We start from the raw sequence: 115343 nt of genomic DNA, 5'->3' as shown, positions 1-115343 counted from the left end.
GCAACACCAGTTGCCGAAAAGCCGCTTCACCGGTGAAAGCTGCGCGCAGGCCATCCAGCGAATAACCGGAGGCATTGAGGATGCGTTTTAGGCCGGTTTGGCCTTTGAAAGGTGACATAGAGTAGGCAACTGACCAGATAGGAGTGGGAACGCTAGATGAAGCAAAGTCAAAAAAGCGTGAACATGTAGCCGCTTAGTGGCTCGGAATTGACTCAAGTTGTTGCAAGAGCAACGCTGCCTGCGTTCGGGTCCGCACATTCAGTTTGCGGAAAATCGCTGTAACGTGGGCCTTGATCGTCGCTTCGGAGACGCTCAGCTCGTAAGCAATCTGTTTGTTCAGCAAGCCTTCACAGACCATGGTCAACACCCGGAACTGCTGAGGTGTCAGGCTCGCGAGGCCCTCACTGGCCGCCTTGGCCTCATCGGAAACACTGACCGCTTCAAACGCCTGAGGTGGCCAGAATACATCGCCGTCGAGCACGGCGCGTACAGCTTTCTGGATGACACTCAGGTCGCTGGATTTTGGAATGAACCCACTGGCGCCGAACTCACGGGACTTGACCATAATCGACGCTTCTTCCTGCGCCGACACCATCACCACTGGAATTTGCGGGTACTGACCGCGCAACAGCACGAGCCCGGAAAAACCGTAGGCGCCGGGCATGTTCAGGTCCAGCAGCACCAGATCCCAATCAGATTTTTCACCCAGGCGGGCTTCCAGCTCGGCAATGCTCGCCACTTCCACCAGACGAACGTCCGGCCCCAGACCCAGGGTGACGGCCTGGTGCAGCGCGCTACGAAACAGCGGGTGATCATCGGCAATCAGGATTTCGTATGTGGCCATCTTTCAAATGATCCTGTTTTTCAAACGACTCAAGGCACAGCCACGGAGCAGCACCAACGGGGGCACATTCAACGCCAATTGCGTATCAAAACGGCGTATCAAACCTGGCCGCGCCCCAATCGGCGCCAAGCATGCCCAGCGAAGCCGGGGTGGTCAAGGTGCATGGGCAGTACAGTTCTTTGCAGTATGGGCGACAATCAGCAGATGACCGGGGCCGACCTTTGCACGAAGGGCATCAGTTCGGCGTGAGCTGGCGTTGCAACGTTCATGTCCAGCTGATGTTTCGCGTCGAGGTAATGCTGGCTGAACACGTCAAAATAAGCGTCCAGTGCCGAAGCGGCTGCCGTATCTCCCGCCAGATCGAGACACAATGCGGCCACTTCGGCTGTGCACAAATGCTCGCTGCGGGTCGACCTGCGCAACCGGTATCGCGACAGCTTCTCGGGCAGCAGGCTCAGGATCGGCAGGCGATCAAAATAGGGGCTTTTGCGGAAAATCTTTCGCGCTTCTGTCCAGGTGGCGTCCAGAAGAATGAATAGCGGACGCTTTGAATTGTCCGTGTCGACGCTGTTGGTGACACGTTCCGGTTCGACGTACTCCCCCGGAAACACCAGATACGGCTGCCACTGTGGGTCGTCCAGCAGGGCCAGCAGTTGTTCATCAACCTCTTTACGCGACCAGATGAACGCATGGTTGTCGCGCACCACATCGGCAATCAGCCAACCGGTGTTACTCGGTTTGAACACTTCCTTGTTCGTCATGATCAGGCACACACCCGAGCGCGCCTGGACTTGCGGGCGCCAGGCGCACAGGCAATGGCTCTCGATCACACGGCAGGCACGGCAACGCGGTGCCCTCCAACCTCGGGCCTGAATCGGCTTGATACCCTCTTCCTCTCGCGCATCGCGCAAGCGGGCTACGGCGTTGGCAGCAAAGTGTGGGGTGGCAGTGTTCATCGCGGGCAGCGCCGGCAGGAGAAGAAAATCGACACGAAAAGCACTCGGCAGGGCAAAAGTGGCGTCAGTTTATCAGAGCCGCCGGCGCAAGCCTGTACCGTCCGGAGCGCGTCCCCTATAATTCGCCGCCACTGAACGCACAGTCATGTGACGGGTCGAAGCACCAGTCACTGAACCAGGAGAGTTTCATGCTGCGCCTTATCGTTCCCACCGCCGCCATTCTGCTGGCGTCGTCCTTCAGCGCTCAGGCCGCGTCCTTGAAAGACACGGAACTGAACAAAATGCTGCAAACCGTTGCCAGTCAGAGCAGCGTCGGCACTCCACGGGCGATCAACGAAGACATTCTCGATCAGGGTTACACCGTCGAAGGCACCGAGCTGATCAATCACCTCAGCGTCCAGAGCAGTCACGCCGACAAGATGCGCGCCGACCCAAAAGCGGTTTACTTCCAGCTGGGGTCCACCGTGTGCAACAACCCGGGCTTTCGCAAGCTGATGGCCAAGGGTGCGACCATGCGCTACGAATTCACCGAGGTTAAAACCAACCGTCCGGTGGCCAGTGAGCGCTTCAAGGAATCAGATTGCCTGCAACCGGCCAAGAAGAAAAAGTAATCACTCGAAATTGGCGCGCCGCTGTTCATCCTCGGCGCGCAGTTCTGCCAGCAATGCCTGTAGGTAACTTGACCGTCGCTTAGCCTCCTCCAGGCGTCGGCAGCACTCTTCTTCGAGACTCACATGGTGGGTCTCGGCCGATGACTTGAGCACTCGATACAGTTGCGTATCGATCTCCAGAATGACCCTGGTCATAGCGTCCCGCCTCCTTGCTCCTCGCCCTGTTTGAGCGAAAATCCTTCAATTTCTTGAATCGCGCGCCCTGCCCTTGACGCAAAGTTGTCGTGTCACACCTTTAGCTTAGTAAATCAGAGCGCTGGACACTCGGCTCGCCTTCAGACGAGCGGTGAATTCACTTTGCAAATAGTCAATAAGCGGTTGCCAGGAAAGACTTTGCGGCGCAATGATCATGGCAGCGCAAACCGTCGCGAGGGTCTAGATTCATAGTGTTCCCATTCACTTTTACGGACTGGAAAGGAGCTACCAGAGACACGTTTTATGGTGCGAATGTTTCCTTCACCCAAGGGAAAACACAGCCTGTATGGAAGGAGAAATTGATGCCTTACCAACCGAATGACCTGCTTAGCCGTCATTTTGAAGAAAGCGGCCACGACCTCACCAGCAAGGTTGAAGAGCAACTCAACCTGGTTTCACCCAACAGCCCCAACATCCCTATCTACCGCGACATGATCCTGACCGTGCTACGCATGGCTCAAGAAGATCACAACCGCTGGAATGCCAAGATCACCCTTCAAGCGCTGCGCGAACTGGAGCACGCCTTCCGTGTACTCGAGCAGTTCCGTGGCCGGCGTAAAGTCACCGTGTTCGGCTCGGCCCGAACACCGATCGAACACCCGCTGTATGGTCTGGCCCGAGAACTGGGCGCCGCGCTGGCGCGCTCGGACCTAATGGTCATTACCGGCGCTGGCGGCGGCATCATGGCGGCGGCGCACGAAGGGGCTGGCAGGGAGCACAGCCTGGGCTTCAATATCACCCTGCCCTTCGAGCAACACGCCAACCCTACCGTGCAAGGCACCGCCAATCTGCTGCCCTTCCACTTCTTTTTTACCCGCAAGCTGTTCTTCGTCAAGGAAGCCGATGCGCTAGTCCTGTGCCCAGGCGGTTTCGGCACCCTGGATGAGGCGCTGGAAGTGCTGACATTGATTCAGACCGGCAAAAGTCCGTTGGTGCCAGTGGTATTGCTGGACGCGCCGGGAGGCAAGTTCTGGCAAGGCGCGCTGGACTTCATTCACCATCAACTGGAGGAAAATCGCTACATCCTGCCGACCGACATGAAGCTCGTGAGCCTGGTCTACAGCGCGGAAGAAGCGGTGGAGCAGATCAACCAGTTCTACAGCAACTTCCACTCCAGCCGCTGGCTCAAGCAGCAGTTTGTGATTCGCATGAACCACACGCTCAGCGATCAAGCACTCGATCACATGCAGGAGGCATTTGCCGACCTGCGCCTGAGCGACCGTTTTCATCAGCACGTCTACAGCGGTGAGGAGCACGACGAAGCGCAGTTCAGCCACCTGGCGCGACTGGCCTTCAACTTCAATGCACGTGATCATGGCCGGCTGCGCGAACTGGTGGACTACATCAACCTGCCGGAAAACTGGGCCCACTCCAAACCTCTAGCGCAACAACGCACGCGAGAGCCTTCAAAGGTGACTTGAGGCAAAAAAAATGGCCCGCTATCGAAATAGTGGGCCACTTTTTATCAATCATCCATTCCCCGGCCACTGAACAAGCGGCCGATCATCTCCATGGAATATCCCCGATAACTCAGGAAGCGCCCCTGCTTGGCACGCTCCCGCGCGTCTATCGGCAGTTGCCCGGAAAATTTACGCCGCCAGGTATCCTCCAGTTGCTCCTGCCAGTTGATACCGCTCTCGCGTAACGCAAGTTCAATATCGGCACGTTGCAGGCCTCGCTGGCCAAGCTCCTCGCGAATACGCAAAGGCCCATAACCGGAACGGGCACGGTAGGAAACAAAGCTTTCGAGGTAACGGGATTCGGAGAGCAAGCCCTCTTCCGTCAAGCGGTCGAGTGCAGTGTCGATCATTTCAGGGAGGGCGCCACGCTGACGCAGTTTACGCGTCAGCTCGACTCGACCGTGCTCGCGTCGTGCGAGCAGGTCCATTGCGGATCGCCGCACCGCGACGAGTGTATCGAGTACGGCGGTCATCGGATCAATCAGATATCAGCGTCAGCCAGGTCATCAGCAGTCTCTTTGACTGGCGATGCTTTGACATCCGGCGCCGGGGTCAGCAACTTGTCACGCAGTTGCTTCTCAAGCGTCGCGGCGATTTCCGGGTTGTCCGCCAGGAACTTGGCCGAGTTGGCCTTGCCCTGACCGATCTTGGTGCCGTTGTAAGCGTACCAGGCGCCGGATTTCTCAACAAAACCGTGCAGAACACCCAGGTCGATCATCTCGCCATTGAGGTAGATGCCTTTGCCGTAAAGGATCTGGAACTCGGCCTGACGGAATGGCGAAGCCACTTTGTTCTTCACGACTTTGACGCGGGTTTCACTACCGACGACTTCATCACCTTCTTTCACCGCGCCAGTACGACGGATGTCCAGACGAACCGAAGCGTAGAACTTCAGCGCGTTACCACCGGTGGTGGTTTCCGGGCTGCCGAACATCACGCCGATTTTCATACGGATCTGGTTGATGAAGATCACCAGGCAGTTGGCGTTCTTGATGTTACCGGTGATTTTACGCAGCGCCTGGGACATCAGACGAGCTTGCAGGCCGACGTGCATGTCGCCCATTTCACCTTCGATTTCTGCCTTTGGCACCAGAGCGGCGACGGAGTCGACGATGATCACGTCAACGGCGTTGGAACGCACCAGCATGTCGGTGATTTCCAGAGCCTGTTCGCCGGTGTCCGGCTGGGAAACCAGCAGGTCGTCGACGTTCACGCCCAGCTTGCCGGCGTACTCAGGATCAAGGGCGTGTTCGGCGTCGACGAATGCGCAGGTCGCGCCGGCTTTTTGAGCCTGGGCGATCACGGACAGTGTCAGTGTGGTTTTACCGGAGGATTCAGGACCGTAGATTTCAACGATACGACCTTTTGGCAGACCGCCAATGCCGAGCGCGATGTCCAGCCCCAGAGAGCCAGTGGAGATAGCCGGGATCGCCTGACGGTCCTGATCGCCCATACGCATTACGGCACCCTTGCCGAATTGACGTTCGATCTGACCCAGGGCCGCAGCCAAGGCTTTCTTCTTGTTGTCGTCCATTAAAGTCCTCACGTAATCAATAAGGCCTGACGGCCAACACCTGTATAAGTAGCCAGTATTATTCCACAGCGTTTCAGGATCGCCTACCCCTGATTTGAGATTTCTACGGCAGCATGGCGCAGCAGCCCCTCTAGCGCGGCCTTCACCGTTTGTCGGCGGACCTCATCGCGATTACCGGCGAAGTGTTGCTCTTCACTGAACACCCGCTCGCCAACCCCCCAGGCCAGCCAGACCGTGCCCACCGGTTTACTCGGAGAACCGCCATCCGGCCCCGCCACACCACTGACAGCCACAGCAAAATGCGCCCGGCTTTTTTCCTGTGCCCCTCGCACCATCGCCTCGACCACCTCGCGACTGACCGCGCCCACGGTCGAAAACAACTCGAGCGGAACATTCAACTGCTGGGTTTTCTGTCGGTTGGAGTAGGTGACGTAACCGGCCTCGAACCACGCCGAACTCCCCGGGATGCGAGTGATCGCCTCCGAGATGCCGCCACCAGTGCAGGACTCGGCTGCCGTGACGTGGGCATTGAGAACCTGCAGGCGCCTGCCCAGTTCAGCGGCCAGTTGGGTGATTTCTTTCACGGTCATCTCCTGAGCGAACGGAAGCGGATTTAGAACTACCGTACACGAGCGTATCGCGCTTGCAAGACGCAGGATCAATCAAAATGTGAGGGTGCGAAGGCTCTGATATAGGCGTGACAAGCCTGCAAGGCAGTCAGGCGACGCCAGTTCACTGCTGATCAGGACGAGAATCGCGCGGCGGCACTTCGCAGACGCCAATCCGCTTGGCAGCCCAGCGTTCGTATAGCCCGATGGCGACGTCTGCTCCGGCCATTGCGGTTAGACATCCAAAAGCCCCTGCGGTCCAGATCGACATGCCTGCGGAATACAGCAACATGATGGCCGAGATCCCGCAGATCATGCAGGCCCCCGAGCGCAATGCCAGACGCCGCAGAAGTGACCAGCCGCGAGCACCGTCCTTGTCGGCACGCCACATTTCGCCACATACCCCACCCACCAGGGCAAGGACGATGACGAGCCAGCTCGGAATGTCCAGCAATGCGTGTTGCTCAATTGTCATGTCTCACCTCCTGGTGTGAGTGTTAAGGGCTCTTTCAAACGGTCTGTAGCCCCCCTCTGAACCATTGACGCCAGTTCAGGGCCGCCTTGTTGAGCGGCTTGAGACGAAGAATATGCATGGATGCATATACAGTCAATGCGCAAATGCATTTAACCACTCACAGCAAATGCATTGATGCATATAGATCCCGACAAACAAAGGGGCAGGCGGTTTACTAAAGGCGAAAAAAACCGCTGAATGGCGGTTTTAATCTGAAACTGCTGAGGTTAGCGCGCGTACATGCCCCACCAGAATACGTGACCAAGAATGACGATCTGCTCTTCCTGGACTTCCTGGAAGGTGTAGTCCTCGTCCGGGTGCTCATCGCGGTTGAAGCTGCGCAGGCGAATCCCGGTCGGCAGGCGATAAAGCTGTTTCACGCGCAATTGACCGTTATGGTTGATCGCATAAAGGTCGCCATCAACAATATCGCCAATCCCGCACTTGCCGGCGTTCACGCCAACGGTTGCACCATCGCGCAACACCGGCAACATGCTGTTGCCGCGTACCGTCACGCATTTTGCCTGATCAAATTGCACACCATTGTGGCGCAAACTACGCTTTCCGAAGCGCAAGCTAGAGCGCTCGCTCTCTTCGATGACGAATCGTCCTGATCCTGCAGCCAATTCAACCTCACGAAGAAAGGGGACCGACACCTCATCGTCATCGACGGGCGTATCGTCGTCCCACAGACTTATATCCTTGAGTTCGGAATGCACTGCTTCGCGCCTCTTATTGGCGCCCACCGACACATCCGCGCGGCCACGCAACTGATCAGTGCTGACGGCGAAGTACTCGGCAATCTTCGAGATGTGTTTGTCCGAAGGATCGACGATCTTTCCGCCAAGGATCCGCGAGAGTGTGGATTGAGGCACGCCGGTGCGACGGTGAAGCTCCGTGGGGGAGATCCCGTGTTGATCGAGCAGTGCTCTTAAGACGGTAGAAACATTGCGCTTTTGCATAACGCGAATAGTGCGTGTTCTTTTTGCCGAAAACAAATGCCGTTTTGCATATTTAGTGCATATCCAGCAGAAATGTGACGCAGGGCTTTCATGCCTGCGTCGGGCGGACCGCCCATGGTAATCTTGCGCCCATTGCGGAAAAGCCGGGCCAATGCCCCTACCTTGCCCTACACCTTTCAACGAGTTTTCCTGAATTTCCGATGAATAAAGCCATCTCCGATCTGTCTTCCCACACGCCGATGATGCAGCAGTACTGGCGCCTGAAGAACCAGCACCCCGACCAGTTAATGTTCTACCGCATGGGCGACTTCTACGAGATCTTCTATGAAGACGCGAAGAAAGCCGCCAAGTTGCTGGACATTACCCTGACCGCCCGTGGGCAGTCGGCGGGCCAGGCGATTCCGATGTGTGGGATTCCTTACCACGCGGCGGAAGGTTACCTGGCGAAACTGGTCAAGCTCGGCGAGTCGGTGGTGATTTGTGAGCAAGTGGGTGATCCGGCGACCAGTAAAGGGCCGGTGGATCGTCAGGTGGTGCGGATCATCACGCCGGGCACGGTCAGTGATGAAGCGCTGCTGGATGAGCGTCGGGACAACCTGATCGCAGCGGTGCTGGGTGACGAGCGCCTGTTCGGTCTGGCCGTGCTCGACATCACCAGTGGCAATTTTACGGTGCTGGAAATAAAGGGCTGGGAAAACCTGCTGGCGGAACTGGAACGGGTCAATCCGGTCGAGCTGATGATCCCGGACGATTGGCCAAAGGACCTTCCCGCGGAAAAACGTCGTGGGGTCCGTCGCCGTGCACCGTGGGATTTTGAGCGTGACTCGGCGCTCAAAAGTCTTTGTCAGCAGTTCTCCACCCAGGACCTGAAAGGCTTTGGCTGCGAGAACCTGACCCTGGCCATCGGCGCCGCCGGTTGCCTGCTCAGCTACGCCAAGGAAACTCAACGCACCGCCCTGCCGCACTTGCGCAGCCTGCGTCACGAGCGCCTGGATGACACCGTGGTGCTGGACGGCGCCAGCCGTCGCAACCTGGAACTGGACACCAACCTGGCCGGTGGTCGCGACAACACCCTGCAATCGGTGGTCGATCGCTGCCAGACCGCCATGGGCAGCCGCTTGCTGACCCGTTGGTTGAACCGTCCGCTGCGGGATTTGACCGTATTACTGGCACGTCAGACTTCGATCACGTGCCTGCTCGACGGCTACCGCTTCGAGAAACTGCAACCGCAACTCAAGGAAATCGGCGACATCGAGCGGATTCTGGCGCGGATCGGCCTGCGCAACGCCCGCCCTCGCGACCTTGCTCGTCTGCGCGATGCGCTGGGTGCGTTGCCTGAGTTGCAGGTGGCGATGACTGAGCTTGAAGCGCCGCACATCATTCAACTGGCCAAGACCACCGGCACGTATCCGGAACTGGCGGCCCTGCTGGAAAAAGCCATTATCGACAATCCACCAGCGGTCATCCGTGACGGTGGGGTGCTGAAAACCGGTTACGACAGCGAACTCGATGATCTGCAATCGCTCAGCGAAAACGCCGGGCAGTTCCTGATTGATCTGGAAGCTCGCGAAAAAGCGCGCACCGGCCTGTCGCACCTTAAGGTCGGCTACAACCGCATTCACGGTTACTTCATCGAGTTGCCGAGCAAACAGGCTGAGTCCGCGCCGGCAGACTATATCCGCCGCCAGACGTTGAAAGGTGCCGAACGTTTCATTACCCCGGAACTCAAGGCGTTCGAAGACAAGGCACTGTCGGCCAAAAGCCGTGCACTGGCCCGCGAGAAAATGCTCTACGAAGCGCTGCTCGAAGACCTGATCGCCCAATTGCCGCCACTGCAGGACACCGCCGCCGCGCTGGCCGAGCTGGACGTATTGAGCAACCTGGCTGAACGCGCCCTGAACCTCGACTTGAATTGCCCGCGTTTTGTCAGCGAGCCCTGCATGCGCATCACCCAGGGTCGTCACCCGGTGGTGGAGCAAGTGCTAAGCACGCCGTTCGTGGCCAACGACCTGAGCCTCGACGATAACACTCGGATGCTGGTGATCACCGGCCCGAACATGGGCGGTAAATCCACCTACATGCGTCAGACCGCGTTGATCGTGTTGCTCGCTCATATCGGCAGTTTTGTGCCGGCGGCCAGTTGTGAACTGTCCCTGGTGGACCGGATTTTCACCCGGATCGGTTCCAGCGATGACTTGGCAGGTGGCCGCTCGACCTTCATGGTTGAAATGAGCGAAACCGCGAACATTTTACATAACGCTACCGAACGCAGCCTGGTGCTGATGGACGAAGTCGGTCGTGGCACCAGCACCTTCGATGGCCTGTCCCTGGCCTGGGCGGCCGCTGAACGACTGGCACATCTGCGCGCTTACACGCTGTTCGCCACCCACTATTTTGAGCTGACGGTGCTACCGGAGGCGCAACCGCTGGTGGCCAACGTTCACCTCAATGCCACCGAGCACAACGAACGCATCGTGTTCCTGCACCACGTGCTGCCTGGGCCTGCCAGTCAGAGTTACGGCCTGGCCGTAGCGCAACTGGCCGGCGTGCCGAGCGAAGTGATTGTGCGTGCTCGCGAGCACTTGGGTCGCCTGGAAGCCACCGCTCTGCCCCATGAAATTCCTGCACCTGCAAAGGGCAAACCGGCCGCGCCACAGCAAAGCGATATGTTCGCCAGCCTGCCCCACCCAGTGCTGGATGACCTGGCCAAGCTGGATCTGGACGACATGACGCCACGTCGTGCGCTCGAAATGCTCTATGCACTAAAGAACCGGATCTAACGCACTTGCCTACAAGCTGTTAGAATCTCGCGCGGTTTGGGATGCTGCTGGCTAATAGCCTGGCCAGCAGACTATCGCTCCCAAACCTGGCGACCCCAACGTGAAGGGGCTCCGCTGCCGCCGCCTGAGGAGAAAATTAGAAATGACCTTCGTCGTCACCGACAACTGCATCAAGTGCAAGTACACCGACTGCGTAGAAGTCTGTCCGGTGGACTGCTTTTACGAAGGCCCGAACTTCCTGGTGATTCACCCGGATGAGTGCATCGACTGCGCACTGTGCGAACCAGAATGCCCTGCCGTGGCCATCTTCTCCGAAGATGAAGTACCGGAAGGCATGCAGGAATTCATTCAGCTGAACGTTGAACTGGCCGAAATCTGGCCCAACATCACTGAGAAGAAAGAATCGATGCCAGACGCTGAAGAATGGGATGGCGTCAAAGGCAAGATCAAAGACCTCGAACGCTGATTTACCGCGCGCTCCTGAAAAGGCCCCTCGCGGGCCTTTTTGCTTTTCTTGAGGCAAAAAAAGGGGCGGTTTGACCCGCCCACATTTTTTCCCTATTCCCTGTGTTCCTTTTCATCGTCCTGATGAATCGCCTCCTGCGATGTCCGTCCCCCCTCATCCTTGAAGGGCGTGTCTGTCCGTCAACACCGTTTAAATACTAGAGAGTTCCCTGCCAAGAGCAATGGGACTGGTTCGTCAAAAACCTGTGTCATAAACTCTTAACAAAATTAAATATGCATATAAATCATATGGATAGAATTTAGCTGCGTAGGGAAATGTACAACTAGCCCACTGTTAAAATAGTGAATACTTACGAAAGAGTAAGCGAAGACTTACAGAGCAAGACGACAAACCAGCGGCAATCCTCACCCACCTTACAGGCAATAAAAAACCCCGAACCGAGCGGGGTTTTTTACTGCCAGTTGAGCCTATCGCTTATTGAAACAGCGACTCGCTCGACAAGCCGTTCTTCTCAAGAATCTCCCGAAGACGCTTCAGGCCTTCCACCTGAATCTGTCTGACCCGCTCCCGGGTCAGGCCGATCTCCAGGCCTACGTCTTCAAGCGTGCTGCTCTCGTGTCCGCGCAAGCCGAAGCGGCGTACCACCACTTCGCGTTGTTTGTCCGTTAACTCCGACAGCCATTGATCGATGCTTTGGGACAGGTCGTCATCCTGAAGCAGCTCACAGGGGTCGGTTGGACGGTCATCAGTCAGGGTGTCCAGCAGGGTTTTATCCGAATCCGGACCCAGCGAGACGTCGACCGAAGAAACCCGCTCATTCAAGCCGAGCATGCGCTTGACTTCTCCCACCGGTTTTTCCAGCAGGTTGGCGATTTCTTCGGGTGAGGGTTCGTGATCGAGTTTTTGCGTCAGCTCCCGGGCAGCCCGAAGGTACACGTTAAGCTCCTTGACCACATGGATCGGCAACCGGATGGTCCGGGTCTGATTCATGATCGCGCGCTCGATGGTCTGACGAATCCACCAGGTTGCGTAGGTCGAAAAGCGGAAGCCGCGTTCAGGGTCGAACTTCTCCACTGCCCGGATCAAGCCGAGGTTGCCCTCTTCGATCAGGTCCAGCAGCGACAGCCCACGATTGACGTAACGACGGGCGATTTTCACCACCAGCCGCAGGTTGCTTTCAATCATGCGCTTGCGCCCGGCCGGATCGCCACTTTGCGACAGACGCGCAAAATGAACTTCTTCTTCCGGAGAGAGCAATGGGGAAAAACCGATTTCATTGAGGTACAACTGCGTGGCATCAAGTGCACGCGTGTAATCGATGTACTTGTGTTGTTTCAGCGAAGCGGAGTGTTTGGATTTAGCACGAACGGAAGGTGGAGCTGCCCCTTCATCATTCGACATCGAATCCGTGGCGATGCCGGTCTCCATCAGGAGAACCTCATCGTCGATGTCAAACTCCGGCACTTCTTTACTGAGAGCCATTGTTATAGTCCTTTGGTGAGTTCGACCTCAAGCTCAAGCGACGCCTTTATCCTTGGCAACGCTGGAGCTTGTTCCCTCTACGTGACGGAACAAGCTGGCTAACAAATCAACGGCGTGGCAGGAATTGCAGCGGATCTACAGGTTTACCTTGGCGGCGAATCTCAAAATGCAGTTTCACCCGGTCTGTCCCCGTTGACCCCATTTCGGCAATTGTCTGTCCGACCTTGACCTGCTGCCCCTCCCGAACCAAAAGCCTGCGGTTATGTCCGTAGGCACTGACGTAGGTTTCGCTGTGTTTGATGATGACTAATTCGCCGTAGCCCCTTAAGCCACTCCCGGCGTATACCACCGTCCCATCAGACGCAGCTAAAACAGGCTGTCCCAAATCTCCGGCGATATCAATTCCTTTATTCAAACTACCGTTTGATGAGAACTTTCCAATCAAAATGCCATTAGATGGCCATCCCCAGCCGGTCGGGGCTGGACCGGCTGGCGGTAACGGAGCGGGTTCCGGCTTGCTGGCGACGGACGGTGTAACCACCACTGTGCTCGTGGTTGCGCCATTCGGCTGGCGTCGGATTACCGTGGTTTTCAGCGATGACGAAGGCGCAGAATCGGAAGCATTGGCCACCGCTGTCGACGTTGATCCGGTGCGACCATCGAAGCGAATTATCTGACCCGGATGGATCGTATAGGGTGTAGGAATATTGTTGCGTGCGGCGAGGGCTTTGTAGTCCCAACCGTAGCGAAAAGCGATCGAGAACAGGGTGTCTTTTGGTCGAACGACATACTGACCTGTGGTCACTACCGGACGTTGCGGCGCAACCTTGTTGCGTTCGACGACGTCTACGCTACTCGACTTGGTGCTGGAGCAACCGACCAGCAAGGTGCTCAAGACAAGGCCAGTCACCAGGCGCTGAAAGCTCGTTGTACTCATACGCTGCGCAATGACTGTGAGACTCACCCGCCGCTCCCTATGTGGTGGCTGAAATTGTGGATCGCCGTGGTCCGGCTCGAGATGTCGCAAGTATAACGGGCTGAACAGGCTTTACCTTTAATGAAGCTGAATCGCTCCGCGCACACGTTTGCCTACTGACGATAAATACCGTTTAACCAATCGATGCCGCTGTAAGACACGGCCAATCGAAGAGAATTCAGCGCGTAAAAACAAATGCTCAGGCCAGTGGCCCGTTGAGCAATGGGACGAAACGCACCGCCCCCAGAACACGTCGGGAAAAGCCTTGCTCTTCGCGGATGATCAGCATCAATTGCTGCACCTCGCCGGAGCCGACCGGGATCACCAGTCGCCCACCCGGCGCCAACTGATCGAGCAATGCCTGAGGCACATCAGTGGCCACTGCCGTGACGATAATGCCGTTGTAAGGCGCCAAGGCTGGCCAGCCCTCCCAACCATCGCCCCAACGAAACACCACATTGCGAAGGTTAAGCTCCACCAGGCGTTCCTTGGCCCGGTCCTGCAAAACCTTGATGCGCTCTACGGAAAACACCCGTTCGACCAGCTGTGACAATACGGCCGTCTGGTAGCCCGACCCGGTACCGATTTCCATTACCTTGTCCAAGGGACCGGCCTCCAGCAGCAACTCACTCATGCGAGCCACCATGTAGGGCTGGGAAATGGTCTGGTTATGCCCGATCGGCAACGCAGTGTCTTCGTAAGCGCGATGAGCCAGCGCCTCGTCGACGAACAAATGTCGCGGTGTACGGCGAATGACTTCCAGCACCCTGGCGTTGGAAACGCCTTCTTCATACAGGCGCTGAATAAGGCGCTCGCGAGTCCGTTGAGAGGTCATCCCGATGCCACGGCGCAGCATATCGTCTTGTTCACGGGTCATTAGCGCAGTCCCTCCAGCCAGCCATCGAGACTTCTGAAGGCATCATTGAAGGTGCGATCCAGTTGCAGCGGAGTGATTGAAACATAGCCCTGCATGACCGCATGGAAATCGGTGCCCGGGCCGCCATCTTCGGCATCCCCGGCGGCGGCGATCCAGTAACCGGATTTGCCGCGCGGATCGACCACCTTCATCGGCGCCGCAGCGCGTGCGCGATGCCCGAGGCGGGTCAGTTGAATACCGCGGATATGGTCCAGCGGCAAATTGGGAATGTTCACATTCAGTACTGTGCGTGGCGGCAGGTCGAGATCGCCATGGGCTTCGACCAGCTTTCGTGCAAAGTAGGCGGCTGTGGGAAGGTTCTCTACTTGGCGTGAGGCCAACGAAAAGGCAAACGAAGGACACTCAAGGAAGCGCCCTTCGAGGGCGGCCGCCACAGTGCCGGAATACAACACGTCATCACCCAGGTTGGCGCCCAGATTGATCCCTGCAACGACCATATCAGGCTGGCGCTCCAGCAGGCCATTCAGGCCCAGGTGCACGCAATCGGTGGGGGTGCCGTTCAGGCTGATGAAGCCGTTGGCCAAGGTTTGCGGGTGTAACGGACGGTCGAGTGTCAGCGAGCTGCTGGCGCCGCTTTTGTCTTGGTCCGGGGCGATAACCACGCACTCGGTGTAATCCGCCAACGCAGCATAAAGCGCGGCGAGACCGGGTGCAGTTACCCCATCGTCATTAGAAATCAGAATACGCATGGGCTGTCCGTCTGCCCCACCGGCACCAGATCAACGAGCTCGCGCACCAATACAGTGGCAAAGCATCCGGCCGGGAGGACGAATTCCAGTTGCAGAATGTCAGGCTCGGGATAATGCCACGTCAACCCACCAATGGGCAGCCGCAGGATGCGACGTTCGTGACTCATACCGGCGTTAATCAACCAATCACGCAAGTCCGCTTCGCGAGCGGCGATGTCCTGCTCCAGTACATGGACAACGCCGGTCGCCGGCGAGTCACCTTCACCCCACTGCGGGCCGGTCGGGTGCAGATCGAGAATCGCCAGTCGCGGATCGCTGCACTCCGCTTCACCGGCCGGAAAGAAGCTGCGGCTGTCGGTGAAGGCCAGAAGATCACCGACCTGGGCTTGCTGCCACGTACCGTCGGCGACACGTGCCGCCAACACCTGATTGAACAGAAAACTGCGCGCCGTGGAGAGCAGCCGCGAACGCACGTTGCGCTGCTCCGGCAACGCTTTGCGTGCCGCCCAGGCACGGGCATCGACGACGTTACCGCCGTCGAAGCCAAAACGCTGGGCTCCGAAATAATTGGGAACACCTTGCTTGGCGATCAATTGAAGCCGCTCTTCAATCGCCGCTTTGTCGCCAGCGAATTGCGTCAGGCGCAAGGTGAAGCCATTGGCCGAGTGAGCGCCGCGTTGCAGCTTGCGTTTGTGTCGACCGGTCTTGAGGATCTTCAGCGTGTCGTTTTCCGCCGCGGACAAATCCGGGTCAGCCTTGCCCGGCAGTTGCACGCTGAACCATTGGCGCGTCAGCGCCTGACGATCCTTGAGCCCGGCATAACTGACGGTGCGCAATGGCACGCCCGCCGCCTTGGCGATCCGCCGTGCCGCTTCCTCGGTATTGAGACCGCGTTTTTCCACCCAGATCCACAAATGCTCGCCATCACCGCTGAGGGGAATATTGAGCACTTCATCGACCTGAAAATCTTCTGCCGTGGCTTTCAGAACAGCGGTGCCAAGCGCCTCGCCATAGGCCCGTGGGCCGAGCAATTGCGATTCGTTCATGCGCGCAGCAACAAGGCAACGGAGTGCACGGCAATGCCTTCTTCGCGACCGACAAAGCCAAGCTTTTCGGTGGTGGTAGCTTTCACGTTCACTTGATCCAACTCAACTTGAAGATCCGCGGCAATCAGCGCGCGCATCGATTCGATATGCGGGGCCATTTTCGGCGCCTGGGCGACGATGGTGTTATCGACATTGCCGATTTTCCAGCCTTTGGCGTGGATCATCGCGACGACGTGACGCAGCAGCCCCCGGCTGTCAGCGCCCTTGTATGTCGGATCGGTGTCCGGGAAATGCTTGCCGATATCTCCCAGCGCTGCGGCGCCGAGCAAGGCATCGCTCAAGGCGTGCAGCAGGACGTCACCGTCGGAGTGAGCGAGCAGCCCGAAGCCGTGTGCAATGCGCACGCCGCCCAGAGTAATGAAATCGCCTTCAGCGAAACGGTGCACATCATAGCCGTGGCCAATACGCATAAAAAAACGCCCCGATTTTTGTCAGGGCGTGATTCTACCTGCTTTGTCGGACATTAGGCGCTTAGAGCACGTCCGTGATGCTGCAAGTGGTCGTCGATAAAACTGGCGATGAAAAAATAGCTGTGGTCGTAGCCCGGTTGCAAGCGCAACGTCAGCGGATGACCGGCCAGCTTGGCCGCCTGTTGCAAGGCTTCAGGCTTGAGCTGAGTGGCGAGGAAATCATCACGATCACCTTGATCCACCAGCAGCGGCAGTTTCTCGTCAGCCTCGGCGATCAGGGCGCAAGCATCCCATTCGCGCCACTTCGAACGGTCTTCCCCCAGGAAACGAGAGAAGGCCTTCTGACCCCACGGGCAGTCCATCGGATTGTTGATCGGCGAGAACGCCGACACCGATTGATAACGACCTGGATTGCGCAAGGCACAGACCAGTGCGCCGTGGCCGCCCATGGAGTGACCGCTGATGCCACGCTTGTCCGACGCCGGGAAATGAGCCTCGACCAATGTCGGTAATTCCTGCACGACATAGTCATGCATCCGATAGTGACGCGACCAAGGTTCCTGGGTTGCATTCAGATAGAACCCGGCGCCGAGACCGAAGTCCCAGGCGCCATCCGGGTCACCCGGCACATCAGGACCGCGGGGGCTAGTGTCCGGCGCAACGATGATCAAACCCAGCTCGGCAGCCATGCGCAACGCGCCGGCCTTGTGCATGAAGTTTTCGTCGGTGCAGGTCAGGCCGGACAACCAATACAGCACGGGCAGCTTACCGCCCTGCTCCGCTTGCGGCGGCAGGTACACGGCAAACACCATGTCGCAGCCAAGCACATCGGAACGGTGCCGGTAACGTTTGTGCCAGCCGCCGAAACTTTTCTGGCAGGAAATATTTTCCAGGCTCATGATCGACCTCAGAAATGAATGACGGAGCGGATGCTTTTGCCTTCGTGCATCAGGTCGAACGCCTTGTTGATATCTTCCAGGCCCATGGTGTGGGTGATGAACGTATCCAGCGGAATTTCGCCGGTTGCGGCCATTTCGACGTAGCTTGGCAACTCGGTACGGCCGCGCACACCGCCGAACGCCGAACCGCGCCAGACGCGCCCGGTGACCAGCTGGAATGGACGGGTGGCGATTTCCTGACCGGCACCGGCGACACCGATGATCACCGACTCGCCCCAGCCCTTGTGGCAGCACTCAAGTGCAGCGCGCATCAATTGCACATTGCCGATGCACTCGAAAGAAAAGTCGACGCCGCCATCGGTCATGTCAACGATGACTTCCTGGATCGGACGGTCGAAGTCTTTCGGGTTCACACAATCGGTTGCACCCAGCTGCTTGGCGATCTCGAATTTGGCCGGGTTGATGTCGATGGCAATGATGCGTGCTGCCTTGGCTTTTACCGCGCCAATCACCGCCGACAGACCAATGCCGCCCAGACCAAAAATGGCCACGGTATCACCAGGTTTCACCTTGGCCGTATTGAGCACCGCGCCGATGCCGGTAGTGACACCGCAGCCCAGCAGGCAGACTTTTTCCAGCGGCGCTTCCTTAGCAATTTTGGCAACGGAAATTTCCGGCAACACGGTATATTCGGAAAACGTCGAAGTGCCCATGTAGTGGAAAATTGGCTGGCCCTTGTAGGAAAAACGCGAAGTACCATCTGGCATCAGACCCTTGCCCTGAGTCGCGCGAATCGCCTGACACAGGTTGGTTTTGCCCGACAGACAGAATTTGCACTGACGGCATTCCGGGGTGTACAGCGGGATCACATGATCGCCCACTGCCACCGACGTCACGCCCTCGCCAATCGCTTCAACTACCGCGCCACCTTCGTGACCCAGAATCGACGGGAAGATGCCTTCCGGATCCGCACCGGACAGGGTGTAGGCATCGGTATGGCAAACACCGGAGGCAACCACACGCAACAGAACTTCGCCGGCCTTGGGCATGGCGACATCGACTTCGACGATCTCGAGGGGTTTCTTGGCCTCGAAGGCAACGGCAGCGCGCGACTTGATCATGTGGATTCTCCAGTGAATAAAAACGAGACAGGGAGTGTAATACAGCGCCTTACGATGAATAATCCGGACAAAAGCAAAACATTATTGCCATACAGGGATAATCATCGATGGTCGAAAGCCGCTGGGAAGGGATCGACGAATTCGTCGCCGTAGCCGAATGCAGCCAATTCACTGCCGCTGCCGAACGCCTTGGGGTTTCTTCCTCTCACATCAGTCGACAAATCGTACGCCTTGAAGAGCGCCTTCAGACCCGCCTTCTTTACCGCAGCACCCGCCGGGTGACGCTGACCGAAGCCGGGCAAACCTTCCTGCAACATTGCCAGCGCCTGCAGGACGGTCGCGAAGAAGCCTTGCGAGCGGTCGGCGACCTGACCAGCGAACCCAAAGGCATGCTGCGCATGACGTGCGCCGTGGCGTACGGCGAGCGATTCATCGTGCCACTAGTGACGCGTTTCATGGGGCTCTACCCGCAACTGCGTGTCGACATCGAACTGAGCAACCGCCCGCTCGACCTGGTGCATGAAGGCCTGGACCTGGCCATCCGTCTGGGTCGCCTGCAAGATTCGCGACTGGTTGCCACACGCCTGGCGCCCCGACGCATGTACCTGTGCGCATCACCGTCCTACCTGGAACGCTATGGTCGGCCACACAGCTTGTCGGAATTGAGCCGCCACAACTGCCTCATTGGCAGCTCGGACCTGTGGCAACTGGAACAGAACGGGCGGGAATTTTCGCAGCGAGTACAGGGAAACTGGCGCTGCAACAGTGGGCAAGCGGTGCTGGATGCTGCGCTACAGGGCGTGGGGCTGTGTCAGTTGCCGGACTATTACGTGCTGGAGCATTTGAAAAGCGGCGCATTGATTTCACTGCTGGAGGCGCATCAACCGCCGAATACCGCTGTTTGGGCGCTTTATCCGCAGCAACGGCATCTGTCGCCCAAGGTGCGCAAGTTGGTGGATTACTTGAAGGAAGGGTTGGCTGAGCGGCCGGAGTACGCCACTTAACGGCGATTGGCCCAACGCTGACGAAGCCATTCGAGATCTTCGGGACGCGTAACTTTGAGGTTGTCGGAACGACCTTCGATCAACCGTGGCGCCATGCCAGCCCATTCCATGGCCGATGCTTCATCGGTAACGACGGCATCCGCCACCAGACTGTCCGCCAACGCCCGATGCAAGGCACCAAGGCGAAACATCTGCGGTGTATAAGCCTGCCAAATCACGCTGCGATCCACGGTTTCAAGTACCCGCCCATGCTTGTCGACCCGTTTGAGGGTGTCGCGTGCCGGAACCGCCAGCAACCCGCCGACGGGATCATCAGCCAATTCACTCAGCAACTTGTCCAGATCATCCCGGCTCAGATTCGGCCGCGCAGCGTCGTGAACCAGCACCCAGTCTTCATCATCAGCACCCAGCGCATGCAGATGCAGCAACGCGTTGAGTACTGAGTCGGAACGCTCGGCGCCGCCGTCAACCCGCTGAATTCGTGAATCGACAGCACAGGCCAGGTTCGGCCAATAAGGATCATCAACAGCGAGACTGACCACCAAGCCCTTGAGGGAAGGATGATCAAGGAAACAGCCGAGGCTGTGTTCGAGAATTGTGCGTCCGCCCAATTGCAGGTATTGCTTGGGACGGTCTGCGGCCATACGGGCACCGACGCCCGCGGCAGGAATCACGGCCCAGAAGGCCGGTAACGAGGAATTCATTGAGCCAACTGGTAAAGGGTTTCACCGTCCTTGACCATGCCCAACTCATGACGAGCCCGTTCTTCAACGGTCTCCATACCTTTTTTCAGCTCGCTGACTTCGGCGTCCATGACTCGATTGCGCTCCAGCAATCCTTCGTTTTCAGCCTGTTGATCCTTGATCTGCTGAGTCAGCTCAGCCACTTGCGCCAGACTGCCATTACCTACCCACAGGCGGTATTGCAGGCCAGCCAGCAACAAGAGCAAGACGAGGAACAACCAATTGGGACTGCGCATCGAATATCAGGTTTCCAGTGAAAAAAGACAGCCATGCAAAAACTTTGAAGCTTCTGATAGCACGAAGCCTGGAAGAACCAGGCTTGTGCTTATAAGGCATCAGATTAGTGGCAAATTGATCGCTGTTGCGATTTTTTCGACACAATCCGGTGTCTTTTTACCATTTAGCAATCAGCCGCGGAACTCGCTGCGGCCGTTGTATTTGGCTTTACCGTTCAACTGCTCTTCGATACGCAGCAGTTGGTTGTACTTGGAAACGCGGTCCGAACGGCACAGGGAACCGGTTTTGATCTGGCCAGCCGACGTGCCCACCGCCAGGTCGGCAATGGTCGAATCTTCGGTTTCGCCGGAACGGTGCGAGATCACAGCCGTGTAACCAGCGGCCTTGGCCATCTGGATGGCTTCCAGAGTTTCGGTCAGGGTACCAATCTGGTTGAACTTGATCAGGATCGAGTTAGCGATCTTTTTATCGATGCCTTCTTTCAGGATCTTGGTGTTGGTCACGAACAGGTCGTCGCCTACCAGCTGCGTCTTCTCGCCGATTTTGTCGGTGAGAATTTTCCAGCCAGCCCAGTCAGACTCGTCCAGGCCGTCTTCGATCGAGATGATCGGATAACGCTCGGTCAGACCTTTGAGGTAGTCAGCGAAACCTTCAGCGGTGAACACCTGGCCTTCGCCGGACAGGTTGTACTTGCCGTCTTCGTAGAATTCGCTAGCGGCGCAGTCCAGTGCCAGGGTCACGTCGGTGCCCAACTTGTAACCGGCGTTGGCCACAGCTTCGGAGATCACTTTCAAAGCGTCTTCGTTGGAGGCCAGGTTCGGTGCGAAACCACCTTCGTCACCAACAGCGGTGCTCAGGCCACGGGCCTTCAGAACAGCTTTGAGGTGATGGAAAATCTCGGTGCCCATGCGCAGGCCTTCCGAGAAAGACTTGGCGCCAACCGGCTGAACCATGAATTCCTGGATGTCGACGTTGTTATCGGCGTGCTCGCCACCGTTGATGATGTTCATCATCGGAACCGGCATCGAGTAAACACCCGGAGTGCCGTTCAGGTTGGCGATGTGAGCGTACAGCGGCAGATCCTGGTCCTGTGCTGCTGCCTTGGCCGCGGCCAGGGAAACGGCGAGGATCGCGTTGGCGCCCAGGGAGCCTTTGTTTTCGGTACCGTCGAGCTTGATCATCGCGTGATCCAGCGCTTTCTGATCGCTTGGGTCCATGCCTTTCAACAGGTCACGGATCGGGCCGTTGATGTTGGCCACGGCCTTCAGAACGCCCTTACCCAAGTAACGGCTCTTGTCGCCATCACGCAGCTCGAGTGCTTCACGCGAGCCAGTGGAAGCACCGGACGGCGCGCAAGCGCTGCCGATGATGCCGTTATCGAGAAGCACGTCCGCTTCCACGGTGGGATTGCCACGGGAGTCGAGAACTTCACGACCTTTGATGTCGACGATTTTTGCCATTGTTGTAAACACTCCAAAGTTGACGAAAACGACGCAGCTAGAGGAAATCTTTTACCGTCGGCAAGTGAGGTGCAGCGGGCAGACTTGCGGACGATAAGGCTCAGGCCCGAGGGCCTGAGCAACAAATCGTGCGGTACTTTACCGGAGAATTGAGGTTTACGCGGTTTCTACCGTCGGAAAACTCTTCACCAGTTCGTCCAACGCTTTGAGCTGGGCCAGGAATGGCTCCAGTTTGTCCAGACGCAAGGCGCAAGGGCCGTCGCATTTGGCGTTGTCCGGGTCCGGGTGGGCTTCGAGGAACAGGCCGGCCAGCGACTGGCTCATGCCAGCCTTGGCCAGGTCAGTCACCTGGGCACGACGACCACCGGCGGAATCGGAGCGACCGCCGGGCATTTGTAGCGCGTGGGTTACGTCGAAGAACACCGGGTATTCGAACTGCTTCATGATGCCGAAGCCGAGCATGTCGACAACCAGGTTGTTGTAGCCAAAGCTCGAACCGCGCTCGCAGAGGATCAACTGATCGTTGCCCGCTTCCACGCATTTGCTCAGGATGTGTTTCATCTCGTGCGGCGCGAGGAACTGAGCTTTCTTGATGTTGATCACCGCGCCGGTCTTGGCCATCGCGACCACGAGGTCGGTTTGGCGCGACAGGAAGGCCGGCAACTGAATGATGTCGCAGACTTCAGCGACGACCGCGGCCTGATCAGGCTCGTGGACGTCAGTGATGATCGGCACGCCGAAGGCTTGCTTGATGTCCTGGAAAATCCGCATGCCCTCTTCCAGGCCGGGGCCACGGTAAGAGGTCACGGAGGAACGGTTGGCCTTGTCGAAGCTGGCCTTGAACACATAAGGGATACCGAGTTTCTCGGTGACCTTTACATACTCTTCGCAGACCTGCATCGCCATGTCGCGGCTTTCCAGCACGTTCATGCCACCGAACAGCACCATTGGCTTGTCGTTGGCAATTTCGATATTCCCTACGCGGATGATCTTCTGAGCCATCGGACTTACGCCTTCTTCTGGTGTTGAACCAAAGCTGCTTTAACAAAACCGCTGAACAACGGGTGACCGTCGCGTGGCGTCGAGGTGAACTCCGGGTGGAACTGGCAAGCGACGAACCATGGATGATCCGGTGCTTCAACCACTTCAACCAGTGCGCCATCACCGGAACGACCGGAGATTTTCAGGCCGGCCGCCATGATCTGTGGCAGCAGGTTGTTGTTCACTTCGTAGCGGTGACGGTGACGCTCGACGATGACGTCTTTGGCATAGCAGTCGTGCACCAGCGAACCGGGCTCCAGCAGGCAATCCTGAGCGCCGAGGCGCATGGTGCCGCCCAGGTCGGACGATTCGGTGCGGGTTTCGACCGCGCCGGTAGCGTCTTCCCACTCGGTGATCAGACCCACGACCGGATGGCCGCTGGCACGATCGAACTCGGTGGAGTTGGCATCTTTCCAGCCCAGCACGTTACGAGCGAACTCGATCACGGCCACTTGCATGCCCAGGCAGATGCCCAGGTACGGAACCTTGTTTTCGCGAGCGTATTGTACGGCGGTGATCTTGCCTTCCACGCCACGCAGACCGAAGCCGCCCGGCACGAGGATCGCGTCAACACCTTCCAGCAGCGCAGTGCCCTGGTTTTCGATGTCTTCGGAATCGATGTAGCGCAGGTTGACCTTGGTGCGGTTGCTGATGCCGGCGTGACTCATCGCTTCGATCAGCGACTTGTAGGCGTCCAGCAGCTCCATGTACTTGCCGACCATCGCGATGGTGACTTCGTGCTCCGGGTTCAGCTTGGCGTCAACCACGGCCTCCCACTCGGACAGGTCAGCGCTGCCGCATTGCAGGCCGAAACGCTCAACGACGAAATCATCCAGGCCCTGGGAGTGCAGAATGCCCGGGATCTTGTAGATGGTGTCGGCGTCTTCCAGCGCGATCACCGCACGTTCTTCAACGTTGGTGAACTGCGCGATCTTGCGTCGCGAAGAGATGTCGATCGGGTGATCGGAGCGGCAGACCAGCACGTCTGGCTGCAGGCCAATGGAACGCAGTTCCTTGACCGAGTGCTGAGTCGGCTTGGTTTTGGTTTCGCCGGCGGTGGCGATGTATGGCACCAGTGTCAGGTGCATCAGCATCGCGCGCTTGGCGCCGACTTCGAAACGCAATTGGCGGATCGCTTCCAGGAACGGTTGCGATTCGATGTCACCCACGGTGCCACCGATCTCGACCATCGCCACGTCGGCATCGCCGGCGCCCTTGATGATCCGGCGTTTGATTTCGTCGGTGATATGCGGGATCACCTGAATGGTGGCGCCCAGGTAATCACCACGGCGCTCTTTGCGCAACACGTGCTCGTAGACACGGCCGGTGGTGAAGTTGTTGTTCTGGGTCATGGTTGTGCGGATGAACCGCTCGTAGTGACCGAGGTCCAGGTCAGTCTCGGCACCGTCGTGGGTGACGAACACTTCACCGTGCTGGAACGGGCTCATCGTGCCCGGGTCAACGTTGATGTACGGGTCCAGCTTCAGCATGGTGACCTTAAGTCCCCGCGCCTCCAGGATGGCCGCCAATGAAGCCGATGCGATGCCTTTCCCCAATGAAGAAACAACACCGCCCGTGACGAATATGTAGCGCGTCATGAAAAACCCTAGAAGTCTGCGTTAAAGCGGTCCGAGCCGCCGGGGAAAGCGAAGGAAGGCCGAAGCCCCCGATCACCTGCATTAATCACAGTGCACCTTTCAAAAAAACCGCCGCGTTGGGACAGACCGGCAGATGAAACACCGGTACGTTGCTCGCTACACATTTTTTGGAATCGCCCAGCAAAGACTGCTTGGTAATCGGCAACTCCTGTAATTCAGGCGAATCCACAGAAGTTGTATCAAGAAGGGAGCGTAGTCTACCGGAAAGCCCCTTTCAGCTCAAACCTTGATCTTCGCTCGGTGGTTGCCACTGTAAATGCCAGCCGTCCTGCCCACTGCCATTCAAGCCCTGTACGCTCGCTACTGCCAGCATTTGTTCGCCACGATAGAGCAGCGGCAATCTGCCACGGACGAAGCCTGGAACCCCGCGTTCATTGAGCAAACGCTTCAGGTCGCGATGGCCGCGATCAGCTAAATGCATGACCTCGCCTCCCTCACGATAGCGGATTTGCAGCGGGCCATTGGGGATTTGCCCGGTGAGCGTGAGCACACCATTTTCCGGTAACGCCAACGACTTCGAAGGATCAGCCCAATGCACGGCAGGTGGCGGATTGCGTAGCCAACAGCCCGAAAGCCACCAGATACGCCCGGCCGAGCGATGCAGTTCTCCATCCGCCAGCCGCCAGACCGGACGGGCATCACCGGTAGCGTCGCGCAAATCCTCCCAACCCGACCAATGGTCGCTGTCCGGCAATCGGGTCAACGCTGCGAGCCAGTGGCTCAGCGCGTTGCGCTGGCGAGCGCCGGAGTGCCTAGCAAGGCAAGCCAGCTCCAGAGATTGCACGCCCAGGCATTCGAAATCATGGGTTGTTGCCGCTTCGGCCAAATCAATGTGCGCCAACTCATACAGCAAAGTCTGCGCTTCACTCAAGTGAGCAGCGCTACGTGCCATCGTCGCCGCCGCTTGCGGCCAGCGCTCGGTCAACACCGGGAACACCTGATGCCGCAGGTAGTTGCGGGAGAACTGTCGATCCTGGTTCGAAGGGTCTTCGATCCAGCTCAGGCGGTGCTCGGCTGCATAGGCCTCAAGTTCGGCGCGTGAGACATCAAGCAGTGGGCGCAGAAGATGTCCACGTCCCAAGACCCTCTCACGAGGCATCCCCGACAAACCTCTCACCCCGGCCCCACGTAACAGTCGAAACAACAGGGTTTCCGCCTGATCGTCACGGTGCTGGGCGGTTAGCAGAATGTCCTTGGCATGTATCACCGATTTGAACGCCCCGTAACGCGCATCCCGAGCGGCACGCTCAAGGCTGGCGCCGGGCTGAACTTGAACGTGAATCACCTCTAACGGCATACCCAAGGCATCACAAACGGACTGACAATGTGCCGGCCACGCATCTGCCGCCGCCTGAAGGCCGTGGTGGACATGGATGGCGCTGAGCGTTGGCAGGGATTGGTTTTTTGCGAGATGGGCAAGCAAGTGCAACAGGACGGTGGAATCGAGGCCACCGCTGAATGCAATGCGCCAAGCCGTAGCGTTGCGCCACGGAGCAAGCTTCAGCAGAAGCTTGGCAGGCAAATCAATCATTGGCTGACTCATAGCGCTCCCTTTGCACAAAACAAATGTGGGAGCGAGCCTGCTCGCGATAGCGGTATAACAGCCAACAGATGAGTTGAATGTTATGCCGCCTTCGCGAGCAGGCTCGCTCCCACATGGGAAAAGCGAGGTCAGATCAGAGACCGTAGCTCATCAGTCGCGCGTAACGACGGGCCAGCAGCGCGTCATTGTCGAACTTCTTCAACATCGCCAATTGCGCGGTCAACTCGGCACGGATCGATGCTGCCGCCGCCGCTGGATTACGGTGCGCACCGCCCAGTGGCTCGCCGATCACCTTGTCCACGATACCCAAGCCTTTCAGGCGCTCGGCGGTGATGCCCATGGCTTCGGCGGCATCCGGCGCTTTATCGGCGGTTTTCCACAGGATCGATGCGCAACCTTCCGGCGAGATCACCGCGTAGGTCGAGTACTGCAGCATGTTCAGTTGATCGCAAACACCGATTGCCAGAGCACCACCGGAACCACCTTCACCGATCACGGTGGCGATGATTGGGGTTTTCAGACGCGACATGACACGCAGGTTCCAGGCGATCGCTTCGCTCTGGTTACGCTCTTCAGCGTCGATACCAGGGTAGGCACCAGGTGTGTCGATGAAGGTCAGGATCGGCATCTTGAAGCGCTCGGCCATTTCCATCAGCCGGCACGCCTTGCGGTAGCCTTCCGGGCGCGGCATGCCGAAGTTGCGGCGAACTTTCTCGCGCACTTCACGGCCTTTCTGGTGACCGATGATCATCACCGGCTGGTCGTCCAGACGAGCAATACCGCCAACAATGGCGGCGTCATCAGAGAAGTGACGGTCACCGTGCAACTCGTCGAACTCGGTGAAGATGTGTTCGATGTAGTCCAGGGTATAGGGACGTTTCGGGTGACGCGCCAGACGAGCGATCTGCCAGCTGGTCAGCTTGCCGAAGATATCTTCGGTCAGCGTGCTGCTTTTATCCTGCAGGCGGGAGATCTCATCGCCGATATTCAGCGAATTGTCGTTACCGACCAAGCGCAACTCTTCGATCTTGGCTTGCAGGTCGGCGATCGGCTGTTCGAAATCTAGAAAATTCGGGTTCATAGGCGTCCGTCTTGGGTCGACATCCAAGAGAGCTTGGGCCGGCCGGTTGTCTATTCGCGCCCTACCTTAAGGGAGAGGCGCGTTCAGGTCGAGATTAAAAATTCAGGTCGAGATCAGGGCGCACTCTTGATGACAAGAAATGGCACCTGACCGTCAACGGTATTGGAGGAAGACGTTGTCTCGCCCGAACTGGTCACGCAAGGCTTGAATCAACGCATCCGCCGGATCGATTCGCCAGGTCTCGCCGAACTGCAGCAAGGCCTTCGCATCGGGGCTCGTGTACTCCATGGTGATCGGGCACGCGCCGCGGTGACGCTTGAACAATTCACCCAGCCAGCGTAGCTGATCGCCCTTCAAATCCTTGGTCTGCAGCTTCAGGCGCAGGCTTTCGGCAAGGTTGGTGCGCGCATCTTCCATGCTCATCACGCGCTTGACCCGCAGTTTCAGGCCGCCGGAGAAGTCGTCATTGCTGACCTCGCCTTCGACCACCACCATCGCATCCGTCTGCAACAGCGACTGCGCGGTATGGAACGCCTCGGCAAACAGCGACGCCTCGATCCGTCCGGAGCGGTCGTCGAGGGTGATGAAGCCCATCTTGTCGCCCTTTTTGTTCTTCATCACGCGCAGGGCGATGATCATGCCGGCGACAGTCTGGGTATCGCGTGCCGGCTTCAAATCGATGATGCGCTGGCGGGCAAAGCGACGGATTTCACCTTCGTATTCGTCAATCGGGTGACCGGTCAGGTACAGGCCCAGGGTGTCTTTCTCCCCTTTCAGCCGTTCCTTGAGCGTCAGCTCCTTGGCCTTGCGATGGCTGGCGTAAACGTCCGCATTTTCTTCGACAAACAACCCGCCGAACAGGTCGGCATGGCCACTGTCCTGGGTGCGTGCGGTTTGTTCCGCAGCCTTGATCGCCCCTTCCATCGCCGCCAGCAGCACCGCACGATTCTGGTCGATGCTCGCTTGATAAGCTTTCGGCTCATCATGGAAATAAGGCCCCAGACGATCCAGCGCACCGCTGCGGATCAAACCGTCCAGGGTGCGTTTGTTGATCCGTTTGAGATCGACACGGGCGCAGAAATCGAACAAATCCTTGAATGGACCGTCCTGGCGCGCCTCGGTGATCGCTTCCACCGGACCTTCGCCAACACCCTTGATCGCGCCGAGGCCGTAAATAATCCGGCCTTCGTCATTCACCGTGAACTTGAACTCGGAGGCATTCACATCCGGCGCGTCGAGGCGCAGCTTCATGGTGCGAATTTCTTCGATCAAGGTCACGACCTTGTCGGTGTTGTGCATGTCTGCCGACAGCACCGCCGCCATGAACGGCGCCGGGTAATGCGTTTTCAACCACGCGGTTTGGTACGACACCAGGCCATACGCTGCGGAGTGAGACTTGTTGAAACCGTAACCGGCGAACTTCTCCACCAGGTCGAAAATGTTACCGGCCAGGTCCGCGTCGATGTTGTTGGTCGCACAACCTTCAATGAAGCCGCCACGCTGCTTGGCCATTTCTTCGGGCTTTTTCTTACCCATGGCGCGACGCAGCATGTCCGCACCGCCGAGGGTGTAACCGGCCATAACCTGGGCAATCTGCATCACCTGTTCCTGATACAGGATGATGCCGTAAGTCGGTGCCAGTACCGGTTTGAGGCCTTCGTACTGGTAATCCGAATGCGGGTACGCCAGTTCGGCACGACCGTGCTTACGGTTGATGAAATCGTCCACCATGCCCGATTGCAAAGGGCCCGGACGGAACAGGGCCACCAGTGCGATCAAGTCTTCCAGGCAGTCAGGCTTGAGCTTTTTAATCAGCTCCTTCATACCGCGGGATTCGAGCTGGAACACCGCCGTGGTTTCAGCTTTTTGCAGCAGCGTGTAGGTCGGCTTGTCGTCCAGCGGAATGAACGCGATGTCCAGCGGTGGCTGATCGACCTTGGCGCGGTCGCGGTTGATGGTTTTCAGTGCCCAGTCGATGACTGTCAAGGTCCGCAGGCCGAGGAAGTCGAACTTCACCAGACCAGCGGCTTCAACGTCATCCTTGTCGAACTGGGTCACCAGACCGTCACCGGCCTCATCGCAATAGATCGGCGAGAAGTCGGTCAGTTTGGTCGGCGCAATAACTACTCCACCGGCGTGCTTGCCGACGTTTCGCACGACGCCTTCGAGCTTGCGGGCCATTTCCCAGATTTCGGCGGCCTCTTCATCGACCTTGATGAAGTCACGCAGGATCTCTTCCTGCTCATAGGCCTTTTCCAGGGTCATGCCGACTTCGAACGGAATCATCTTCGACAGACGATCCGCCAGACCGTAGGACTTGCCCTGCACCCGCGCCACGTCCCGGACCACAGCCTTGGCCGCCATGGAACCGAAGGTGATGATCTGGCTTACCGCATTGCGACCGTATTTTTCGGCCACGTACTCAATGACCCGATCGCGACCGTCCATGCAAAAGTCGACGTCGAAGTCGGGCATCGATACCCGTTCCGGGTTAAGAAAACGTTCAAACAGCAGGTCATATTCCAGCGGATCGAGGTCGGTGATCTTCTGCACATAGGCCACCAGCGACCCGGCACCCGACCCCCGGCCAGGACCTACCGGCACACCGTTACTCTTGGCCCACTGGATAAAGTCCATCACGATCAGGAAGTAACCGGGGAAGCCCATCTGGATGATGATATCCAGTTCGAAATTCAACCTGTCTACGTAGACCTGACGCTTGGCCTCATAGTCTTCCGTGGTGTCTTTGGGCAGCAGAACGGTCAGGCGTTCTTCCAGGCCATCGAACGACACTTTGCGGAAATACTCGTCGATGGTCATGCCATCGGGAATCGGAAAGTTGGGCAGGAAGTGCTTGCCCAGCTTCACTTCGATGTTGCAGCGCTTGGCGATCTCTACAGTGTTTTCCAGCGCCTCGGGCAGGTCACTGAACAGCTCGGCCATTTCCTCGGCGCTTTTGAGGTATTGCTGGTCGCTGTAATTCTTCGAACGCCGCGGATCGTCGAGGGCGCGGCCCTCACCGATGCAAACGCGGGTTTCGTGAGCGGCGAAGTCTTCCTGCTTGATGAAACGCACGTCGTTGGTGGCGACAAGCGGCGCGCCGATTTTCTCGGCCAGGGCCACGGCACCGTGCAACTGCTCTTCATCATTGGGGCGATTGGTGCGCTGGATTTCCAGGTAGAAGCGATCCGGGAACACCGCCATCCATTCGCGCGCGAGGTTTTCCGCTTCAGCCGGGTTGCCACTGAGCATGGCCAGGCCGATTTCGCCCTCTTTCGCCGCCGACAGCATGATCAGGCCTTCGCTGGCTTCGGCTACCCATTCGCGCTCGATGATTACCGAGCCATTGCGCTGGCCATCGATGAAGCCGCGGGAGATCAGCTCAGTGAGATTGCGATAGCCGACGGCGTTCATCGCCAGCAGGCTGATTCGGCTCAGGGCGTTGTCCGGATCCTTGTTCGACAACCACAAGTCGGCACCGCAAATCGGCTTGATCCCTGCACCCATGGAGGCTTTATAGAATTTGACCAGGGAACACATGTTGTTCTGATCGGTGACCGCTACAGCAGGCATGTTCATGCCGACCAGGGTCTTGACCAGCGGTTTGATCCGCACCAGACCGTCGACCAGGGAATACTCAGTGTGCAGGCGTAGGTGAACGAATGAAGCCGGCATAGTGATCCTGCGTTATGTCATGAAAACAACAAGGCCCGGATTGTACCGGGCCTTGAGTAAAACATCAGCCTTGCGACTAACTCTCGATCAGACTTTCCCGTGCCTCGTACGCCAGACGCACCGGGGCGAACGAGCGGCGGTGTATCGGGGTGGGACCGAGGCGGGCCAGCGCTTCCAGATGAACGGGCGTCGGGTAGCCTTTGTGCCCGCCGATGCCGTAACCCGGGTAAATCAGTTCAAACGCCGCCATTTCGCGGTCACGGCTGACCTTGGCCAGAATCGATGCCGCCGCAATGGCCGGGACCTTGCCGTCGCCCTGCACGACCGCTTCAGCTCGCATGGACAGTTTCGGGCAACGATTGCCGTCGATCATCGCCAGTTTCGGCTGGATGTGCAGGCCTTCAACCGCGCGCTGCATCGCCAGCATGGTGGCGTGCAGGATGTTCAGCTCATCGATTTCTTCGACTTCAGCCCGAGCAATGCACCAGCTCAGGGCTTTTTCGCAGATCTCGTCATAAAGCTTTTCGCGGCGGGCTTCGGTGAGCTTCTTTGAGTCGTTCAGGCCGAGGATCGGTCGGTTTGGATCGAGGATCACTGCCGCCGTCACCACTGCACCGCAGAGCGGGCCACGACCGACTTCGTCAACACCGGCCACGAGGTCTTCGACTTCGGCGACCAGGGTGAAGTCCAGGCCCATCTGAATGCTGGTTTTGCTCATTGTGGTTTGCCGATCAGGTTCAGTACTGCGTCCGCCGCCTGATTGGAGGCGTCCAGGCGCAAGGTACGGTGGATTTCGTCGAAGCCGCGAGTCTGTTCCTCGCCACCTTCGATCAAGGGTGAAAGTGTTTGAGCGAGGGCCTCGACCGTTGCGTCGTCCTGCAGCAACTCGGGCACCAACAGGCGCTGAGCCAGCAGGTTCGGCAACGAAACGTAAGGACTTTTCACCATCCGTTTGAGAATCCAGAACGTCAAGGGCGCCAGTCGATACGCCACCACCATCGGCCGCTTGTACAGCAACGCTTCAAGGGTAGCCGTACCGGAAGCGATCAGCACCGCGTCGCAGGCTGCCAGTGCCAGATGGGATTTGCCATCGAGCAAGGTCAGCGGCAGATCGCGACCGGCCAGCAGCTCTTCAAGCTGTGCGCGGCGTTCGGGGCTGGCGCACGGCATAACGAATCGCACGCCCGGACGCAGGGCGCGCAGGCGCTGGGCGGTGTCGAGGAACAACGTGCCGAGTCGGCCCACTTCGCCACCACGACTACCAGGCATCAGTGCAACCAGCGGACCGTCCGGCAAATCAAGTTCGGCACGCGCAGCGGCTCGGTCAGCCTCAAGCGGAATCGCATCGGCCAGGGAGTGCCCGACAAACCGCACCGGCACGCCCTTCTCTTCATAGAATTTCGCTTCGAACGGGAACAGCGTCAGCATCAGGTCGCAGCCTTCGCGAATCTTCAGGACGCGCTTCTGACGCCACGCCCACACCGACGGGCTGACGTAATGCACGGTCTTGACCCCGGCCTGACGCAGCTTGAGTTCGATATTGAGATTGAAGTCCGGGGCATCGATACCGATGAATACGTCCGGTTTTTCAGCGATCAGGTCGGCGATCAGCTTTTTGCGACGCGCCAGCAGTTCACGCAGTCGCCCCAACACTTCCACCAGGCCCATGACCGATAGCCGCTCCATGGGAAAGTACGAGACCAGCCCTTCGGCCTGCATCAATGGGCCACCGACACCGATGAATTCCACCGCCGGATGCTGAGCCTTGAGTGCGCGCATGAGGCCCGCGCCCAGAATGTCGCCGGAAGCCTCACCCGCTACCAGCGCAATACGCAGATTAGCCATGATTAACGAGTGATGCCGCGAGTCGAAGACTGGATGGAATCACGGAACACTGCGACTTCCGGGAACTGATCTGAGGGTTCGGCAAGCTCGGTGAGCGCTTGCTCGATTGTCAGGCCCTGGCGATAAACCACCTTGTAAGCACGACGCAAGGCGTGGATCGCTTCTTCACTGAAACCACGACGGCGCATACCTTCAAAGTTCATGCTACGGGCTTCGGCAGGATTGCCGAACACCGTGACATACGCTGGAACGTCCTTGCCGATGGCAGTCCCCATGCCGGAAAAGCTGTGGGCGCCAATGTGGCAATACTGGTGAACCAGGGTGAAACCGGAGAGGATCGCCCAGTCTTCAACGTGCACATGCCCGGCCAACGCAGTGTTGTTGACCAGGATGCAGTGGTTGCCGATAACGCTGTCGTGGCCGATGTGGGCATAGGCCATGATCAGGTTGTGATCGCCCAGGGTCGTTTCCGAACGGTCCTGAACTGTCCCGCGGTGAATCGTCACGCCTTCACGAATGACGTTGTGGTCACCAATGACCAGACGGGTTTCTTCGCCTTTGTATTTCAGATCGGGCGTGTCCTCACCTACCGACGAAAACTGGTAGATGCGGTTGTGCTTACCGATTCGGGTCGGGCCTTTGAGAATCACGTGCGGCCCGATCACTGTTCCCTCGCCGATTTCCACACCTGCGCCGACGATCGACCACGGGCCGACCTCGACGTCGTCGGCCAGAACGGCCGTCGGATCGATGATTGCGCGAGGGTCAATCAAACTCATAGTTTGCGTTCCGCACAGATGATTTCAGCAGAGCAGACTGGTTTGCCGTCGACCGAAGCCTGGCATTCGAACTTCCATATCTGACGTTTGCAGCTCAGGAACTTGGCTTCAAGGATCAACTGATCGCCCGGCAGCACTGGCTGACGGAAGCGCAGCTTGTCAGAGCCCACGAAGTAGTAAAGGGTGCCGTCCGCCGGTTTCACGTCGAGCATTTTGAAACCAAGGATCCCGGCAGCCTGAGCCATCGCCTCGATGATCAGTACGCCCGGCATGATTGGATGCGCAGGGAAGTGACCATTGAAGAACGGCTCGTTGATGCTGACATTCTTGTAGGCGCGAATGCGCTTGCCTTCCACATCCAGATCCACGACCCGGTCCACCAGCAGGAACGGGTAACGGTGAGGCAGGTATTCGCGAATCTCGTTGATGTCCATCATTTCGGGGGGAAGCCTATGTAAAGATTGGGAGCGCGCGACTGACACGCGCCCCTCTAGCAAATCAAGCAGGCAGTCTAACGGCTGTGCACACTTGATATGGAAATGGTATCAGCCATCTGATGAAGCATTACCGTCAGGGGTCACTTCCCCGACACGCTTTTCCAGCTGCCGCAGACGCCGCGCGATGTCATCGAGCTGACGGATGCGAGCCGCGCTTTTGCGCCATTCGGCTGCTGGCTGCATTGCCGTACCGGAAGAATAGGAACCCTTTTCGGTAATCGAGTGGGTCACCATGGTCATCCCGGTGATGAAAACGTTGTCACAAATTTCGATATGCCCCACCAGCCCTACGCCACCGGCGAGCATGCAATGCTTGCCGATTTTGGTACTGCCGGAGATCCCCACACAGGCAGCCATGGCGGTGTGATCACCGACCTGAACGTTGTGGGCGATCTGGATCTGGTTGTCGAGCTTCACACCATTGCCAAGAACGGTATCGGCCAACGCACCGCGATCAATAGCGGTATTCACGCCAATTTCCACATCGTCACCGACCAACACACCACCGATCTGAGCGATTTTCTGCCAGACACCTTTCTCGTTGGCAAAACCGAAACCTTCGCCCCCAAGCACGGCACCCGACTGAATGACCACTCGTTTGCCGATGCGAACGTCGTGGTACAGCGTGACCCGCGGAGCCAACCAACCGCCCTCACCAATTTCGCAACGGGCGCCGATGAAGCAATGCGCACCAATGGTCACGCCGGCAGCAATGCGTGCCGCACTTTCGATCACCGCAAAGGCACCGATACTCGCAGCCGGATCAACCACCGCGTCCTCGGCCACAACGGCTGTCGGATGAATACCGGGAGCCGCTTTCGGTTTTGGATCGAACAGGTGGGAAATACGCGCGTAGGCCAGATACGGATCAGGCACCACCAGCGCATTACCGGCAAAACCTTCGGCATCGGCGGCCTTCAGCAAGAGCGCTGCGGCCCGGCTGTCTGCCAGGTATTTACGGTATTGAGGGTTTGCGAGAAAGCTCAACTGAGCTGGGCCAGCCTCTTGCAAAGTGGCCAGCCCAGTAATTTCTTTCTCCGGGTCGCCACGTAGCGTGGCACCGAGGAACTCAGCCAGCTGACCGAGCTTTATAGTCGCTGTCATGGTTACTTCAGCTGATTCATGCGCTCGATAACCTGGCGCGTGATGTCGTACTGAGGTTTGACATCAATCACTGCGCCACGCTCGAAGACCAGGTCAAAAGCACCTTTCTTGATGACTTCTTCCACAGCGCTGTCCAGTTTCGGCTTGAGCTGCTTCAGCATTTCACGGTCGGCAACGGCTTTGGCTTCGTTCAGTTCCTTGGACTGGAACTGGAAGTCACGAGCCTTTTGCTTGAACTCGAGTTCAAGACGCTCACGCTCGCCTTGTTGCATCTTGTCGCCACCGGCCATCAGACGATCCTGAATGCCTTTGGCACTGCTTTCCAGCGTCTTTAGCTTGGTCAGTTGCGGGCCAAACTTCTTCTCCGCATCCACAGCGTATTTCTTGGCCGCGTCGGATTCCAGCAGAGCCATCTGATAGTTCAGAACGGCGATTTTCATGTCGGCAAAAGCCGGACCTGCTACCAGTACGGTTGCGAGGAGAACCAATTGAGTCAACTTACGCACGATGTACTCCTACAAAATCCATTGTCGTTATTTTGAGGCCGACGCTTAGAACGTCTGGCCAAGAGAGAATTGGAACACCTGAGTTTCAGCGTTATCCGGTTCTTTTACTGGCATTGCCAGCGCGAAACTCAGCGGCCCCAGCGCAGTGACCCATGTAACACCTACACCCACGGAACTGGCCATGTTGCTGTAGCTAATGTCGTTACATTGCGTATTGGACTTCGACTGAGGGTTGGTATTGGTGGTCTGCTCGCACTTGGAGTCAAACACATTACCCACATCCCAGAATACAGAAGTGCGCAAGGAACGTTGATCCTTGACGAAAGGCATCGGGAACAGAATCTCTGCACCACCTTGAATCAGGACGTTGCCGCCGAATGGCAGTGGATCTTGATCCGGGTCTGCAAGAGTACCCTGGTTGCCAGTAACGCCCTGGCCACGGCTCGGCGTACTGCGCGGGCCCAGCGTACTGTCCTTGAAGCCACGAACCGAATTGAAACCACCAGCGAAGTAGTTTTCATAGAACGGCAAACCGTTGGTCGAACCGTATCCATCGCCATAACCCAGCTCAGTGTGCAGGCGCATGGTGTATCTTTCAGTCAATGGCTGGAACAACTGGCCACGGTAGTCGAGTTTGAAGAACGACAAGTCGCTACCCGGCGTGGTGACTTCCGCCGTCAAGCTTTGAGAATGACCACGGGTCGCCAATACGCCTTTGTTCAGGGTCGACTCGGACCAGCCAGCCGAAGCCTTGAAGTTCAGGTATTCGTCGCCTTCAGTGTTAACAAAGTCGAAAATTTCGTCGACGGTGTATTGACCGGTTTTGATCTTGTCTTGCTGTCCAGTCAGACCAAAGGTCAGACGCGATGTTTCGCTGATCGGGTAACCGACGCTAATACCAGCACCCAGGCTGTCTACGGCATAGCTTGCTACGTCAACGTCGAGGTCTTTGTAGTCGGTGGTGCGATAGAAAGCGTTGTAACCCAGGCTCACACCGTCTGCCGTCCAGTACGGGTCGACATAACCGAAGTTATAGCGGCTCTGGTATTCACTTTTGGTCAAGCCGATGCTGACCTTGTTACCGGTACCCAGGAAGTTGTTCTGGGTGATCGAACCACCGAGGATCAGGCCGGCGCTTTGTGCGAAGCCGATACTGGCAGTGATCGAACCGGAAGCCTGTTCTTCAACGCCGTAGTTCACGTCAACCTGGTCATCGACACCTGGCACAGCCGGGGTTTCGACGTTGACTTCTTTGAAGAAGCCCAGGCGCTCAAGGCGCGTCTTGGATTGATCGATCAGGTAGGTCGAAGCCCAGCCGCCTTCCATCTGGCGCATTTCACGGCGCAGCACTTCGTCTTCGGACTTGGTGTTGCCACGGAAGTTGATACGGTTAACGTAAGCCCGTTTACCCGGATCCACTGCGAAGGTGATATCAACGGTGTGGTCTTCATTATGGGGCTGAGGCACGCCATTGACGTTGGCGAAGGTGTAACCCTCGTTACCCAGACGGCGGGTGATCAATTCCGATGTGGTGGTCATCAGCTTGCGCGAGAACACCTGGCCTTTCTGGACCAGCAGCAGGGACTTGATCTGATCTTCAGGGACTTTCAGGTCACCGCTCAGCTTGACGTCACGAACGGTGTACTTCTCACCTTCGTTGACGTTGACCGTGATGTAGACGTGTTTCTTGTCCGGTGTGATGGACACCTGGGTCGAAGCGATATCCATATTGATATAGCCACGGTCCAGGTAATAGGAACGCAGACGCTCCAGGTCACCGGAAAGCTTTTCACGCGCGTACTTGTCATCATTCTTGAAGAACGACAGCCAGTTGGTGGTCTTCAGTTCGAACAGGTCGATCAGGTCTTCTTCAGGGAAGACGGTGTTACCCACCACGTTGATGTGCTGGATAGCCGCAACGGTGCCTTCGTTGATGTTGACCTTCAACCCGACGCGGTTACGCGGCTGCGGCACCACTTCAGTGTCGACCGTGGCGGAGTAGCGACCCTGGGCGACGTATTGGCGCTGCAGTTCGTTACGTACACCTTCGAGGGTGGCCCGCTGAAAGATCTCGCCTTCAGCCAGACCGGATTGTTTGAGGCCTTTCATCAGGTCTTCAGTAGAGATCGCCTTGTTACCTTCGATCTCGATACTGGCGACCGACGGGCGCTCGACTACCGTGATGACCAGGACGTTGCCATCGCGGCCCAGCTGGATATCTTGAAAGAACCCGGTTTTGAACAAAGCACGAGTGGATTCCACCAGGCGACGATCATCCGCCTGTTCACCGACGTTCAACGGCAAAGCACCAAAGACGCTACCCGCGGAGACCCGCTGGAGGCCATTGACGCGAATATCAGAGATAGTGAAGGACTCGGCGTGAACTTCGGCGATCATCAATACGGTGAGAACCGCAGTTAGCAGCAGACGTTTCATGAAGTCCTTTCTTATTCCAACTGGCAATAAACAAACTGCCGCAAAATGCGGCAGATTCGCAATTCAGCGAAGTGTTACAGACGGCCCAAATCATTGACCAGAGCGAGCAACATCACCCCGACCACCAAACTGATACCGATCTGTATCCCCCAACCCTGCACCCGATCCGACAAGGGACGACCACGCGCCCACTCAATCAGATAAAACAACAAATGCCCCCCATCCAGTACAGGAATGGGCAACAAATTCAGAACCCCCAGGCTAATACTCAGATATGCAAGGAAATTCAGGAAGTCAGCAACGCCCGACTGGGCAGAAGCGCCCGCCACTTTAGCAATGGTTATCGGTCCACTCAAGTTTTTTACCGAGAGCTCACCGAACAACATTTTCTTTAGCGAATCGAGGGTCAGTACGCTCATGGTCCAGGTGCGGCGCGCCCCCTCTCCAATCGCGGCCAGCGGGCCGTAACTGACTTCGCGAATCATCTCTGGCGGCCAATCGACCGCCTTCACTCCGGCCCCCATATAACCGGTAGGTGCCTTGCTCTCGCCGCGAGCAGCCAGCGAAACAGGGACGTCGATTTGAGCACCCTCACGCTCGACACGCAGCATGATTTTGGTATCCGGATGCATACGGACAGTGTCGACCACTTGCTGCCAGTCATCCAGCGCCTTGCCATCGAGAGCCAGCAACCGGTCACCCGTCTTCAGGCCCGCGGCCTGCGCCGGCCCTTTCGGATCAATCTCGGCCAACACGGGAGGCAGCGCCGGACGCCAGGGACGAATACCCAACGAACGAATCGGATCCGGCTCGTCGGCGCCCTTGAGCCATTTATCCAGCGTCAGCTCGCGAGAAGAGTCCGCCGTAGAGCCTTGCTCACGCACCAATAATTGAAGCGAACCACTCTCGCCAAGACGACGAACCAACTGCAGATTCACCGCTGCCCAGCCGGAAGTTGGCTCGCCATCAATGGCAATGATTTCCTGACCAGCGCTCAAACCGGCCCTGGCAGCAATACTGCCGGACTCGACTGCACCAATGACTGGCCGCACCTGCTCGCTGCCGAGCATTGCCAACACCCAGAAAAACACCATTGCCAAGAGGAAATTGGCGATCGGACCTGCCGCCACGATGGCGATACGCTGACGGACAGATTTGCGATTGAAGGAATGCTCAAGCTGATCGACCGGCACCTCGCCTTCACGCTCATCGAGCATCTTCACGTAGCCGCCCAATGGAATGGCTGCCACCACGAACTCAGTACCTTTCTTGTCGTGCCAGCGCAACAGCGGCATGCCGAAGCCTACGGAGAAACGCAGCACCTTGACCCCACAGCGACGTGCGACCCAGAAATGGCCGAATTCGTGGAAGGTAACCAGCACACCCAAAGCCACCAGGGTGCCGACAATCATATAGAGCGCGCTCATCTACTTTCTCCGCAATCCTATTCAGTGCCGCATGGGCCAACGTATTGCAGCACTTACCGCCCGTGACGGCTCAACCATTGCCCGGCCAGAACTCGCGCCTTCGCGTCGGCCGTGAACACCGCCTCGAGATCTTCCACCGCAACGACAGGCTCGAGGTTCAACACCTCCTCGATAATACTCGCGATTTCCAGATAGCGAACCCGCCCGTCGAGAAACGCCGCGACAGCCACTTCATTCGCAGCATTGAGCATCGCCGGTGCGCTATTGCCAGCCTCGGCTGCCTGACGCGCAAGACGCAGACACGGGAAACGCTCTTCATCGGGGGGCTGGAAATCCAGACGCGCAATGGCAAACAGGTCCAGCGGCGCCACGCCCGAATCGATTCGCGCCGGCCAAGCCAGGGCGTTTGCGATCGGCGTGCGCATATCCGGATTGCCCAACTGGGCAAGCACCGAACCATCGATGTAGTCGACCAGAGAATGAATCACGCTCTGAGGGTGAATCACGACCTCGACCTGGGACGGCTTGGCGTCGAACAGCCAGCAGGCCTCGATCAACTCGAGCCCCTTGTTCATCATGCTGGCGGAATCGACCGAAATTTTGCGCCCCATCGACCAGTTCGGATGAGCACACGCCTGCTCTGGCGTCACATGCGCCAGTTCGGCTATTGGTGTCTGACGGAACGGGCCACCAGAGGCGGTAAGTAGAATCCGACGCACACCGACCGCGCCAAGCCCACGAGCGAAATCCTGCGGCATACACTGGAAAATCGCGTTGTGCTCGCTGTCGATCGGCAGCAGTACCGAACCACTTTTGCGCACGGCCTGCATGAACAGCGCCCCGGACATCACCAGCGCTTCTTTGTTAGCCAGCAGAATTTTCTTGCCAGCCTCGACTGCCGCCAGGGTCGGACGCAAGCCTGCCGCACCAACGATGGCCGCCATGACTGCATCGACCTCAGGATCGGAAGCAACCTGACACAACCCCTCCTCCCCTACCAGCACGCGAGTCGACAGGCCAGCCGCGCGCAAATCATCCTGCAGGGTTCGGGCTGCACTCGCTTGCGGCACTACAGCAAACCGCGGTGTATGACGCACGCACAAGGCCAACAGCTCGCTCAGGCGAGTGAACCCGCTCAAGGCGAAAACCTGGTAACGCGCTGGATGACGAGCAATCACGTCGAGGGTGCTCAGCCCAATCGACCCAGTCGCCCCCAGGACAGTAATCTGTTGTGGGCGGCTCACGGTGCAGCCATCCACAACAGTACGGCGAATACTGGAATCGCAGCCGTCAGGCTGTCAATTCGATCCAGGACACCACCATGCCCCGGAAGCAGGTTACTGCTGTCCTTGATACCCGATTGACGCTTGAACATGCTTTCGGTGAGGTCGCCCACCACCGAGATGAAGACGATCACTGCCGCACCGACCAACCCCATCAGAATCTGGGCGAAACCCCAGTCGCGCACTAAACCGACGATCGCCGTGATCACCAGACTCAGCAGCAAACCGCCGTACACCCCTTCCCAACTCTTGCCAGGGCTGACCTGCGGCGCCAGCTTTCGCTTGCCGAAGGCCCGGCCGGAAAAGTACGCGCCGATATCAGCCCCCCAAACCAACACCATCACAGCCATGATCAACCAGTTCCCCAGGGACTCCTGCTTGATCTGGACCAGGCCCTGCCAGGCCGGCAACAGGATCAGCAAACCGATCACCAGTTTGCTGGCGGCGCTGGCCCAGTACTCGCTGGAGCGCGGGTACGTCAGCACAAGATAAGTCGCCACCCCCCACCAGAGCACCGAAGCACCCAGCACCCAAGGCGCCAACCCCGGCAGGATGTGCATGACAAACAGCATCAACGCGACCACAACGGCATAGGCAACGCGAATCGGCTGAGCAGTGAAGCCGGCCAGCCGCGCCCATTCCCAAGCGCCGAGCGTCACTACAAACCCGATGAACAGCGCAAAGTTGGAACCTTCAAGCAGGAAAAACCCGCACAAAGCAATCGGCAGCAGGATCAGTGCAGTGATGATTCGTTGTTTAAGCATTAAACCCGGGCTCCATTCTCGACCTGCTCGCTCGTTTTACCGAAGCGGCGCTGGCGAGAAGCGAAATCGGCCAGCGCATTTCGCATGGCGTCGTGTTTGAAGTCCGGCCAGAACAGGTCGGAGAAGTACAACTCGGCGTAAGCCAGCTGCCACAGCAGGAAGTTGCTGATGCGGTGCTCGCCACCGGTACGGATGCACAAGTCCGGCAACGGCAAGTCGCCGGTAGCCAGACAGGTTTGCAGCAATTCAGGGGTGATGTCTTCCGGGCGCAAATGCCCGGCCTGAACTTCCCGTGCCAGGCGCTGAGCGGCCTGCGCGATGTCCCACTGCCCACCGTAATTGGCGGCGATCTGCAAGACAAAGCGGTTGGCACCGACAGTCATCGCTTCGGCTTCACGCATGGCAGCCTGAAGCTCGGGATGAAAGCGCGAGCGATCACCGATGATGCGCAGACTGATGTTGTTGTCATTGAGGCGCTTGGCCTCGCGACGCAATGCCTTGAAAAATAAATCCATCAAGGCACTGACTTCATCTGCCGGGCGCTGCCAGTTCTCACTGGAGAAGGCGAACAGGGTCAACACCTCGACCTTGGCCTCGGCGCATACCTCGATTACTGCACGAACCGCATCCACGCCCGCTTTATGCCCGGCAACACCCGGCATAAAGCGCTTCTTCGCCCAGCGATTATTACCATCCATGATGATCGCGACATGGCGCGGCACCGCGGACGGTACAGTCTGCTTGGTCTTTTCCATGAAAACGCGACCCTTATACGGCCATCAGGTCGGCTTCTTTCTGCTTGGTGGCCGCATCGATGTCAGCCTCAGCCTTGTCGGTCAGCTTCTGGATATCGGCCGCGGCACGACGCTCTTCGTCTTCGCTGATTTCCTTGTCCTTGACCAGCTTCTTAAGGTCACCCAAGGCATCGCGACGGATGTTGCGCACGGCAACACGAGCATCTTCAGCTGCACTGCGCGCCTGCTTGGTGAAGCCCTTGCGGGTTTCTTCAGTCAGAGCAGGCATGGAGATCAGCAGCAACTCACCCAGGTTGGTCGGGTTGAGGTTCAGGCCTGCACTCTGGATCGCCTTGTCGACGGCCGCGAGCATGTTGCGCTCAAACGCGACGACCTGCAGGGTCCGGGAGTCTTTTACCGTGATGTTGGCCACCTGGGTAATGGACGTGTCTGTGCCGTAGTACGGCACCATCACGCTACCCAGAATGCTTGGGTGGGCCTTGCCGGTACGAATCTGACCAAATGCATGGTTCAGAGAGTCCAGGGATTTCTGCATGCGCTCTTGAGCGTCTTTCTTGATTTCATTGATCATTGTTGGCCTTCCTCGATCAGGGTCCCTTCAGCGCCGCCATGCACGATATTCAGCAAGGCGCCGGGCTTGTTCATGTTAAAGACACGCAACGGCATCTTGTGGTCGCGGCACAGACAAATGGCCGTCAGATCCATCACGCCCAACTTGCGATCCAGCACTTCATCGTAAGTCAGATGATCGAACTTCTCGGCATGCGGGTCTTTGAATGGGTCAGCGGTGTAGACGCCATCGACCTTGGTCGCCTTGAGCACGACATCGGCATCGATTTCGATTGCACGCAAGCAGGCTGCCGAATCCGTGGTGAAGAACGGATTGCCAGTACCGGCTGCGAAAATCACAACTTCCTTGGCGTTCAGGTGGCGCATGGCTTTTCGACGATCATAGTGATCGGTTACGCCTACCATGGAAATGGCTGACATCACGATGGCCGAGATATTGGCACGTTCCAGCGCATCGCGCATGGCCAAGGCGTTCATCACAGTGGCCAGCATGCCCATGTGGTCGCCAGTTACCCGATCCATGCCGGCCGCGCTGAGCGCAGCACCGCGGAACAGGTTACCACCACCGATCACCAGACCGACCTGAACACCGATACCGACCAGTTGGCCGACTTCCAGCGCCATGCGATCCAGAACTTTCGGATCGATCCCGAACTCTTCCGAGCCCATCAGGGCCTCGCCGCTAAGCTTGAGTAGAATGCGTTTATAGCGAGCCTGATAACCACTGCCCTGCTGAGCCATTGCGAATCTCTCCTGCGGCGTATTTTAAAAATTCTGTGCGAGCTGTTTACAGCTGCGCTCACTCTAGCTTGGCGCTGTTTCAGCGCCATCGGAACATGGCTTTGTAAGCCAGTTCCAAAGGGAAGCCAATAAAAATTGGCAGCCCATCTGAAAAGAGGCTGCGCGCGTAAGCGGGCAGCCTCTTCAGGGCGACAGTTTAAAAAACCGTCTTACGACTTGGCAGCAGCCAGCTGGGCAGCAACTTCTTCAGCGAAGTTGTCTACTGGCTTCTCGATGCCTTCGCCCACTTTGAAATAGGTGAAGGAAACGATTTCAGCACCGGCTTTCTTGGCCAGTTCGCCAACTTTGATTTCAGGGTTCTTGACGAACGCCTGCTCAACCAGGCTTGCTTCAGCCAGGAACTTGCTGATACGGCCTTTGACCATATTTTCAACAATGTTTTCTGGCTTGCCTTTGATTTTTTCTTCGTTCAGCTGCAGGAACACAGCTTTTTCACGCTCGATCGCTTCGGCAGAAACTTCCGAAGGCAGCAGGAACTCTGGGTTGCTGGCTGCTACGTGCATAGCGATGTCTTTGGCCAGTTCAACGTTGCCGCCTTTCAGGACAACTGCAACACCGATCTTGTTGCCGTGCAGGTAACCACCAACAACATCACCTTCAACGCGTACCAGGCGACGGATGTTGACGTTTTCGCCAACCTTGCCAACCAGTACCAGGCGATCAGCCTCTTGAGCGGCGATCAGCGGAGCGACGTCAGTCAGTTTGTCGGCGAACGCTTTTTCAACGCTAGCAGCAACAAATGCCTTGAAGTCGTCCTGCAGGGCCAGGAAGTCAGTCTGCGAGTTTACTTCCAGCAGAACAGCAGATTTGCCGTCTTCTTTCAGAGCGATAGCGCCTTCAGCAGCCACGTTGCCTGCTTTCTTGGCAGCCTTGATTGCGCCGGAAGCACGCATGTCATCAATGGCTTTTTCGATGTCGCCGTCAGCCTTTTCCAGGGCTTTCTTGCAATCCATCATGCCTTCGCCGGTACGCTCACGCAGTTCTTTAACCAACGCTGCAGTAATTGCTGCCATTTTCAAAATCCTCTTGGATAGGTTTTCAACCATTCCACCCGATCGAACGGGCGATCAATTCTTCCCGAACCACCGTTGTAAGCCGCTGCACGTTACAGCTCTGCAAGTGCGGGGCCGACAAACGGTTTTCGAGGTGGCAAAAAGGGGGCAAAGCCCCCTTTTTGCTTACTGAGTCAACGCCAAGGCGTCAATTACTCAGCCGCTGCTACCGGAGCTTCTTCAACGAACTGCTCGGTGCCGCCAGCAACGTGGTTGCGACCGCGGATTACCGCGTCAGCCATCGAACCCATGTACAGCTGGATAGCGCGGATTGCGTCATCGTTGCCTGGGATGATGTAGTCAACGCCTTCCGGGCTGCTGTTGGTATCGACTACGCCGATAACCGGGATGCCCAGCTTGTTGGCTTCGGTGATCGCGATGCGCTCGTGATCAACGTCGATAACGAACAGTGCGTCTGGCAGACCGCCCATGTCCTTGATACCACCCAGGGAACGATCGAGCTTCTCAAGATCGCGAGTGCGCATCAGCGCTTCTTTCTTGGTCAGCTTGGCGAAAGTACCGTCTTCGGCTTGCACTTCAAGGTCACGCAGACGCTTGATGGAAGCACGGATGGTTTTGAAGTTGGTCAGCATGCCGCCCAACCAGCGGTGATCGACGTACGGCGAACCGCAACGTGCTGCTTCTTCAGCAACGATCTTGCCAGCGGAACGCTTGGTGCCGACGAACAGAATCTTGTTTTTGCCCTGGGCCAGACGCTCTACGAAAGTCAGAGCTTCGTTGAACATTGGCAGGGTTTTTTCAAGGTTGATGATGTGGATCTTGTTACGCGCGCCGAAAATGTATTTACCCATTTTCGGGTTCCAGTAACGGGTTTGGTGACCGAAGTGCACACCGGCCTTCAGCATATCGCGCATGTTGACTTGGGACATGATAGTTCCTTAATAAGTCGGGTTTGGCCTCCACGTATCCCAATGACCAACCAGCAGCATCAGCTGAAGGCACCCAGGTCATCGTGTCGACACGTGTGTGGATTTAAGCCTTTCGGGGCATCCCCGGAAAGCGGCGCATTTTATACCACAAGACTGCAAAAAACGGAACCCGGATTCTCAAAACCTGACACGCGTCTTTAATCGCCCCTTGGAATCGTTCAAGAATGCGCCAATCTACAGAGAGATGCGACGCACAGAGGCTCAGATTTGCGCTGATCGTCTGATAGAATCAGGTTTTTCAGGGCCGCGAAGATCGATCGCACACCGCCCATTTCGTTTTAACAAGCGCCATCGAGCGCAGAGAGAGCCTGTATGACCGTCACCCTCAAAACCCCAGAGGACATCGCAAAAATGCGCATCGCCGGCAAACTGGCTGCCGATGTGCTGGAGATGATTGCCGAACATGTAAAACCGGGCATCACCACCGAAGAACTGGATCGCATCTGCCACGACTACATCGTCAACGAGCAGAAAGCCATTCCTGCCCCGCTCAACTATAAAGGCTACCCGAAGTCGATCTGCACCTCGATCAACCACGTGGTCTGCCACGGTATTCCGAACGAGAAGCCGTTGAAGGATGGCGACACCCTGAACATCGACGTGACCGTCATCAAGGACGGTTACCACGGCGACACCAGCCGCATGTTTCATGTCGGCACCGTGCCGGTCTGGGCCGAGCGCCTGTCGCAAGTGACCCAGGAATGCATGTACAAGGCGATTGAAATCGTCAAACCCGGCTGCCGTCTCGGCGACATCGGCGAAATCATCCAGAAGCACGCGGAAAAGAACGGTTTCTCGGTGGTTCGCGAGTTCTGCGGTCACGGCATCGGCAAGGTGTTCCATGAAGAGCCACAGATCCTGCATTACGGCCGCGCCGGCACCGGCATGGAACTCAAGGCCGGCATGACCTTCACCATCGAGCCGATGATCAACCAGGGCAGAGCCGACACCAAGGTGCTGGGCGATGGCTGGACCGCGATCACCAAGGACCGCAAGCTGTCGGCCCAGTGGGAGCACACCCTGCTGGTCACCGAAACCGGTTATGAGATCTTCACCTTGCGCAGCGATGACACCATCGCCCGCGTCTCGGCCTGATCCGAGCCGCACCACTCTAAGCCTTATAGCTAGACAGGAAAGCCAATCGATGCCGCAGGTGGATCCCGAACTCTTCGACCGCGGCCAGTTCCAGGCTGAACTGGCCCTGAAGGCAAGCCCGATCGCGGCCTTCAAGAAGGCGATCCGCCAGGCCCGCGAGGTGCTCGACGGGCGCTTTCGCAGCGGCCGCGACATTCGCCGGCTGATAGAGGATCGCGCCTGGTTCGTCGATAACATCCTGCAAAAGGCCTGGGAGCAGTTCAACTGGAGTGAAGACGCCGACATCGCGCTGGTCGCGGTCGGCGGCTATGGTCGTGGTGAGCTGCATCCGTATTCCGACATCGATTTGCTGATCCTTCTGGACAGTGCCGACCACGAAGTTTTCCGCGACTCCATCGAGCGTTTTCTGACGCTGCTGTGGGACATCGGCCTGGAGGTGGGTCAGAGCGTGCGCTCGGTGGACGAATGCGCCGTTGAGGCCCGCGCCGACCTGACGATTGTCACCAACCTGATGGAAAGCCGCACCATCTGCGGCCCTGAACGCCTGCGCCAGCGCATGCTGGACGTCACCAGCACCGCGCATATGTGGCCGAGCAAGGACTTCTTCCTGGCCAAGCGCGCCGAGCAGAAGGCGCGCCACCACAAATACAACGACACCGAATACAACCTGGAACCCAACGTCAAAGGTTCGCCGGGCGGCCTGCGGGATATCCAGACAATTCTGTGGGTGGCCCGTCGCGAATATGGCACCCTGAACCTGCGCGCACTGGCTGGCGAAGGCTTTCTGGTCGAGAGCGAAAACGCCCTGCTGGCCTCGTCCCAAGAGTTTCTGTGGAAAGTCCGTTACGCGCTGCACATGCTCGCCGGTCGCGCCGAGGATCGCTTGCTGTTCGATCACCAGCGCTCGATTGCCGGGCTGCTGGGGTTCGTCGGTGATGACGCCAAGCAAGCCATCGAAAACTTCATGCAGCAGTACTACCGGGTGGTTATGAGCATTGCCCAGCTCAGCGACCTGATCATCCAGCACTTCGAAGAAGTCATCCTCGCCCCGGAAGATGAAGCGCCGCCGCAACCGATCAACTCGCGCTTCCAGTTGCACGACGGCTACATCGAGGCACGTAACGACAACGTATTCCGTCGCACGCCGTTCGCCATGCTCGAAATCTTTGTGTTGATGGCTCAGCAGCCGGAAATCAAAGGCGTGCGCGCCGACACCATCCGTCTGTTGCGAGAAAATCGGCACCTGATCGATGACGACTTCCGTAACGACATTCGTAACACCAGCCTGTTTATAGAGCTGTTCAAGTGCAAGATCGGCATCCACCGCAACCTGCGCCGGATGAACCGTTACGGCATTCTCGGGCGCTACCTGCCGGAGTTCGGTTTCATCGTCGGCCAGATGCAACACGACCTGTTCCACATCTATACGGTCGACGCTCACACCCTGAACCTGATCAAACACCTGCGGAAGTTGCAGTACACCCAGGCATCAGAAAAATTCGCGCTGGCCAGCAAGCTCATGGGAAAACTGCCCAAGCCCGAGCTGATTTATCTCGCCGGGCTGTACCACGACATCGGCAAAGGGCGGCTGGGCGACCACTCGGATATCGGCGCAGTAGATGCAGAAGCCTTTTGCCAGCGCCATCAACTGCCGGTTTGGGACACTCGCTTGATCGTCTGGCTGGTGCAAAACCACCTGGTGATGTCGACCACGGCCCAGCGCAAAGACTTGTCCGATCCGCAGGTGATCCACGATTTCGCCCAGGTCGTCGGCGACGAAACCCGTCTCGACTATCTGTACGTGCTGACGGTCGCCGACATTAACGCCACGAACCCGACCCTGTGGAACTCCTGGCGCGCCAGCCTGTTGCGCCAGCTCTACACCGAGACCAAGCGCGCCTTGCGTCGCGGGCTGGAAAACCCGGTCGATCGCGAAGAGCAAATCCGCCAGACCCAGAGCGCGGCGTTGGACATCCTCGTCCGTGGCGGTACCGACCCGGACGATATCGAGCAACTTTGGGCGCAATTGGGCGACGATTACTTCCTGCGCCACACCGCCGGCGACGTGGCCTGGCACAGTGACGCGATTCTCCAGCACCCGGCCGATGGCGGGCCACTGGTGTTGATCAAGGAAACCACTCAGCGCGAGTTCGAGGGTGGCACACAGATTTTTATTTATGCGCCGGACCAGCACGATTTCTTCGCCGTGACGGTGGCCGCGATGGACCAGCTCAACCTGAACATTCACGACGCCCGAGTGATCACCTCCAGCAGCCAGTTCACACTCGACACCTACATCGTGCTCGATACTGACGGCGACTCGATTGGCGACAACCCGACGCGAGTCAAACAAATCCGCGACGGCCTGACTGAAGCCCTGCGCAACCCGGCCGACTACCCGACCATCATCCAGCGCCGTGTGCCACGCCAACTCAAGCATTTCGCCTTTGCGCCACAAGTGACAATCCATAACGACGCCCAGCGTCCGGTGACCGTACTGGAACTCACGGCTCCTGACCGTCCGGGCCTTTTGGCACGGATTGGCACGATTTTTCTGGAGTTCGACCTGTCGCTGCAAAACGCCAAGATCGCTACGCTCGGCGAGCGAGTGGAGGACGTATTCTTCATTACCGACGCCAACAATCAGCAGCTGTCCGACCCGCTGCTGTGCAGCCGCTTGCAGGACGCGATCGTTGAACAGCTGAGCGTCAGTCACGAGCCCGATATCAAACTGTCACGCCTGAGTATCTGAATTAACAAATTTCCCCCTGTGGAGCCCGCCCCGTATAGGAGCTGGCTCGCCAGCGATGGACTAATAAGCGCCGCGTTTACCCGGTAAAATGCGTCATCGTTAACGACCATCGCTGGCAAGCCAGCTCCTACAGGGTTTGTCAGCCCCCACACCGAACGAGATCTACCGATGAACAACGCTCTGAACCAGCTCCAGCCTTACCCGTTCGAGAAGCTCCGCGCCCTGCTCGGCAGCGTCACGCCAAACCCGGACAAGCGCCCTATCGCGCTGTCCATCGGCGAACCGAAGCACCGCTCGCCGAGCTTTGTGGCCGAAGCCCTGGCCAGCAATCTGGATCAGATGGCCGTGTACCCGACCACCCTCGGCATCCCGGCATTGCGCGAAGCCATCGCCGCCTGGTGCGAACGCCGCTTCAATGTGCCGAACGGCTGGCTCGACCCGGCGCGCAACGTGCTGCCGGTCAACGGCACTCGCGAAGCGTTGTTCGCTTTCACCCAGACCGTGGTCAACCGTGGCGAAGACGCCTTGGTGGTCAGCCCGAACCCGTTCTATCAAATCTACGAAGGCGCAGCATTTCTCGCCGGAGCCAAGCCGCACTACCTGCCTTGCCTGGATGAAAACGGCTTCAACCCAGACTTCGACGCGGTTTCGCCGGACATCTGGAAGCGTTGTCAGATCCTCTTCCTGTGCTCGCCAGGTAATCCGACCGGTGCACTGATCCCGGTCGACACCCTGAAGAAGCTGATAGCCCTGGCCGACGAATACGACTTCGTGATCGCCGCCGACGAGTGCTACAGCGAACTATATTTCGACGAACAAACTCCGCCCGCCGGCCTGCTCAGCGCCTGCGTGGAACTGGGCCGCAAAGACTTCAAGCGTTGCGTGGTGTTCCACAGCCTGTCCAAGCGCTCCAACCTGCCCGGCCTGCGCTCGGGTTTCGTGGCTGGCGACGCCGACATCCTCAAAGGTTTCCTGCTGTATCGCACCTACCATGGCTGCGCGATGCCGGTTCAGACTCAACTGGCCAGCGTGGCTGCATGGAATGACGAAGTACATGTGCGCGCCAACCGTGTGCTGTATCGCGAGAAATATGACGCCGTGCTGGAAATCCTCAGCCCGGTGATGGATGTACAGCGTCCGGACGGCGGCTTCTATCTGTGGCCGAATGTTGAAGGCGATGACGAGGCGTTCTGCCGTGACTTGTTTGTTGAAGAGCACGTGACCGTGGTGCCGGGCTCTTATCTATCCCGTGACGTCGATGGCGCTAATCCGGGTGCCGGCCGTGTTCGTATGGCACTGGTTGCGCCGTTGGCGGAATGTGTTGAAGCGGCAGAGCGAATTCGAAACTTTGTAACTCGCAACCAGTAATAAACAACAGGCCTGCACCGTGCAACGCGGCGCAGGTCTTATTCGAAAAAACAACTAACACATAGCAACTTTACGCCACGCCACTTACACCACTAATATCCAAACCGAACAAAACAGAACCGCTCGCCCGCACGTGTCGACAAGGCATTCACAGCGCCTTACTTGCGGCCATGTAAATTTCAACCAACTTACAACAACACCCTCTTCAAAATAAAACAGATACATTAATTTAATGACAACAAGGATGTTCACATGAACAACACACATCATTGCGTCGCCAAAAAGCCAGACGACATGCAAGCCTCTTACGACGTTGCGGTCTCGGAGAACCCTGCCAATCGCCCCACCTCGGCATCGGGTCGGCAAAAACGCGCAGTCGGCAGCCACAAAAAATTCTGGGCTCCTGGCCGCACGCTGCGCATTGCGTTTCTGAACGGCGATCAAGCGTTCAAGGATGGCGTCAAGGCGGCTGCCAGTAACTGGTTGCCTTATATCAACCTCAAATTCGACTTCGTCGACGGTGAAGTCGGCGATATCCGTATTCGCACTGAACCGGCAACCTACTGGTCCAACATAGGCACCGACGCTCTACTGACGGTAGAAGGCCCCACCATGGTGATATCGGACTGGATGCTCCAGCCCCGGCTTTTCGCCCACTACGTCATGCACGAGTTTGGTCATGCATTGGGCGCCCAGCATGAACACTTGCACCCGGAAGCGAATATTCCATGGAACAAGACTGCGGTCTATCAAGACCACGGGGTACCTGAAGACGCCGATGAAAATGACTTTAGACGAAAGGCCGTTGATGATCGCTATTTCAACTTGCTCGACCCCAGCGAAGTCAACTATTCAGCCTATGATCCAAAGTCGATCATGCACTACGAAATCCGTCAGACCTGGACCCGCGGCGACTTTAAAACATTCCTGAACTTAGCGATCAGCGAAAAGGATAAGGCGTTCATGGCCGAGGCTTATCCTTACCCTGAATAAACAAGTGGCTGATGCCACCTGTTAATGCAGGTTATTTGACCTGACGCAGTTTCGTTTCACTTAAATCCAACTCCCCTAATACTTCCCTGAATACGTCATCGCCCATCGGGTGATGACGACTGAGGCGATGCAACTCCCGCGACACCGCCCCCCCCCGCCACAATCAGGATAGGGGCACGGAGATGCCGCGGCTTCCAGGCAATCGACAGCATTGAAGTGCCATATTAGCCGCTTAGACTGCAGGCTGGCCGATACATCAATGACGCACACCACCCCCTGACGATCGGACAAACCCGACCACAGCCGACGCGAAACCGTCCGGTCATGGCATAATCCGTCACCTTCGATTCCCAGCACCTGCAAAGGGGGCAATTCCTTGACCGTTTCAAGCAAAACGTTGCACCTTTTCGGCATCAAAGCCTGCGACACCATGAAAAAGGCGCGCACCTGGCTCGATGAACACGCTGTCAGCTATGACTTTCATGATTACAAATCGGCCGGAATCGACCGTGAACACCTGACCCAATGGTGCGACGAGCACGGCTGGCAAGTGGTGTTGAACCGTGCAGGTACGACCTTTCGCAAGCTCGACGACGAACGCAAAGCCGATCTCGACCAGCCGAAAGCCATCGAACTGATGCTCGCACAACCCTCGATGATCAAGCGCCCGGTGCTCGATCTCGGTGACCGAACCCTGATTGGCTTCAAGCCAGATATCTACGCGGCAGCGCTCAAGTAAGCCAGCCCGTTCAATTTTGTTAGAGGTTATTTACATGCCCACTACCCTGTTTAGCCTGGCCTTTGGTGTTGGTACTCAAAACCGTCAAGGCGCATGGCTGGAAGTGTTTTACGCACAACCACTGCTCAACCCTTCGGCTGAACTGATCGCGGCCATCGCGCCGGTTCTGGGCTACACCGAAGGCAATCAGGCCATCGCCTTCAGCACTGCTCAGGCCTCGCAACTGGCTGAAGCACTGAAAAGCGTCGACGCTGCTCAGGCCGCGCTGCTGACCCGTCTGGCCGAGAGCCACAAGCCGCTGGTCGCGACCATTCTGGCCGAAGACGTTCAGTTGACTTCCACGCCTGAGGCTTACCTCAAGTTGCACCTGCTGTCCCACCGCCTGGTCAAGCCGCACGGCCTGAACCTGGCCGGCGTGTTCCCGTTGCTGCCGAACGTGGCATGGACCAGCCAGGGTGCGATCGACCTGTCCGAACTGGCCGAACATCAATTGGAAGCCCGTCTGCGTGGCGAGCTGCTGGAAGTGTTCTCGGTGGACAAGTTCCCGAAAATGACCGACTACGTGGTTCCGGCTGGCGTGCGTATCGCTGACGCGGCACGTATTCGTCTGGGCGCTTACGTCGGTGAAGGCACCACCGTGATGCACGAAGGTTTCGTCAACTTCAACGCAGGCACCGAAGGCCCGGGCATGATCGAAGGTCGTGTATCGGCCGGTGTATTCGTCGGCAAGGGTTCGGACCTCGGTGGCGGTTGCTCGACCATGGGCACCCTGTCGGGTGGTGGCAACATCGTGATCAAGGTCGGCGAAGGCTGCCTGATCGGCGCGAACGCCGGTATCGGTATCCCGTTGGGCGACCGCAACACCGTTGAGTCGGGCCTGTATGTGACCGCTGGCACCAAAGTGGCGCTGCTGGACGAGCACAACAAGCTGGTCAAAGTCGTCAAGGCGCGTGAACTGGCCGGTCAACCTGACCTGTTGTTCCGCCGCAATTCGGAGACCGGTGCTGTGGAATGCAAAACCCACAAATCGGCCATCGAACTGAACGAAGCACTGCACGCTCACAACTAAGCGTCGAATGCTCACCTTTGTAGGAGCAGAGCTTGCTCGCGATGGGGCCCCTGAGGCCGCCAAAGCTTCGCGAGCAAGCTTTGCTCCTACGGGTCAGGCGTACACCCGCCCATGTTTACCAGGGCCGAATAACATGATGATCCCCTCTCCCTGGCGCGCCGATTTTCCGGCCATCGCCGCTCTGCAACGGCAAGGCCAGACCTATCTGGACAACGCCGCCACCACGCAAAAGCCTCAAGCCCTGCTGGATGCGCTGTCACATTACTACGCCAACGGCGCAGCCAATGTGCATCGGGCGCAACACTTGCCCGGCGCCCATGCCACCCAGGCGTTCGAGGCCAGCCGCAGCAAGGTCGCCCAATGGCTAAATGCCGGCGAGAGCGGGCAGATCATTTTTACTCACGGCGCGACTTCTGCGCTGAACCTCCTGGCCTATGGCCTGGAACCTCTTTTCAATCCGGGCGACGAGATTGTCATCAGCGCCCTGGAGCATCACGCCAACCTGCTGCCATGGCAGCAACTGGCCCGGCGACGCGAGCTGAAACTGGTGATCCTGCCGCTGGACCTTGATGGTTTGATCGACCTGGAGGCTGCCGCGCAGTTGATCGGTCCACAAACCCGCTTGCTGGCAGTCAGTCAGCTGTCCAACGTGCTGGGCGCCTGGCAGCCGTTGCCCGCGCTGTTGGCGATGGCTCAAGCGCATGGCGCATTGACCGTGGTCGACGGCGCGCAAGGCGTGGTGCATGGTCGGCATGACGTGCAGGCGCTGGGTTGCGACTTTTATGTATTTTCCAGTCACAAGCTCTACGGTCCCGACGGACTCGGCGTGTTGTACGGGCGCAATGAAGCGCTGAAACAACTGCGCCACTGGCAATTTGGTGGCGAAATGGTGCTGGATGCTGACTACCAAAGCGCTCGCTTTCGCCCTGCCCCGCTGGGTTTCGAGGCTGGAACGCCGCCGATTGCCGGTGTGATTGGTTTGGGGGCGACGCTGGATTATCTGGCGGCCCTTGATCAGCAAGCAGTGTCTGCGCATGAAGCGGCGTTGCATGATTATTTGTTGAAAGGCCTTGAAGCGCGCAATGGCATTCGGCTGCTGGGCAAGCCGCAACTGGCGCTAGCCAGTTTTGTCGTCGAGGGTGTGCATAACTCTGATCTGGCGCACCTGCTGACCGAACAGGGCATCGCCGTGCGTGCGGGTCATCACTGCGCCATGCCGTTGCTCAAGAGCTTCGAGCTCGCCGGGGCGATTCGGGTGTCGCTGGCGCTGTACAACGATTCCGAAGACCTGGAGCGGTTTTTTGAAGCGCTGGATCAGGCGTTGGAGCTGTTGCGATGAGCTTGCCTGCCTATGCGGTGACGGCGCTGGAGACATTTCAGAATGCTGCCGGCTGGGAACAGCGTGCGCGATTGCTGATGCAGTGGGGCGACCGTCTGCGTGTTTTGAGCGATGTGGATAAAGTCGACGCCAACCGGGTGCATGGCTGTGAAAGTCAGGTCTGGCTGGTGGGCTCGCTGCAGGATGGCCATTGGCAGTTTGCGGCGAGCAGCGATGCGCGGTTGATTCGCGGGTTGGTGGCGTTGCTGCTGGCGCGGGTCAACGGGTTGTCGGCAGCTGAGTTGCGGCAGGTGGATTTGCCGGAGTGGTTCAATCAGCTTGGCCTCTCCCGACAGCTTTCACCTTCGCGCAGTAATGGCCTGAATGCCGTGCTCCAGCGGATGAATGAGTTGGCGCGATAAAAGGTCTGCTTTGCAGCCCATCGCGGGCAAGCCCGCTCCCACAGGGTTTGAGGTGAACTCAAATTTTGCATTCAACCCGAACTAATGTGGGAGCGGGCTTGCCCGCGATGATGTCATCAGCAACCACAATTAAACCCCAGGTTTAACCCGATCCGAAGGGCGCCGAACCCCAGCCACAATCTTATCCACAGCCTTGGTCGCCGCGACCATGCCGAACGTCGCCGTCACCATCATCACCGCACCAAACCCGCCGGCACAGTCCAGTTTCACGCCATCGCCAACAAAACTCTTCTGCAAGCAAATGCTGCCATCGGGTTTTGGATAGCGCAGTTGCTCGGTGGAAAACACACAGGGCACGCTGTAATGGCGGGTCACCGTGCGGGAGAAGTTGTAATCGCGACGCAAGGTCGAGCGCACTTTCGACGCCAACGGATCGTTAAATGTGCGGTTCAAATCACACACCTGAATCAGCGTCGGATCAATCTGCCCACCGGCCCCGCCGGTGGTGATGATCTGGATCTTGCGACGTTTGCACCAGGCAATCAGCGCTGCCTTGGCGTTAACGCTGTCGATGCAATCGATCACGCAGTCAATATTCGGCGTGATGTATTCGGCCATGGTCTCGCGGGTGACGAAGTCTGCCACCGCATGCACCGTGCAGTCCGGGTTGATCCCGCGCAGGCGCTCGGCCATCACCTCGACCTTGGGTTTGCCGACGGTGCTGTCCAGTGCATGCAACTGGCGGTTGGCGTTACTGACACAGACATCGTCGAGGTCAAACAGCGAAATCTCGCCCACGCCACACCGGGCAACGGCTTCCGCCGCCCATGAACCGACGCCACCGACGCCAACAATCGCCACATGCGCCGCGCGCAGGCGCTCCAGCCCCTCGATGCCATACAAACGGGCGATGCCTGCAAACCGCGGATCTTCTGTGCTCATGACCAATACCCCAAAAACCGGCGCGCATTATAGGGCCACTGCGTGAGAACTTTTAACCTTCTGGCTACAAGTGTAAGAACTTATGTGAAACGGAATTGCCCAACGTCAGACTTTTTCTTACCTCTTGAGCGGTAAGTGAAAGCATTGTGTAGGATGCGCGCGCCACGTCCTTTGGCAGCCATCCTGCCGACCGTTCCTTCGTTCCACTGCCTCCGGAACCTGAAATAGCTATGTCATCCCGCAAATTTGGACTCAACTTGGTCGTGGTGCTCGCCATCGCAGCCTTGTTTACCGGCTTCTGGGCGCTGATCAACCGCCCGGTCACCGCCCCCAACTGGCCTGAACAGATCTCCGGCTTTTCGTACTCGCCATTCCAGCAAGGCCAGTACCCACAGAAAGAGCAGTACCCGACCGACGATCAAATGCGTCGCGACCTGGAGATCATGAGCAAGCTGACGGACAACATCCGTACTTACTCGGTCGACGGCACCCTGGAGGACATTCCCAAGCTCGCAGAAGAATTCGGCCTGCGCGTGACCCTGGGGATCTGGATCAGCCCGGACCAGGAACGCAATGAGCGCGAAATCACCCGCGCCATCGAAATCGCCAACACCTCTCGCAGCGTGGTTCGCGTGGTTGTAGGCAACGAGGCGATCTTCCGTAAGGAAATTACCGCCGCCGAACTGAGCGTACTGCTGGATCGCGTTCGCGCGGCCGTGAAAGTGCCGGTGACCACGTCCGAGCAGTGGCACGTCTGGGAAGAACACCCGGAACTAGCCAAGCACGTCGACCTGATCGCCGCCCACGTTTTGCCTTACTGGGAATTCATCCCGGTGGACAAGGCCGGCCAGTTCGTCCTCGACCGCGCCCGCGACCTGAAAAAGATGTTCCCGAAAAAACCGCTGCTGCTCTCGGAGGTTGGCTGGCCGAGCAACGGCCGTATGCGTGGCGGCACCGATGCCAGCCCGGCGGATCAGGCGATCTACCTGCGCACCTTGGTCAACAAGCTCAACCGCCAGGGTTTCAACTACTTCGTGATCGAAGCGTTTGACCAGCCGTGGAAGGCCAGCGACGAAGGTTCGGTGGGCGCGTATTGGGGCGTGTTCAACGCCGCACGCCAGCAGAAATTCAACTTCGAAGGCCCGGTGGTCGCGATCCCGCAATGGCGAGTACTGGCAATCGGGTCTGCGGTGTTGGCGTTGCTGTCCCTGACCCTGTTGATGATCGACGGCTCGGCCCTGCGCCAACGTGGCCGTACCTTCCTGACTTTCATCGCGTTTCTCTGCGGTTCGGTGTTGGTGTGGATCGGTTACGACTACAGCCAGCAATACAGCACCTGGTTCAGCCTGACCGTCGGATTCCTCCTGGCCCTCGGTGCACTCGGGGTCTTTATTGTTCTGCTGACCGAGGCCCATGAACTGGCCGAAGCAGTCTGGACCCACAAGCGTCGTCGTGAATTCCTGCCGGTGGTGGGTGATTCGGACTACAGACCGAAAGTCTCGATCCACGTGCCCTGCTACAACGAGCCGCCGGAGATGGTCAAACAGACCCTCAACGCCTTGGCCAACCTCGATTACCCGGACTTCGAAGTCCTGATCATCGACAACAACACCAAGGACCCGGCGGTCTGGGAGCCGGTGCGCGATTACTGCGAAATCCTCGGCCCGCGCTTCAAGTTTTTCCACGTTGCACCGCTGGCCGGCTTCAAGGGCGGCGCGCTGAATTACCTGATCCCGCACACCGCCAAGGATGCCGAAGTCATCGCGGTGATCGACTCGGACTACTGCGTCGACCCGAACTGGCTCAAGCACATGGTGCCGCACTTCGCCGATCCGAAAATCGCTGTGGTGCAGTCGCCGCAGGACTATCGCGATCAGAACGAAAGCACCTTCAAAAAGCTCTGCTACGCGGAATACAAAGGCTTCTTCCACATCGGCATGGTCACCCGTAACGACCGTGACGCGATCATCCAGCACGGCACCATGACCATGACCCGGCGCTCAGTGCTCGAAGAGCTCGGCTGGGCTGACTGGTGTATCTGTGAAGACGCCGAGCTGGGTCTGCGCGTGTTCGAAAAAGGCCTGTCGGCGGCGTATTACCACACCAGCTACGGCAAAGGCCTGATGCCCGATACCTTTATCGACTTCAAGAAACAGCGTTTCCGCTGGGCCTACGGAGCGATTCAGATCATCAAGCGTCACACCGCCAGTTTGCTGCGCGGCAAGGACACCGAACTGACCCGTGGCCAGCGTTACCACTTCCTCGCGGGCTGGTTACCGTGGGTCGCGGATGGCATGAACATCTTCTTCACCGTTGGCGCGTTGTTGTGGTCAGCGGCGATGATCATCGTGCCGCAACGGGTTGATCCGCCGTTGCTGATTTTCGCGATCCCGCCGTTGGCGCTGTTCGTGTTCAAGGTCGGCAAGATCATCTTCCTCTATCGCCGCGCAGTCGGCGTGAACCTCAAAGATGCGTTCTGTGCGGCGCTGGCCGGGCTGGCGTTGTCGCACACCATCGCTAAAGCGGTGCTGTACGGCTTCTTCACCAGCAGCATTCCGTTCATCCGTACGCCGAAACACGCCGATAGCCACGGCTTCTGGGTGGCCATTTCGGAGGCGCGTGAAGAGGTGTTCATCATGCTGCTGTTGTGGGGCGCTGCGCTGGGGATCTTCCTGGTCAACGGCTTGCCGAGCAACGACATGCGCTTCTGGGTGACCATGTTGCTGGTGCAATCGCTGCCGTACCTGGCGGCGCTGATCATGGCGTTCCTGTCTTCGCTGCCGAAACCGGTAGCCGAGCCTGAGCCAGCACCGGCCGTCTAAATCCGTAGAGATGTACTAAACGGCGGCCAATGGCCGCCGTTTTGCTTTAAGATAACCGCCATTTTGCGCGCCCAGCACCAATTCCTGTAGGAGCAAAGCTTGCTCGCGATTGATGCGACTCGGTGTAACAGAAAGACCTCATCATCGTTCATCGCGAGCAAGCTTTGCTCCTACACAATTAGCTTCCGGAGTTTTCCATGACGGCCCACGCCGACCTTTCGCCGACCCTTCAACTCGCCATCGACCTGATCCGCCGTCCGTCCGTGACGCCGGTCGACGCCGATTGCCAGAAGCAGATGATGCAGCGCCTGGGCGATGCCGGTTTCATGCTGGAACCGATGCGCATCGAAGATGTGGATAACTTCTGGGCGACCCACGGTAAACACGACGGCCCGGTGCTGTGCTTCGCCGGTCACACCGACGTGGTGCCGACCGGTCCGGTGACCGCCTGGCAGATCGACCCGTTCAACGCGCTGATTGACGAACACGGCATGCTCTGCGGCCGTGGCGCGGCGGACATGAAAGGCAGCCTCGCGTCCATGACCGTGGCTGCCGAACGCTTTGTCGCCGACTACCCGGATCACAAGGGCAAGGTCGCTTTCCTGATCACTAGCGACGAAGAAGGCCCGGCTCACCACGGCACCAAGGCTGTGATCGAACGCCTTGCCGCCCGTAAGGAGCGTCTGGACTGGTGCATCGTCGGCGAACCGTCGAGCACCACCCTGGTAGGCGACGTGGTCAAGAACGGCCGTCGCGGCTCCCTCGGCGCCAAGCTAACCGTTCGCGGTGTACAGGGCCACGTGGCCTATCCGCACCTCGCCAAGAACCCGATTCACCTCGCCGCCCCGGCCCTGGCCGAACTGGCCGCCGAGCATTGGGACCACGGCAATGATTTCTTCCCGCCGACCAGTTTCCAGATCTCCAACGTCAACTCCGGTACCGGCGCGACCAACGTGATTCCGGGCGACCTGGTGGCGGTGTTCAACTTCCGTTTCTCCACCGAATCCACGGTTGAAGGCCTGCAAAAACGCGTCGCCGACATTCTCGACAAGCATGGCCTGGACTGGCACATCGACTGGGCGTTGTCCGGTCTGCCCTTCCTGACCGAGCCGGGCGCGTTGCTGGATGCCGTGGCGTCGAGCATCAAAGACATCACTGGCCGCGACACCAAGGCGTCCACCAGCGGCGGCACCTCCGACGGGCGCTTCATCGCGACCATGGGCACGCAGGTAGTTGAACTCGGTCCGGTCAACGCGACGATCCACCAGGTCAACGAGCGTGTACTGGCCGCCGACCTCGACGTGCTGACCGAAATCTACTACCAGACCCTGATCAAGTTGCTCGCCTGATGCTCGCCTGCCCGATCTGCAGCGAACCACTGAACGCGGTGGACAACGGCGTAGCTTGCCCTGCCGGGCATCGTTTCGACCGCGCGCGACAGGGTTACCTGAACCTGTTGCCGGTGCAGCACAAAAACAGCCGCGACCCTGGGGATAACCTGGCCATGGTCGAAGCCCGCCGCGACTTCTTGAACGCCGGCCATTACGCGCCAGTGGCCAAGCGCCTGGCCGAACTGGCGGCGCAATTCGCGCCGCAACGCTGGCTCGACATCGGCTGTGGCGAGGGTTACTACACCGCGCAAATCGCCGAGGCCTTGCCCAACGCCGACGGGTACGCGCTGGACATTTCCCGCGAAGCAGTCAAACGCGCCTGCAAACGCAACCCGCAACTGACCTGGTTGATCGCCAGCATGGCGCGGGTGCCGTTGGCTTCGGGCAGTTGCCAGTTTCTCGCCAGCGTCTTCAGCCCGCTCGACTGGGAAGAAGCCAAACGTCTGCTGAGCCCCGGCGGCGGCTTGATGAAAGTCGGTCCGACCAGCGGCCATCTGATGGAGTTGCGCGAGCGGTTGTACGACGAAGTGCGTGAATACACCGACGACAAGCATCTGGCGTTGGTGCCGGAGGGCATGGCGCTGGCGCACAGTGAAACCCTGGAATTCAAGCTGACGCTTTCAAAGGGTCAGGACCGCGCGAACCTGTTGGCCATGACACCCCATGGCTGGCGCGCCAGTGCCGAACGCCGCGCGGCGGTCATCGAACAGACCGAGCCGTTCGAGGTCACTGTGTCGATGCGCTACGATTATTTCGTTCTTCAATAAATTTAAATTTTTGGCCTTGAGCAATCGCTTGAGGCCGGCTAAATCCGCGAATGGATTTTTCAGACCCGCAGTGAGGACATCCATGCGCCAACCCGATATCGAGATTTACCTGAAAGACGCCGACGTCGACTACAAGGCCATCGCGGCCTGGCTCGGCACTGCTTTGGGCCCGTGCACCGACTGGGTTCAGAAGGGACAGACCTACAAGTGCAAGGCCGGCGACGTGCCGGTCACCTGGCTACCCAAGGCCGTGGGCAAATGGAACAGCCTGTTCCTGGACAGCGACCAGACCCCATGGGAAGACGACATCGCCTGCGCCCGCGCTGCTTTTGCCGCACTGAACATCGAAGTGCGTTGCGCGCCGGGGACGTGGGTCGAGGAAGAAGGTGAAGAAACAGCGGATCGCTGGATGCGTATCAGCGCGGACGGTGAAGAAGAAATCACCTGGAAAACTGTTTAATACATGAACGCTGTACCTGTGGAGTGCCAAAAATGGCATGCCACAGGGAGATCCATTGTGGGAGCGAGCCTGCTCGCGATTGCGTCCTTTCAGTCAACATTGATGTTGAATGTCAGTCAGCTATCGCGAGCAGGCTCGCTCCCACAGTGGTTTTGGGTGATCTGAAGCTATGGTTTACAAGCCTACAACGTCTTCAGCCTGCAACCCCTTCTCGCCCGTCACCACTGCATATTCAACCTGCTGCCCTTCAGCCAGCGAACGGTGCCCTTCGCCGCGAATCGCGCGGTAGTGGACGAACACGTCCACCCCGTCCTCGCGTTGAATAAAGCCGTAGCCCTTAGCGTCGTTGAACCATTTCACATTGCCGGTTTCGCGCGTAGCCATGAATCAGTACCCCCCTTGTTTTTATTTTGGACGGCCGAGTATATGACAGCCGTCAAAACTCTCAACTCACTTTACTTAGCCGCTTTTTTGCCGATTTTCGGGGAATACGGCACACTATCGGCCGCCCGAGCATTTGCTCGGTTTCACTCACTCACGCAGAAGCCGTATGACCCGCTCCCCGTTCCGCCGTCTTGTGTTTGGCACCCTGCGCCGACTGCTCTATCTCTGGGTTCGCTCGGAGACGATCAACCAGTCGTCGTTCACCCTTGACCTCGATCGCAGTCGCCCGGTGTTCTACGTCCTGCAAAACCCTTCGCTGACCGACCTCGCCGTGGTCGACACCGAATGCAGCAAGGCTGGCCTCCCCCGCCCGGTGCTACCGGTTTCAGTGGGTAACCTGCTGGAACCCGCCGCGTTCTTTTACCTGACGCCGGAGCCCGACTGGCTCGGCCGTCAGGACAAACGCGGCGCACCGCCAACCTTGACCCGCCTGGTCAGCGCCCTGAGCCAAAATGCCGCCGAAGACGCGCAGATCATTCCGGTCAGCGTGTTTTGGGGCCAGTCACCGGACAGCGAATCGAGCCCGTGGAAATTGCTATTCGCCGACAGCTGGGCCGTCACCGGTCGTCTGCGTCGCTTACTGAGTATCATCGTGCTGGGGCGCAAGACGCGCGTGCAGTTCTCTGCGCCGATCCACCTGCGCGAGCTGGTCGATCACAACAAGGGCCACGAGCGCACTGTGCGTATGGCCCAGCGGATCCTGCGGGTGCACTTTCGCAATCTCAAAGCCGCCGTCATCGGCCCGGACATTTCCCACCGCCGCCATTTGGTCAAAGGCTTGCTCAACCAGCCGCTGGTCAAACAAGCGATCCTCGACGAAGCCGAACGCGAGAACATCTCCCCTGAAAAAGCCAAGGTACAGGCCCTGCGTTATGGTAACGAGATCGCCTCGGACTACACCTACACCGCCATCCGTTTTCTGGAAGTGGTGCTGAGCTGGTTCTGGAACAAGATTTACGACGGCATCAAAGTCAACCACATTGAAGGCGTGCAGAAGGTCGCCCAGGGTCACGAAGTGATCTACGTGCCGTGCCATCGCAGCCACATCGACTATTTGCTGCTCTCGTATCTGCTATTCCGCAATGGCCTGACCCCGCCGCACGTCGCCGCCGGGATCAACCTCAACATGCCGGTAATCGGCAGCCTGCTGCGCCGCGGTGGCGCGTTTTTCATGCGCCGCACCTTCAAGGGCAACCCGCTGTATACCTCGGTGTTCAACGAATACCTGCACACCCTGTTCACCAAAGGTTTCCCGGTCGAGTACTTCGTCGAGGGCGGCCGTTCGCGCACCGGACGCATGCTGCAACCGAAAACCGGGATGCTCGCAATCACCCTGCGTAGTTTCCTGCGTTCGTCGCGCATGCCCATCGTGTTCGTGCCGGTGTACATCGGTTACGAGCGCGTACTTGAAGGTCGGACTTACCTCGGCGAACTGCGCGGTGCGACCAAAAAGAAAGAATCGATCTTCGATATTTTCAAAGTCATCGGCGCGCTCAAGCAGCGCTTCGGCCAAGTGGCGGTGAACTTCGGCGAGCCGATCAAACTGGCGGAATTCCTCGACAGCGAACAGCCGGACTGGCGCCAACAGGAATTCGGCCCGCAGTTCAAACCGTCGTGGCTCAACGAAACGACTAACCGCCTCGGTGAAAAAGTCGCGCAGCATCTCAACGAAGCGGCAGCGATCAACCCGGTGAACCTGGTGGCCCTGGCGTTGCTGTCCACCAGCCGTCTGGCGCTGGACGATCGCGCCATGGCGCGGGTGCTCGATTTGTATCTGGCGCTGTTGCGCAAGGTTCCGTATTCGCCGCACACCACGCTGCCTGAGGGTGACGGGCGCGCACTGATCGAGCATGTGAAGGACATGGACCTGCTGTCCGAGCAGAGCGATGCTTTGGGCAAAATTTTGTATCTGGACGAGCAAAACGCCGTCCTGATGACCTACTACCGCAACAACGTCCTGCACATCTTTGCGTTGCCGGCGTTGCTGGCGAGTTTCTTTCAGAGCGCCTCGCGCATGAACCGCGAACAAATCCAGCGCTACACCCGCGCGCTGTATCCGTACCTGCAATCGGAACTGTTCATTCGCTGGTCCATGGATGAGCTGGACGCGGTGATCGATCAATGGCTGGAAGCGTTCGTCGAACAGGGTCTGCTGCGCTTCGAAAACAATGTCTATCTGCGCCCGGTACCAAGTTCGCGGCATTTCGTGTTGCTGACTTTGTTGTCGAAGAGCATCGCCCAGACGTTGCAGCGCTTCTACATGACTGTGTCTTTGCTGCTCAACAGCGGCCAGAACAGCATCAGCGCCGAAGAGCTGGAGGACCTGTGCACGGTCATGGCCCAGCGCCTGTCGATTCTCCACGGCCTGAACGCCCCGGAGTTCTTCGACAAGAGCCTGTTCCGGCACTTCATCCAGACCATGCTGGACCTAGACGTGCTCAAGCGCGACGAAGCCGGCAAGTTGAGCTATCACGAATTGCTCGGCGAACTGGCCGAAGGTGCGGCCAAACGGGTGTTGCCGGCGGAGATTCGCTTGTCGATCCGCCAGGTGGCATTGCATCGCAGTGAAGATGCGGCGGATCAAGCCAAGTTGGAGAGTCTGTAACTTCCTGACAATGACTATAAGAACAAGGATGTTCTTATTACCGCTCATTTATGAATTAATAGCCCCCCCATAACTAATCCCGATACGGATATCGCGATGAACTCATTAGAAGATACCAACCGCTACATCACCCTAACTTTTAGTTTGCCAGAAGACTTTCTCCCCCCCAGCGATGGCGAAGGTGAAACGTACATAAGTGTGCAAACTGCAAACTCGTCTACGCCTGTAAAAATCGCACAATCCCGAGAACCGGTTTTGCGCAGCGGGTGCTGGAACTTTTCATTTCCACACAACTATGCCGATGTAAGCGTTAAATACCGCGTGACAGTCAGCATGACCCACAATGGCGCTCCACTGCTGATTGACCTGGACTACTTCGTCATAGTCCACCGTGCACCGCATCGCCAAACCTTGCACCTGAGCCCTATCGGTCGTCTTTACATTCAGGCGCAAGAACCTCAACCGGTAGAACCGGAGCACGCGGTGACCATCGTCGCGCATGAGCACGACAATGCGGCGGTCCAACTGACTCAAGTGCATATCAGTGAAGAAATGGCAGAGGCGTTTTATCTGGAATACGATCCAGAGACTGTTGTGCCCGGTAAACGCTATACCCTGACGGCCACTGAGAATGAATACCGCAATTCAATAGAGGTGTATCCCCACTCCGTTGTATTGAAACCCTTCAGCAAAGTCTGAAAATAGCGTTCATCAGCAATACACGGGCGAAACTGCTGTAAAAATCCGTTAGATTGTCGCCAGCGTTTCACTAAACTCCTCTTTCGAACAAGGAAGCTGCCATGCTTCGCCCTACCCTTCGCTTCGCCGGCCTCTGTGCAGGCTTGATGATTTCTGCCAGTGCGTTGGCGCTGTCCCTCAGCGACCTGTCGCAAACAGACGCCACTGGTGGCCTCAAGGATGCCCTGACCCAAGGTGCGCAACTGGCGGTCAAACAACTCGGCACACCGGGTGGCTTCAGCAACAACCCGGACGTGAAAATCGGTTTGCCGGGCAAACTCGGCAAGGTCGCCAGCAAAATGAAGCAGTTTGGCATGGGCGATCAGGTCGACGAACTGGAAACCAGCATGAACAAAGCGGCAGAAATCGCCGTGACCCAAGCCCAGCCGATCCTCGTGGACGCGGTGAAGAAGATGAGCGTGGATGATGCCAAAGGCATCCTCAGCGGCGGCAACGACTCGGCTACTCAGTATCTGAACAAAACCAGCCGCGAACAGATCCGCGCCAAGTTCCTGCCGATTGTGAAACAAGCCACCGACCACGTCGGCCTTGCCAAGCAATACAACACCTTCGCCGGTCAGGCGGCGACCATGGGCGTGCTGGATGCCAAGAACGCCAACGTCGAAAACTACGTCACCGAACAGGCCCTGAACGGTTTGTTTGAGATGATTGGCAAACAGGAAGAAACCATCCGCCAGAACCCTGCAGCGGCGGCGACGAGTCTGGCGAAGAAAGTTTTTGGGACGTTGTGATTCAGAGCGACTGAACCCTGTAAAAAGCCCGCTGACCTTTACAGGTTCAGCGGGCTTTTTCATTCAAATGGCTTCCATGATGGATGAGGTCACGGGTGCGGCCCGCAAAAAGAACACCCACTCCCGCCCCATCTTCCGCTTCTCGAATACCTTCAGATCAACCAACCCGTTCAAGGTCGCCGAAGCGGTGTTGTAAGAGCATTCGAGGTTTTCCTTCACATTGACGGCCGTGAACTCCTTGGCCATCCCGCTCTTGGCCACTTGATAGACGGCGCGCTGCTTCTCGGTGAGCTGATCGAAAAAACCCGACGCCATCAACCAGCGATCAAAGCGTTCGGCATAGTCCAGACTCTTGCGATAGACCTCGGTAAAACCACTGACAGCCCGCAGGATCACCGAACACTGGAAATCGATGAAGTAAGTCAGGTCCAGTTCATCGGCCTCGGTATTCAAATACGACCGCCCGTATTTCACCGGCGCGTTGCGCAGCAAAACGCTGATAGCAATGTACCGAAAGGCCGAGAAGTCATTCTTGAACATGAACCAGTAGAACAGCGCCCGCGCGACACGACCGTTACCATCGCGGAAAGGATGCTCGTAACCCAAAGCAAAATGCAGCGAGATGCCTTTCACCAGTGGATGGAGGCAGTCCTCACGGTTGATATCGTTGTGGGTCTGATTGATCCACGTCGACAGCAGCTGCAATCGTGACACCAGCCCTGCTGCGGGCGGCGGTGTATGCACGGTGTTGCCCTCGCCGTCCTGCACCACCACATCATCGGTGCCTCTGAATTCGCCCGGCGAATACTGCGCGTCATCAATACCCTCGACGCCAACACGATGCATCGCGGTGATGAGCTCCACACTCAGTGGTTCATAACGCTGCTCCCAGGCAAAGTTCATCATCTGGTAGTTGCCAATGACCATTCGCTCATCGGGCGTACGCGGCAGGCGATGGCGCTTGAGCATGTCCTTGGCCACACGCGTGGTGGTTGCAGCGCCTTCGAGTTGGCTGCTGCTGATGGCTTCGTCTTCGATCAGGTCGTTGAGCAGATAGCTGAAATGCGCGCGCTCACCGATCTGGCTGGTCATGTATTCCAACGCGGCGGTGGTGGTTTGCCGATCGACTGCCGAAATGGCTTTCTGCGCCAACGGCGTCAGCACGAAGTTACCCCACAGGACCGGTTCACCCAAGGGCAGAAGGCAGGAGTACTGCGCTTTCCGGGCCTTTTTGACCAAGGCCCAGCACAATCTTGAATCCAGCCCCGGTGCCCAGCGATAACGCAATTCATCAAATGGAAGGTAACGCCCCTGATCATCCAGCGGCTTCAGCAGGGCCAGGTAGTCCGGGAGGCGTTCCTTGTGGGGGGATTTCATCAACAGGTCGAACACTGGATCGGTCCTGCCCGTTAAAGCAGGCGGTTTTTTCATAACTTCTGACTCAAAAACTCGTGAAACTGAGCCCTGAGTACAGCAGTCAGAGTCCTCTGACTCAATATCAGAGGATTCTGAAAGACATGTAGGAAGTCAGACCGGCTCTTTCTTCACCCTGAACCACGCCGCATACAACGCCGGCAAGAACAGCAACGTCAACGCCGTCGCCACAATCAACCCGCCCATGATCGCCACCGCCATCGGCCCGAAGAACACGCTGCGTGACAAGGGGATCATCGCCAGCACCGCCGCGAGTGCGGTCAATACAATCGGGCGGAAGCGGCGCACGGTCGCCTCGATAATCGCCTGCCAGGGCTTGAGGCCTGCCGCGATGTCCTGCTCGATCTGGTCCACCAGAATCACCGAGTTACGCATGATCATCCCGGACAACGCGATAGTCCCAAGCATTGCCACAAAACCGAACGGCTGGCGGAACACCAACAGGAACAAGGTCACGCCGATCAGCCCCAGCGGCGCGGTCAAGAACACCATCACCGTGCGGGAGAAACTGCGCAGTTGCAGCATCAATAGCGTCAGTACCACCACGATGAACAGTGGCACACCGGCTTTCACCGAGTTCTGGCCACGGGCAGAATCTTCGACCGTGCCGCCAACGTCCAGCAAGTAGCCGTCCGGCAATTCGGCGCGAATCGGATCAAGCGTCGGCATGATCTGCTGCACCAGGGTTGCCGGCTGTTCCTTGCCATAGATGTCAGCACGGATGGTCACATTGGGCTGGCGATTACGGTGCCAGATGATGCCTTCTTCGAAGCCGTATTCCAGCGTCGCAATCTGCGACAGCGCCACGCTGCGGCCGTTGTCGGTCGGCACGGCCAGGCTTGGCAGCAACGACAGTTCGGTGCGCTCGTGCAAGGTGCCGCGCAACAGGATCTCGATCAACTCGTTGTCTTCGCGGTACTGACTGACGCTGGAACCGGTCAAGGAGCTTTGCAGGAACTTCGACAGGTTCGCGGTGCTCACGCCAAGCGCTCGGGCGCGGTCCTGATCGACGTTCAGGTACACCACTTTGCTGGGCTCTTCCCAGTCCAGGTGCACATTGACCACGTGCGGATTCTCGCGAACCTTGGCCGCCACTTTTCGGGCCAGTGCGCGGACTTCGTCGATGTGTTCACCGGTCACCCGGAACTGCACCGGATAACCAACTGGCGGGCCGTTTTCAAGACGTGTGACCCGCGCACGCAGGGCCGGGAATTGTTCGTTGAGGGCTTCGATCAGCCAAGTACGCAGGGTTTCGCGATCCTCGATGGACTTGGCCAGGACCACCACCTGCGCGAAGCTCGCCGCCGGCAGTTGCTGATCCAGCGGCAGGTAAAAACGCGGTGAACCGGTGCCGACATAGGCCACGTAATTGTCGATACCGGCGCGATCCTTTAGCAAGGCTTCCAGGCGTTTGACTTCGTCGGCGGTGTTGCTCAGGGATGCGCCTTCGGCCAGTTTCAAATCAATCATCAGTTCCAGCCGACCCGACGCCGGGAAGAATTGCTGCGGCACGAAGCGGAACAGCGCCACTGAGGCCATAAACATCAGGATCGTCAGCACGATCACCGTTTTGCGTCGCCGTACGCACCACTCCACCAGACGTCTGACCCGCTGATAGAACGGTGTGCCGTAAGGGTCAGGCTGATCCGAGCCGTGCTTCGCCGCATGAATTTTCGCCAGATCCGGCAGGAGTTTTTCCCCCAGATACGGCACAAAAACAACAGCGGCCACCCACGAGGCCAGTAACGCGATGGTCACTACCTGGAAGATCGAGCGGGTGTATTCGCCGGTGCTTGATTGCGCGGTGGCAATCGGCAGGAACCCGGCGGCGGTGATCAGCGTACCGGTGAGCATCGGGAACGCCGTGCTGGTCCAGGCATAACTGGCCGCCTTGATACGATCGAAGCCCTGCTCCATTTTGATCGCCATCATTTCCACGGCGATGATCGCGTCGTCCACCAGCAAGCCCAGCGCCAGCACCAACGCACCGAGGGAAATTTTGTGCAAGCCGATGCCGAGGTAATACATGCTGGCAAAGGTCATCGCCAACACCAGCGGAATCGTCAGCGCCACCACCATGCCGGTGCGCACGCCGAGTGAGAAGAAGCTCACCAGCAACACAATCGCCAAGGCTTCCACCAACACCTGTACGAATTCGCCGACCCCGGTTTTCACTGCGGCAGGCTGGTCCGATACCTTGCGCAGTTGCATGCCGGCCGGGAGGTTTTTCTGGATGCGGTCAAACTCGACTTCCAGCGCCTTGCCCAGCACCAGAATGTCGCCACCGTCCTTCATCGCCACGGCCAGACCGATAGCGTTTTCGGCCATGAAGCGCATGCGCGGCGCGGGAGGATCGTTGAAACCACGGCGAACGTCAGCCACATCGGAAATGCGGAATGTGCGATCACCGACGCGGATCGGGAAGTTCTTGATCTCATCGACCGTCTGAAAATTCCCCGAGACCCGTAGCTGCAATCGCTCACTGGTGGTTTCGAAGAACCCGGCGGTCGACACTGCATTCTGTTCTTCAAGCGCTTGCTGCACAGCGGCCAACGGCAAACCAAGGGTCGCGAGCTTGACGTTGGACAGCTCGATCCAGATCTTCTCGTCCTGTAACCCTAGCAAGTCGACCTTGCCCACATCCTTGACCCGTTGCAGCTGGATCTGGATGCGGTCGGCGTAGTCCTTCAATATCGCGTAATCAAAACCGTCGCCGGTCAGGGCGTAGATATTGCCGAAGGTGGTGCCGAATTCATCGTTGAAAAACGGTCCCTGAATGCCCGGTGGCAAGGTCTGACGGATGTCGCTGATCTTCTTGCGGACCTGATACCAGAGCTCGGGAATGTCTTGCGAATGCATGGCATCGCGCGCGATAAACGTCACCTGGGACTCACCCGGACGAGAGAACGAGACGATGCGCTCGTACTCGCCAGTTTCCATCAGTTTCTTCTCGATACGCTCGGTGACCTGGCGCGACACCTCCTGAGCCGTGGCCCCCGGCCAGTTGGTACGAATCACCATCGCCTTGAAGGTAAACGGCGGGTCTTCGCTTTGGCCGAGCTTGGTATAGGAAATTGCGCCGACGATAGCCAGCAAGAGCATCAGGAACAGTACGATCTGGCGATTACGCAGCGCCCATTCGGAAAGGTTGAAGCGCATCGGGGATTACTCCTTGTCCGCCAGATTGACCACGCGGTTGGAGCGATCCACCGGACGCACTTGTTGCCCGTCATGCAGTACATGAACACCGGCGGCTACTACCCAGTCGCTGGCGTTCAAGCCTTCGAGCACCGGTACGGTTTTCTCGCCGAACGCGCCGACGCGGACCGGCGCTTTTTTCAAGGTGTTGTTGGCGCCGAGCACCCAAACGTAGGTCGCACCGTTTTCCGCCGTGACGGCCGATAACGGCACCGACAGGGCAATGGTTTCTGCCGTCTGGATGAACACCCGGGCACTTTGGCCGAGCTCCGCCGGGACTTTGCCAGCGGTGAACGCAATACGAGCGGCAAAGGTGCGGGATTTGGGATCGGCGGCAGGCGACAGTTCGCGGATGCGCCCGGCGAAGCGCTGATCAGGTTGGGTCCAGAGTTCTACTGACACCGGCTGACCGACCTTGAAGCGGCCGAAACTCTGTTCCGGCAGGCTGATCAACACTTCACGTTCGCCATCGGTGGCGATGGTGAACACGGTTTGCCCGGCGGCCACCACTTGTCCGACTTCCACGGCCCGATTGGCCACTACGCCATCCTGAGGCGCGCGCAGTACCGCGTAGCTCGCCTGATTGGTCGAGACATTGAATTCGGCTTTGATTTGCTTGAGGCGGGCTTCACCGGAGCGGTAAAGGTTTTCCGCATTGTCGTACTGCGAATGGCTGACCATCTGGCGGTCCATCAGGGTCTTGTAGCGATCCCGTTCGGCGCGCACCAGGCTCAGATTCGCCTCGGCGGCGGCGACCTGCGCACGAGCAGCTTCCAGTTGCAGGCGCACGTCTTGTGGATCGAGCTCTGCCAGCGGCTGGTCAGCCTTGACCCGCTGCCCTTCCTCGACCAGTCGTCGGCTGACTTTGCCGCCAATGCGAAACGCCAGGTCCGGCTCATATCGCGCCCGGACTTCACCGGGATAGCTTTCCATCGCCTGCGCCGAAGGCTCTGGCTGCACCACCATGGCCGGACGAATGGTGACTTGCGGCGCCTCTTCGTGACCACACGCCGTCAATAAAAACGCCAGACTGACTGGCAGCGCGAGGGACAAGGCATAGCGGAACATGGTGAACGACCTTTCGCTAATGGTGCTTGGAATAATTATACTGAGCAGTATGGTATTAATAGCAAACTCACCAGTCCAGTAATAAAAGCGAATATGTCGAACAATCTTTCAGCACCAACTGGCCCAGGCAGACCCAAGGATTTGGCCAAGCGCCAAGCCATTCTCGATGCGGCGAAAACGCTGTTTCTGAGTAAGGGCTATGCCAATACCAGCATGGATGCCGTCGCTGCCGAGGCCGGTGTGTCAAAGCTGACGGTCTACAGCCACTTCAACGACAAGGAGACGCTGTTCTCTACCGCCGTTGTCGCCAAGTGCGAGGAGCAACTGCCGCCGCTGTTTTTCGAATTACCGGAAGGCATTGCGGTAGAAACGGTGCTGCTGAACATCGCGCGCGGCTTTCATCATCTGATCAACAGCGATGAATCGGTGAACCTGCATCGCCTGATGATTACCCTGGGCAGCCAGGACCCGAAACTCTCGCTGATCTTCTTCGAGGCCGGACCGCAACGCATGCTGGATGGCATGGAGCGGTTGCTGGCCAAGGTCGATGAAAGCGGTGTGTTGAGCATTGATAAACCGCGCAATGCCGCTGAGCATTTCTTCTGTTTGCTCAAGGGTGCGGGGAATTTTCGGTTGTTGTATGGCTGCGGCGGGCCGGTGACCGGGAATGCGGCCGAGGAGCATGTGCGGGAAGTGGTGGAGTTGTTTATGCGGGCTTATCGGCCGGAGACAGCCTGATAGCAATTGGGTGTCTGGTCTGGCGCCTTCGCGGGCAAGCCCGCTCCCACAGGATATTCGCTAACCCTGTGGGAGCAGGCTTGCCCGCGACGCGGTTTTACGGCTTGAGCGCTTTCTTGGGGTAAATGTCATACCGGCTGGATTTCCCGTCCAGGGCATGACTCGGCTTCGGCCCCGCTATACACGGTGCTTTGCGCGGCCGCTTCACTACAACTCGATGACTGGCCAACGCCAACGCCGCCTCCAACAACGCCGGCGCATCCGGGTCATCCCCCACTAACGGCCGGAACAAGCGCATTTCCTTCTTCACCAGCGCGGTTTTCTCACGATGGGGAAACATCGGGTCGAGGTAGATCACCTGCGGCGGCTCGCCTTCCCAATTGCGCATTACCTCGATTGAGTTGCCCTTGAGCAATTTCATCCGCGCCACGATAGGCGCCACATCGAAATCTTCCGCACCACGCGCCAGGCCATCCTCAAGCAAGGCACCAATCAGCGGTTGACGCTCGATCAGACTCATCTCGCAGCCCAGGCTCGCCAGCACGAACGCATCCTTGCCCAGCCCCGCCGTGGCATCCAGAACACGCGGACGCACGCCCTGCGCGATGCCAACGGCCTTGGCGATCATTTGCCCCGTGCCGCCACCGAACAATCGACGATGCGCCGCCCCGCCTTCAACGAAGTCCACTCGCACCGGCCCCGGCGCATCCGCCCCAAGCTGTTGCAGCTGCAAACCCTGCTCGCCGACCTGCAAGGCAAACTCGCCGTCATCCACCTGCAGCGGCAAGCCCAGGCGCTCGGCCCATTGCTCGGCTTGTGGCTGAAAGGTCGTGCCCAGGGCCTCGACATGGATACGGCAAACCGCCGGTTGATCACTCATCGGAAAACACGCTCAAAAAATTAATGATCGGCAAAAACGGCCGATAACAAAACTGATAGGCATTTTGCCAGAGCTGAGCGTCGACCGAGAGAAATGTCAGACTTTCAAACCACAATCACAGGTTTTATCTCGCCCTACGGCGATTACAACCTGCGAAATACCCAGGCGTTGGGCGGTGTCAGTCACCTGTGGCAAGATTTTTTTGCCCGGGCGATGGCCGATCAGCCGGGTGATGGGGTACCAGAGTCGCTCAAATTTCCACCGGTCGATCTCGACAGCCCGGTCGAGCCCACCGTCGGCAGCGAGCTGCTGGCGCACATCGTTTCCCAGCGCGAATGCAACGTGACGCAAACCGTGGTCCGCCCGCCGGAGCCACTGTTTTTGCCGATTGCCGAGTTCGAAATGGACCTGGCAGACAAACCGGCCCCACCGTTCCCGCCGGAAGAAATCGTCGCTCAGCAAAAACAACAAGACTTCGAAAGCGGTTGGGTCCGCCCAATCGTGCTTACCGCCGGCCAGCCTGTGCCCGAAGCCGGCCCGGGGCCGCAACCGCGTGCGCTACACCTGCCGATCGCCGAATTCGAAATGGAGCTGCTGGACAAACCGTTCCCGCCGTTCTCCCCCCAAGAGCTGGTGGAACAACAGAAACAGTTCGATTTCGATAACGGCTGGGCTCGCCCGATCGTTCTGCAAAACCTGCGCATCGCCGCTTAACCCTTAGCGAAACCGCATCGTCAGCCTTTGAACAGTTGATTGGCCTTCGCGTACGGCATGGAACGCGCGGTAAACCCGAAGGTGCCCGACGTCTTGATCTCTTCGGCCGCACGAAAAAACTCGCCATACGCCGCCAAGGCCAAAGCCGAACCGACACTGATACGTTTGACGCCCATCTCGCTCAACTGCTCGACCGTCAATTTCAACCCGCCGGACATCAACACATTGACCGGTTTGGGCGCCACGGCACGGACCACCGCCAACACCTCTTCAGCACTGCGCAACCCCGGCGCATAGAGCACGTCGGCCCCCGCCTCGGCAAACGCCTGCAAGCGACGGATGGTGTCGGCGAGATCGGGATTGCCGTGCAGAAAGTTCTCGGCACGGGCGGTCAGCATGAAAGGGAACGGCAAGCTGCGCGCCGCCGCCACTGCCGCTTCAATGCGCGCCACGGCATGTTCGAAGCAGTAGATCGGCGCCGCTTCACGGCCCGTGGCATCTTCGATAGAGCCGCCGATAGCACCGGCCTCAGCCGCGCGCAAAATGCTTTGGGCACACTCGGCGGGGTCGTCGGCAAAACCGTTTTCCAGATCCACCGCCACGGATAGATTGGTCGCTGCGACAATCGCCCGAACATTCGCCAGCGTATCGTCCAGGTTCATCGCGCCGTCGGGGCGTGCATTGGAAAAGGCGTAACCGGCGCTGGTGGTCGCCAGCGCCTCGAACCCCAGGCTGGCGAGCATCTTCGCCGAGCCGGCGTCCCACGGGTTGGGAATGACAAAAGCGCCAGCGCGTTCGTGCAGTGCTTTGAACGCCTGGGCTCGAAGGGTTTGCGCATCCATTGGCAGGCTCCTGAAAAGGGGAACGAATCCGCCTCAGAGCAAGCCAAGTTGCTCCGCTGCGGGTTCTCTGTATAGCTCAGGCAGCGGCAGCAGGCCAGGCAAACGCAGCATCAGTTGTGCGTGAAAACGCTGCGCCAGTTTGGCGGCCAGCAAGTTGTCGGCGGTGTGCAGGAAGATGTAGGGCGTGCGCCCCTCTTCAATCCATGCGGCGATTTTCTCGACCCACGGCAGCAGAAACGTATCGTTGGCTTCCAACTGCGGATGGCCAATGAAACGCACTTGCGGGAATTGAGTGAACGCCGCCGGGCGTGGCGGCACCTTGGGCTTTTTCGATTGGGCGTGGAGCACAGACGAATCGGTAGTCGTACAGCTGAACAGCGCGCGCGGATCGAGGCAGATGCGCTCGACACCACGATCCAGCAGCAGGCGATTGAGCATTCGCTCGGCATCCCCCTTGGCGAAGAACGCGTCATGGCGCACCTCGACAGCCAACGGTCGCTCCAGCGCATCAATGAAAGCAGCCAGTTCGGGCAATCGCTGCGGCGTGAAGCTTTTCGACAATTGCAGCCACAACGGCGAAACCCGCTCGCCCAGGGGGCTGAGCAATTGCACGAAGGTTTCAGCGGCGGTCAGTTGCTCGCGCAGGTCACCGCCGTGGCTGATGTCACCGGGGAACTTGGCCGTGAAACGAAAGTGTTCGGGCATGGTTTCAGCCCAACGCTGTACCGTGGCGACAGCCGGGCTCGCGTAGAAGGTCGTATTGCCTTCTACGGCGTTGAATATTTGGGTATAGAGATTTAAAAATTCAGCGGGTTTCGCGTCGGGCGGATAGAGATAATCGCGCCAGGCGTTTTCACTCCAGGACGGGCAGCCGAGGTAGTAAGGCAACAGCATCAGATGTACAGGTCGAGGCCCAGCACATCCGTATCCCAATCGACAAAACTGGCCGTACTCAGGTAGCTGGCGAGTGCCGTGGCGACGCTTTTGCTCATGGCGCGCGGGTAGATCATGTCTTGCTGACGAACGGGGAAATTGCTCAGGCGTTGGGCAGAGGCTTTGGCAGCACGGGCAGTCATTTGCTCTTCGGAGGGGATTTCCAGCTCACCGTCGATATCGACGTAATCGTCTTCCGCCACAGGGCCTTTGCGAGGCTTGCGCTTGATGGGATAGGACTGAGAGGAAACGCCGTCTATACGCATGAGTACATGTCCGGTTTCAATGATGGCAGTCTAGTGGCGCATTGCCCACTTCGCAAACCGCTCGGTGATAACTAGAACACAGAAATGGGAAAAGGTTTAAAGCCCGGGGTAATAAACTGACGATTGGCTACGTTGCGCAAATCGCCATCGTCGGTACGCCGCCCGGAGCCGGCTCGCTCCCACAAGGGATTTGTGAACGGCGCATATGTGGGAGCGAGCCTGCTCGCGATAGAACCAACTCGGTATCGAGTAATCAACGCGCCTTAGGCGTCGCCACCTTGTCGCGCAGATAAACCGGCTGAGCCTCATCCGCCACAATCGCCTCACCGCGTTCCCAAGCAAATCGAGCCAGCGACAGCAGGTCTTCGGCATGCGGCAACATGCCCGCGTCCTGCCCGGCCAGGTTCACGGCAATGCGCTCGGCATACCCCCAACCCGTCCCCGCGCCAAACCAATCGCCACTGGCATCCGCCGGCAACGCCGCCACTTCCGGTGGCAACACGGCTTCATTGCCAACCAGGAGCATCTCCCCCGCCGTCTCGCGGTAGCAACCCCAATACACCTCATCCATCCGCGCATCAATGGCGGCTGCGACCTGGCTCACACCGTGTTCGCGATACGCGCGTTGCGCCAGTACCGCCAGGTTCGACACCGGCAATACCGGACGATCCAGGGCAAACGCCAAGCCTTGAACCACACCGATGGCGATTCGCACACCGGTAAACGCGCCCGGCCCACGACCGAAAGCGATGGCATCAATCGCTTGCAGGGTGGTCCCGGCATCGGCGAGCAATTGCTGAATCATCGGCAACAGCTTCTGCGCATGCAGGCGCGGGATCACCTCGTAATGGCTCGTGACTTTACCGTTATGCAGCAAGGCAACGGAGCAAGCTTCAGTCGCGGTGTCCAGGGCCAGCAAGGTGCTCATCGATGTTTCCGTAAGAGAGGTCAGAAAAAGTGCGCCAGTATAAACAACTACGGCCCGCAAGCGGGCCGTAGAAGATGAAGCGTTTTTTTAGCTCAGTGCTTCAAGCACTTTACCGGTGATCGCTTCAACCGAGCCAACACCTTCAACGTGGCTGTACTTCGGCTTGCCTTGAGCGGCGGACAGCTCCTGGTAAAACTTCACCAGAGGCTCGGTCTGGGCGTGGTAGACCGACAGGCGATGACGCACGGTTTCTTCGGTGTCGTCTTTGCGCTGTACCAACTCTTCACCAGTGATGTCGTCTTTACCGGCAATTTTCGGCGGGTTGTAGACGATGTGGTACACGCGGCCGCTGGCCTCGTGAACACGACGGCCGGCGATACGCTGAACGATGTCTTCATCTTTGACGTCGATTTCCAACACGTGGTCCAACTCAACGCCCGCCTTCACCAGGGCTTCAGCCTGAGGAATGGTGCGCGGGAAACCGTCGAACAGGAAACCGTTGGCGCAATCGGCCTGGCTGATGCGTTCCTTGACCAGGTTGATGATCAGGTCGTCGGAGACCAGGCCGCCGCTGTCCATGACGCTCTTGGCGATCAGGCCCAGCTCGGTGCCGGCCTTGACGGCTGCACGCAGCATGTCGCCAGTGGAGATTTGCGGAATGCCGAATTTCTCGGTGATGAACTGAGCCTGAGTACCTTTACCAGCCCCGGGAGCTCCCAGCAGAATGACGCGCATCGATGTGCTCCTCAATTTTTATATGGATAACGTCAGATTCGCCTCGTGGGGCCAATCTCAAAATAGGGGTCGTGGCCGCCCAAACGGCCAGAGGCTGATCAAGATACACAGCAGTTCCTGCCCACACAAGCCGCCGAAAGTCGGAGAAACTGCCGCCTGACTCGCCCTTTCGATGGAGTGCCCCAAGTCGCAACCCCATCATTAACTGTCGCCTGCCCGACCTTTTCAGCCCCCCGCCCACAGGCACTCGACGCCCGCGCCGAGTGCTTCGCCCCACGGCAAAAACCTTAGCCGGTATTTCGCAAACCCGCAGCAATCCCCGCCACAGACACCAGCAACGCCTGTTCTACCGGGCTGCCTTGCGCCACGTCTTGTTGTCGAGAACGGGCTAGCAACTCCGCCTGCAATAGATGAAGCGGGTCGAGGTAAGTGTTGCGCAAGCGGATGAATTCGAGGGTGTCTGGGCTATGTGCCAGTAGCTGCGACTGACCAGTCAACCCCAGGACCACGGCACATGCCTGCGACAATAGGTCGCGTAAATGCACACCTAATGGAAGCAAATCCGGCTCGACCAAGCGCTCATCGTAGGATCGGGCGATATCGGCGTCCGCTTTGGCCAACACCATTTCCAACATGTCGATACGAGTACGGAAGAACGGCCATTGCTCACGCATCTGCCCCAACAACTCGCCTTCACCGCGCTCCAGCGCCTTGCTCAACGCGGCTTCCCAGCCCAACCAGGCCGGCAACATCAGGCGTGTCTGGGTCCAGCCGAAGATCCATGGAATGGCGCGCAGGCTTTCGATCCCACCGGCGCGACGTTTGGCTGGACGGCTGCCCAGCGGCAATCGCCCCAGTTCCTGTTCCGGCGTCGACTGGCGGAAATACTCGACAAATTGCGGGTTCTCACGCACCACGGCGCGGTACGCCTCGACGCCATCGGCGGCCAATTCGTCCATCAAATGGCGCCAGGCAGGCTCCGGCGGTGGCGGAGGCAGCAAGGTCGCTTCCAGCACCGCGGCCAGGTACAGATTGAGGTTTTGCTCGGCGATGTCTGGAAGGCCGAATTTGAAACGAATCATTTCCCCTTGTTCGGTGGTGCGGAAACGCCCTGCGACCGAACCCGGCGGTTGCGACAGAATCGCCGCATGCGCCGGACCGCCGCCGCGCCCCACGGTGCCACCGCGACCGTGGAACAACAGCAGTTCCACTTGCTGCTCGCGGCAGATGTCAACCAAGCGTTCCTGCGCCCGATACTGCGCCCAGGCCGCCGCCGTCGTGCCGGCGTCCTTGGCCGAGTCGGAGTAGCCGATCATCACTTCCTGCGGGCCTTGCAAGCGCGAACGATAGCCCGGCAGCAGCAACAGTTTTTCGATCACCGGGCCGGCGTTATCAAGGTCCGCCAGGGTTTCGAACAGCGGCACCACGCGCATCGGCCGCAGCACGCCAGCCTCTTTGAGCAGCAATTGCACGGCGAGCACGTCGGAAGCGGCGCCGGCCATGGAAATAACATACGAACCGAGCGATGCGCCGGGCGCGGCGGCGACTTCCCGACAGGTCGCCAGCACTTCGGCGGTATCGGCCGACGGTTTGAAATACGCCGGCAGCAACGGCCGACGGTTGTTCTGTTCGCGCAACAAGAAGGCGATGCGCTCGTCCTCGCTCCAGTCTTCGTAGCGACCAAGGCCCAGGTAGTCGGTGATTTCGGTCATGGCTGCGGTATGCCGCGACGAGTCCTGACGGACATCGAGGCGCACCAGAAACAGGCCGAAGGTCACCGCCCGACGCAGGCAATCGAGCAACGGCCCGTCAGCGATCACGCCCATCCCACATTCATGCAACGAGTGGTAGCACAGCTCCAGCGGATCCAGCAGATCGCGGTTGTTTTGCAACACATCGGCTGGTGGCGCAGTACGTGTCGTCAAAGAGGCGTGTGCCCAATTACGCGTTGCCCGCAGGCGTTCGCGCAGCTGTTTAAGCACGGCGCGATACGGTTCTGCGCTGTCCCCGGCCTTGGCTTTTAATGCCTCGCTGGCTTGTTGCATCGACAACTCGGCTGCCAGTTGATCGACATCGCGCACATACAAATCGGCGGCCATCCAGCGCGCCAGCAGCAATACTTCACGGGTGACGCTAGCGGTCACGTTGGGATTGCCGTCGCGGTCGCCGCCCATCCACGAGGCGAACCGAATGGGCGCTGCTTCCAGTGGCAAACGCAGGCCGGTAGCGTCATACAGGGCTTTATCGGCCTTTCGCAGGTAATTGGGGATAGCCTGCCACAGCGAATGTTCGATGACCGCGAAGCCCCACTTGGCTTCGTCCACCGGCGTCGGACGGGTGCGGCGGATTTCTTCGGTGTGCCAGGCTTCGGCGATCAGGCGCTGCAACTTCGCCTGGATCTGCTCGCGTTCGGCCGGGGTCAGGTCGCGGTGGTCTTGCGCGGCCAGTTGCGCGGCAATCGCGTCGTACTTCTGGATCAATGTGCGACGCGCGACTTCGGTCGGGTGCGCGGTCAGTACCAGTTCGATCTCCAGCCGCCCCAATTGCCGGGCCAAGGCGTCGGCACTGTGGCCTTCGGCGCGCAAGCGTGCGAGCAGTTCCGGCAACACACGCGCCTCGAACGGCGCGGGCTGCGGGGCTTCGCGGCGGTGAATCAGCTGATATTGCTCAGCGATGTTGGCCAGATTGAGAAACTGGTTGAACGCCCGCGCCACCGGCAGCAACTCGTCTTCGCTCAATTGGTTGAGGCTGGCGCTCAGTTCGGCGTCCATCGAACCGCGTCGGTCGGCCTTGGCGCCCTTGCGGATCTGCTCGATCTTGTCGAGAAAGCCGTCCCCGTACTGCTCACGAATGGTATTGCCCAACAGCTCACCCAAGAGGTGAACGTCTTCGCGCAAGCGTGCATCAATATCGGTCATCTGCAGTTCTCCAGCAAAAATCCGGGCGGCCATGAACATCATGCTTTGCCCCCAAGAGTGCCGCCGTAAAGCCTTTCTTACAAGCAAACGACGAAGCGACTTTAAACTCCGTGCGCAGAAGCTAGTCTGAAGAGAAAGCCACACAACGGCTTTCGCCGGCCTCTGCCGGTCACTGACATGGCCTGCCACGAGCAGGAACGCACCGAGGTCACTATGAAAATTCGCGAGCTTGCCCAGCATTGGGAAGAAAACGCCAAAGGTCGCCTGACTGAAACGGGCTACACGATTCATCTGGACGTGGAGGCCGCCGCACGGCTGGCGGCCATTACTGACATGTACCCTAAACGCCAACCCGAAGAACTGCTCGGCGAGCTGATCGGCGCCGCTCTGGAAGAGCTCGAAAAAAGCTTTCCCTACGTGAAGGGCTCGACCGTTGTGGCCACTGACGAAGAGGGTGATCCACTGTACGAAGATGTAGGTCCCACACCGCGTTTTCTCGCCTTGTCCCGGCGTCACTTGCACGATTTAGCGACGGGCAACGACAAGCAAAAACACTGATCCAGACGATTTAAAACTGTGGGAGCGAGCCTGCTCGCGATGGCGGAGTAACAGACGACAAAAGTGTCGAATGTCAGGCCGCTATCGCAAGCAGGCTCGCTCCCCCAGGGGTTCTATATCGCTTCAAAAATGGTGTGTTTCCCGCGTAAAAACACTCGGGAATACCGCCTCTCACCGCCAAAGTTCCCGATTTAGAGCCTTGCCTGCTTTTTCCCCGGCAGAATCAATTTCTCTGAACTTTTAAAAAATGCCTCCGGTCGTACCCAGTAACCACGCCTGGTACGGTCGTTTCATTTCGCGCATCACGTACGTCGCCTACGGCTCCAGACCAGGATGGATATTCAAGTTTTTCAGGAGTTATTCCAATGGAGTTGAAGACCATGAAAACCCGAACTGCCAACACCTCATTCACCCACGTGCGCGGTCTGAAACTGGCGGCCCTGGCCATCGGCAGCAGTTTCGTTCTGGCCGGTTGCGCAGGCAAACCGCCAACCGAGCAATACGCCGTCACCCAATCCGCCGTCAACGAGGCGGTCAGTGCCGGGGGCACCGAATTTGCGGCGGTGGAGATGAAATCCGCGCAAGACAAGTTCAAACAAGCCGAAATCGCCATGCACGACAAAAAATATGACGAAGCCCGGATACTCGCCGAACAGGCCGAGTGGGACGCTCGCATTGCTGAACGCAAGGCTCAGGCGATGAAAGCTGAACAGACACTCAAGGATTCTCAGAAAGGTGTTCAGGAACTGCGTCAGGAAAGTCAGCGCACCGTGCAGTAAGCACGCATCCAGCCCCAGACCTTAAGCGCTTACCGATAGAAAGGACGAACGACTATGCGTACACAATTGATGATCCCCGCTCTCCTCGCCGCCAGCGTTGCCCTGGCCGCCTGCTCCACCCCGCCCAACGCCAACCTGGAACAGGCGCGTATCAACTACAGCAGCCTGCAAGCCAACCCGCAAGCCAGTAAAGTCGCGGCACTCGAAACCAAAGACGCCAGTGATTACCTGGACAAAGCCGACAAGGCGTACCAGGACAAGGAAAACCAGGCCACGGTCGACCAATTGGCTTACCTGACCAATCAGCGCGTTGAAGTGGCCAAGCAGACCATCGCTCTGCGCACCGCTGAAGCCAACCAGAAAAACGCTTCGGCACAACGTGCCCAGGCGCGTCTGGATGCGCGTGATGCACAGATCCAGCAGTTGCAGAACAGCCTGAACGCCAAGCAAACGGACCGAGGCACCTTGGTGACGTTTGGTGATGTGTTGTTCGCCACCGACCGGGCTGACCTGAAATCCAGCGGTCTGACCAACATCAACGAACTGGCGCAGTTCCTCTCGGAAAACCCAAACCGAAAAGTGATCGTCGAGGGTTATACCGACAGCACCGGCACTGAGAGCCACAACCTGTCGTTGTCAGAGAGTCGAGCCGGTTCCGTGCGCGCGGCGCTGGTGAAGATGGGCGTTGATCCTGCGCGCATCGTCGCTCAGGGTTACGGTAAGGAATTCCCGGTCGCGGAGAATTCCAGCGCTTCGGGCCGGGCGATGAACCGTCGGGTTGAGGTGACCATTTCCAATGACAACCAGCCGGTGATCCCGCGTTCGGCGGTGAGTTCGAACTAAGAAACATCTGCTGAAACACAAAAGCCCCGACTGAGTCGATCAGGCGGGGCTTTTCATTGGGCCAAACACAGCCCCCTGTAGGAGTGATGGTGAATGCAGGATGGGGTTACTGCTCCAGCTTCTGCGGGGTTTCCTGCCCCATGCAACGCACGGCTTTTTTCTTGTTGTTGACCAACACGCCGGTCAGGCCTTTTTGCTCGGTGTCGAACAACACCAGCACGCCATCAATGCACTGGGCCACTTGCGCCGCCGGCTCCAGGGAGACTTTGTAGTCTTCGCCCGGCACGGTCTTGAGCATGGTGAAGTCGCTGAGCAGCAACGCATCCTCAGGCTTGGCGAAATGCAGGTAGCCGTAGTACCACAAGGCGCCAACGGTGCCGAGGATGCTGCAGATACCGGTGATGATCAGCGGGATGGCGTTACGTTCTTCACTCATTGCGGGCTCTCTGGTGGTTCATCTTCTGAATTCGGGGGTACCGGGTAATTGGGGATTTCACCCAAGCGGCGCAGGCCGTTGAAATGCTGCGGATCGTCGAGATAACGCAGCATGACTTTCTGCCAGACCGGGTCGACGAATGTCTGCACATGACCGCCTCGGGTCAGTTGCAGCACACGTGGCGGCGGCGCAGCTTGATACAGTCGGATGCCGTTGGAAAGGGGCACGATCGGATCATCGATGCTGTGGTAGATCAGTATCGGCACACCTTTGAGCTGCGCTATCGAGTTGATTGCGCTGTCACCGTCCGGCACCAGCCAGGATAACGGCACCTGGAACGGCCAGGTCAGCCATGAGGTGCTCAAGACATATTGGCCGACACTGCGATAGCTGGCGGGCGCGCTGTCAAGGACCAACGCCTTGAGTTGTTTCTGGCGCTCGGGGTGTTGAGCCAGATAATGCACAGCCATCGAACCACCAAGGCTTTGGCCGAGCAGGATCAGCGGTTTGCCTTTGACCTCAGGTGCCTGATCGAGCCATTTGAACGCGGCATCAATGTCCTGATAGAGCTCCGGCAGGCTGGGCTTGCCTTCGGATAAACCGTAGCCGCGATAGTCGATCAGCAGTACTTGATAGCCGTTTTTAGGCAACCAATAACTCCCTCCCAGATGCATCGGCAAATTGCCGCCGTTGCCGTGCAAGTGCAGCACCGTGCCTTTGACTTCGACACCTTTCCTGGCAGGCAACCACCAGGCGTTGAGCTTGAGGCCGTCAGCGGTGACAAGGGTGACGTCGCGGTATTCGAGATGAGCTTTTTCCGGGGTGAACAGCTGACCCGGCTCAGGGTAGAACAGCAGGGAGCTGCAACCACCCAGGGTCAGAAGCAGGCAAAAAATGCCGAGGAATCTCATCCGTTGAAACCTCGCAGTAATGGATTGGGATACAGATCAAATGTGGGAGCGGGCTTGCCCGCGATAGCGGTGTGTCAGACAACAGAGGTGTTGAATGTTAGTCCGCAATCGCGGGCAAGCCCGCTCCCACAGTGGTCCGTGTCGTCAGAGGATGTTGGAGTAATCCGCTTCGATCCGGTCCAGGCTCAGGTGATTGAGGAAGTTGGAGAAGCACATCCACGCCGACAGCGCATTCAAGTCGCGGAACTGATCCGGCAGATACTTCGGCGGCACCACCAACCCTTCATCAACCAACTGACGCAGTGTGCGCATGTCTTCCAGCGTGGTCTTGCCGCAAAACAGCAGCGGAATCTGCTCAAGCTTGCCTTTGCGCACGGCCAACTGAATGTAGTTGTAAACCATGATAAAGCCCTTGAGGTAGGACAAGTCTTTGGTAAATGGCAGGCCGTTTGGCACTGAACCGCGGAACACCCGACTGGCGTTGCCGTAGCTTTCCGCCATTTCAAAGCCTTGTTCGCGGAAGAATTCGAAGATCTGCAGGAAGTCCGCGCCCTCCTCCACCATGTGAATGGCGCGGGTGCGGTTGGTCAGTTTGCGCAAACGACTCGGGTAGGAAGCAAACGTGATGATTTCCATCAGGATCGCCAGGCCTTCCTGAGTCACTGTCGACGACGGCGGACCTTTGGACAGGAAAGTGCAGATCGGCTGGTTCAAGCCGTTGAGCGTGGTGCCGACATGCACCAGCCCTTCGTGCACTTCCAGGGCACGGACGTCGCGATCGTTGAACATGGCGTCGGCGCGGATCTTGATGTAGTCGGCGCCGGCTGCCGCATCGGCGACGATCCCGTCGGACTCAAATACCCGAATGGTCTCTTCGGCCTCGCCAAACACCTTGTTCAATCGGGTTTGCAACAGGTGCACGGCTTCCTTGGCCGTGAGGATTTTTGGCTCATCCTTGAGATCGCCACGGCCATCGATGTTGTTCAAGTAATCGGAAAGCATCAACCCCAGATCAGCCAGGGTCGGGTCGCCGGCGTGAAACGCGTCGGATGCAGCGCCGTACAGCTCCTGGGAAATCAGGCCGAAATCCTCGGTGCCGCGCGCTTCGAGCATGCGCACCACCATCCGGTATTCCTTGCACATGCGGCGCATGATCTGGCCGACCGGGTTGAACTGGCCGAGCTGACGGGTGATGTCGCGTTCGATGTTCTGGAATTCCAGTTTCACTTTGCTGGAGTCGAACGACAGTGGCCGATTGAGGTAGTAATCACGGTCAATGGCCGGCATTTCCTTGCCCTTGGCCTTAAGGAACCCCTTGCGAATGCTGTCGTCCCACTTGACCGCATCGAGGACGCGAATCGGCGTCTGCGCCAGCACAATGCGATCGGACAAAATGCGTATCGTCTGCTGGTAATCGTCCACCCGTAACTCCTGTAGAAAAACCGTTATGTGCTGGGTTTATTTGCTTTTGGCCAGGCGCTGATAACGCACGGCTTCGACAAAAACATCGGAATTGGCCGGATCGTCGAGGTAGCTGAAGACCTGGTCCATCTCGTTGTTGATCAATACGCCGTCGCCGTCGTCGGTCTGGAAGCCTTCGCCGCTCAAGACTTTTTGTCCGCGGGCCTGGTTGATCTGCTCGATATCGAGGTTGTAGACCACCAGTTCATGCTTATCCGTGATCTCGAAACCGGCAATGGTGAAATGGCCGCCGAATCTGGCCGGGACCTTCGCCGACAGATACCAGCGGCTGCCATGACGCGAGACGGTGAAAGAATACGCTTCACGCTCGCCGGGTTTGGCCTTGAAGTAGCTGATTGCCTGATAGCGATTGTCGCCGATGCGCCTCAGCTCCAGATTCATCGGCTCGCCCCACGCGTTGGTGCTGGTCCATTTGCCGAGCAAACCTTTGGGCGCGGGCTCGCTGGCGGGCAGAGGTTCCTTGAAGGTCACCAGGCAGCCACTGAGCAGCAGGAACGACAAGGCGATCACCACGACGCGCCAGGCTTTCATTCAACACTCCCTATGAACACAACGCAGTCCTCAAGCGACCACTAACCCTGTAGGATCGCAGTCCCACAGGGAACTACACCGACGCGAGTACCAAGTGCATGTAACGATTGAGGATACCGAGCATTTCTTCTTCACCCACAGGCTCGGCGTCGTTGAGCAGGCCCTGATATTCCATCCGTCCGATAATCGCCGTCAACACTTTGGCATCCTCTTGTGGCTCACGCGAACCCAATACCTCGAAAAGCTGGCGCGTACCCTGGAGAAGAATTTGCTGATGCGCACGCACCAATACCGCCAGGCGCGGGTTCAACAAAGCCTCTTGGCGGAAGGCCTGTTCCGCCATCAAGTGCTCGCGACGGCTGAGCAGTTGGCGGTGAACATAGTCCGTCATCAACCGTGCAATATCGTCCGCCAGTTTCGAGCGCGCCTGCGGGCTGCCGTCACCGCTGACCACCATCTCGCGCAGCAGGCCTTCGTTGTTCACCCACAGCTTGGCCATGAACGCCGCACTGCGCTCCACGTACTGAGCAAAGGTATCGGTGAGCAAGTCATCGATGTCCTTGAAATAGTAGGTGGTCGCTGACAGGGGCACACCCGCTTCGGCCGCTACCGCGCGGTGCCGCACGGCCCGCACGCCATCACGCACGACAATGCGCATCGCCGCATCGAGAATGACCTGTCGACGTTGCTCGCTGCCCTGCCGGCTAGCCTTGCGACCCTGGTACTGAACACTTTCAGCGACCGCGGTGGCGATACCCGCGGCACCTTCTTGAGCCAATGCATGATTCACGACAGGTCTTTCCTCTCAGATGAAAGCAACAAATTGATACGTTTGTACCAGACAGGCAATAAAAAGCCGCCTGAGAAGGCGGCTTTTTAATTGAAACACTTACGCTTGCGGCCGCATGTGCGGGAACAGGATCACGTCGCGGATCGACGGTGAGTTGGTCAGCAGCATCACCAGACGGTCGATGCCGATGCCTTCACCCGCCGTTGGCGGCATACCGTACTCCAGCGCGCGAACGAAGTCGGCGTCGTAGTGCATGGCTTCGTCGTCGCCCGCGTCCTTGTCGGCGACCTGAGCCATGAAACGCTCGGCCTGGTCTTCCGCGTCGTTCAACTCGGAGTAGGCGTTGGCGATTTCACGGCCGCCGATGAACAGTTCGAAACGGTCGGTGACGTTCGGGTTGTTATCGTTGCGACGAGCCAGCGGCGACACTTCGAACGGGTACTCGGTGATGAAGTGCGGCTGCTCCAGCTTGTGCTCGACCAGTTCTTCGAAAATCATCACTTGCAGCTTGCCCAGACCTTCGAAGCCCAGCACCTTGGCGCCGGCTTTCTTGGCGATGGCGCGAGCCTTGTCGACGTCTTGCAGGTCGGCAGCGGTCAGCTCAGGGTTGTACTTGAGGATCGAGTCGAACACCGACAGACGCACGAACGGTTCGCCGAAATGGAACACTTTGTCGCCGTAAGGCACGTCAGTGCTGCCCAGAACCAGCTGCGCCAGTTCACGGAACAGTTCTTCGGTCAGGTCCATGTTGTCTTCGTAGTCGGCGTACGCCTGGTAGAACTCCAACATGGTGAACTCAGGGTTGTGACGAGTCGAAACGCCCTCGTTACGGAAGTTGCGGTTGATCTCGAAGACTTTCTCGAAACCGCCAACAACGAGGCGCTTGAGGTACAACTCAGGCGCGATACGCAGGAACATGCCCATGTCCAGCGCGTTGTGGTGAGTCTCGAACGGCTTGGCCGCTGCGCCACCCGGGATGGTTTGCAGCATCGGCGTTTCGACTTCCAGGAAGTCACGCTGCATCAGGAAGCTGCGGATGTGCGCGATGACTTGCGAACGTACGCGGAAGGTCTGACGCACGTCTTCGTTGACGATCAGGTCAACGTAACGCTGACGGTAGCGCTGTTCGGTGTCGGTCAGGCCATGATGCTTGTCCGGCAGCGGACGCAGCGACTTGGTCAGCAGGCGCACGCTGGTCATTTCGACGTACAGATCGCCCTTGCCGGAACGGGCCAGGGTGCCTTCGGCGGCAATAATGTCGCCCATGTCCCAGGTTTTCACCGCAGCCAGGGTGTCTTCGGTCAGGGTTTTACGGTTGACGTAAACCTGGATGCGACCGGTCATGTCCTGGATCACCATGAACGAGCCACGGTTGAGCATGATGCGACCGGCAACCTTGACCGGAATTGCAGCCTCTGCCAGCTCTTCCTTGGTCTTGTCCGCGTACTGTTTCTGCAAGTCATTGCAGTAGTTGTCGCGGCGGAAGTCGTTCGGGAAGGCGTTGCCCTTGGCGCGCTCGGCAGCAAGCTTTTCCTTGCGCAGGGCGATCAGGGAGTTTTCTTCCTGTTGCAGGGCTTGCGGGTCGAGTTCTAGGTCGCTCATGTCTTTAAATATTCCATCACGGGTTCGTTGCCCCCAGGCCTGCGGCCTGGGGATCGCCGGCAAGCCGGCTCCTACAGAGGATCGCGTGGGTCAGGCGATCCCGTATTGCATGGTTTACAGGCCTTGTTTCAGGCTGGCCACCAGGTATTCGTCGATGTCGCCGTCGAGCACCTTGTCGCAGTCGCTGCGTTCGATGTTAGTGCGCAAATCCTTGATTCGCGACGCATCGAGTACATACGAGCGAATCTGGTGACCCCAGCCGATGTCGGACTTGGTGTCTTCCAGAGCCTGGGAAGCGGCGTTGCGTTTCTGCACTTCCTGCTCGTACAAGCGCGCCCGCAACATTTTCATCGCGGTGTCTTTGTTGGCGTGCTGGGAGCGTTCGTTCTGGCAACTGACCACAGTGTTGGACGGTACGTGGGTGATACGTACGGCCGAGTCGGTGGTGTTTACGTGCTGACCACCGGCACCCGAGGAGCGGTAGGTGTCGATGCGCAGGTCCGACGGGTTGATGTCGATTTCGATGTTGTCATCGATTTCCGGCGACACGAACACGGCCGAGAACGAGGTGTGACGCCGGTTGCCGGAGTCGAATGGGCTCTTGCGTACCAGACGGTGCACGCCGATTTCGGTACGCAACCAGCCAAAGGCGTATTCGCCCTTGATGTGCACGGTAGCGCCCTTGATCCCGGCGACCTCACCAGCCGACAGTTCCATGATGGTCGCATCGAAACCGCGCTTGTCAGCCCAGCGCAGGTACATGCGCAGCAGGATGTTGGCCCAGTCCTGAGCCTCGGTGCCACCGGAACCGGCCTGGATGTCCAGGTAGGCGTTGTTGGCATCCATTTCACCGCTGAACATACGGCGGAATTCGAGTTTTTCCAGCGACTCGCGCAGGCGCTCGACTTCAGCGGCGACGTCATCGACGGCGGCCTGGTCTTCTTCTTCGGCGGACATCAGCAGCAGGTCTTTGGCGTCAGCCAGGCCGGAATGCATTTCGTCGAGGGTTTCGACGATCTGCGCCAGCAAGGAGCGCTCGCGGCCCAGTTCCTGAGCGTACGACGGGTTGTTCCAGACAGACGGATCTTCAAGCTCGCGATTGACTTCGGTCAGACGCTCATGCTTTTGATCGTAGTCAAAGATACCCCCGAATAGTTTCGGAGCGCTCGGACAGGTCCTTGATACTGTTAAGGATCGGGTTGATTTCCATGGCGGGCAGCACTCGTTGGCGAACTTTTGAAAGCCGGCGAGTATAACGGCAAACGGCTGGAAACGGCAGTCCGCCCGGCGGACTGAATGCCTTTCAGTTCCTTTTTGACAGCCCCAAATAGAGGAAAACCTCATAAAAGAAAAATCCCTCCAAATAAAAACTCTTCCTACGCAAGGAAAAGAATTGTCCTGCATCAATCCCGCATTCACTCATTCACATTCCCGCCCTTCTAAATCAGCACAAGGGATGTGTGATGTTCAGCCCTGCCAATCAACCGTCTTTCCTCCTGGATATCGAAGGTTTCGCCCACGACCTGCAAGTCCTTGAGTTCACCGGCAAGGAAGCCATCAGCCAACCCTTTCGCTTCGATCTGAAACTGGTCAGCGAACGTCCCGACCTGGATCTGGAAAACCTTCTGCATCGCCCGGCATTCCTGGGCTTTGATCGCCACGGCGCCGGAATTCACGGTCAGATTTATAGCGTCGGCCAGGGCGATTCAGGCAAGCGCTTGACCCACTATCAGCTCAGCCTGATGCCTCGTCTTGCCTATCTGGGCAACCGTTTCGACCACAAAATATTCCAGAAATTGAGCGTGCCAAAGATCATCGCCGAGGTACTGGAAGCCCAAGGAATCCTCGGCGATGCCTATCGTTTTGCCCTCGGCACGGACTACCGGCCCAGGGACTATTGCGTCCAGTACGGCGAGAGCTGCCTGCATTTCCTGCAGCGGCTCTGCGAAGAAGAAGGTCTGCATTACCACTTTGAGCACAGCCGCGAGGGGCATGTGCTGGTGTTTGGCGATGATCAAACAGTGTTCCCCAGACTCAACCACCCCACTGCCTACCTGCAGGACAGCGGGATGGTCGCCGATGCCCCGGTGATCAAGACCTTCTCCGTCACAATGGAAACTCGCAGCACTGGCGTGACCCGCCGCGACTACGACTTCGAAAAGCCTTTTCTGCAATTGGAGAGCGGTGCGAAAGATCTTTCGCCTCTGCGACTCGAAGACTACGGCTTCCCCGGCCATTTCACCGACCGCGAACAGGGCAAGCACCGCGCCCGACGAGCACTTGAGCGGCACCGCAGCGATTATCGACAAGCCGCTGGAAGCAGCGACCAGCCAATGCTGCTCAGTGGTCACTTCCTGTCCCTGACCGACCACCCGCGCCAGGAGTGGAATGACTTGTGGTTGCTGACCGAAGTCACCCACATCGGCAAACAGCCACAAGTGCTCCAGGAGTCGATCACCACGGTCTCAAGTGACGAGTTTTCTCAGGGCTACCGCAACACCTTTCTCGCCACACCGTGGGACGTGCCCTTCAGACCTGCACTCGACCACCCAAAAACCACGATCAACGGCTACCAGCATGCTGTGGTCTGCGGCCCACCCGGCGAAGAAATCCATTGCGACGAGTACGGCCGCGTACGTGTTCAGTTTCCTTGGGATCGTGACGGTGCTCAAAACGATCGCTCCAGTTGTTGGGTCCGGGTAGCCAGCGGCTGGGCCCATGATCGTTATGGCAGCGTGTTGATTCCTCGGGTCGGCATGGAAGTGATTATCGGCTTCTATCAAGGCGACCCGGACAAACCGTTGATTGTCGGCTGCCTGCCTAACGGCGCTAACCCGACCCCGCTCGACTTGCCCGCCGACAAAACCCGCAGCGTGTTCAAAACCCAGAGCAGCCCCGGCGGTGGCGGTTACAACGAGCTGCGAATCGAAGATCGCAAAGGTCTTGAGGAAATTTCCGTTCGCGCCCAGCGCGATTTCGTCCAGCACGTGCGCAATGACAAGCGAGTACAGGTCGACAACCAGCGCAGCATCGTCGTTGGCGGCAACTCCAGTCATGAACTGCGAGGCGAAGAACAGCACGTCACCCACGGTAACCGGCTGACTGAAATCAGGCAGGACGATCACCTGACTGTTCACGGCGACCGCCATATTCGCGTCACCAATCAGCGCTTGAGCGCCCAGCAGCAAGTGCACATTGGTGCTGGGCAGCACGTCGTCATCGATGGCGGCGCCAGCGTCACCCTTCAGGTCAGTGGCGCCTGGATCACGATCAATTCCGCAGGGCTGTTCAGTAGCGTGCCGATTCAGGTCGGTGGAGCACCGATGCCCCTGATGAACGCCGCCCCGATCAGTCTCGAAACGACCGAACCGCCGCTACCCGAAACGGTCTCAACCGCACTCCTCAAACAACTACTCGGCGACGAAGCATTGATTGAACTCTGCCAGATGCCCAGCGGTGGAACACCAATGGACTGCCCGCTGAGCGACTGCCAATGCCGCAAAGCCTTGGGCTATGGAGCTCGATCATGAATACCTGGATTCTGCTTGAACGCCCTGCCGCTCAGCTCAAAACCCTGTACAGCCTGGCGACCCATCCTGATACCCAGAAGCTGTTCGCCAGCACCTCGCTAAACAGTTTCGCCGAGCAAAGCCCGCTGCTGGTCAGGCTGAACAATCAGCCAACGCTCACCCAAGCGATCGAGCAAACCCCGTTGGAATGGCCCGGGCTGCTGATCGAAAGCGCCTGTGACACACCCTCCGTACTTGCTCACTTGCGACAGATTTTGTTCGTTCAATTCGATCAACAACGCAAAGGCATCCTGCGCTACAGCAATCCAACCGTCGCCAGCTATTTTTTTGTCGCCTGTACGGCGCAGGACCTCAGCCTATGGCTGGGACCAATCACGCGCCTGCGCTGGTTCGGTGCGACGTGGGCCGCCCAGGCCGCAGGGGAAACCGGTTGGAACCAGCTCACCAACCCCCATGCGACAGACTGGAGCATTGAACGCACACACAGGGATTTGTCCCTGAGCGTCACCCAGGAAGACGCTTTGATTCGCCAGCGCACCGAACAGTTTCTTTATGACTGGTGGCAGCAACATCCTGGGCGCTCATTTGTGCACGCCAATGAATTGATGGAAGAAGCGTTGAGCCAAGGCATCGACAACAGTGACGCCATCAGCGACTTTCTGAACGTCCACTGCACGCAGGCCCAATCATGAAGCGCCTCGGGAGGCTGAGTGACGGCCCCTGCTGCGAGTCCGACAAGCTGATCGTTCAGGTCATTGGCACTGCCCATGCGAAAAACCAGCGACTGCTGATCGTCGATCAGTCGGGCCTCGAACCACTCCAGGCCCTGACTGATGAGGTCGTGCTCGAAACTGAGCGTTCGACCAGCGTCCACAGCGAGCTGTTTGTGTGGGAATGGTCGGCACAACTCAAGCATCAACTGTGGCTGGAAATCGACACCACTCAAGGACCGCCCATTCGTCTGCCATTGCTGGATGACGTGCGCGTAACCCCGCGTCAACTGGAAGTGCAATGGAATCAGATCGTGCCGATCCTGCCTTTCGCCGCGCTGCCCGGCACTCGCAGCCGCTACGACCAGGGCACGCCGGTTTTGTGCCGCAGCGGTTATGTCTATGTGTTTTACCGCGATCGCCTCTGGCGTGAACTGGAAGTACAACAGGATGGGGAGCTCACAACTTACCGCGACGTCGACCCACAGACGTATTGCCAGAAAGACGGATTCAGCGGCGATTACCGACAACCGAGCGGTGTCGATCTCAGCGACATCTGGCTGCCCGCCACCTGGAATAATCAAGCCGCCGAAACGGTGCAACTGTGTTTCAGCGACATCCAGCTCAGCGCTGCCCGCCTCAAACGCCTGGAGGAAGACCCGGCGTTACGCGCCCAGCGTTGTCAAAGCCCGGCGCTGCAATGCGAGAGCCACGCATTCAAACGGATTTTCGACGAGAAACCCGATGGGCAGGCGATGCTAGAGGCCTTCAGCGGCATCAACGCGTGGGACGCACAAGCGTCCGATAGCGCGACGAAAGCCACCGTCACCTGGCGCAACCTCGCCGAGCGGGCCTTTCCGGTCAGCCTGATCGCCCCACAACGAGCACGCCAAAGCGGTTTCGAATACCTGCTCGACCATCCGGGGCGTTACGTGTGCGACCTCTCGGGACAATTCGCGGCACAGCGTAAAACCGAAGCCAAGGCGTGTCTTGATCTGTGGGAGCAAGGCATCACGCCGTCCTTACCTGCCACGTTCGAAAGCAGTGCCTGGGCCGATGGTCTCGCCACGCTGTTGAGCCAATTACGTGGTGAAACGCCGATCGCCGATGAAGCGGATCTCTGGCAACCCCAGCCCACCGTCGTCGATGTGCTGGAAGCCGCTCGCCAACGCCGTTTGTGCGGCGTGTTACTTGAAGACCCTCGTTACCGCTTGCGTCATCTGCTTTCACAGATCCACCTGCAGCAGCAATTGCTGACGTTGTATGCCGAGCGCGCCAGCCTTCACGAACACCACGCCAGCGCCGTACTGGTGCAGCAACTGATCGTGCCGGCGAACATTGGCGGTCAGAAAAACCCGCTGCACGCCTGTTTCGACAAAGTGAAAGAGGCGGGTCGCCGCGACATCAACCGCTTCACCGCCACCGCTGAACGCGCCCTGCTCTGGCAACAACTGACCATGGCACAGGCGCTGCTTGCCGAGTGCCTGCAACAACCGGTGACGCAGCAAACCCTGGCCGATCATTTGAGCCTGGACAGTTTTGACTACCTCGCCGCGTTGTTTGCCGTCAGCCAGACCTTTGCGGCCCTCGCCACCGTGCCCGCGCAACTCGATCCGCTGGCCAGCAACGGCGATGCCACCAACGCCGTGACCGGGTTGAGCCTCTACAGCCCGCAGGCCAGCGTCGGCCAGACATTGCTCAACGACATCGCCCACGACCCGGCGCACCCGTTGCATGTGATGCTGTGGCCCGCCGTCGATGACGCCGCACTGGCCGCGCCTTACGTGCCGCCCAGCGAGAAAACGGTTAACGAGGGTGATGGACGGTTGCGCGCCGATCACCTCGCCGTCTTCGAAAGCGACCCCGGGCCTTATTACCCGCAGGTCGAACACCTCGACGGCCATTTGCTCGAAGGCCTGCTGGCCAGCGGCGCGCTGAACAGCACGCTTACCGGCCAATCGAAAGCGGCAGTCGGGACGTTGGTCAGCATTTACGAAAACTGCGCGGGCGCTGTTGAAACCGCCAGCAGCGCGGTGAACAAACCGTCCGGGGCGCAGAGCGCGAACGTCGCACCCACCAGCGCCTATCTGCATGGGCTTGGCGTGGGGCTGTTGCGCAGCTTGATGCCCAAGACTTTTGGCGAGGCGCACTTCATCAACCGCCGCGATGCTGACCCGCAGCGGTACTACATCTTTGGTTTGTCCGATGTGCCGTCCGGCGAGCAACGGCCACGGCGGGTGATGGGGGAGTATTTGAGTGCTCGGGGTCAGCCGATGAAGGCGGGAAATGTTGATGCGTTCGAGACGCCTTCCCGGGTTCAAGGCAGTGATCACACACTGCTGGCGATGCCGGTGGAGCACCCGACGGTGCGCAATCTTAGTGCGCTGAATCAGCGGATTAATGCGGTTTATAAAGCGGATTTGGAGGTTCGGGGGACGGACAACGCGAGAGTGACAGGTGCGTTGCAGCAGAGTGTGGATGAGCATGCGGGGTTGGCGAATAGCCGGGTTTATCGGGTGTTGGGCTCGCTGCCGTTTGCGGCGGGGGTTTTGATGTTGGAGGTTTGGAATGTGCGGATGGAGTGGCAGGGGCGGGAGCAGGTAACGCGGGAGAAAGGTTCAGTTCGATTTCGTCTATCTATGTTTGGAGCCGGTGTTGATCTAGCTATAGCGTTGGAGATGTTGACGGTGAAACTTGCCGGTACCGAGTCCGTTTGGGCGGCTGGCCGCAAGATACTTTTTACTATTTCAGATGAGGCCGCGAGAACCTTAAGCTCTCGAGTAGCCGAGTATTTGGCAAAGGAGTTTACCGGTCGAATACTTGCGCAAATTGGTTCTGGGCTAGTTTTTACGGCCATAAGCTTGTACGACGCCTGGTACGCGTGGAAATGGGGCGATGACGCCGGTTGGGCATATCTGATGATGGCCATGGGTGGTGCTATCAGCGCGCTCAGCAATCTGGTCGTTCCTACCGTCACTTTTCTGGGTTTGGGTCCGGGGGGCTGGGCGGCACTGATACTAATCGTAATCGGTGCCGGACTGGCCTGGTGGCTCACCGACAAGCCCATCGAAGAATGGCTGGTCAATGGCCCTTTCGGCACTCAAATTCACGCCGACAATGTGCACCTGCTGGATCCGCAGCGCGGCTTCTACTACCTGATCAGTTTGTTTGCCGACATTCGCATCAACATCGGCAGCAACCCGGAATTCGTCCCCAACGCCAAACATGACATTCACGCCAAGACGCCGTTTCAGGTGATCTCGTCCAACACCTGCATTCGCGTAGAAAGTAACTTGCCGGGTCTGGTTACTCACCTGGGCGCGATCAATATCGATACTCACTGCCGACTCAATACGTTCGAACTCAAAGGCGGGCGCATTAAAAGTGAAACCGTGCCATTCAAAAAACTGATCAATAGCCAACTCGTCTCGCCCAAAGCGCAAAGACTGCTACCGCAAGGTCTGGAACTGTATTTCGAAACCCCGCCAAGTTACGCCTTCGATTCGGTCACCGGTTCATCTGGCATTGCACAACAATGGCAAGTGAGAGCGCAGTGTGTATTGGAGCAGAAAGGTCAGCTATGGCACTTTCCTGCGCCACCGCCCAAAGATGGCACGCCATTTGACGCCACCCACAACAAACCCAGCTTCGGCAGTGAGGGTGAAATTTACTGGGCAGACGAAGTGTCAAACAAATCACGGAACAGTAACTGATGAGCAATGAATCGTGGTACGCCCAAACTGCCTACGGGGCGAGTGAGGTACCTCAGCAAGAACGTTCAACTGAACGGTCGTGGATCATGCGTTTTGCCAAGGTCAGATTGCCTTGGGGCAATGCAGAGGACGTAACATCTGTAAACCTTCTCGAAAAATTCTCACCCAAAAAACTCCGTCTCTATGAAGGATTCAAGAAAGAGCGTGAAGAGAAAATTGCAACAGAGACCTACTCTCCGAGTCCGTTTGAAGACATTGATTTTCACATCAGGGATGACCACGAACGCTTTAGATATGCCCTCCTTCCCGCAAGCTCACACTTCTGGATGTACATGTCAGGCGGGGGGCGTTTTTTGTTCTTTTTGTTTTTAATTGTCAGTACCCCTATATTTTTGTTAGATATTTCAACTGGAACAGAGCCTGTATGGGAAGCAACAAGAAGTTGGTTTGTCGAGTTTTTCTCCTTAATTCTCGGCCTACCACTTCTATGCTGGGCAATCGGCTCATTAGTCATCAAACACTTCCCCAACCTCTGGATAAAACCCTCCCGAGGCCCCATCTGGGAACTTAACCGCCGCACCGGCCTGGTCACTGTCTTCGACTACAAAAACAACGGTGAATACAAAAAGAACGGCACCATCGGTGAACTCACCGCGCCGTTCTACGAGTTCGACGCCTACATCGCCACGTCCCCGGACAGTCAGGGCATGCCGCTGAACGTGCTCTACCTTGCCCACCGCTACCGCAACATCATGATCAACTTCGGCGCATTGCTCTGCCCCGGTCCCGAGACGCAACCCGCGTGCGCCCTGTGGGATTTCATCCAGAACTACATGGACGTCAGCCGCCCCTTGCCGGACCTGCCCCAATACGAGCAATACCGCCACCTCGACCCCACCACCGCCGAATACGACCGCCTCGCCGGCCGCAACCCGCGTTTCTGGATCGACATGGAGGATGCAACGTTCAAGCAGGCGGTCAAGGTGATGCATCAACGCGTCGCCAGCATTGACACGTTTGAGCGACCGAATTTGATGGCCAGGCATGTGACGTATGTCGATTGATCAACCACCACCCGAGAACGGGGCAATGATGTTCACTGATATCCCGAATACTCCAGAAACCGCTAACGACTACGCAATCATCCGAGTCCGCCACAAGAAGTCAGGAGCCATGGCGTGGCGGGTGTTTCACGACAGACGAACGGCAAGAACACCTATTGGATTGCGCAAACGACGACCCGTGAAGGCAAGAAACTTTCCCGGTCATTCAACGTGGAAAAGTTCGGTGAGAAGCAGGCGAAAGAAAAGGCTATCGAGGCGAGGAAGGAGCAGCTGGCGAGCATCGAGCATCGAGCATCGAGCATCGAGCATCGAGCATCGAGCATCGAGCATTTCGTCATCATGGCGGCGAAAAAATCTACGGTGCATTGCTGCTGCAGGTCTCAACAACGTAAGAGAATGCAGGGGGCCGCTTCGCAGCCCGGCGGGAGCAAGCTCCCTCGGCACAGGGGTATTTGCCAGGCTAGGTATCCGTGTTCATAAAGTCCAGTCGCCAGTCACTCAATCCCCACCTGATTACGCCCATTGTTCTTCGCCAGGTACAGCCCCTTGTCCGCTGCCAAGATCAATTGCCGGCAATTGCTGCCCGGTTGCGGGATCACGGTGGACAGGCCAATGCTGATGGTCAGGCTTGAGCCTTCGGTCGGTGCAATATGCGCAATCTTCAGCGCGGCCACGGTTTGGCGGAGTTTCTCCGCCACCAGACGTGCGCCGCCCAGCGTGGTATTAGGCAGCACCAACGCAAACTCTTCGCCACCATAACGGGCCGGCAAGTCAGACGGGCGAGAGCCGGCGTCGCGGATTGCTTCAGCCACCTTGCGCAAGGCTTCATCGCCCTCCAGATGGCCGAAGTTGTCATTGAAGGACTTAAAGTAATCGACATCGATCATCAGCAACGACAGTTGGCTCTGGTCACGTTGCGAACGTCGCCACTCCAGCTCCATGTACTCATCGAAATGCCGGCGGTTCGACAGCCCGGTCAGACCATCGGAGTTCATCAGCCGTTGCAGTACCAGATTGGTGTCGAGCAATTGCTGCTGGCTGACCCGCAATGCCCGGTACGCCGCATCGCGCTGTAACAGCATCGTGTAGGAGCGCGAGTGATAGCGGATCCGCGCGACCAGCTCGATGTTGTCCGGCAGTTTCACCAGATAGTCATTGGCGCCGGCTGCAAACGCCGCGCTCTTGATCAGCGGGTCTTCCTTGGTCGACAGGACAATGATCGGAATGTCCTTGGTCGCCGGATGATTGCGGTACTCGCGCACCAGGCTCAGGCCGTCCAGACCAGGCATCACCAGATCCTGAAGGATTACCGTCGGCTTGATACGGATCGCCTGGGCGATGGCCTGGTGCGGGTCGGAGCAGAAGTGGAAGTCGATATTTTCTTCGTTCGACAACCCGCGACGCACCGCTTCGCCGATCATCGCCTGATCGTCCACCAACAACACCATAGCGGCGTTTTCGTTGGTTTTGAAATCGTCGAGCTGTAAATCATTCATGTGCGATCACCTGAAGTACTACTTGGGCCAGGATTGCTGCTAATGGTCGTCACTTCGCAAAAATCTCCAGCAATCGTGGCGCTATCTTGTCCAGTGGACGAATCTCCTTGGCTGCGTCGATGGCCGCGGCCGCTTTGGGCATTCCATAAACCGCACTGCTGCCCTGATCCTGAGCAATGGTCAGGTAACCTTGTTCGCGCATGAGTTTAAGCCCCTGCGCGCCATCGCGCCCCATGCCCGTCAACAGAACCCCTACGGCGTCACCGTTCCAGTAATTGGCCACACTCTCGAAAAACACATCGATCGAGGGTCGGTAGATTTCATTGACCGGTTCGGCGGTGTAGGCCAGCGTGCCATTTTTCAACATTCGAATATGGTGGTTGGTGCCGGCCAGCAGCACGGTTCCGGCCTGAGGGGCTTCGCCCTCGACCGCCAGACGCACGTTCAAGCCACTGGCGCTGCCTAGCCATTCGGCCATGCCGGCGGCGAACACCTGATCCACATGCTGCACCAGCACGATGGCCGCCGAATAATCTCGCGGCAAGCCCTTGAGCAGAACTTCCAATGCTCCCGGCCCGCCAGCGGATGAACCGATGACGATCAGGCGTTGGCACGAGGCGGCGCTGCGCAGCGGGCTGCGCACCGATCGTTCCTGGTTACCCCGCTCGCCAATCAGCCAGCTGATGTTCATGATTTTGCGCAACAACGGCGCGGCCGCTTCCTGGGCATTACCGGCACCCAGCGCCGGAGTATCGACCACATCGAGGGCGCCATGGCCCATGGCCTCGAACACCCGGTGCACATTCTGCTGGCGATCCACGGTGACGATCACTATGGCACACGGCGTCTCGGCCATGATTCGTCGGGTTGCTTCAACCCCGTCCATTACCGGCATGATCAAATCCATCAGGATCAGATCCGGCGTCTGCTCGGCACACTGTCGCACCGCTTCCTCGCCATTGCCGGCGACCCAGATAACCTGGTGCGTCGGTTCAAACGCCAGGGCGCGGCGTAAAGCCTCCACCGCCATGGGCATGTCGTTGACAATAGCGATTTTCATCCTCGTGCTCCTCCAATGAGCTCAACCACTGCATCAAGCAGTGCATCATCATGAAAACTGGCTTTGGCCAGATAATAGTCAGCCCCGGCGTCCAGTCCACGACGACGGTCCTCTTCACGATCCTTGTACGACACCACCATCACCGGCAGTGATTGCAGGCGCATGTCACGACGCAACAACGACACCAGTTCGATGCCATCCATGCGCGGCATATCGATGTCGGTGATCAGCAGATCGAAATCCTCAGAACGCAGGGCGTTCCAGCCATCCATACCGTCGACTGCCACCGCCACGTCGTAACCGCGATTGAGCAGCAGTTTGCGCTGCAACTCGCGAACCGTCAGTGAGTCGTCAACCACCAGAATTCGTTTACGCGCCGCTTCGGCCACCTGATTGCTGTGGCGAGCAATGCGCTCCAGGCGCCCAGTGTTGAGCAGCTTATCCACAGAACGCAGCATGTCCTCAACGTCGACGATCAGCACCACCGAGCCATCGTCAAGCAAGGCCCCGGCGGAAATGTCCTGCACCTTGCCCAGCCGTTCGTCCAGCGGCAATACGACTAACGTCCGCTCGCCGATAAATCGCTCGACCGCCACGCCGTAAATCGCATCGCGCTCACGGATGACCACGACTTTCAGGGTTTGCTGAGGGCTCTGGTTGATCGGACGCTGTAACAGCTGACTGGCCGCTACCAGCCCGACATGCCGGCCTTCGTGCCAGAAATGCTGACGCCCTTCGACCTGCACAATGTCCGCCGGCTCCAGGTCGCACATGCGTTCGATGTGGGCCAGCGGAAACGCATAAGCCTCGTCACCGACTTCCACCACCAGGCTGCGGACCACCGACAACGTCAGCGGCACTTCGAGGTGGAAACGACTGCCTTTGCCCGCCGTTTGCTCCAGCACCACCGCACCGCGCAATTCGCGGACCATGTGCTGAACCGCATCCAGCCCCACGCCGCGCCCGGACACTTCGGTGACCTTGTCGCGCAGGCTGAAACCCGGCAAAAACAAAAACGTCAGCAGCTCTTCTTCGCTCAGTTGAGCGGCGGTCTGCGCGGGGGACAGCTGGCGCTCGACGATGCTGCGCCGAACCTTTTCCAGATCGATGCCCTGGCCGTCGTCGCTCAACTCCAACACCAGCAGGCCGGCCTGGTGAGAGGCTCGCAGACGAATCAGCCCTTGCGCCGGTTTACCGGCCAGCAACCGTTGCTCCGGGGATTCGATGCCGTGATCCACGGCGTTGCGCAGCAAATGCGTCAGCGGCGCTTCGAGCTTTTCCAGGACGTCGCGGTCGACCTGGGTTTTTTCGCCCTCGATTTCCAGCCGAACCTGTTTGCCCAGGTCCCGCCCCAGATCGCGGACCATGCGCACCTGCCCGGTCAGCACGTCGGCAAACGGGCGCATGCGACAGGCCAGCGCAGTGTCATACAACACCTGCGCCCGTTGACTGGCCTGCCAGGCAAATTCATCCAGCTCGGCGTTTTTCTCGATCAGCAGTTGCTGGGATTCTGCCAGCAACCGCCGCGCATCTTCGAGCGCTTCCTGGGCTTCCAGGCTCAGGGCGTGACCCTTAAGATGCACGTTGAGGTTTTCCAGCGCCCGCAGACCGTTGTTTTGCATGCGCTTGAGCCGCTGCATGGTCGCCAGGTGCGGCTTGAGACGCAGGGTTTCCACCAGGGATTTGCTCGACAGGTCGAGCAGGCTGTTCAAGCGCTCGGCCGTCACGCGCAGCACGCGCTCACCGTTTTCGGTGGTGCGTTTGGCCTTGCGTGGAGGCTCGACCGGCGCAGCGGCAGTCGGCTCAACGACTGGGGCTGGCGGCTCGACGCGAGGCTGTTCTGGCTGACGCTCGGCGACGAAGGGAGCGGCAGGCGCCAGCGGATCGAGCAACTGCGCCATCAACGCCACATAGGTGTCGATATCCGCCGGCATCACGCTGTTGTTGGGCGTGGCGATACGCATAAGCAGGTCGGTGCCTTGCAACAACGCATCGATATGCTCGGGCCGCAGGTACAAACGCCCTTCCTGAGCACTGACCAGACAGTCTTCCATCACGTGCGAGACGCTGACCCCGGCGTCGACACCGACGATCCGCGCCGCGCCCTTGAGCGAGTGCGCCGCGCGCATACAGGATTCGAGTTGATCGGCCTGGGTCGGGTCGCGCTCCAGAGCCAACAGGCCTGCGCTCAGGACCTGGGTCTGGGCTTCGGCTTCGAGGCTGAACAGCTCCAGTAACGAGGCGTCGCGCATTTGCTCGGGGGTCATGTGAGGCTCCGGGTCACGGCGGATAGCAGCTGTTCTTCATCCAGCCAACGCAAGCTGCGACCTTTGAAGGGCAACACACCTCGGGTGTATTTGCCACTGGCCTGGGTGCCCGATTGTGAGGCCGTATCGAGAACCCGCTCATCGATGGCATGAATTCCGTCGACCTCGTCCACCGGCACCACCACCGGCCCACCGTGGGCGGCGATAATCAGCATGCGCGGCATGATCCGCGCGCTGGAAGCCACGTTGTTGGTCGCATCGAGCCCGAGCAGCTCCTCCAACGACAGGCACGCAACCAGCGCACCGCGCACATTCGCCACACCGAGCAAGGCGCGGGAGCGCTGGTGCGGCAAGGAGTGAATGGCTTGCAACGGTGCCACTTCCACGAGGCTGCGAGTGGCCAGGCCCAGCCATTCTTCGCCGAGCCGGAACATCAGCAACGAACGGGTTTTCACCTCCGTTTCGACCGTTGCCGAGTGTTGCACGCGGTCGTCCTGCTGCAACGCATAACGGTCGAGCAATCGGGTGGCGGCGGCTGAGTACACTGCGCAGTTGCGGCAGTGAATGTGTTCGGTCAGCAGCGGGCAGGACTTGTCGCCGTGGACACCGATGCGATTCCAGCAATCGTCGATAGCCTGGGCATCTTCGTGGGTGACGCTAAAGCTGTCGGAGGCGCTCATCGTTTACGCTCACTGTCAGCGCGCTCGCTGCGAGCGGCGCGGTCCTGCAATCGTCTGGCACCCGCCACATCACCTTGAGATTGCAGCAAGGCCGCCAGGTGCATCAACGCGTCGGGATGTTGCGGTTCAAGGTACAACGCCTTGCGATAAAAACCTTGGGCTTCGAAGACGTTGGCGCTGACATCGCTGAGCAATCCCAGCCAATAAAACACTTGGGCGACCGGTTCGTGGCCACGCAGATAGCTTTCGCACGCGGCGCGGGCTTCAACACTTTTGCCTTCATTGGCCAGCACGGCAATGTTCGCCAGCAACGCGGCGGCGTCCGAGGCTTTCGCCGCGTCGGGTGCCGGCGTGACGGCGGCGAATGGGCGAATGCGCACGGGTGGCGGTGGCGCACTGCGCGCAGGTTGACGCGCCGGCAGCGGTGGCGGCACGAACGCAGGAAAGGGTTCCGGTTCCGGGAGGCTCTGACGGCTGAACGCAAATGACTGTGCGATGCCAATCGAGCGCATGCCAAAACGCCCCAGCAAACTGCCCTCGGCCGGGCCGATAAACAGCACACCGTCGACATGGGTCAGGCGCTTGAGCACCTCGAACACCTGCCGCTGGGTCGGCTGATCGAAATAGATCAGCAGGTTGCGGCAAAACACAAAATCATACGGTGGCTCGCTGGCCAGCAACGCCGGATCCAGCACGTTGCCGACTTGCAAACGCACCTGTTCAAGCACGCGATCACTGAGGCGATAGACTTCATCTTCGGCGCTGAAATGCCGCTCACGATAGGCGATGTCCTGTCCGCGAAACGAGTTTTTGCCGTACAGCGCACGTCGGGCTTTTTCCACCGACAGCGGGCTGACGTCCATGCCTTCCACCTTGAATTGATGCGGCTTGAGGCCGGCATCGAGCAAGGCCATGGCGATGGAATACGGCTCTTCGCCGGTAGAACACGGCAAGCTGAGAATCCGCAGCGCGCGCATGTTATTGATCTCGGCCAAGCGTTTGGTGGCCAGTTTCGCCAGGGTCGCGAACGATTCCGGGTACCGAAAAAACCAGGTCTCGGGCACGATCACCCCTTCGATCAGCGCCTGTTGCTCATCCTGCGAACCTTGCAACACGTGCCAATACTCGTCGGCCGACAGCGCATTGGACGCGAGGCTGCGTTGGCGCACCGCGCGCTCGATGATCGCAGGTCCTACCGACGTCACGTCGAGGCCGATGCGCTCTTTGAGGAAATCGAAAAACCGTTGATCGCTGCTCATGACCGCTCCTCAAGCAGCGCCGGATCGAGTGGCGGCGAAGGAAACAACAGCGCGCGAACGTGCTCATCGAGCAAGTCGGCGACCCGCACCCATTGCAGCAGACCCTGCGCATCTTCGCGCACCGGCCCCAGGTACGGCGCCTGCCGATTGTCGAGGCCGTACGGCTGAAAATCGGCCGGGAGGCAGCGCAACGTGTCAGTCGCCTGTTCCAGAATAAGCCCTAGCCATTGCGTTGGGGTCGTTTCATCCGGGCGGTAGTTGACCAGCACCAGCCGCGTGCTGGTGCGGGCCTGGGCCGGTTGCCCGAAGGTCAGGGCACTGAGGTCGATCACCGGCACCACCGCGCCACGATAAGCGAAGACCCCGGCAACCCAGTGCGGCGCTTTGGCAATCGGCTTCAACGGCAGGCGCGGCAGCACTTCCGCCACCTCGATGGCCTGCAAGGCAAAACGTTCGCTGCCGATGCGAAACACCAGAAACAACGATTGCTTGACCGGCACCACAGCGCCGCGTTTGGCCGCGAGTTCGTTCATCAGACTTTGAATCGCGAAACGCCGCTGCGCAGCCCTACGGCCACCTGGCTCAACTCGTCAATGGCAAAGCTGGCCTGACGCAAGGACTCGACGGTCTGGCTGCTGGCATCGCCCAATTGCACCAGCGCGTGGTTAATCTGTTCGGCACCGGTAGCTTGCGCCTGCATGCCTTCGTTGACCATCAACACCCGCGGCGCCAGCGCCTGAACCTGATGGATGATCTGTGACAACTGCTCGCCGACCTGCTGCACTTCGGACATGCCACGGCGCACTTCTTCGGAAAATTTGTCCATGCCCATCACCCCGGCGGATACCGCCGATTGAATCTCGCGCACCATTTGCTCAATGTCATAAGTGGCCACGGCGGTCTGGTCCGCCAGACGTCGCACTTCCGTGGCGACCACGGCAAAACCCCGCCCGTACTCACCGGCCTTCTCGGCCTCGATGGCGGCGTTCAGCGACAGCAGGTTGGTCTGGTCGGCAACCTTGACGATGGTCACCACCACCTGGTTAATGTTGCCGGCCTTCTCGTTGAGGATCGCCAGTTTGGCATTGACCAGATCGGCGGCGCCCATCACCGAATGCATGGTTTCTTCCATGCGCGCCAGGCCCTGCTGCCCGGAACCGGCCAGCACCGAGGCCTGATCGGCGGCGGTGGACACTTCGGTCATGGTGCGCACCAGATCGCGGGAGGTCGCGGCAATTTCGCGTGATGTCGCGCCGATTTCAGTGGTCGTGGCGGCGGTTTCGGTGGCGGTGGCTTGTTGTTGCTTGGACGTGGCGGCGATTTCAGTGACCGACGTGGTGACCTGCACCGACGAGCGCTGGGCTTGGGACACCAGGGAGGTCAGTTCGGTCATCATGTCGTTGAAGCCGGTTTCCACGGCGCCGAATTCGTCTTTGCGTTCCAGATTCAAACGGCCGCTGAGATCGCCGGTGCGCATGATTTCGAGGATTCTCACAATACGGTTCATCGGCGCCATGATCGCGCGCATCAACAACAAACCGCAGAAACCGGCGGCCAGTACCGCCACAAGCAGGGAAACACCCATGCTGATTTTTGCCGTTACCACAGCGTCGTCGATGGCCGCGATGTCCTTGTCGGCAACGACTTTGTTTTGGTGGATGATGTCACTGAGTTTCATCCGACCCGCCTGCCACGCGGGCGTCAGCTGTTCGTTGAACAGCTTGATGGCGTCGGCTGACTGATTGTTTTTTTGCAGGTCGAGCACCTTCGTCAGGATCTGCTGGTAATCCTCATGCCGCTTCTCGAAGGCCGCGATTTCGACCTTGTCTTCATCCGTGGTGACGGTGGCGCGATAATTATTCAACTGCTCCAGCAGTCGCTCCTCGAAGGCCTTGAAATCGGCAGCGTTTTCGACACTGATGCCCTGACCTTCCTTAAGGCCGAGTATTTCCTGGATCTGAAGGAAACTGTCGACCCAGGCACTACGAACCATCGAGCTGAAATACACCCCCGGCAGCGCATCATCGCGAACGCTGGCTTCACTGGCTTCAATCTTCAACAGCCGTGAATACGAGACGACGACCATCAACAGCATGATGGCGATGATTACTGCAAAACTCGCCAAAATGCGTTGGCGCAACGTCCAATTCTTCACAGTCAGTCCTCGGGGATGGCTCAAATGCTGGGGAGTATAGCCGAGGGTGGTGTTTCATCTATAAGACAGTGTGCTTCGGTTTGCATGCGGCAGGGAAAGCGCCAGGTCAATCAAGTGGGAGCGAGCCTGCTCGCGAAAAACTCTAACGCGGTGTCGCTGACCGCCCCCGACAACATTTGATCTTTACTTCATCACTCCCGCACGACTTCGATTTGATCAATGACAAACTGCCCATTCGTCCTGATTTTTATGGACTGGATACCTTGAAGGACACCAGAGTCAACCTGCATTTCGACGGTGTCCGCCGGCCATGGAACATGTTGGGCATCAATCACTCCGTCCGGACCGTTCATAAACCACACATCAAAATAAGGAATCAACGACGTGTTATTACCACTGGCCACCCAAAATCTGATTGTGCTTGCAGTTCCTTCTATCAACTCCAAAGAGAACGTCATCATCTTGTCAGTGTAAGCGTCATAATTACTGAGTGCATTCCCGCTTACCCACTGACCACCCCAATCTGCATTGGAAATTGCTAGATACTGCTTCGGATCCGTTACTTCCATATCAAGCAGTGTCACCTTGAAGATACCGGCCAACATTATTTGTCCGACTTCTTCGATTTGCGTGGGCTCAGCAGATTCGAAGTCTTCGATAATTTCGGATGGACCTATATCAAGAACTGAAACCGAGTCAGAACCCACATTAGCGGTGTATACCCGCGTCCCCTCAGGGTTGATCGCCACATCGAACGGACTCAACCCAACAGGCAACACCTCAATTCTCTCAAAATTTTCAGCATCAATAACCGATACCGTATCCCCCCCACCATCGGCGACATAGGCAAGATGCCCATCTGGACTGAATACAGCTGCAATCGGGTTGGGTCCAACGCTAACTGTTCCAACTACTGCGTCATCATTGAGACGAATGAATGAAACCGTATCATCATGAAAGTTGCACCCCACCAGAAATTCGCCATCCGAAGAGATGGCAAGGCCAGTAGGGCCTTGACCCACTTTTACCTTCTTGATTAATGCCCAAGTCTGCGTATTGAAAATCAAAACCTCGCCCGGCTCAGTGTTACTGATGTACGCCAACGGCTTAGACGGATTCAATACTATGGAAAATACATCAGGACGACCCTCTAAAGAAATCCTGTCAACCACTTCAAAACTTTCCGCATCAACAATCGTAATTTCCGGATCTCCGTAAGAGCAGAAATAAACGTATTTTCCATCCGGACTAAAAGGCGTATTCACCAAGGTTGAAACGCCCTCAATGACGGCCCTGACTTCAAGGCTACTGCAATCGATAACCGAAGCCGCGTTGCCATGACAAACAACAACATCACGACCATTTGGACTAGCGCTGGCACCTCTCGGGCCAGCACCAACTTCAATAGTCTTGATTGGCCTTGCCGACTTGACATCAATGACTGTGACCGAGCTCTCTCGGTTATTCAGGACAAAAGCAAGGTTACCTTCAAGACTGAAGACGACAGTGACCGGCCCGGCGCCCACCGGGATTTCAGCGCCTGTGTTGTTGATTCCAAGCGGTGACAGTTTTTGCGCAATAGCGCGGGGATCAGTCAACCTGTCTTTGCTGTTATTGGTTGATGGTTTCGTTGTCATGCTGATGGCTCCTGTCAGTAATAGACAGAGCCATTGGATGCTTGAGAAGCGGGACTGACTACTGTCAGATCTGACAGTACACACCTCATTCTGATAAGTGGTGACATCAACTATTAGCCAGTACACCGCTCCCACATTAGATTTGCTCTGGATAGGCCTACATAGAAGCCTGATGCACCTGCTTCTCCAGCTCTGCCTTCAACCCCGGCTCCAGCCTCAACTGCCGCGCCAGCTCATCAAGGTAGGACTTCTCCATAAAGTTCTGCTCATCCACCAGCATCACACTGGCGATGTACATCTCGGCGGCCATTTCCGGCGTGCTGGCAGCACGGGCAACTTCCGTCGGGTCAAGTGGCTTGTTGAGTTCGGTATGTAGCCAGTGCTGCAACGCCTGATCGTTGTCGAGCTTGATGAACTCACCTTCGATCAACGAACGCTCACGCTCATCAATGTGGCCATCGGCTTTTGCCGCCGCGATCAACGCTTTGAGAATGGCCTGGCTGTGCAGTTCGACTTGCGCCGGGGGCAAGCGGTCGAGGGTTTGCGGCTCAGTGCTCGGGATGGCGCTCTGCTGAGTCTGCCAGTTGCCATAGGCTTTGTAGGCAACCACTCCCAATGCCGCGAGGCCGCCGTAAATGGCGACTTTGCCGCCGACCTTCCGGGCTTTTTTGCTACCGAGCAACAGGCCCATGGCGCCCGCCGCCAACGCACCGCCGCTCGCGCCCGAGAGCAAACCACCCAAGCCACTGCTGGACGCCTTGTTCTGATGACCACCGGCTTTGTTCTTCAACAGATCCTGACCGGACTTTAGCAGTTGATCGAGCAAACCACGGGTATTCATTTTGCCACCTCCACCAAGGGTTAACCGGCCACCAGCCTAGATCGAAAGTGCCCGGCTTCTCCCTGAGAGAGTGCTTCCAGATGTTGCTCATGTCTTGCAACGCCCAGGAGCCCATCGATTAAAACGATATACACTCAAGCGAATCTATAAAAACCGCCCACCGGGTACTTTCCCATGATGACCCTGCGTCAGATTCGTCATTTCATCGCCGTGGCCGAGACCGGCTCGATTTCCGCCGCGGCGCAAACCGCGTTTATTTCTCAATCGACACTGACCCTGGCCATCCAGCAACTGGAGCAGGAAATCGGCGTCGGCCTGTTCAATCGTCACGCCAAGGGCATGACGTTGACCCACCAGGGTCATCAATTCCTGCGCCAGGCGCACCTGATCCTGGCCACTGTGGATAACGCCAAACGCAGCCTGCAACAGAGCACCGACCAGGTGGCCGGCCAGTTGATCATCGGCGTGACCAGCCTGGTCGCTGGTTACTACCTGGCGGATTTACTCACCCGCTTTCAGCGCGCTTACCCCAATGTCGAGATCCGGGTGATGGAGGATGAGCGGCCGTACATCGAGCATTTGCTGGTCAGTGGCGAGATCGATGTCGGCGTGCTGATCCTGTCCAACCTCGAAGACCGTCATGCCTTGCAAACCGAAGTCCTGACGCATTCGCCCCACCGTTTATGGCTTCCGGCACAGCATCCATTGCTGGAACACGACAGCATCAACCTCGCCGACGTGGCGCGAGAACCGCTGATTCAATTGAACGTCGACGAAATGGACCGCAACGCTCAGCGCATGTGGTCTGCGGCGTCCCTGCAGCCGCGCATCACCCTCAGAACGGCTTCAACGGAGGCGGTGCGAAGCCTGGTGGCCGCCGGTTTGGGTGTGTCGATCCAGCCCGACATGACCTATCGCCCGTGGTCACTGGAGGGCGACATTATTGAAGCGCGGGCGATTGCCGACCTGAGCCAGACCCTCGACGTCGGCCTGGCCTGGCGCCGCGGCACCGCGCGCCCGGCGCTGGTGGACCCGTTCCTGACCGTCGCCCGCGAGCAACCCCACGGCGGGCGCAAGCCATCTATTTAATCGAACGCCACCTTCAGTATTTAGAATTTGTCGACCTCGGGTCCGCGCACTAGTCTTGATGCATCTATATAAGACGGCCGGGCCCCAGTCACAGGGAGCAGCATGGCCACACAAGAAAAGAGAACCCGCAAAATGGCTGGCGCGCAGACCCCGTTGTTTACCGCGTTGTTGATCGATGGCGAATTGGTCGCAGGCCAGGGTTTTGTCGAACCGATCCTCAACCCCGCCACCGGGGAAGTGCTGACGCACATTGCCGAAGCGAGCACTGAGCAAGTCGAAGCCGCCATCCTCGCCGCCCACCGCGCCTTCGCCGGTTGGTCTCGGACGACGCCGCAGCAACGTTCAAACCTGCTGCTGGACATCGCCAACGCCATCGAAAAACAAGCCGACCTCCTCGCCCGCCTCGAATCGCTGAATTGCGGCAAGCCGTTGCACCAGGCCCGCCAGGACGATTTGAGCGCGACGGTCGATGTGTTCCGCTTCTTTGCCGGCGCCGTGCGGTGCCAGACCGGACAACTCAGCGGCGAGTACCTGCCGGGCTACACCAGCATGGTGCGTCGCGATCCTATCGGGGTTGTCGCGTCCATCGCGCCGTGGAATTACCCGATCATGATGGCCGCGTGGAAAATCGCCCCGGCCCTCGCCGCCGGCAACACGCTGGTGTTCAAGCCGTCCGAACATACCCCGCTGTCGATCCTGGCTCTGGCGCCTGCGCTGGCAGAGATTTTGCCGCGCGGCGTAATCAATATTGTTTGCGGCGGCGGTGAAGGCGTTGGCAGCCATTTGGTCAGTCATTCTAAAGTGCGCATGGTGTCGTTGACCGGCGATATCGTCACCGGGCAAAAAATCCTCCAGGCCGCGGCCAAGACATTGAAACGCACCCACCTCGAACTCGGCGGCAAAGCGCCAGTGATCGTCTGCAACGATGCGGACATTCAAGCGGTGGTCGAAGGTGTACGCACCTATGGTTATTACAACGCCGGTCAGGATTGCACCGCCGCGTGCCGGATTTATGCACAGGCCGGGATTCATGACCGTCTGGTGGCCGAACTCGGCGCGGCGGTCAGCAGCCTGCGCTTCGCTGGCAAACGCGATGCCGACAATGAAATCGGGCCGCTGATCAGCACTCGCCAGCGCGACCGCGTGGCCAGTTTCGTCGAACGCGCCCTCGGTCAACCGCACATCGAACGCGTGACCGGTGCAGCGGTGCACTCCGGCGCCGGCTTCTATTACCAACCGACGTTGCTGGCCGGTTGCAAGCAGAGCGATGAGATCGTCCAGCGCGAAGTGTTCGGGCCGGTGGTCACCGTGACCCGTTTCGATGGACTCGAACAAGCGGTGGACTGGGCCAACGATTCGGAATACGGCCTCGCCTCATCGGTCTGGACCCAGAACCTCGACAAGGCGATGCAGGTCGCGGCTCGCTTGCAGTACGGCTGCACCTGGATCAACAGCCATTTCATGCTGGTCAGCGAAATGCCCCATGGCGGCCTGAAGCGTTCGGGCTACGGCAAAGACTTATCCAGCGATTCGCTCCAAGACTACAGCGTGGTGCGCCACATCATGGCGCGCCACGGCGAGCATCTCTGACTACGCTAATAACAAGCCGCTAACGGCATGCTTCACCACGTTCACAACTGCCCCGACCATAATTAAAGAAGAGGGAATTCCCATGTTCGTGCACAAGACCGCACTGCTCAGTGCAATCACTACCGCGCTGCTGGCGAGTGCCAGTGTCCAGGCCGCCGAACCGCTGAAAGCGGTCGGTGCTGGCGAAGGTCAGTTGGATATCGTGGCCTGGCCGGGTTACATCGAACGTGGCGAAAGCGACAAGGCCTACGACTGGGTAACCGGTTTCGAGAAGGAAACCGGCTGCAAGGTCAATGTGAAAACTGCCGCCACCTCCGATGAAATGGTCAGCCTGATGGCCAAGGGCGGTTACGACCTGGTGACCGCGTCGGGCGATGCCTCGTTGCGGTTGATTGGCGGCAAGCGTGTGCAGCCGATCAACACGGCGTTGATCCCGAACTGGAAGAACATTGACCCTCGTCTCAAAGACGGGCCTTGGTACGTCGTCAATAAACAAACCTACGGCACCCCGTATCAGTGGGGCCCGAACGTGTTGATGTACAACACCAATGTGTTCAAGACTGCGCCAACCAGTTGGGGCGTGGTGTTCAATGCGGAAAACCTGCCGGACGGCAAGCCGAACAAGGGACGCGTGCAGGCGTATGACGGCCCGATCTACATCGCCGACGCCGCGCTGTACCTGAAAACCGCCAAGCCGGAATTGGGTATCCAGAACCCGTACGAACTGACCGAAGCCCAGTACAAAGCCGTACTTGATCTGCTGCGAGCCCAACAGCCGCTGATCCACCGTTACTGGCATGACACCACCGTGCAGATGAGCGACTTCAAAAATGAAGGCGTGGTCGCGTCCGGCGCCTGGCCGTATCAGGTCAACGGCCTGATGAACGAGAAGCAGCCGATCGCTTCGACCATTCCGAAAGAAGGTGCCACCGGTTGGGCCGACACCACCATGATGCACGCCGAGGCCAAGCACCCGAACTGCGCCTACAAGTGGATGGACTGGTCGCTGCAACCGAAAGTCCAGGGTGATGTGGCGGCCTGGTTTGGTTCGTTGCCAGCAGTGCCGGCAGCATGCACCGGCAGCGAACTGCTCGGCGCTGAAGGCTGCAAAACCAACGGTTTCGACCAGTTCGAGAAGATCGCCTTCTGGAAAACTCCGCAAGCCGAAGGCGGCAAGTTCGTGCCGTACAGCCGCTGGACCCAGGATTACATCGCGATTATGGGCGGCCGTTAAGCCCTCATCGCGAGCAGGCTCACTCCCACATGTAATCGCATTCCAATGTGGGAGCGAGCCTGCTCGCGATGTTTTTAAAGATTCAGATTTCCGGAGCACCGCACCATGACGCTTGCAGTCCAGTTCACCAACGTTTCCCGTCTGTTCGGCGAAGTGAAAGCCGTAGACCGGGTTTCCATCGACATCCAGGACGGCGAGTTTTTCTCCATGCTGGGCCCTTCCGGCTCGGGCAAAACCACCTGTTTGCGCCTGATCGCCGGTTTTGAACAACCGAGCGCAGGCTCGATCCGCATTCATGGCGAAGAAGCCGCCGGGCTGCCGCCGTATGAGCGTGACGTCAACACCGTGTTTCAGGATTACGCGTTGTTCCCGCACATGAACGTCCTCGACAATGTCGCCTACGGTTTGAAAGTCAAAGGCGTCGGCAAGGCCGAACGCCAGAAACGCGCTGAAGAAGCCCTCGACATGGTCGCCCTCGGCGGTTATGGCGAGCGCAAACCGGTGCAACTGTCCGGCGGTCAGCGCCAGCGTGTGGCCTTGGCCCGCGCCTTGGTCAATCGCCCGCGTGTGCTGCTGCTCGACGAACCCTTGGGCGCCCTCGACTTGAAGCTGCGCGAGCAAATGCAAAGCGAGCTGAAGAAGCTGCAACGTCAGCTCGGCATCACCTTCATCTTCGTCACCCACGACCAGACCGAAGCGCTGTCGATGTCTGACCGCGTGGCCGTGTTCAACAAGGGGCGCATCGAGCAGGTCGACACCCCGCGCAATCTCTACATGAAACCGGCAACGACCTTTGTCGCCGAATTCGTCGGCACCTCGAATGTGATTCGCGGCGACCTGGCGAAGCAGTTGAGTGGCAACCCACAGCCGTTTTCGATTCGCCCGGAACACGTGCGATTTGCCGAAGGCCCGTTGGCCAGCCACGAGATCGAAGTCAGCGGCTTACTGCACGACATCCAGTACCAGGGCAGCGCCACGCGTTATGAATTGAAGCTGGAAAACGGCCAGACCCTGAACATCAGCCAGGCCAACAATCAATGGCTGGACATCAGCGCCCAGCATCAGACCGGGCAACGCATCAGCGCTCGCTGGGCACGGGAAGCGATGATCCCGCTGCACGACACCGTTGCCGGCGGGGTGTGAGATGAACACCGTGGCTATCCCCCAAACCCCGGCCAGCGGTTCGCCGTTGCGCAGGTTTTCCAACCTGCTGTATCGCCGGCCGAATTTTTACCTTTCGCTGCTGCTGGTGCCGCCGCTGCTGTGGTTCGGCGCGATCTATCTCGGCTCGTTGCTGGTGCTGTTGTGGCAAGGCTTCTACACCTTCGATGACTTCACCATGGCGGTCACCCCTGACCTGACCCTGGCGAACTTTGCGGCCCTGTTCCAGCCGTCAAACTTCGACATCATCCTGCGCACGCTGAGCATGGCCGTCGTCGTCTCGATTGCCAGCGCCATCGTCGCGTTCCCGATTGCCTACTACATGGCGCGCTACACCACCGGCAAGACCAAGGCGTTTTTCTACATCGCGGTGATGATGCCGATGTGGGCCAGTTACATCGTCAAGGCGTATGCCTGGACTTTGCTGCTGGCCAAGGGCGGCGTCGCGCAGTGGTTTGTTCAACACCTGGGACTGGAGCCGGTATTGCAGTTTGTGCTGGGCATTCCGGGCGTGGGCGGCAGCACCTTGTCGACTTCGCATCTGGGCCGCTTCATGGTGTTCGTCTACATCTGGCTGCCGTTCATGATCCTGCCGATCCAGGCGTCGCTGGAACGTCTGCCTCCGTCCCTGTTGCAAGCCTCGGCCGACCTGGGCGCCAAGCCGCATCAGACCTTTATGCAAGTGATTCTGCCGCTATCGATTCCGGGCATTGCCGCCGGTTCGATCTTCACCTTCTCGCTGACCTTGGGCGACTTCATCGTGCCGCAACTGG

At 58.4% G+C, this 115343-nt stretch carries 103 protein-coding genes (2 of these 103 running past the window's edge); 35 read left to right on the top strand and 68 right to left on the bottom strand.

The window, feature by feature from the left end; all coding sequences use genetic code 11:
* The 3 genes from AC3ISI_RS05475 to AC3ISI_RS05465 form a co-directional block, all read right to left on the bottom strand.
* A protein-coding gene (locus AC3ISI_RS05475; RefSeq protein WP_034149863.1) for a diacylglycerol kinase crosses the window boundary here: on the bottom strand, positions 1–118 show its 5' end (the start). 245 nt of this gene lie to the left of the window's left edge; 118 of the gene's 363 nt are visible here — the first part of the coding sequence; the start codon lies at positions 116–118; the stop codon falls past the left edge of the window.
* Positions 119–193: 75 nt separating this feature from the next.
* Positions 194–844: a response regulator transcription factor ErdR gene (erdR, locus tag AC3ISI_RS05470; protein WP_477790332.1), complete on the bottom strand. Its 651-nt coding sequence runs from the start codon at positions 842–844 to the stop codon at positions 194–196.
* A 197-nt stretch (positions 845–1041) separates the two neighbouring features.
* Positions 1042–1800 carry a tRNA-uridine aminocarboxypropyltransferase gene (locus AC3ISI_RS05465; protein ID WP_489335807.1) on the bottom strand — a complete coding sequence of 253 codons (759 nt, stop codon included), beginning with the start codon at positions 1798–1800 and terminating at the stop codon, positions 1042–1044.
* Between the two features lie 188 nt (positions 1801–1988).
* On the opposite strand from AC3ISI_RS05465, the gene AC3ISI_RS05460 reads away from it, so the two are divergent.
* The gene (locus AC3ISI_RS05460) at positions 1989–2411 is read left to right on the top strand and encodes a PA3611 family quorum-sensing-regulated virulence factor (RefSeq protein ID WP_489335806.1); all 423 of its coding nucleotides are present in this window, start codon (positions 1989–1991) and stop codon (positions 2409–2411) included.
* On the opposite strand, the gene AC3ISI_RS05455 is transcribed toward AC3ISI_RS05460, so the two are convergent.
* Positions 2412–2606: a hypothetical protein gene (locus tag AC3ISI_RS05455; RefSeq protein ID WP_489335805.1), complete on the bottom strand. Its 195-nt coding sequence runs from the start codon at positions 2604–2606 to the stop codon at positions 2412–2414.
* Between the two features lie 362 nt (positions 2607–2968).
* Here AC3ISI_RS05455 and AC3ISI_RS05450 point away from each other — a divergent pair, with 362 nt between their 5' ends.
* Positions 2969–4087: an LOG family protein gene (locus AC3ISI_RS05450; protein WP_489335804.1), complete on the top strand. Its 1119-nt coding sequence runs from the start codon at positions 2969–2971 to the stop codon at positions 4085–4087.
* A 44-nt stretch (positions 4088–4131) separates the two neighbouring features.
* On the opposite strand, the gene recX is transcribed toward AC3ISI_RS05450, so the two are convergent.
* From recX to AC3ISI_RS05425, 5 genes are all read right to left on the bottom strand, one after another.
* Entirely contained in the window at positions 4132–4599 is a 468-nt protein-coding gene (gene recX, locus AC3ISI_RS05445; RefSeq protein ID WP_489335803.1) for a recombination regulator RecX, read from the bottom strand.
* 8 nt (positions 4600–4607) lie between these two features.
* Positions 4608–5660 (bottom strand): recombinase RecA, encoded by a 1053-nt coding sequence (recA, locus tag AC3ISI_RS05440; RefSeq protein ID WP_007947175.1) that lies wholly within the window; start codon positions 5658–5660, stop codon positions 4608–4610.
* An 83-nt stretch (positions 5661–5743) separates the two neighbouring features.
* Positions 5744–6244, bottom strand: coding sequence for a CinA family protein (locus AC3ISI_RS05435; RefSeq protein ID WP_489335802.1), 501 nt, complete (start codon positions 6242–6244; stop codon positions 5744–5746).
* Positions 6245–6392: 148 nt separating this feature from the next.
* Positions 6393–6743, bottom strand: coding sequence for a phage holin family protein (locus AC3ISI_RS05430; RefSeq protein ID WP_489335801.1), 351 nt, complete (start codon positions 6741–6743; stop codon positions 6393–6395).
* A gap of 266 nt (positions 6744–7009) precedes the next feature.
* A complete protein-coding gene (locus tag AC3ISI_RS05425) occupies positions 7010–7744 on the bottom strand; it encodes a LexA family transcriptional regulator (protein WP_489335799.1) in 735 nt (244 codons plus the stop codon).
* Between the two features lie 212 nt (positions 7745–7956).
* On the opposite strand from AC3ISI_RS05425, the gene mutS reads away from it, so the two are divergent.
* Together mutS and fdxA are read left to right on the top strand one after the other, a co-directional pair.
* Entirely contained in the window at positions 7957–10524 is a 2568-nt protein-coding gene (mutS, locus tag AC3ISI_RS05420) for a DNA mismatch repair protein MutS (RefSeq protein WP_489337626.1), read from the top strand.
* A gap of 142 nt (positions 10525–10666) precedes the next feature.
* Positions 10667–10990: a ferredoxin FdxA gene (gene fdxA, locus AC3ISI_RS05415; protein WP_007949364.1), complete on the top strand. Its 324-nt coding sequence runs from the start codon at positions 10667–10669 to the stop codon at positions 10988–10990.
* Positions 10991–11464: 474 nt separating this feature from the next.
* Here the strand turns inward: fdxA and rpoS are convergent, their stop codons facing one another.
* The 8 genes from rpoS to AC3ISI_RS05375 form a co-directional block, all read right to left on the bottom strand.
* The gene (rpoS, locus tag AC3ISI_RS05410) at positions 11465–12472 is read right to left on the bottom strand and encodes an RNA polymerase sigma factor RpoS (protein ID WP_027924998.1); all 1008 of its coding nucleotides are present in this window, start codon (positions 12470–12472) and stop codon (positions 11465–11467) included.
* A 106-nt stretch (positions 12473–12578) separates the two neighbouring features.
* Complete coding sequence (locus tag AC3ISI_RS05405; RefSeq protein WP_489335798.1) at positions 12579–13436, bottom strand: peptidoglycan DD-metalloendopeptidase family protein; 858 nt, start codon at positions 13434–13436, stop codon at positions 12579–12581.
* A 211-nt stretch (positions 13437–13647) separates the two neighbouring features.
* A complete protein-coding gene (locus AC3ISI_RS05400; RefSeq protein ID WP_175389049.1) occupies positions 13648–14283 on the bottom strand; it encodes a protein-L-isoaspartate(D-aspartate) O-methyltransferase in 636 nt (211 codons plus the stop codon).
* 41 nt (positions 14284–14324) lie between these two features.
* Positions 14325–15074 (bottom strand): 5'/3'-nucleotidase SurE, encoded by a 750-nt coding sequence (surE, locus tag AC3ISI_RS05395; RefSeq protein WP_489335797.1) that lies wholly within the window; start codon positions 15072–15074, stop codon positions 14325–14327.
* The gene (truD, locus tag AC3ISI_RS05390; protein WP_489335796.1) at positions 15062–16120 is read right to left on the bottom strand and encodes a tRNA pseudouridine(13) synthase TruD; all 1059 of its coding nucleotides are present in this window, start codon (positions 16118–16120) and stop codon (positions 15062–15064) included. The genes surE and truD overlap by 13 nt, the downstream gene beginning before the upstream one ends.
* Complete coding sequence (gene ispF / locus AC3ISI_RS05385; protein WP_489335795.1) at positions 16117–16590, bottom strand: 2-C-methyl-D-erythritol 2,4-cyclodiphosphate synthase; 474 nt, start codon at positions 16588–16590, stop codon at positions 16117–16119. Before ispF ends, truD begins: the two co-directional genes overlap by 4 nt.
* A 53-nt stretch (positions 16591–16643) precedes the next feature.
* Positions 16644–17489, bottom strand: a complete 846-nt coding sequence (gene fghA, locus AC3ISI_RS05380; protein ID WP_489335794.1) for an S-formylglutathione hydrolase — start codon at positions 17487–17489, stop codon at positions 16644–16646.
* An 8-nt stretch (positions 17490–17497) separates the two neighbouring features.
* Positions 17498–18610 carry an S-(hydroxymethyl)glutathione dehydrogenase/class III alcohol dehydrogenase gene (locus tag AC3ISI_RS05375; RefSeq protein ID WP_007949355.1) on the bottom strand — a complete coding sequence of 371 codons (1113 nt, stop codon included), beginning with the start codon at positions 18608–18610 and terminating at the stop codon, positions 17498–17500.
* Positions 18611–18717: 107 nt separating this feature from the next.
* Here AC3ISI_RS05375 and AC3ISI_RS05370 point away from each other — a divergent pair, with 107 nt between their 5' ends.
* Positions 18718–19614, top strand: a complete 897-nt coding sequence (locus AC3ISI_RS05370; protein WP_489335792.1) for a LysR substrate-binding domain-containing protein — start codon at positions 18718–18720, stop codon at positions 19612–19614.
* Here the strand turns inward: AC3ISI_RS05370 and ispD are convergent.
* From ispD to rpsB, 23 genes are all read right to left on the bottom strand, one after another.
* A complete protein-coding gene (gene ispD, locus AC3ISI_RS05365) occupies positions 19611–20318 on the bottom strand; it encodes a 2-C-methyl-D-erythritol 4-phosphate cytidylyltransferase (RefSeq protein WP_489335791.1) in 708 nt (235 codons plus the stop codon). The genes AC3ISI_RS05370 and ispD overlap by 4 nt on opposite strands.
* Positions 20315–20593, bottom strand: coding sequence for a cell division protein FtsB (gene ftsB / locus AC3ISI_RS05360; RefSeq protein ID WP_452625137.1), 279 nt, complete (start codon positions 20591–20593; stop codon positions 20315–20317). Before ftsB ends, ispD begins: the two co-directional genes overlap by 4 nt.
* Before the next feature lie 171 nt (positions 20594–20764).
* Positions 20765–22054, bottom strand: coding sequence for a phosphopyruvate hydratase (gene eno, locus AC3ISI_RS05355; protein WP_046029212.1), 1290 nt, complete (start codon positions 22052–22054; stop codon positions 20765–20767).
* A 156-nt stretch (positions 22055–22210) separates the two neighbouring features.
* The gene (gene kdsA / locus AC3ISI_RS05350) at positions 22211–23056 is read right to left on the bottom strand and encodes a 3-deoxy-8-phosphooctulonate synthase (protein WP_059407823.1); all 846 of its coding nucleotides are present in this window, start codon (positions 23054–23056) and stop codon (positions 22211–22213) included.
* A gap of 5 nt (positions 23057–23061) precedes the next feature.
* On the bottom strand, positions 23062–24693 hold the full coding sequence (pyrG, locus tag AC3ISI_RS05345) for a CTP synthase (RefSeq protein ID WP_007949349.1): 1632 nt from the start codon (positions 24691–24693) through the stop codon (positions 23062–23064).
* Between the two features lie 274 nt (positions 24694–24967).
* Complete coding sequence (gene tilS / locus AC3ISI_RS05340) at positions 24968–26296, bottom strand: tRNA lysidine(34) synthetase TilS (protein WP_489335790.1); 1329 nt, start codon at positions 26294–26296, stop codon at positions 24968–24970.
* A gap of 133 nt (positions 26297–26429) precedes the next feature.
* Positions 26430–27377: an acetyl-CoA carboxylase carboxyltransferase subunit alpha gene (locus AC3ISI_RS05335; RefSeq protein ID WP_489335789.1), complete on the bottom strand. Its 948-nt coding sequence runs from the start codon at positions 27375–27377 to the stop codon at positions 26430–26432.
* Positions 27378–27530: 153 nt separating this feature from the next.
* Positions 27531–31052, bottom strand: coding sequence for a DNA polymerase III subunit alpha (gene dnaE / locus AC3ISI_RS05330; protein WP_489335788.1), 3522 nt, complete (start codon positions 31050–31052; stop codon positions 27531–27533).
* Positions 31053–31128: 76 nt separating this feature from the next.
* Positions 31129–31755 (bottom strand): ribonuclease HII, encoded by a 627-nt coding sequence (gene rnhB, locus AC3ISI_RS05325; protein WP_170219102.1) that lies wholly within the window; start codon positions 31753–31755, stop codon positions 31129–31131.
* 11 nt (positions 31756–31766) lie between these two features.
* Positions 31767–32897, bottom strand: a complete 1131-nt coding sequence (gene lpxB / locus AC3ISI_RS05320; RefSeq protein ID WP_489335787.1) for a lipid-A-disaccharide synthase — start codon at positions 32895–32897, stop codon at positions 31767–31769.
* A gap of 2 nt (positions 32898–32899) precedes the next feature.
* Positions 32900–33676 (bottom strand): acyl-ACP--UDP-N-acetylglucosamine O-acyltransferase, encoded by a 777-nt coding sequence (gene lpxA, locus AC3ISI_RS05315; protein WP_477803685.1) that lies wholly within the window; start codon positions 33674–33676, stop codon positions 32900–32902.
* Entirely contained in the window at positions 33673–34113 is a 441-nt protein-coding gene (gene fabZ / locus AC3ISI_RS05310; RefSeq protein ID WP_007907157.1) for a 3-hydroxyacyl-ACP dehydratase FabZ, read from the bottom strand. Before fabZ ends, lpxA begins: the two co-directional genes overlap by 4 nt.
* 108 nt (positions 34114–34221) lie before the next feature.
* Positions 34222–35277, bottom strand: a complete 1056-nt coding sequence (gene lpxD / locus AC3ISI_RS05305) for a UDP-3-O-(3-hydroxymyristoyl)glucosamine N-acyltransferase (RefSeq protein ID WP_489335786.1) — start codon at positions 35275–35277, stop codon at positions 34222–34224.
* A gap of 2 nt (positions 35278–35279) precedes the next feature.
* Positions 35280–35783: an OmpH/Skp family outer membrane protein gene (locus tag AC3ISI_RS05300; RefSeq protein WP_008028980.1), complete on the bottom strand. Its 504-nt coding sequence runs from the start codon at positions 35781–35783 to the stop codon at positions 35280–35282.
* A gap of 45 nt (positions 35784–35828) precedes the next feature.
* Entirely contained in the window at positions 35829–38219 is a 2391-nt protein-coding gene (bamA, locus tag AC3ISI_RS05295; RefSeq protein WP_489335784.1) for an outer membrane protein assembly factor BamA, read from the bottom strand.
* Between the two features lie 74 nt (positions 38220–38293).
* Positions 38294–39646, bottom strand: a complete 1353-nt coding sequence (gene rseP, locus AC3ISI_RS05290) for a sigma E protease regulator RseP (RefSeq protein ID WP_489335783.1) — start codon at positions 39644–39646, stop codon at positions 38294–38296.
* A 53-nt stretch (positions 39647–39699) separates the two neighbouring features.
* Positions 39700–40890: a 1-deoxy-D-xylulose-5-phosphate reductoisomerase gene (gene ispC, locus AC3ISI_RS05285; protein WP_489335782.1), complete on the bottom strand. Its 1191-nt coding sequence runs from the start codon at positions 40888–40890 to the stop codon at positions 39700–39702.
* A complete protein-coding gene (locus AC3ISI_RS05280; protein ID WP_489335781.1) occupies positions 40887–41693 on the bottom strand; it encodes a phosphatidate cytidylyltransferase in 807 nt (268 codons plus the stop codon). The genes ispC and AC3ISI_RS05280 overlap by 4 nt, the downstream gene beginning before the upstream one ends.
* On the bottom strand, positions 41693–42448 hold the full coding sequence (gene uppS / locus AC3ISI_RS05275; RefSeq protein WP_489335780.1) for a polyprenyl diphosphate synthase: 756 nt from the start codon (positions 42446–42448) through the stop codon (positions 41693–41695). The genes AC3ISI_RS05280 and uppS overlap by 1 nt, the downstream gene beginning before the upstream one ends.
* Before the next feature lie 13 nt (positions 42449–42461).
* The gene (frr, locus tag AC3ISI_RS05270) at positions 42462–43019 is read right to left on the bottom strand and encodes a ribosome recycling factor (protein ID WP_007949335.1); all 558 of its coding nucleotides are present in this window, start codon (positions 43017–43019) and stop codon (positions 42462–42464) included.
* Entirely contained in the window at positions 43016–43759 is a 744-nt protein-coding gene (pyrH, locus tag AC3ISI_RS05265) for a UMP kinase (RefSeq protein ID WP_003172271.1), read from the bottom strand. Before pyrH ends, frr begins: the two co-directional genes overlap by 4 nt.
* A 209-nt stretch (positions 43760–43968) precedes the next feature.
* Positions 43969–44832 (bottom strand): translation elongation factor Ts, encoded by an 864-nt coding sequence (gene tsf / locus AC3ISI_RS05260; RefSeq protein ID WP_007949329.1) that lies wholly within the window; start codon positions 44830–44832, stop codon positions 43969–43971.
* Between the two features lie 191 nt (positions 44833–45023).
* Complete coding sequence (gene rpsB, locus AC3ISI_RS05255; RefSeq protein WP_003219330.1) at positions 45024–45761, bottom strand: 30S ribosomal protein S2; 738 nt, start codon at positions 45759–45761, stop codon at positions 45024–45026.
* Between the two features lie 372 nt (positions 45762–46133).
* Here rpsB and map point away from each other — a divergent pair, with 372 nt between their 5' ends.
* The 8 genes from map (at position 46134) to AC3ISI_RS05215 (ending at position 55577) form a co-directional block, all read left to right on the top strand.
* Positions 46134–46916, top strand: coding sequence for a type I methionyl aminopeptidase (gene map / locus AC3ISI_RS05250; RefSeq protein WP_489335779.1), 783 nt, complete (start codon positions 46134–46136; stop codon positions 46914–46916).
* A gap of 49 nt (positions 46917–46965) precedes the next feature.
* The gene (locus AC3ISI_RS05245; RefSeq protein WP_489335778.1) at positions 46966–49668 is read left to right on the top strand and encodes a [protein-PII] uridylyltransferase; all 2703 of its coding nucleotides are present in this window, start codon (positions 46966–46968) and stop codon (positions 49666–49668) included.
* A 168-nt stretch (positions 49669–49836) separates the two neighbouring features.
* Positions 49837–51036 carry a succinyldiaminopimelate transaminase gene (gene dapC / locus AC3ISI_RS05240; protein ID WP_489335777.1) on the top strand — a complete coding sequence of 400 codons (1200 nt, stop codon included), beginning with the start codon at positions 49837–49839 and terminating at the stop codon, positions 51034–51036.
* Positions 51037–51288: 252 nt separating this feature from the next.
* Entirely contained in the window at positions 51289–52029 is a 741-nt protein-coding gene (locus AC3ISI_RS05235) for a zinc metalloprotease (RefSeq protein ID WP_489335776.1), read from the top strand.
* Positions 52030–52405: 376 nt separating this feature from the next.
* Complete coding sequence (locus AC3ISI_RS05230) at positions 52406–52768, top strand: ArsC family reductase (protein WP_489335775.1); 363 nt, start codon at positions 52406–52408, stop codon at positions 52766–52768.
* 34 nt (positions 52769–52802) lie between these two features.
* A complete protein-coding gene (gene dapD / locus AC3ISI_RS05225; protein WP_489335774.1) occupies positions 52803–53837 on the top strand; it encodes a 2,3,4,5-tetrahydropyridine-2,6-dicarboxylate N-succinyltransferase in 1035 nt (344 codons plus the stop codon).
* A 133-nt stretch (positions 53838–53970) separates the two neighbouring features.
* Entirely contained in the window at positions 53971–55176 is a 1206-nt protein-coding gene (locus AC3ISI_RS05220; protein WP_489335773.1) for an aminotransferase class V-fold PLP-dependent enzyme, read from the top strand.
* On the top strand, positions 55173–55577 hold the full coding sequence (locus tag AC3ISI_RS05215) for a SufE family protein (protein ID WP_489335772.1): 405 nt from the start codon (positions 55173–55175) through the stop codon (positions 55575–55577). The genes AC3ISI_RS05220 and AC3ISI_RS05215 overlap by 4 nt, the downstream gene beginning before the upstream one ends.
* A gap of 129 nt (positions 55578–55706) precedes the next feature.
* Here the strand turns inward: AC3ISI_RS05215 and tcdA are convergent, their stop codons facing one another.
* Positions 55707–56519: a tRNA cyclic N6-threonylcarbamoyladenosine(37) synthase TcdA gene (gene tcdA, locus AC3ISI_RS05210; RefSeq protein WP_489335771.1), complete on the bottom strand. Its 813-nt coding sequence runs from the start codon at positions 56517–56519 to the stop codon at positions 55707–55709.
* A 230-nt stretch (positions 56520–56749) separates the two neighbouring features.
* On the opposite strand from tcdA, the gene AC3ISI_RS05205 reads away from it, so the two are divergent.
* The 4 genes from AC3ISI_RS05205 to AC3ISI_RS05190 all read left to right on the top strand — a co-directional run bounded on the left by AC3ISI_RS05205 (position 56750) and on the right by AC3ISI_RS05190 (position 61959).
* A complete protein-coding gene (locus AC3ISI_RS05205; protein ID WP_489335770.1) occupies positions 56750–59341 on the top strand; it encodes a glycosyltransferase in 2592 nt (863 codons plus the stop codon).
* A gap of 197 nt (positions 59342–59538) precedes the next feature.
* On the top strand, positions 59539–60690 hold the full coding sequence (dapE, locus tag AC3ISI_RS05200) for a succinyl-diaminopimelate desuccinylase (protein ID WP_489335769.1): 1152 nt from the start codon (positions 59539–59541) through the stop codon (positions 60688–60690).
* Positions 60690–61499 carry a putative RNA methyltransferase gene (locus AC3ISI_RS05195; protein WP_489335768.1) on the top strand — a complete coding sequence of 270 codons (810 nt, stop codon included), beginning with the start codon at positions 60690–60692 and terminating at the stop codon, positions 61497–61499. Before dapE ends, AC3ISI_RS05195 begins: the two co-directional genes overlap by 1 nt.
* Positions 61500–61581: 82 nt before the next feature.
* A complete protein-coding gene (locus AC3ISI_RS05190) occupies positions 61582–61959 on the top strand; it encodes a hypothetical protein (protein ID WP_489335767.1) in 378 nt (125 codons plus the stop codon).
* Between the two features lie 174 nt (positions 61960–62133).
* Here the strand turns inward: AC3ISI_RS05190 and AC3ISI_RS05185 are convergent, their stop codons facing one another.
* Positions 62134–62343 (bottom strand): cold-shock protein, encoded by a 210-nt coding sequence (locus tag AC3ISI_RS05185; RefSeq protein WP_010462862.1) that lies wholly within the window; start codon positions 62341–62343, stop codon positions 62134–62136.
* Between the two features lie 166 nt (positions 62344–62509).
* Between AC3ISI_RS05185 and plsB the strand changes: the two genes are divergently transcribed.
* The 3 genes from plsB to AC3ISI_RS05170 all read left to right on the top strand — a co-directional run bounded on the left by plsB (position 62510) and on the right by AC3ISI_RS05170 (position 66498).
* On the top strand, positions 62510–65008 hold the full coding sequence (plsB, locus tag AC3ISI_RS05180; protein WP_489335766.1) for a glycerol-3-phosphate 1-O-acyltransferase PlsB: 2499 nt from the start codon (positions 62510–62512) through the stop codon (positions 65006–65008).
* A gap of 96 nt (positions 65009–65104) precedes the next feature.
* The gene (locus AC3ISI_RS05175; protein WP_489335765.1) at positions 65105–65707 is read left to right on the top strand and encodes a hypothetical protein; all 603 of its coding nucleotides are present in this window, start codon (positions 65105–65107) and stop codon (positions 65705–65707) included.
* Between the two features lie 101 nt (positions 65708–65808).
* Complete coding sequence (locus AC3ISI_RS05170; protein ID WP_489335764.1) at positions 65809–66498, top strand: DUF4197 domain-containing protein; 690 nt, start codon at positions 65809–65811, stop codon at positions 66496–66498.
* A 63-nt stretch (positions 66499–66561) separates the two neighbouring features.
* Here the strand turns inward: AC3ISI_RS05170 and AC3ISI_RS05165 are convergent, their stop codons facing one another.
* The 3 genes from AC3ISI_RS05165 to AC3ISI_RS05155 all read right to left on the bottom strand — a co-directional run bounded on the left by AC3ISI_RS05165 (position 66562) and on the right by AC3ISI_RS05155 (position 72198).
* Positions 66562–67929: a Fic family protein gene (locus AC3ISI_RS05165; RefSeq protein WP_489335763.1), complete on the bottom strand. Its 1368-nt coding sequence runs from the start codon at positions 67927–67929 to the stop codon at positions 66562–66564.
* A gap of 96 nt (positions 67930–68025) precedes the next feature.
* Positions 68026–71091 (bottom strand): efflux RND transporter permease subunit, encoded by a 3066-nt coding sequence (locus AC3ISI_RS05160; protein ID WP_489335762.1) that lies wholly within the window; start codon positions 71089–71091, stop codon positions 68026–68028.
* 6 nt (positions 71092–71097) lie between these two features.
* Positions 71098–72198 carry an efflux RND transporter periplasmic adaptor subunit gene (locus tag AC3ISI_RS05155; RefSeq protein ID WP_489335761.1) on the bottom strand — a complete coding sequence of 367 codons (1101 nt, stop codon included), beginning with the start codon at positions 72196–72198 and terminating at the stop codon, positions 71098–71100.
* 93 nt (positions 72199–72291) lie between these two features.
* Here AC3ISI_RS05155 and AC3ISI_RS05150 point away from each other — a divergent pair, with 93 nt between their 5' ends.
* Positions 72292–72936: a TetR/AcrR family transcriptional regulator gene (locus AC3ISI_RS05150; RefSeq protein WP_489335760.1), complete on the top strand. Its 645-nt coding sequence runs from the start codon at positions 72292–72294 to the stop codon at positions 72934–72936.
* Positions 72937–73033: 97 nt separating this feature from the next.
* Here AC3ISI_RS05150 and AC3ISI_RS05145 read toward each other — a convergent pair whose 3' ends face one another.
* A complete protein-coding gene (locus AC3ISI_RS05145) occupies positions 73034–73816 on the bottom strand; it encodes a class I SAM-dependent methyltransferase (protein ID WP_489335759.1) in 783 nt (260 codons plus the stop codon).
* 93 nt (positions 73817–73909) lie between these two features.
* Here AC3ISI_RS05145 and AC3ISI_RS05140 point away from each other — a divergent pair, with 93 nt between their 5' ends.
* Positions 73910–74530 carry an energy transducer TonB gene (locus tag AC3ISI_RS05140; RefSeq protein ID WP_489335758.1) on the top strand — a complete coding sequence of 207 codons (621 nt, stop codon included), beginning with the start codon at positions 73910–73912 and terminating at the stop codon, positions 74528–74530.
* Positions 74531–74550: 20 nt separating this feature from the next.
* Here the strand turns inward: AC3ISI_RS05140 and AC3ISI_RS05135 are convergent, their stop codons facing one another.
* The 6 genes from AC3ISI_RS05135 to ppc form a co-directional block, all read right to left on the bottom strand.
* Complete coding sequence (locus tag AC3ISI_RS05135; RefSeq protein WP_489335757.1) at positions 74551–75372, bottom strand: isocitrate lyase/PEP mutase family protein; 822 nt, start codon at positions 75370–75372, stop codon at positions 74551–74553.
* Positions 75373–75405: 33 nt separating this feature from the next.
* Positions 75406–76266 (bottom strand): DUF72 domain-containing protein, encoded by an 861-nt coding sequence (locus tag AC3ISI_RS05130; protein ID WP_489335756.1) that lies wholly within the window; start codon positions 76264–76266, stop codon positions 75406–75408.
* Positions 76266–76571: a hypothetical protein gene (locus AC3ISI_RS05125; protein WP_489335755.1), complete on the bottom strand. Its 306-nt coding sequence runs from the start codon at positions 76569–76571 to the stop codon at positions 76266–76268. The genes AC3ISI_RS05130 and AC3ISI_RS05125 overlap by 1 nt, the downstream gene beginning before the upstream one ends.
* 253 nt (positions 76572–76824) lie before the next feature.
* Positions 76825–77499 carry a tRNA (adenosine(37)-N6)-threonylcarbamoyltransferase complex dimerization subunit type 1 TsaB gene (gene tsaB / locus AC3ISI_RS05120; protein ID WP_489335754.1) on the bottom strand — a complete coding sequence of 225 codons (675 nt, stop codon included), beginning with the start codon at positions 77497–77499 and terminating at the stop codon, positions 76825–76827.
* An 87-nt stretch (positions 77500–77586) separates the two neighbouring features.
* On the bottom strand, positions 77587–78234 hold the full coding sequence (adk, locus tag AC3ISI_RS05115) for an adenylate kinase (RefSeq protein ID WP_223511964.1): 648 nt from the start codon (positions 78232–78234) through the stop codon (positions 77587–77589).
* A gap of 287 nt (positions 78235–78521) precedes the next feature.
* Positions 78522–81152 (bottom strand): phosphoenolpyruvate carboxylase, encoded by a 2631-nt coding sequence (ppc, locus tag AC3ISI_RS05110; protein WP_489335753.1) that lies wholly within the window; start codon positions 81150–81152, stop codon positions 78522–78524.
* A 213-nt stretch (positions 81153–81365) separates the two neighbouring features.
* Between ppc and AC3ISI_RS05105 the strand changes: the two genes are divergently transcribed.
* From AC3ISI_RS05105 to lptF, 3 genes are all read left to right on the top strand, one after another.
* Positions 81366–81710: a pilin assembly protein gene (locus AC3ISI_RS05105; RefSeq protein ID WP_489335752.1), complete on the top strand. Its 345-nt coding sequence runs from the start codon at positions 81366–81368 to the stop codon at positions 81708–81710.
* Positions 81711–82075: 365 nt separating this feature from the next.
* Complete coding sequence (locus tag AC3ISI_RS05100) at positions 82076–82489, top strand: DUF4398 domain-containing protein (RefSeq protein ID WP_489335751.1); 414 nt, start codon at positions 82076–82078, stop codon at positions 82487–82489.
* Positions 82490–82543: 54 nt separating this feature from the next.
* Entirely contained in the window at positions 82544–83332 is a 789-nt protein-coding gene (lptF, locus tag AC3ISI_RS05095) for a lipotoxin F family OmpA-related lipoprotein LptF (protein ID WP_489335750.1), read from the top strand.
* A gap of 106 nt (positions 83333–83438) precedes the next feature.
* Here lptF and AC3ISI_RS05090 read toward each other — a convergent pair whose 3' ends face one another.
* The 7 genes from AC3ISI_RS05090 to prfB form a co-directional block, all read right to left on the bottom strand.
* Positions 83439–83768 (bottom strand): PA3694 family proteiin, encoded by a 330-nt coding sequence (locus AC3ISI_RS05090; RefSeq protein WP_489335749.1) that lies wholly within the window; start codon positions 83766–83768, stop codon positions 83439–83441.
* The gene (locus AC3ISI_RS05085) at positions 83765–84679 is read right to left on the bottom strand and encodes an alpha/beta hydrolase (protein ID WP_489335748.1); all 915 of its coding nucleotides are present in this window, start codon (positions 84677–84679) and stop codon (positions 83765–83767) included. Before AC3ISI_RS05085 ends, AC3ISI_RS05090 begins: the two co-directional genes overlap by 4 nt.
* Positions 84680–84823: 144 nt before the next feature.
* On the bottom strand, positions 84824–86101 hold the full coding sequence (locus tag AC3ISI_RS05080) for a flavohemoglobin expression-modulating QEGLA motif protein (RefSeq protein ID WP_489335747.1): 1278 nt from the start codon (positions 86099–86101) through the stop codon (positions 84824–84826).
* Positions 86102–86137: 36 nt separating this feature from the next.
* A complete protein-coding gene (locus AC3ISI_RS05075) occupies positions 86138–86692 on the bottom strand; it encodes a hypothetical protein (protein ID WP_489335746.1) in 555 nt (184 codons plus the stop codon).
* A gap of 73 nt (positions 86693–86765) precedes the next feature.
* Entirely contained in the window at positions 86766–87482 is a 717-nt protein-coding gene (locus tag AC3ISI_RS05070) for a TetR/AcrR family transcriptional regulator (protein ID WP_489335744.1), read from the bottom strand.
* Between the two features lie 99 nt (positions 87483–87581).
* Positions 87582–89084: a lysine--tRNA ligase gene (gene lysS / locus AC3ISI_RS05065; protein ID WP_489335743.1), complete on the bottom strand. Its 1503-nt coding sequence runs from the start codon at positions 89082–89084 to the stop codon at positions 87582–87584.
* Positions 89085–89198: 114 nt separating this feature from the next.
* Positions 89199–90294 (bottom strand): peptide chain release factor 2 gene (gene prfB, locus AC3ISI_RS05060; protein WP_150630852.1). Its coding sequence is split into 2 segments (ribosomal slippage): positions 89199–90221 and positions 90223–90294, totalling 1095 coding nucleotides; the frame shifts between segments, so codons are not numbered across the junction.
* A gap of 253 nt (positions 90295–90547) precedes the next feature.
* On the opposite strand from prfB, the gene AC3ISI_RS05055 reads away from it, so the two are divergent.
* The 5 genes from AC3ISI_RS05055 to AC3ISI_RS05035 all read left to right on the top strand — a co-directional run bounded on the left by AC3ISI_RS05055 (position 90548) and on the right by AC3ISI_RS05035 (position 98581).
* Positions 90548–92614, top strand: a complete 2067-nt coding sequence (locus tag AC3ISI_RS05055; protein WP_489335741.1) for a type VI secretion system Vgr family protein — start codon at positions 90548–90550, stop codon at positions 92612–92614.
* Entirely contained in the window at positions 92611–93306 is a 696-nt protein-coding gene (locus AC3ISI_RS05050; RefSeq protein WP_489335740.1) for a DUF4123 domain-containing protein, read from the top strand. The genes AC3ISI_RS05055 and AC3ISI_RS05050 overlap by 4 nt, the downstream gene beginning before the upstream one ends.
* A complete protein-coding gene (locus AC3ISI_RS05045) occupies positions 93303–97037 on the top strand; it encodes a toxin VasX (protein WP_489335739.1) in 3735 nt (1244 codons plus the stop codon). Before AC3ISI_RS05050 ends, AC3ISI_RS05045 begins: the two co-directional genes overlap by 4 nt.
* Positions 97037–98101 carry a hypothetical protein gene (locus tag AC3ISI_RS05040; protein ID WP_489335738.1) on the top strand — a complete coding sequence of 355 codons (1065 nt, stop codon included), beginning with the start codon at positions 97037–97039 and terminating at the stop codon, positions 98099–98101. Before AC3ISI_RS05045 ends, AC3ISI_RS05040 begins: the two co-directional genes overlap by 1 nt.
* A 114-nt stretch (positions 98102–98215) precedes the next feature.
* On the top strand, positions 98216–98581 hold the full coding sequence (locus AC3ISI_RS05035; RefSeq protein WP_489335737.1) for an AP2/ERF family transcription factor: 366 nt from the start codon (positions 98216–98218) through the stop codon (positions 98579–98581).
* A gap of 14 nt (positions 98582–98595) precedes the next feature.
* Here AC3ISI_RS05035 and AC3ISI_RS05030 read toward each other — a convergent pair whose 3' ends face one another.
* The 9 genes from AC3ISI_RS05030 to AC3ISI_RS04990 form a co-directional block, all read right to left on the bottom strand.
* The gene (locus AC3ISI_RS05030) at positions 98596–99597 is read right to left on the bottom strand and encodes a diguanylate cyclase (RefSeq protein ID WP_489335736.1); all 1002 of its coding nucleotides are present in this window, start codon (positions 99595–99597) and stop codon (positions 98596–98598) included.
* Positions 99598–99646: 49 nt separating this feature from the next.
* Positions 99647–100657, bottom strand: a complete 1011-nt coding sequence (locus AC3ISI_RS05025; RefSeq protein WP_489335735.1) for a chemotaxis response regulator protein-glutamate methylesterase — start codon at positions 100655–100657, stop codon at positions 99647–99649.
* Positions 100654–102924, bottom strand: a complete 2271-nt coding sequence (locus AC3ISI_RS05020) for a hybrid sensor histidine kinase/response regulator (RefSeq protein ID WP_489335734.1) — start codon at positions 102922–102924, stop codon at positions 100654–100656. Before AC3ISI_RS05020 ends, AC3ISI_RS05025 begins: the two co-directional genes overlap by 4 nt.
* Complete coding sequence (locus AC3ISI_RS05015; protein WP_489335733.1) at positions 102921–103604, bottom strand: chemotaxis protein CheW; 684 nt, start codon at positions 103602–103604, stop codon at positions 102921–102923. The genes AC3ISI_RS05020 and AC3ISI_RS05015 overlap by 4 nt, the downstream gene beginning before the upstream one ends.
* Entirely contained in the window at positions 103601–104863 is a 1263-nt protein-coding gene (locus AC3ISI_RS05010) for a CheR family methyltransferase (RefSeq protein WP_489335732.1), read from the bottom strand. The genes AC3ISI_RS05015 and AC3ISI_RS05010 overlap by 4 nt, the downstream gene beginning before the upstream one ends.
* On the bottom strand, positions 104860–105396 hold the full coding sequence (locus AC3ISI_RS05005; protein ID WP_489335731.1) for a chemotaxis protein CheW: 537 nt from the start codon (positions 105394–105396) through the stop codon (positions 104860–104862). The genes AC3ISI_RS05010 and AC3ISI_RS05005 overlap by 4 nt, the downstream gene beginning before the upstream one ends.
* Positions 105396–106958 (bottom strand): methyl-accepting chemotaxis protein, encoded by a 1563-nt coding sequence (locus tag AC3ISI_RS05000; protein ID WP_489337625.1) that lies wholly within the window; start codon positions 106956–106958, stop codon positions 105396–105398. Before AC3ISI_RS05000 ends, AC3ISI_RS05005 begins: the two co-directional genes overlap by 1 nt.
* Positions 106959–107209: 251 nt before the next feature.
* Complete coding sequence (locus AC3ISI_RS04995; protein WP_489335730.1) at positions 107210–108655, bottom strand: hypothetical protein; 1446 nt, start codon at positions 108653–108655, stop codon at positions 107210–107212.
* Between the two features lie 157 nt (positions 108656–108812).
* Positions 108813–109496, bottom strand: coding sequence for a tellurite resistance TerB family protein (locus tag AC3ISI_RS04990; protein WP_489335729.1), 684 nt, complete (start codon positions 109494–109496; stop codon positions 108813–108815).
* 174 nt (positions 109497–109670) lie between these two features.
* Between AC3ISI_RS04990 and AC3ISI_RS04985 the strand changes: the two genes are divergently transcribed.
* From AC3ISI_RS04985 to AC3ISI_RS04965, 5 genes are all read left to right on the top strand, one after another.
* On the top strand, positions 109671–110585 hold the full coding sequence (locus AC3ISI_RS04985) for a LysR family transcriptional regulator (protein ID WP_489335728.1): 915 nt from the start codon (positions 109671–109673) through the stop codon (positions 110583–110585).
* 102 nt (positions 110586–110687) lie between these two features.
* On the top strand, positions 110688–112175 hold the full coding sequence (locus AC3ISI_RS04980; protein ID WP_489335727.1) for a gamma-aminobutyraldehyde dehydrogenase: 1488 nt from the start codon (positions 110688–110690) through the stop codon (positions 112173–112175).
* A gap of 82 nt (positions 112176–112257) precedes the next feature.
* Positions 112258–113409, top strand: a complete 1152-nt coding sequence (gene ydcS, locus AC3ISI_RS04975) for a putative ABC transporter substrate-binding protein YdcS (protein WP_489335726.1) — start codon at positions 112258–112260, stop codon at positions 113407–113409.
* Between the two features lie 105 nt (positions 113410–113514).
* Positions 113515–114552, top strand: a complete 1038-nt coding sequence (locus tag AC3ISI_RS04970; protein WP_489335725.1) for an ABC transporter ATP-binding protein — start codon at positions 113515–113517, stop codon at positions 114550–114552.
* Between the two features lies 1 nt (position 114553).
* Positions 114554–115343, top strand: partial view of an ABC transporter permease gene (locus AC3ISI_RS04965; protein WP_489335724.1) — the 5' portion only. The gene runs 158 nt beyond the window's last position; 790 of the gene's 948 nt are visible here — the first part of the coding sequence; the start codon lies at positions 114554–114556; its stop codon lies beyond the right edge, outside the window.

Source organism: Pseudomonas sp. GL_139_B (genome assembly GCF_057834475.1).
The sequence above is the reverse complement of the archived record's forward strand: the minus strand, read 5'-3'. Positions and strand labels throughout refer to the sequence as shown.

Excerpts from the sequence above, each read along its gene's own strand:
- dapC (WP_489335777.1), top strand. The coding sequence starts at position 49,837 with ATGAACAACGCTCTGAACCAGCTCCAGCCTTACCCGTTCGAGAAGCTC.
- ydcS (WP_489335726.1), top strand. The coding sequence starts at position 112,258 with ATGTTCGTGCACAAGACCGCACTGCTCAGTGCAATCACTACCGCGCTG.
- AC3ISI_RS05370 (WP_489335792.1), top strand. The coding sequence starts at position 18,718 with ATGGTCGAAAGCCGCTGGGAAGGGATCGACGAATTCGTCGCCGTAGCC.
- AC3ISI_RS05220 (WP_489335773.1), top strand. The coding sequence starts at position 53,971 with ATGATGATCCCCTCTCCCTGGCGCGCCGATTTTCCGGCCATCGCCGCT.
- rseP (WP_489335783.1), bottom strand. The coding sequence starts at position 39,646 with ATGAGCGCGCTCTATATGATTGTCGGCACCCTGGTGGCTTTGGGTGTG.
- AC3ISI_RS05040 (WP_489335738.1), top strand. The coding sequence starts at position 97,037 with ATGAGCAATGAATCGTGGTACGCCCAAACTGCCTACGGGGCGAGTGAG.
- recX (WP_489335803.1), bottom strand. The coding sequence starts at position 4,599 with ATGACCGCCGTACTCGATACACTCGTCGCGGTGCGGCGATCCGCAATG.
- AC3ISI_RS05465 (WP_489335807.1), bottom strand. The coding sequence starts at position 1,800 with ATGAACACTGCCACCCCACACTTTGCTGCCAACGCCGTAGCCCGCTTG.
- eno (WP_046029212.1), bottom strand. The coding sequence starts at position 22,054 with ATGGCAAAAATCGTCGACATCAAAGGTCGTGAAGTTCTCGACTCCCGT.
- AC3ISI_RS05190 (WP_489335767.1), top strand. The coding sequence starts at position 61,582 with ATGCGCCAACCCGATATCGAGATTTACCTGAAAGACGCCGACGTCGAC.
- fabZ (WP_007907157.1), bottom strand. The coding sequence starts at position 34,113 with ATGATGGACATCAACGAGATTCGCGAATACCTGCCTCACCGTTACCCG.
- AC3ISI_RS05125 (WP_489335755.1), bottom strand. The coding sequence starts at position 76,571 with ATGCGTATAGACGGCGTTTCCTCTCAGTCCTATCCCATCAAGCGCAAG.
- frr (WP_007949335.1), bottom strand. The coding sequence starts at position 43,019 with ATGATCAATGAAATCAAGAAAGACGCTCAAGAGCGCATGCAGAAATCC.
- AC3ISI_RS05425 (WP_489335799.1), bottom strand. The coding sequence starts at position 7,744 with ATGCAAAAGCGCAATGTTTCTACCGTCTTAAGAGCACTGCTCGATCAA.
- erdR (WP_477790332.1), bottom strand. The coding sequence starts at position 844 with ATGGCCACATACGAAATCCTGATTGCCGATGATCACCCGCTGTTTCGT.
- AC3ISI_RS05215 (WP_489335772.1), top strand. The coding sequence starts at position 55,173 with ATGAGCTTGCCTGCCTATGCGGTGACGGCGCTGGAGACATTTCAGAAT.
- AC3ISI_RS05085 (WP_489335748.1), bottom strand. The coding sequence starts at position 84,679 with ATGAGATTCCTCGGCATTTTTTGCCTGCTTCTGACCCTGGGTGGTTGC.
- AC3ISI_RS05090 (WP_489335749.1), bottom strand. The coding sequence starts at position 83,768 with ATGAGTGAAGAACGTAACGCCATCCCGCTGATCATCACCGGTATCTGC.
- AC3ISI_RS05400 (WP_175389049.1), bottom strand. The coding sequence starts at position 14,283 with ATGACCTCTCAACGGACTCGCGAGCGCCTTATTCAGCGCCTGTATGAA.
- AC3ISI_RS05005 (WP_489335731.1), bottom strand. The coding sequence starts at position 105,396 with ATGAACGAACTCGCGGCCAAACGCGGCGCTGTGGTGCCGGTCAAGCAA.
- AC3ISI_RS05015 (WP_489335733.1), bottom strand. The coding sequence starts at position 103,604 with ATGAGCGCCTCCGACAGCTTTAGCGTCACCCACGAAGATGCCCAGGCT.
- tsaB (WP_489335754.1), bottom strand. The coding sequence starts at position 77,499 with ATGAGCACCTTGCTGGCCCTGGACACCGCGACTGAAGCTTGCTCCGTT.
- ispF (WP_489335795.1), bottom strand. The coding sequence starts at position 16,590 with ATGCGTATTGGCCACGGCTATGATGTGCACCGTTTCGCTGAAGGCGAT.
- ftsB (WP_452625137.1), bottom strand. The coding sequence starts at position 20,593 with ATGCGCAGTCCCAATTGGTTGTTCCTCGTCTTGCTCTTGTTGCTGGCT.
- rpoS (WP_027924998.1), bottom strand. The coding sequence starts at position 12,472 with ATGGCTCTCAGTAAAGAAGTGCCGGAGTTTGACATCGACGATGAGGTT.
- fghA (WP_489335794.1), bottom strand. The coding sequence starts at position 17,489 with ATGAGCCTGGAAAATATTTCCTGCCAGAAAAGTTTCGGCGGCTGGCAC.
- surE (WP_489335797.1), bottom strand. The coding sequence starts at position 15,074 with ATGCGTATTCTGATTTCTAATGACGATGGGGTAACTGCACCCGGTCTC.
- AC3ISI_RS05045 (WP_489335739.1), top strand. The coding sequence starts at position 93,303 with ATGAAGCGCCTCGGGAGGCTGAGTGACGGCCCCTGCTGCGAGTCCGAC.
- AC3ISI_RS05050 (WP_489335740.1), top strand. The coding sequence starts at position 92,611 with ATGAATACCTGGATTCTGCTTGAACGCCCTGCCGCTCAGCTCAAAACC.
- dapD (WP_489335774.1), top strand. The coding sequence starts at position 52,803 with ATGCCCACTACCCTGTTTAGCCTGGCCTTTGGTGTTGGTACTCAAAAC.
- AC3ISI_RS05130 (WP_489335756.1), bottom strand. The coding sequence starts at position 76,266 with ATGCTGTTGCCTTACTACCTCGGCTGCCCGTCCTGGAGTGAAAACGCC.
- dnaE (WP_489335788.1), bottom strand. The coding sequence starts at position 31,052 with ATGCCGGCTTCATTCGTTCACCTACGCCTGCACACTGAGTATTCCCTG.
- AC3ISI_RS04985 (WP_489335728.1), top strand. The coding sequence starts at position 109,671 with ATGATGACCCTGCGTCAGATTCGTCATTTCATCGCCGTGGCCGAGACC.
- AC3ISI_RS04970 (WP_489335725.1), top strand. The coding sequence starts at position 113,515 with ATGACGCTTGCAGTCCAGTTCACCAACGTTTCCCGTCTGTTCGGCGAA.
- AC3ISI_RS05075 (WP_489335746.1), bottom strand. The coding sequence starts at position 86,692 with ATGAAAGCCTGGCGCGTCGTGGTGATCGCCTTGTCGTTCCTGCTGCTC.
- ppc (WP_489335753.1), bottom strand. The coding sequence starts at position 81,152 with ATGACCGATATTGATGCACGCTTGCGCGAAGACGTTCACCTCTTGGGT.
- AC3ISI_RS05020 (WP_489335734.1), bottom strand. The coding sequence starts at position 102,924 with ATGACCCCCGAGCAAATGCGCGACGCCTCGTTACTGGAGCTGTTCAGC.
- AC3ISI_RS05460 (WP_489335806.1), top strand. The coding sequence starts at position 1,989 with ATGCTGCGCCTTATCGTTCCCACCGCCGCCATTCTGCTGGCGTCGTCC.
- AC3ISI_RS05025 (WP_489335735.1), bottom strand. The coding sequence starts at position 100,657 with ATGAAAATCGCTATTGTCAACGACATGCCCATGGCGGTGGAGGCTTTA.
- AC3ISI_RS05185 (WP_010462862.1), bottom strand. The coding sequence starts at position 62,343 with ATGGCTACGCGCGAAACCGGCAATGTGAAATGGTTCAACGACGCTAAG.
- AC3ISI_RS05430 (WP_489335801.1), bottom strand. The coding sequence starts at position 6,743 with ATGACAATTGAGCAACACGCATTGCTGGACATTCCGAGCTGGCTCGTC.
- AC3ISI_RS05175 (WP_489335765.1), top strand. The coding sequence starts at position 65,105 with ATGAACTCATTAGAAGATACCAACCGCTACATCACCCTAACTTTTAGT.
- AC3ISI_RS05135 (WP_489335757.1), bottom strand. The coding sequence starts at position 75,372 with ATGGATGCGCAAACCCTTCGAGCCCAGGCGTTCAAAGCACTGCACGAA.
- AC3ISI_RS05455 (WP_489335805.1), bottom strand. The coding sequence starts at position 2,606 with ATGACCAGGGTCATTCTGGAGATCGATACGCAACTGTATCGAGTGCTC.
- pyrH (WP_003172271.1), bottom strand. The coding sequence starts at position 43,759 with ATGGCTCAGCAGGGCAGTGGTTATCAGGCTCGCTATAAACGCATTCTA.
- AC3ISI_RS05105 (WP_489335752.1), top strand. The coding sequence starts at position 81,366 with ATGAAAATTCGCGAGCTTGCCCAGCATTGGGAAGAAAACGCCAAAGGT.
- fdxA (WP_007949364.1), top strand. The coding sequence starts at position 10,667 with ATGACCTTCGTCGTCACCGACAACTGCATCAAGTGCAAGTACACCGAC.
- AC3ISI_RS05280 (WP_489335781.1), bottom strand. The coding sequence starts at position 41,693 with ATGCTTAAACAACGAATCATCACTGCACTGATCCTGCTGCCGATTGCT.
- AC3ISI_RS05160 (WP_489335762.1), bottom strand. The coding sequence starts at position 71,091 with ATGCGCTTCAACCTTTCCGAATGGGCGCTGCGTAATCGCCAGATCGTA.
- dapE (WP_489335769.1), top strand. The coding sequence starts at position 59,539 with ATGACGGCCCACGCCGACCTTTCGCCGACCCTTCAACTCGCCATCGAC.
- pyrG (WP_007949349.1), bottom strand. The coding sequence starts at position 24,693 with ATGACGCGCTACATATTCGTCACGGGCGGTGTTGTTTCTTCATTGGGG.
- lysS (WP_489335743.1), bottom strand. The coding sequence starts at position 89,084 with ATGAGCGACCTAGAACTCGACCCGCAAGCCCTGCAACAGGAAGAAAAC.
- AC3ISI_RS05170 (WP_489335764.1), top strand. The coding sequence starts at position 65,809 with ATGCTTCGCCCTACCCTTCGCTTCGCCGGCCTCTGTGCAGGCTTGATG.
- lpxD (WP_489335786.1), bottom strand. The coding sequence starts at position 35,277 with ATGACAGCGACTATAAAGCTCGGTCAGCTGGCTGAGTTCCTCGGTGCC.
- AC3ISI_RS04990 (WP_489335729.1), bottom strand. The coding sequence starts at position 109,496 with ATGAATACCCGTGGTTTGCTCGATCAACTGCTAAAGTCCGGTCAGGAT.
- AC3ISI_RS05450 (WP_489335804.1), top strand. The coding sequence starts at position 2,969 with ATGCCTTACCAACCGAATGACCTGCTTAGCCGTCATTTTGAAGAAAGC.
- AC3ISI_RS05030 (WP_489335736.1), bottom strand. The coding sequence starts at position 99,597 with ATGAATGATTTACAGCTCGACGATTTCAAAACCAACGAAAACGCCGCT.
- AC3ISI_RS05055 (WP_489335741.1), top strand. The coding sequence starts at position 90,548 with ATGTTCAGCCCTGCCAATCAACCGTCTTTCCTCCTGGATATCGAAGGT.
- kdsA (WP_059407823.1), bottom strand. The coding sequence starts at position 23,056 with ATGGCTCAGAAGATCATCCGCGTAGGGAATATCGAAATTGCCAACGAC.
- AC3ISI_RS05205 (WP_489335770.1), top strand. The coding sequence starts at position 56,750 with ATGTCATCCCGCAAATTTGGACTCAACTTGGTCGTGGTGCTCGCCATC.
- ispD (WP_489335791.1), bottom strand. The coding sequence starts at position 20,318 with ATGAATTCCTCGTTACCGGCCTTCTGGGCCGTGATTCCTGCCGCGGGC.
- uppS (WP_489335780.1), bottom strand. The coding sequence starts at position 42,448 with ATGGAAAAGACCAAGCAGACTGTACCGTCCGCGGTGCCGCGCCATGTC.
- lptF (WP_489335750.1), top strand. The coding sequence starts at position 82,544 with ATGCGTACACAATTGATGATCCCCGCTCTCCTCGCCGCCAGCGTTGCC.
- truD (WP_489335796.1), bottom strand. The coding sequence starts at position 16,120 with ATGAACGAATCGCAATTGCTCGGCCCACGGGCCTATGGCGAGGCGCTT.
- AC3ISI_RS05140 (WP_489335758.1), top strand. The coding sequence starts at position 73,910 with ATGTCAGACTTTCAAACCACAATCACAGGTTTTATCTCGCCCTACGGC.
- AC3ISI_RS05165 (WP_489335763.1), bottom strand. The coding sequence starts at position 67,929 with ATGAAAAAACCGCCTGCTTTAACGGGCAGGACCGATCCAGTGTTCGAC.
- lpxB (WP_489335787.1), bottom strand. The coding sequence starts at position 32,897 with ATGGCTAATCTGCGTATTGCGCTGGTAGCGGGTGAGGCTTCCGGCGAC.
- AC3ISI_RS05245 (WP_489335778.1), top strand. The coding sequence starts at position 46,966 with ATGCCGCAGGTGGATCCCGAACTCTTCGACCGCGGCCAGTTCCAGGCT.
- AC3ISI_RS04980 (WP_489335727.1), top strand. The coding sequence starts at position 110,688 with ATGGCCACACAAGAAAAGAGAACCCGCAAAATGGCTGGCGCGCAGACC.
- tsf (WP_007949329.1), bottom strand. The coding sequence starts at position 44,832 with ATGGCAGCAATTACTGCAGCGTTGGTTAAAGAACTGCGTGAGCGTACC.
- rpsB (WP_003219330.1), bottom strand. The coding sequence starts at position 45,761 with ATGTCCCAAGTCAACATGCGCGATATGCTGAAGGCCGGTGTGCACTTC.
- recA (WP_007947175.1), bottom strand. The coding sequence starts at position 5,660 with ATGGACGACAACAAGAAGAAAGCCTTGGCTGCGGCCCTGGGTCAGATC.
- AC3ISI_RS05100 (WP_489335751.1), top strand. The coding sequence starts at position 82,076 with ATGGAGTTGAAGACCATGAAAACCCGAACTGCCAACACCTCATTCACC.
- AC3ISI_RS05335 (WP_489335789.1), bottom strand. The coding sequence starts at position 27,377 with ATGAACCCGAATTTTCTAGATTTCGAACAGCCGATCGCCGACCTGCAA.
- bamA (WP_489335784.1), bottom strand. The coding sequence starts at position 38,219 with ATGAAACGTCTGCTGCTAACTGCGGTTCTCACCGTATTGATGATCGCC.
- AC3ISI_RS04995 (WP_489335730.1), bottom strand. The coding sequence starts at position 108,655 with ATGACAACGAAACCATCAACCAATAACAGCAAAGACAGGTTGACTGAT.
- lpxA (WP_477803685.1), bottom strand. The coding sequence starts at position 33,676 with ATGAGTTTGATTGACCCTCGCGCAATCATCGATCCGACGGCCGTTCTG.
- AC3ISI_RS05195 (WP_489335768.1), top strand. The coding sequence starts at position 60,690 with ATGCTCGCCTGCCCGATCTGCAGCGAACCACTGAACGCGGTGGACAAC.
- tcdA (WP_489335771.1), bottom strand. The coding sequence starts at position 56,519 with ATGAGCACAGAAGATCCGCGGTTTGCAGGCATCGCCCGTTTGTATGGC.
- AC3ISI_RS05145 (WP_489335759.1), bottom strand. The coding sequence starts at position 73,816 with ATGAGTGATCAACCGGCGGTTTGCCGTATCCATGTCGAGGCCCTGGGC.
- AC3ISI_RS05155 (WP_489335761.1), bottom strand. The coding sequence starts at position 72,198 with ATGTTCCGCTATGCCTTGTCCCTCGCGCTGCCAGTCAGTCTGGCGTTT.
- map (WP_489335779.1), top strand. The coding sequence starts at position 46,134 with ATGACCGTCACCCTCAAAACCCCAGAGGACATCGCAAAAATGCGCATC.
- AC3ISI_RS05235 (WP_489335776.1), top strand. The coding sequence starts at position 51,289 with ATGAACAACACACATCATTGCGTCGCCAAAAAGCCAGACGACATGCAA.
- tilS (WP_489335790.1), bottom strand. The coding sequence starts at position 26,296 with ATGAGTCAGCCAATGATTGATTTGCCTGCCAAGCTTCTGCTGAAGCTT.
- AC3ISI_RS05375 (WP_007949355.1), bottom strand. The coding sequence starts at position 18,610 with ATGATCAAGTCGCGCGCTGCCGTTGCCTTCGAGGCCAAGAAACCCCTC.
- AC3ISI_RS05150 (WP_489335760.1), top strand. The coding sequence starts at position 72,292 with ATGTCGAACAATCTTTCAGCACCAACTGGCCCAGGCAGACCCAAGGAT.
- plsB (WP_489335766.1), top strand. The coding sequence starts at position 62,510 with ATGACCCGCTCCCCGTTCCGCCGTCTTGTGTTTGGCACCCTGCGCCGA.
- adk (WP_223511964.1), bottom strand. The coding sequence starts at position 78,234 with ATGCGCGTCATTCTGCTGGGAGCTCCCGGGGCTGGTAAAGGTACTCAG.
- AC3ISI_RS05010 (WP_489335732.1), bottom strand. The coding sequence starts at position 104,863 with ATGAGCAGCGATCAACGGTTTTTCGATTTCCTCAAAGAGCGCATCGGC.
- AC3ISI_RS05000 (WP_489337625.1), bottom strand. The coding sequence starts at position 106,958 with ATGCTGTTGATGGTCGTCGTCTCGTATTCACGGCTGTTGAAGATTGAA.